Annotated in this window: 84 protein-coding genes, 3 tRNA genes and 1 riboswitch (2 of these 88 only partly in view); of the genes, 53 read left to right on the top strand and 34 right to left on the bottom strand. The window is 65.1% G+C overall.

Annotated features, from left to right (window positions below):
* From ACSLGO_RS07415 to ACSLGO_RS07390, 6 genes are all read left to right on the top strand, one after another.
* Positions 1-2,057, top strand: partial view of an ATP-binding protein gene (locus ACSLGO_RS07415; RefSeq protein ID WP_436400776.1) — the 3' portion only. 445 nt of this gene lie to the left of the window's left edge; 2,057 of the gene's 2,502 nt are visible here — the last part of the coding sequence; its start codon lies beyond the left edge, outside the window; its stop codon occupies positions 2,055-2,057.
* Complete coding sequence (locus ACSLGO_RS07410) at positions 2,054-2,728, top strand: response regulator (RefSeq protein ID WP_091608181.1); 675 nt, start codon at positions 2,054-2,056, stop codon at positions 2,726-2,728. Before ACSLGO_RS07415 ends, ACSLGO_RS07410 begins: the two co-directional genes overlap by 4 nt.
* Before the next feature lie 136 nt (positions 2,729-2,864).
* On the top strand, positions 2,865-3,356 hold the full coding sequence (locus tag ACSLGO_RS07405) for a MarR family winged helix-turn-helix transcriptional regulator (protein WP_176697659.1): 492 nt from the start codon (positions 2,865-2,867) through the stop codon (positions 3,354-3,356).
* 44 nt (positions 3,357-3,400) lie between these two features.
* A riboswitch (TPP riboswitch) is annotated at positions 3,401-3,490 on the top strand.
* Positions 3,482-4,291 carry a hydroxyethylthiazole kinase gene (gene thiM / locus ACSLGO_RS07400; protein ID WP_436400775.1) on the top strand — a complete coding sequence of 270 codons (810 nt, stop codon included), beginning with the start codon at positions 3,482-3,484 and terminating at the stop codon, positions 4,289-4,291. Its footprint overlaps the riboswitch before it by 9 nt.
* Positions 4,288-4,977 (top strand): thiamine phosphate synthase, encoded by a 690-nt coding sequence (gene thiE / locus ACSLGO_RS07395; RefSeq protein ID WP_436400774.1) that lies wholly within the window; start codon positions 4,288-4,290, stop codon positions 4,975-4,977. Before thiM ends, thiE begins: the two co-directional genes overlap by 4 nt.
* Positions 4,965-6,521, top strand: a complete 1,557-nt coding sequence (locus ACSLGO_RS07390; protein ID WP_436400773.1) for a bifunctional hydroxymethylpyrimidine kinase/phosphomethylpyrimidine kinase — start codon at positions 4,965-4,967, stop codon at positions 6,519-6,521. The genes thiE and ACSLGO_RS07390 overlap by 13 nt, the downstream gene beginning before the upstream one ends.
* Positions 6,522-6,545: 24 nt before the next feature.
* Here the strand turns inward: ACSLGO_RS07390 and ACSLGO_RS07385 are convergent, their stop codons facing one another.
* The 6 genes from ACSLGO_RS07385 to ACSLGO_RS07360 form a co-directional block, all read right to left on the bottom strand.
* On the bottom strand, positions 6,546-7,217 hold the full coding sequence (locus ACSLGO_RS07385) for a DUF6766 family protein (protein WP_091608190.1): 672 nt from the start codon (positions 7,215-7,217) through the stop codon (positions 6,546-6,548).
* A gap of 87 nt (positions 7,218-7,304) precedes the next feature.
* Positions 7,305-7,721: a hypothetical protein gene (locus ACSLGO_RS07380; protein WP_263128191.1), complete on the bottom strand. Its 417-nt coding sequence runs from the start codon at positions 7,719-7,721 to the stop codon at positions 7,305-7,307.
* Between the two features lie 61 nt (positions 7,722-7,782).
* Positions 7,783-8,415 (bottom strand): trimeric intracellular cation channel family protein, encoded by a 633-nt coding sequence (locus ACSLGO_RS07375; RefSeq protein WP_091608196.1) that lies wholly within the window; start codon positions 8,413-8,415, stop codon positions 7,783-7,785.
* A 22-nt stretch (positions 8,416-8,437) separates the two neighbouring features.
* Entirely contained in the window at positions 8,438-9,664 is a 1,227-nt protein-coding gene (locus tag ACSLGO_RS07370) for an amidohydrolase (RefSeq protein ID WP_436400771.1), read from the bottom strand.
* Positions 9,665-9,677: 13 nt separating this feature from the next.
* Complete coding sequence (locus ACSLGO_RS07365; protein WP_436400770.1) at positions 9,678-10,418, bottom strand: hypothetical protein; 741 nt, start codon at positions 10,416-10,418, stop codon at positions 9,678-9,680.
* Positions 10,419-10,448: 30 nt separating this feature from the next.
* Positions 10,449-11,201 carry a DUF5058 family protein gene (locus ACSLGO_RS07360; RefSeq protein ID WP_436400769.1) on the bottom strand — a complete coding sequence of 251 codons (753 nt, stop codon included), beginning with the start codon at positions 11,199-11,201 and terminating at the stop codon, positions 10,449-10,451.
* Positions 11,202-11,343: 142 nt separating this feature from the next.
* On the opposite strand from ACSLGO_RS07360, the gene ACSLGO_RS07355 reads away from it, so the two are divergent.
* The 5 genes from ACSLGO_RS07355 (at position 11,344) to ACSLGO_RS07335 (ending at position 17,500) form a co-directional block, all read left to right on the top strand.
* On the top strand, positions 11,344-12,366 hold the full coding sequence (locus tag ACSLGO_RS07355) for an Lrp/AsnC family transcriptional regulator (protein ID WP_436400768.1): 1,023 nt from the start codon (positions 11,344-11,346) through the stop codon (positions 12,364-12,366).
* Positions 12,367-12,419: 53 nt separating this feature from the next.
* Positions 12,420-14,534 (top strand): prolyl oligopeptidase family serine peptidase, encoded by a 2,115-nt coding sequence (locus ACSLGO_RS07350; RefSeq protein ID WP_436400767.1) that lies wholly within the window; start codon positions 12,420-12,422, stop codon positions 14,532-14,534.
* Between the two features lie 72 nt (positions 14,535-14,606).
* Positions 14,607-14,697, top strand: a tRNA-Ser gene (locus tag ACSLGO_RS07345).
* A 317-nt stretch (positions 14,698-15,014) separates the two neighbouring features.
* Positions 15,015-16,373 (top strand): magnesium transporter, encoded by a 1,359-nt coding sequence (gene mgtE, locus ACSLGO_RS07340; protein ID WP_436400766.1) that lies wholly within the window; start codon positions 15,015-15,017, stop codon positions 16,371-16,373.
* Positions 16,374-16,480: 107 nt separating this feature from the next.
* A complete protein-coding gene (locus tag ACSLGO_RS07335) occupies positions 16,481-17,500 on the top strand; it encodes an aldo/keto reductase (protein WP_263128185.1) in 1,020 nt (339 codons plus the stop codon).
* Here ACSLGO_RS07335 and ACSLGO_RS07330 read toward each other — a convergent pair.
* Positions 17,497-18,192, bottom strand: coding sequence for a hypothetical protein (locus tag ACSLGO_RS07330; RefSeq protein WP_436400765.1), 696 nt, complete (start codon positions 18,190-18,192; stop codon positions 17,497-17,499). The genes ACSLGO_RS07335 and ACSLGO_RS07330 overlap by 4 nt on opposite strands.
* A 99-nt stretch (positions 18,193-18,291) precedes the next feature.
* Here ACSLGO_RS07330 and ACSLGO_RS07325 point away from each other — a divergent pair, with 99 nt between their 5' ends.
* On the top strand, positions 18,292-19,116 hold the full coding sequence (locus ACSLGO_RS07325; RefSeq protein ID WP_436400764.1) for a crotonase/enoyl-CoA hydratase family protein: 825 nt from the start codon (positions 18,292-18,294) through the stop codon (positions 19,114-19,116).
* 146 nt (positions 19,117-19,262) lie between these two features.
* Entirely contained in the window at positions 19,263-19,934 is a 672-nt protein-coding gene (locus ACSLGO_RS07320; RefSeq protein WP_325786691.1) for a FadR/GntR family transcriptional regulator, read from the top strand.
* A gap of 70 nt (positions 19,935-20,004) precedes the next feature.
* Here the strand turns inward: ACSLGO_RS07320 and ACSLGO_RS07315 are convergent, their stop codons facing one another.
* From ACSLGO_RS07315 to ACSLGO_RS07305, 3 genes are all read right to left on the bottom strand, one after another.
* On the bottom strand, positions 20,005-20,454 hold the full coding sequence (locus tag ACSLGO_RS07315) for a hypothetical protein (protein ID WP_325786692.1): 450 nt from the start codon (positions 20,452-20,454) through the stop codon (positions 20,005-20,007).
* Positions 20,451-35,684: an SdrD B-like domain-containing protein gene (locus tag ACSLGO_RS07310; protein WP_436400763.1), complete on the bottom strand. Its 15,234-nt coding sequence runs from the start codon at positions 35,682-35,684 to the stop codon at positions 20,451-20,453. The genes ACSLGO_RS07315 and ACSLGO_RS07310 overlap by 4 nt, the downstream gene beginning before the upstream one ends.
* 344 nt (positions 35,685-36,028) lie before the next feature.
* A complete protein-coding gene (locus ACSLGO_RS07305) occupies positions 36,029-38,584 on the bottom strand; it encodes a LuxR C-terminal-related transcriptional regulator (RefSeq protein ID WP_436400838.1) in 2,556 nt (851 codons plus the stop codon).
* 167 nt (positions 38,585-38,751) lie between these two features.
* Between ACSLGO_RS07305 and ACSLGO_RS07300 the strand changes: the two genes are divergently transcribed.
* Positions 38,752-39,225, top strand: coding sequence for a hypothetical protein (locus tag ACSLGO_RS07300; protein ID WP_436400762.1), 474 nt, complete (start codon positions 38,752-38,754; stop codon positions 39,223-39,225).
* Positions 39,226-39,326: 101 nt separating this feature from the next.
* On the opposite strand, the gene ACSLGO_RS07295 is transcribed toward ACSLGO_RS07300, so the two are convergent.
* Together ACSLGO_RS07295 and ACSLGO_RS07290 are read right to left on the bottom strand one after the other, a co-directional pair.
* Positions 39,327-39,716, bottom strand: a complete 390-nt coding sequence (locus ACSLGO_RS07295) for an HU family DNA-binding protein (protein ID WP_325786751.1) — start codon at positions 39,714-39,716, stop codon at positions 39,327-39,329.
* A gap of 123 nt (positions 39,717-39,839) precedes the next feature.
* Positions 39,840-42,005 carry a RecQ family ATP-dependent DNA helicase gene (locus ACSLGO_RS07290; protein WP_387006761.1) on the bottom strand — a complete coding sequence of 722 codons (2,166 nt, stop codon included), beginning with the start codon at positions 42,003-42,005 and terminating at the stop codon, positions 39,840-39,842.
* 120 nt (positions 42,006-42,125) lie between these two features.
* Between ACSLGO_RS07290 and ACSLGO_RS07285 the strand changes: the two genes are divergently transcribed.
* On the top strand, positions 42,126-43,532 hold the full coding sequence (locus ACSLGO_RS07285; protein WP_091608226.1) for a phosphomannomutase/phosphoglucomutase: 1,407 nt from the start codon (positions 42,126-42,128) through the stop codon (positions 43,530-43,532).
* Between the two features lie 4 nt (positions 43,533-43,536).
* Positions 43,537-44,007 (top strand): hypothetical protein, encoded by a 471-nt coding sequence (locus tag ACSLGO_RS07280; RefSeq protein WP_091608231.1) that lies wholly within the window; start codon positions 43,537-43,539, stop codon positions 44,005-44,007.
* 61 nt (positions 44,008-44,068) lie between these two features.
* On the opposite strand, the gene ACSLGO_RS07275 is transcribed toward ACSLGO_RS07280, so the two are convergent.
* A complete protein-coding gene (locus tag ACSLGO_RS07275) occupies positions 44,069-45,964 on the bottom strand; it encodes a phosphoenolpyruvate carboxykinase (GTP) (protein ID WP_152275033.1) in 1,896 nt (631 codons plus the stop codon).
* A 305-nt stretch (positions 45,965-46,269) separates the two neighbouring features.
* Here ACSLGO_RS07275 and ACSLGO_RS07270 point away from each other — a divergent pair.
* Positions 46,270-46,345: transfer RNA gene (locus ACSLGO_RS07270), tRNA-Arg, on the top strand.
* Positions 46,346-46,465: 120 nt separating this feature from the next.
* Positions 46,466-47,890 (top strand): dihydrolipoyl dehydrogenase family protein, encoded by a 1,425-nt coding sequence (locus ACSLGO_RS07265; protein ID WP_325786698.1) that lies wholly within the window; start codon positions 46,466-46,468, stop codon positions 47,888-47,890.
* Here the strand turns inward: ACSLGO_RS07265 and ACSLGO_RS07260 are convergent, their stop codons facing one another.
* The 3 genes from ACSLGO_RS07260 to upp form a co-directional block, all read right to left on the bottom strand.
* Positions 47,891-48,418 carry a SixA phosphatase family protein gene (locus tag ACSLGO_RS07260; RefSeq protein ID WP_091608237.1) on the bottom strand — a complete coding sequence of 176 codons (528 nt, stop codon included), beginning with the start codon at positions 48,416-48,418 and terminating at the stop codon, positions 47,891-47,893.
* A 124-nt stretch (positions 48,419-48,542) separates the two neighbouring features.
* The gene (locus tag ACSLGO_RS07255; RefSeq protein WP_091608239.1) at positions 48,543-49,397 is read right to left on the bottom strand and encodes a winged helix-turn-helix domain-containing protein; all 855 of its coding nucleotides are present in this window, start codon (positions 49,395-49,397) and stop codon (positions 48,543-48,545) included.
* A gap of 511 nt (positions 49,398-49,908) precedes the next feature.
* The gene (upp, locus tag ACSLGO_RS07250) at positions 49,909-50,544 is read right to left on the bottom strand and encodes a uracil phosphoribosyltransferase (RefSeq protein ID WP_091608242.1); all 636 of its coding nucleotides are present in this window, start codon (positions 50,542-50,544) and stop codon (positions 49,909-49,911) included.
* Positions 50,545-50,623: 79 nt separating this feature from the next.
* Between upp and tadA the strand changes: the two genes are divergently transcribed.
* The 3 genes from tadA (at position 50,624) to ACSLGO_RS07235 (ending at position 51,838) form a co-directional block, all read left to right on the top strand.
* Positions 50,624-51,118 (top strand): tRNA adenosine(34) deaminase TadA, encoded by a 495-nt coding sequence (tadA, locus tag ACSLGO_RS07245; protein ID WP_263128178.1) that lies wholly within the window; start codon positions 50,624-50,626, stop codon positions 51,116-51,118.
* Positions 51,119-51,174: 56 nt separating this feature from the next.
* Positions 51,175-51,663, top strand: a complete 489-nt coding sequence (locus tag ACSLGO_RS07240; RefSeq protein WP_091608247.1) for a pyridoxamine 5'-phosphate oxidase family protein — start codon at positions 51,175-51,177, stop codon at positions 51,661-51,663.
* Positions 51,664-51,748: 85 nt separating this feature from the next.
* Positions 51,749-51,838 (top strand) — tRNA-Ser (locus ACSLGO_RS07235).
* 58 nt (positions 51,839-51,896) lie between these two features.
* Here the strand turns inward: ACSLGO_RS07235 and ACSLGO_RS07230 are convergent.
* Positions 51,897-53,309, bottom strand: a complete 1,413-nt coding sequence (locus ACSLGO_RS07230) for a PLP-dependent aminotransferase family protein (protein ID WP_436400761.1) — start codon at positions 53,307-53,309, stop codon at positions 51,897-51,899.
* Here ACSLGO_RS07230 and ACSLGO_RS07225 point away from each other — a divergent pair.
* On the top strand, positions 53,308-54,300 hold the full coding sequence (locus ACSLGO_RS07225; RefSeq protein WP_387006746.1) for a DMT family transporter: 993 nt from the start codon (positions 53,308-53,310) through the stop codon (positions 54,298-54,300). The genes ACSLGO_RS07230 and ACSLGO_RS07225 overlap by 2 nt on opposite strands.
* Here the strand turns inward: ACSLGO_RS07225 and ACSLGO_RS07220 are convergent.
* Both ACSLGO_RS07220 and ACSLGO_RS07215 read right to left on the bottom strand, forming a co-directional pair.
* Positions 54,297-55,316, bottom strand: coding sequence for a DUF808 domain-containing protein (locus ACSLGO_RS07220; protein WP_263128175.1), 1,020 nt, complete (start codon positions 55,314-55,316; stop codon positions 54,297-54,299). The genes ACSLGO_RS07225 and ACSLGO_RS07220 overlap by 4 nt on opposite strands.
* A 160-nt stretch (positions 55,317-55,476) precedes the next feature.
* A complete protein-coding gene (locus tag ACSLGO_RS07215) occupies positions 55,477-56,355 on the bottom strand; it encodes a patatin-like phospholipase family protein (protein WP_255300605.1) in 879 nt (292 codons plus the stop codon).
* Positions 56,356-56,471: 116 nt separating this feature from the next.
* On the opposite strand from ACSLGO_RS07215, the gene ACSLGO_RS07210 reads away from it, so the two are divergent.
* From ACSLGO_RS07210 to putP, 3 genes are all read left to right on the top strand, one after another.
* Positions 56,472-56,927, top strand: a complete 456-nt coding sequence (locus tag ACSLGO_RS07210; RefSeq protein WP_091608259.1) for a 23S rRNA (pseudouridine(1915)-N(3))-methyltransferase RlmH — start codon at positions 56,472-56,474, stop codon at positions 56,925-56,927.
* A gap of 88 nt (positions 56,928-57,015) precedes the next feature.
* Positions 57,016-57,663, top strand: coding sequence for a DUF4232 domain-containing protein (locus ACSLGO_RS07205; protein ID WP_436400760.1), 648 nt, complete (start codon positions 57,016-57,018; stop codon positions 57,661-57,663).
* Between the two features lie 162 nt (positions 57,664-57,825).
* Entirely contained in the window at positions 57,826-59,328 is a 1,503-nt protein-coding gene (gene putP / locus ACSLGO_RS07200) for a sodium/proline symporter PutP (RefSeq protein ID WP_387006734.1), read from the top strand.
* 105 nt (positions 59,329-59,433) lie between these two features.
* Here the strand turns inward: putP and ACSLGO_RS07195 are convergent, their stop codons facing one another.
* The gene (locus tag ACSLGO_RS07195) at positions 59,434-59,931 is read right to left on the bottom strand and encodes a hypothetical protein (RefSeq protein ID WP_436400759.1); all 498 of its coding nucleotides are present in this window, start codon (positions 59,929-59,931) and stop codon (positions 59,434-59,436) included.
* Entirely contained in the window at positions 59,924-60,946 is a 1,023-nt protein-coding gene (locus ACSLGO_RS07190; RefSeq protein ID WP_152275039.1) for a LacI family DNA-binding transcriptional regulator, read from the bottom strand. Before ACSLGO_RS07190 ends, ACSLGO_RS07195 begins: the two co-directional genes overlap by 8 nt.
* Positions 60,947-61,086: 140 nt before the next feature.
* Between ACSLGO_RS07190 and ACSLGO_RS07185 the strand changes: the two genes are divergently transcribed.
* From ACSLGO_RS07185 to ACSLGO_RS07135, 11 genes are all read left to right on the top strand, one after another.
* On the top strand, positions 61,087-62,736 hold the full coding sequence (locus ACSLGO_RS07185; protein ID WP_436400758.1) for an ABC transporter substrate-binding protein: 1,650 nt from the start codon (positions 61,087-61,089) through the stop codon (positions 62,734-62,736).
* Between the two features lie 9 nt (positions 62,737-62,745).
* Positions 62,746-63,693, top strand: coding sequence for an ABC transporter permease (locus ACSLGO_RS07180; RefSeq protein WP_152275040.1), 948 nt, complete (start codon positions 62,746-62,748; stop codon positions 63,691-63,693).
* A complete protein-coding gene (locus ACSLGO_RS07175; RefSeq protein ID WP_263128169.1) occupies positions 63,690-64,553 on the top strand; it encodes an ABC transporter permease in 864 nt (287 codons plus the stop codon). The genes ACSLGO_RS07180 and ACSLGO_RS07175 overlap by 4 nt, the downstream gene beginning before the upstream one ends.
* Entirely contained in the window at positions 64,553-65,371 is an 819-nt protein-coding gene (locus ACSLGO_RS07170; protein WP_436400757.1) for an ABC transporter ATP-binding protein, read from the top strand. Before ACSLGO_RS07175 ends, ACSLGO_RS07170 begins: the two co-directional genes overlap by 1 nt.
* Positions 65,368-66,189 (top strand): ABC transporter ATP-binding protein, encoded by an 822-nt coding sequence (locus ACSLGO_RS07165; protein WP_436400756.1) that lies wholly within the window; start codon positions 65,368-65,370, stop codon positions 66,187-66,189. The genes ACSLGO_RS07170 and ACSLGO_RS07165 overlap by 4 nt, the downstream gene beginning before the upstream one ends.
* Entirely contained in the window at positions 66,186-67,271 is a 1,086-nt protein-coding gene (locus ACSLGO_RS07160) for a C45 family autoproteolytic acyltransferase/hydolase (protein ID WP_091608283.1), read from the top strand. The genes ACSLGO_RS07165 and ACSLGO_RS07160 overlap by 4 nt, the downstream gene beginning before the upstream one ends.
* A gap of 87 nt (positions 67,272-67,358) precedes the next feature.
* Positions 67,359-72,359, top strand: coding sequence for an ATP-dependent helicase (locus ACSLGO_RS07155; protein ID WP_436400755.1), 5,001 nt, complete (start codon positions 67,359-67,361; stop codon positions 72,357-72,359).
* A gap of 344 nt (positions 72,360-72,703) precedes the next feature.
* Positions 72,704-73,510 (top strand): DNA-formamidopyrimidine glycosylase family protein, encoded by an 807-nt coding sequence (locus tag ACSLGO_RS07150; RefSeq protein ID WP_436400754.1) that lies wholly within the window; start codon positions 72,704-72,706, stop codon positions 73,508-73,510.
* A 400-nt stretch (positions 73,511-73,910) separates the two neighbouring features.
* Positions 73,911-75,548, top strand: a complete 1,638-nt coding sequence (locus ACSLGO_RS07145; protein WP_436400753.1) for a DUF222 domain-containing protein — start codon at positions 73,911-73,913, stop codon at positions 75,546-75,548.
* An 856-nt stretch (positions 75,549-76,404) separates the two neighbouring features.
* Positions 76,405-77,322 carry an RluA family pseudouridine synthase gene (locus ACSLGO_RS07140; RefSeq protein WP_436400836.1) on the top strand — a complete coding sequence of 306 codons (918 nt, stop codon included), beginning with the start codon at positions 76,405-76,407 and terminating at the stop codon, positions 77,320-77,322.
* 103 nt (positions 77,323-77,425) lie between these two features.
* Positions 77,426-79,168 carry a hypothetical protein gene (locus ACSLGO_RS07135; protein WP_436400751.1) on the top strand — a complete coding sequence of 581 codons (1,743 nt, stop codon included), beginning with the start codon at positions 77,426-77,428 and terminating at the stop codon, positions 79,166-79,168.
* Here the strand turns inward: ACSLGO_RS07135 and ACSLGO_RS07130 are convergent.
* A complete protein-coding gene (locus tag ACSLGO_RS07130; protein WP_091608302.1) occupies positions 79,110-79,415 on the bottom strand; it encodes a hypothetical protein in 306 nt (101 codons plus the stop codon). The genes ACSLGO_RS07135 and ACSLGO_RS07130 overlap by 59 nt on opposite strands.
* Before the next feature lie 197 nt (positions 79,416-79,612).
* Positions 79,613-80,059: a hypothetical protein gene (locus ACSLGO_RS07125; RefSeq protein WP_091608304.1), complete on the bottom strand. Its 447-nt coding sequence runs from the start codon at positions 80,057-80,059 to the stop codon at positions 79,613-79,615.
* 232 nt (positions 80,060-80,291) lie between these two features.
* Here ACSLGO_RS07125 and ACSLGO_RS07120 point away from each other — a divergent pair, with 232 nt between their 5' ends.
* The 6 genes from ACSLGO_RS07120 (at position 80,292) to ACSLGO_RS07095 (ending at position 90,093) form a co-directional block, all read left to right on the top strand.
* Positions 80,292-81,935 (top strand): pyridoxal phosphate-dependent decarboxylase family protein, encoded by a 1,644-nt coding sequence (locus ACSLGO_RS07120; RefSeq protein ID WP_436400750.1) that lies wholly within the window; start codon positions 80,292-80,294, stop codon positions 81,933-81,935.
* Positions 81,932-83,503 carry a lysine N(6)-hydroxylase/L-ornithine N(5)-oxygenase family protein gene (locus tag ACSLGO_RS07115; protein WP_436400749.1) on the top strand — a complete coding sequence of 524 codons (1,572 nt, stop codon included), beginning with the start codon at positions 81,932-81,934 and terminating at the stop codon, positions 83,501-83,503. The genes ACSLGO_RS07120 and ACSLGO_RS07115 overlap by 4 nt, the downstream gene beginning before the upstream one ends.
* The gene (locus tag ACSLGO_RS07110) at positions 83,500-84,054 is read left to right on the top strand and encodes a GNAT family N-acetyltransferase (RefSeq protein WP_386917857.1); all 555 of its coding nucleotides are present in this window, start codon (positions 83,500-83,502) and stop codon (positions 84,052-84,054) included. The genes ACSLGO_RS07115 and ACSLGO_RS07110 overlap by 4 nt, the downstream gene beginning before the upstream one ends.
* Positions 84,051-85,910 (top strand): IucA/IucC family protein, encoded by a 1,860-nt coding sequence (locus ACSLGO_RS07105; RefSeq protein ID WP_436400747.1) that lies wholly within the window; start codon positions 84,051-84,053, stop codon positions 85,908-85,910. Before ACSLGO_RS07110 ends, ACSLGO_RS07105 begins: the two co-directional genes overlap by 4 nt.
* Positions 85,911-86,173: 263 nt before the next feature.
* The gene (locus tag ACSLGO_RS07100; protein WP_436400745.1) at positions 86,174-86,950 is read left to right on the top strand and encodes a hypothetical protein; all 777 of its coding nucleotides are present in this window, start codon (positions 86,174-86,176) and stop codon (positions 86,948-86,950) included.
* A complete protein-coding gene (locus ACSLGO_RS07095) occupies positions 86,947-90,093 on the top strand; it encodes a hypothetical protein (RefSeq protein ID WP_436400744.1) in 3,147 nt (1,048 codons plus the stop codon). Before ACSLGO_RS07100 ends, ACSLGO_RS07095 begins: the two co-directional genes overlap by 4 nt.
* A gap of 4 nt (positions 90,094-90,097) precedes the next feature.
* Here ACSLGO_RS07095 and ACSLGO_RS07090 read toward each other — a convergent pair whose 3' ends face one another.
* Together ACSLGO_RS07090 and ACSLGO_RS07085 are read right to left on the bottom strand one after the other, a co-directional pair.
* Positions 90,098-91,282: an acyl-CoA dehydrogenase family protein gene (locus ACSLGO_RS07090; RefSeq protein ID WP_436400742.1), complete on the bottom strand. Its 1,185-nt coding sequence runs from the start codon at positions 91,280-91,282 to the stop codon at positions 90,098-90,100.
* A 9-nt stretch (positions 91,283-91,291) separates the two neighbouring features.
* Positions 91,292-92,068 carry an SDR family NAD(P)-dependent oxidoreductase gene (locus ACSLGO_RS07085; protein ID WP_091608322.1) on the bottom strand — a complete coding sequence of 259 codons (777 nt, stop codon included), beginning with the start codon at positions 92,066-92,068 and terminating at the stop codon, positions 91,292-91,294.
* Between the two features lie 155 nt (positions 92,069-92,223).
* On the opposite strand from ACSLGO_RS07085, the gene ACSLGO_RS07080 reads away from it, so the two are divergent.
* Positions 92,224-93,342, top strand: coding sequence for a glycoside hydrolase family 76 protein (locus ACSLGO_RS07080; protein WP_377956145.1), 1,119 nt, complete (start codon positions 92,224-92,226; stop codon positions 93,340-93,342).
* A gap of 10 nt (positions 93,343-93,352) precedes the next feature.
* On the opposite strand, the gene ACSLGO_RS07075 is transcribed toward ACSLGO_RS07080, so the two are convergent.
* Together ACSLGO_RS07075 and ACSLGO_RS07070 are read right to left on the bottom strand one after the other, a co-directional pair.
* The gene (locus ACSLGO_RS07075; RefSeq protein WP_386887812.1) at positions 93,353-94,231 is read right to left on the bottom strand and encodes a class II glutamine amidotransferase; all 879 of its coding nucleotides are present in this window, start codon (positions 94,229-94,231) and stop codon (positions 93,353-93,355) included.
* Positions 94,232-94,240: 9 nt separating this feature from the next.
* Positions 94,241-94,834: a YdeI/OmpD-associated family protein gene (locus ACSLGO_RS07070; RefSeq protein ID WP_325786719.1), complete on the bottom strand. Its 594-nt coding sequence runs from the start codon at positions 94,832-94,834 to the stop codon at positions 94,241-94,243.
* A gap of 116 nt (positions 94,835-94,950) precedes the next feature.
* On the opposite strand from ACSLGO_RS07070, the gene ACSLGO_RS07065 reads away from it, so the two are divergent.
* Positions 94,951-95,490, top strand: coding sequence for an NUDIX hydrolase family protein (locus tag ACSLGO_RS07065; protein WP_055239793.1), 540 nt, complete (start codon positions 94,951-94,953; stop codon positions 95,488-95,490).
* Between the two features lie 54 nt (positions 95,491-95,544).
* The gene (locus ACSLGO_RS07060; RefSeq protein ID WP_325786720.1) at positions 95,545-96,417 is read left to right on the top strand and encodes a DUF6707 family protein; all 873 of its coding nucleotides are present in this window, start codon (positions 95,545-95,547) and stop codon (positions 96,415-96,417) included.
* Here ACSLGO_RS07060 and ACSLGO_RS07055 read toward each other — a convergent pair.
* Positions 96,414-97,442, bottom strand: a complete 1,029-nt coding sequence (locus tag ACSLGO_RS07055) for an FUSC family protein (protein ID WP_325786721.1) — start codon at positions 97,440-97,442, stop codon at positions 96,414-96,416. The two genes, ACSLGO_RS07060 and ACSLGO_RS07055, sit on opposite strands and share 4 nt — an antisense overlap.
* Before the next feature lie 206 nt (positions 97,443-97,648).
* Here ACSLGO_RS07055 and tgt point away from each other — a divergent pair, with 206 nt between their 5' ends.
* Positions 97,649-98,914, top strand: a complete 1,266-nt coding sequence (gene tgt / locus ACSLGO_RS07050) for a tRNA guanosine(34) transglycosylase Tgt (RefSeq protein WP_436400739.1) — start codon at positions 97,649-97,651, stop codon at positions 98,912-98,914.
* 101 nt (positions 98,915-99,015) lie between these two features.
* On the opposite strand, the gene ACSLGO_RS07045 is transcribed toward tgt, so the two are convergent.
* Positions 99,016-99,756, bottom strand: a complete 741-nt coding sequence (locus tag ACSLGO_RS07045; protein ID WP_091608335.1) for a queuosine precursor transporter — start codon at positions 99,754-99,756, stop codon at positions 99,016-99,018.
* 187 nt (positions 99,757-99,943) lie between these two features.
* Between ACSLGO_RS07045 and ACSLGO_RS07040 the strand changes: the two genes are divergently transcribed.
* The 4 genes from ACSLGO_RS07040 (at position 99,944) to ACSLGO_RS07025 (ending at position 106,015) form a co-directional block, all read left to right on the top strand.
* Complete coding sequence (locus ACSLGO_RS07040) at positions 99,944-100,624, top strand: TetR/AcrR family transcriptional regulator (protein ID WP_152275059.1); 681 nt, start codon at positions 99,944-99,946, stop codon at positions 100,622-100,624.
* Positions 100,617-101,099 (top strand): hypothetical protein, encoded by a 483-nt coding sequence (locus ACSLGO_RS07035; protein WP_263128146.1) that lies wholly within the window; start codon positions 100,617-100,619, stop codon positions 101,097-101,099. Before ACSLGO_RS07040 ends, ACSLGO_RS07035 begins: the two co-directional genes overlap by 8 nt.
* A gap of 61 nt (positions 101,100-101,160) precedes the next feature.
* Entirely contained in the window at positions 101,161-101,988 is an 828-nt protein-coding gene (thiD, locus tag ACSLGO_RS07030; RefSeq protein ID WP_436400737.1) for a bifunctional hydroxymethylpyrimidine kinase/phosphomethylpyrimidine kinase, read from the top strand.
* A gap of 433 nt (positions 101,989-102,421) precedes the next feature.
* Positions 102,422-106,015 (top strand): S8 family serine peptidase, encoded by a 3,594-nt coding sequence (locus ACSLGO_RS07025; protein WP_436400735.1) that lies wholly within the window; start codon positions 102,422-102,424, stop codon positions 106,013-106,015.
* Positions 106,016-106,087: 72 nt separating this feature from the next.
* Here the strand turns inward: ACSLGO_RS07025 and ACSLGO_RS07020 are convergent, their stop codons facing one another.
* The 3 genes from ACSLGO_RS07020 to ACSLGO_RS07010 all read right to left on the bottom strand — a co-directional run bounded on the left by ACSLGO_RS07020 (position 106,088) and on the right by ACSLGO_RS07010 (position 109,185).
* Positions 106,088-106,729 carry a cyclase family protein gene (locus ACSLGO_RS07020; protein ID WP_386887801.1) on the bottom strand — a complete coding sequence of 214 codons (642 nt, stop codon included), beginning with the start codon at positions 106,727-106,729 and terminating at the stop codon, positions 106,088-106,090.
* Positions 106,730-106,736: 7 nt separating this feature from the next.
* Complete coding sequence (locus tag ACSLGO_RS07015) at positions 106,737-108,137, bottom strand: purine-cytosine permease family protein (protein ID WP_386887799.1); 1,401 nt, start codon at positions 108,135-108,137, stop codon at positions 106,737-106,739.
* 160 nt (positions 108,138-108,297) lie between these two features.
* Positions 108,298-109,185: an Fpg/Nei family DNA glycosylase gene (locus ACSLGO_RS07010; RefSeq protein WP_436400734.1), complete on the bottom strand. Its 888-nt coding sequence runs from the start codon at positions 109,183-109,185 to the stop codon at positions 108,298-108,300.
* A 70-nt stretch (positions 109,186-109,255) separates the two neighbouring features.
* Between ACSLGO_RS07010 and map the strand changes: the two genes are divergently transcribed.
* A complete protein-coding gene (map, locus tag ACSLGO_RS07005) occupies positions 109,256-110,032 on the top strand; it encodes a type I methionyl aminopeptidase (RefSeq protein WP_325786727.1) in 777 nt (258 codons plus the stop codon).
* Between the two features lie 121 nt (positions 110,033-110,153).
* On the opposite strand, the gene ACSLGO_RS07000 is transcribed toward map, so the two are convergent.
* The gene (locus ACSLGO_RS07000) at positions 110,154-111,227 is read right to left on the bottom strand and encodes an SDR family oxidoreductase (RefSeq protein ID WP_433122747.1); all 1,074 of its coding nucleotides are present in this window, start codon (positions 111,225-111,227) and stop codon (positions 110,154-110,156) included.
* A gap of 107 nt (positions 111,228-111,334) precedes the next feature.
* Entirely contained in the window at positions 111,335-112,858 is a 1,524-nt protein-coding gene (locus ACSLGO_RS06995; RefSeq protein WP_436400733.1) for a helix-turn-helix domain-containing protein, read from the bottom strand.
* Positions 112,859-112,973: 115 nt separating this feature from the next.
* Between ACSLGO_RS06995 and aceA the strand changes: the two genes are divergently transcribed.
* Positions 112,974-114,272, top strand: coding sequence for an isocitrate lyase (aceA, locus tag ACSLGO_RS06990; RefSeq protein WP_091608363.1), 1,299 nt, complete (start codon positions 112,974-112,976; stop codon positions 114,270-114,272).
* A 133-nt stretch (positions 114,273-114,405) separates the two neighbouring features.
* Positions 114,406-115,343 carry the 5' portion of a malate synthase A gene (aceB, locus tag ACSLGO_RS06985; protein ID WP_325786729.1) on the top strand. 697 nt of this gene lie beyond the right edge of the window, so 938 of the gene's 1,635 nt are visible here — the first part of the coding sequence; the start codon lies at positions 114,406-114,408; the stop codon falls past the right edge of the window.

Raw genomic sequence — 115,343 nt, 5'->3', positions numbered from 1 at the left:
ACGGCGTGCTCCGTTCAGCGGACCAGATTGAACTGGTGGACATCGCCCCGGAACTGCTGCGCGGCCGTCTGGCCGAGGGGATCATTTACCCGGCCGCCCGGGTGGATGCGGCGCTGTCCAACTACTTCCGCGTCGGCAACCTGACCGCCCTGCGTGAGCTGGCACTGCTCTGGCTCGCGGATGAGGTGGACAGCGCCCTGAACCGGTACCGGACGCAGAAGGGAATCCGCAGCAAGTGGGAGGCCCGCGAGCGCGTAGTGGTGGCGCTCACCGGAGGCCCTGAGGGGCAGACCCTGCTGCGCCGCGGTGCCCGCATCGCTGCACGTTCAGCGGGCGGCGAACTGCTGGCCGTGCACGTCACCAACCCGGACGGACTGCGTGGAAGCCATCCTGGCGAGCTGGCCGTACAACGGGCCCTGGTGGAGAAACTCGGCGGTACCTTCCACCAGGTGGTGGGAGCGGATGTTCCCGGTTCCCTGGTGGATTTTGCCCGCTCCGCGAACGCCACTCAGCTGGTTATTGGCGTCAGCCGCCGTGCGAGGCTGAAGGCCCTGTTCGGCGGACCCGGCATTGGCGCCACCGTGATCCGGCTGTCCGGGGACATCGACGTGCACATCGTGAACCACGGCGCCGCCGGAGGCAGCCGCGGGCTGCCCCGGCTGGGCGGGGCGCTGAGTGCCCGACGGCGGCTGGCCGGGTTCGCCCTCGCCCTCGCCGGGGGCCCGCTGCTCACCTGGCTCCTGGTGGGGGTGAGCACTCCTGAATCCGTCACCAGCGATGTACTGTCCTACCAGCTGCTGGTGATCCTGGTGGCGCTGGCCGGCGGGATCTGGCCGGCGCTCTTCGCGGCCCTGCTCTCCGGAGTGACGCTGGACTACTTCTTCATCCAGCCGCTGCACACCGTGACGGTCTCCGAACCGCTGCACCTGTTCGCCCTGGTGCTCTACTCCGCCAACGCCATGCTGGTCAGTTTTGTGGTGGACCGCGCGGCCCGGCGCTCGCGTGCCGCCCGCCGGGCCGCGTCGGAATCGGATCTGCTTGCCTCCGTGGCCGGCAACGTGCTGCGCGGCGAAGATGCGGTGGAAGCCCTGGTGGGCCGGGTCCGCGAAGCGTTCAACCTGGACGCTGCCCGGCTGCGGACCGGGGACACGGACCTGGCTGTCTCCGGGTCCCCGCGCGGCAGCGCCGCGCACCGGGTTGAGGTGGACGAAGCGGTCCTCGAGCTCTTCGGCAGCGTTCCCGGGCCGGCGGATCTGCGTCTGCTGGAAGTGATCACCGCACAGCTGGGTGCGGCGCTGGATTACCGGGAACTGTCAGAGCGGGCCGAGGGCATGGGACCGCTCGCCGCCGCGGACCGGGTCCGAACCGCCCTCCTCGCCGCCGTCGGGCATGACTTGCGCCGTCCGCTGACTGCGGCAACCGCAGCCGTGACCAGCCTGCGGGCCGAGGACGTGAACTGGAGCGAGGCGGACCGCCAGGAGCTCCTCGCCACCGCGGAGGAATCCCTGGCCACCCTTTCCGAACTGGTGACCAGCCTCCTGGACGTGAGCCGGCTCCAGGCCGGGGTCCTGGCCGTCTCCCTGGCCCCGCTGGAGACTGCCGACGCGGTTCTTCCCGCACTGGAGGAACTGCGGCTGGGCCCGGGACAGGTGCAGCTGGACCTGCCGCCCGGGCTCCCTCCGGTGCTGGGCGATGCGGTGCTGCTGCAGCGGGTGCTGGTGAACGTGCTGGCGAACGCCGTGCGGTTCTCCCCGCCGCAGGAAAAGGTGCTGCTGGCGGCGAGCGAGTTCGGCGGCAAAGTGGAAGTGCGCGTCATAGACTGCGGGCCAGGGATTTCCCCGGAGCGTGGGGATGAAATGTTCGTTCCCTTCCAGCGGCTTGGGGACACCGATAACCAGACCGGGCTGGGCCTGGGGCTGGCAGTGGCAAAAGGATTCATGGAAGGCATGGGCGGGACCCTGGAAATGGAAACGACCCCCGGCGGCGGACTCACCATGGTGCTGGGCCTGCCCGCGGTCCCCGCGGCCGCGCCGGCAGAAAGCGCGGAGCTGCGGTGAGGATCCTGCTGGCGGACGACGACGTCCAGATACTCCGTGCCCTCAAAATCACCCTGTCCGCGTACGGATACGAGGTGGTCTCGGCGTCCGACGGCGCAGCGGCGGTGCGCCGGGCGGTGGACTGTCATCCGGACCTGATGGTCCTGGACCTCGGGATGCCCGGGCTCAGCGGCATGGAAGTCATCGAAGCCGTGCGCGGCTGGAGCACCATGCCCATCCTGGTGATCTCCGGCCGGTCCGACTCCGCGGAGAAGGTGCGGGCACTGGATCTGGGGGCGGACGACTACGTCACCAAACCCTTCTCTGCCGAGGAACTCCTGGCCCGGATCCGTGCCCTGAAGCGCCGCACCGGCGCTGCCCAGGACAGCCCTGCGGTGACGTTCGGCGACGTCACCGTGGACCTGGCTGCGCGCCGGGTGTCCCGGCTCAGCGACGGCACCGCCATCCGACTCACCCCCACTGAATGGCATCTGCTGGCGGCATTGCTGCGCAGTCCCGGCCATCTGCTCACCCAGGCCCAGCTCCTCAACGATGTTTGGGGACCGGGCACCAGCGATTCGGGCTACCTGCGCCTGTACATGGCCCAGCTGCGCCGGAAGCTAGAACCGGATCCCTCGCATCCGGTCCACTTCCTGACCGAGCACGGCATGGGGTACCGGTTCCAGCCCTAGATGCCGAGGACTCTCCGGCGCGGGGACAAACGGCACCGTGCCGCCTGCGCCCGCCCAAATCCGGGTAAGCCGACACACAGATCATTTGTCCCGTAGAACATCTACTCCTCCGCATTGCAGGGCTAGGATGTTCTGCATGACAATCGGCGGCACCTCCAGCCCGGACGTCCGGCCAGGAAGCCTGGGCTGGGACCTCGGCATGGTCGCGGGCGGCTATCAGTCCAGAATGGAAGCTGCCCTGGGCGGTTTCGCCGGCGGGCTGCGCGGCTTCCTGGTCCTGTCCACGGTCGCCTACTGTGATCCGCCCAATCAACAGGCACTCGGCGCCCACCTGGGCATCGACAGGACGGTCCTGACCTACCTGATCGATGCGCTGGCAGAGGCTGGCGAAGTTGAACGGATTCCGGATCCGGCTGACCGGCGGGCCCGAAAAGTGGTGGCCACCCCGGCAGGGCTCGCCAGACTGGCAGCCTGTGAAGAACGCATTGCCGCAGAGGAAGCGGCGCTGCTCTCCGGGCTCGTAGCCGAAGACGCAGACCTGTTCCGCGCCCTGCTCCACCGTCTCGCGGGGCAGGCCCACCAACCGGCGTCGGGCCTGAATCCCTGCGCGGCCATGGACCACGCCTAACCAGTCCCAACTGGCCATTTGGCCGCAGACTTCGTAGAGTCGGCTGCAGTGACACGGGGTGCCGCAAGGCTGAGATGAGACCCGTCGAACCTGATCTAGTTAGAACTAGCGAAGGGATGTCGCCGATGACTATTGGCCTGACACCATTTTCTGTATCCACCCTCCTTTCCCGCGTGCGCAGCGAACCGCCGCTGGTGCAGTGCCTGACCAATGCCGTGGTCACCAACTTCACCGCCAACGTGCTGCTCGCCCTTGGCGCGGCACCGGCCATGACGGACATTCCAGGTGAAGCGGGGCCGTTCGCGCGGATCGCTTCCGGAGTGCTGGTCAATCTGGGTACCCCGCACGCCGAGCAGCGCACAGCCATGCTGGAGGCCGCCTTGGCAGCGAACGACGCCGGCACTCCCTGGGTCCTGGACCCGGTGGCAGTGGGCAGCCTCCCGGTCCGCACCGCCCTGGCCGCCGAACTGCTGGCGCTGCGGCCCACCGCCGTGCGTGCCAACGCGTCCGAGATCATGGCCCTGGCCGGTCTGGGTGCCGGCGGGCGCGGGGTGGACGCCACGGACAACCCCGAAGATGCCCTCCCCGCCGCCGACCTACTGGCCGCCAAGTACGGCTGCGTGGTGGCGGTCTCCGGTCCCACGGACGTGATTACCGACGGCGAATCCACCCTGCGGATCAGGAACGGAGATGTACTGCTGACCAAGGTGACCGGAGGGGGCTGCGCCCTGGGCGCGGTGACGGCCGCGTTCCTGTCCGCGGCGGAGGACGGCGAAGGACTCACCGCCGCCGCGGCGGCTACGGCCGTGTACACCATTGCCGCCCAGCAGGCCGCGGCGGGCGCGGCCGGGCCCGGTTCCTTTGCGCCGGCCTTCTTGGACGCCCTGGCCGGTCTTTCGGACGAACAGATCACCACGATGCTGGTGAGCGCATGAGCGCCGAGGCGCAGTCCGGGCTGACCCGCCGGCCCCGCGCCCTGGCACGGAACACCGGCATTTACCTGGTCACGGACACCACGCAGTGCGGGGACCGGGGCGTTGCCGCGGTAGCGGCCGCTGCCGTGGCCGGCGGTGTGCGGACGGTCCAGGTGCGGGAGAAACATGCCTCGGCGGCAGACTTCTACGCGCTGGTCCTGGCCGTGGCGGACGCCGTCGGGAACCGCGCCCTGGTGCTGGTGGATGACCGGGTGGATCTATACCTCGCGGCCCGGGCCGCCGGTGCCCGGGTGCACGGCGTCCACGTGGGCCAAAGCGACCTTCCCGTCTCATCCGTTCGCTCCCTGGTGGGCCCGGACGCCGTCGTGGGCCTCACCGCCAATACGCCCACCCACCTGGATGCCGTGCGTGCACTGGCTCCGGGAACCGTGGACTACCTTGGCGCCGGGGTCATCCATCCCACCAGCACTAAACCGGACCATCCCGCACCGCTCGGCGTGGACGGGTTCCGCGCCTTCGCTTCAGCCGCTCCCGTGCCCACCGTGGCGATCGGTGGGATCGGGCTGTCCGACCTCCGTGGCCTGCGCGCCGCCGGCGCCTCCGGTGCCGCCGTCGTATCCGCCATCTGCACTGCCGCCGATCCGCGGCGCAGCGCCGAAGAACTGGTGGCAGCATGGGAGGGGTAAGCGTCCGGGACGTTCCGCGGATCCTGAGCATCGCCGGAACCGATCCAACCGGCGGAGCCGGAATCCAGGCCGACCTGAAGTCCATCGCTGCCAACGGCGGGTACGGGATGGCAGTCGTCACCGCTCTCGTTGCGCAGAACACCCACGGCGTCCGTTCAGTGCACACCCCTCCTGCGGCGTTCCTGCGTGAACAGCTGGACGCGGTGAGCGACGACGTCGTTCTTGACGCCGTGAAAATCGGCATGCTGGGCATCGCCGGGGTCGCCCAAACGGTGGGCGCCTGGCTGGCCGACGTCCGGCCCCCTGCCGTGGTGCTGGATCCGGTGATGGTGGCCAGCAGCGGTGACCGGCTGCTCAGCCGCGACGCCGAAGACGCTTTGCGCGGGCTGCTGCACGGTGTTGACCTGGTAACCCCGAACCTTCCAGAACTAGCTGCGCTGCTCGGGGAAGAACCCGCGCGGGGGTGGGAACAGGCGCTGGACCAGGGACGCCGCCTCGCTGGTGCGTATGACACGGCCGTGCTGGTCAAGGGCGGGCACCTCGCCGGAGCCGCGGCACCGGATGCTCTGGTGATGCCCGACGGCGGCGGCTTCACTGTCTGTGAGTTCAGTTCAGTGCGGGTGGAGACCAAGAACACCCACGGCACCGGCTGTTCGCTCTCCTCCGCAGTAGCCACGCTGTTTGCGCGGACCGGCAGCTGGGTGGCGGCGCTGGGGGCCGCCAAGGCCTGGCTCCAGGAAGCCCTGGAAACCGCGGACCTGCTGGAGGTGGGGACCGGGCACGGACCGGTGAACCACTTCGCCGGGCTCTGGCGGCGCGGCCTTGCCCCGCTGCCCGTCTCCTCCGGCACCGGTGTTCCTCCCGCCGGGGACCGTACTGCGGAGCTTTGGTCCCGGACCGCGGGCGTCCGGAAGGAAATCGCCGCCCTGGACTTCGTCCGCGGCCTCGGCGACGGGACCCTGGATTCGGCAGTTTTTGGCAGATATCTCGCCCAGGACGCGATATATCTGCGGGGATATGCCCGTGCCCTGGCACGGGCCAGCGAACTCGCACCGACGCTCCAGGAACAGCTGTTCTGGGCCGAAAGCGCCCGCGGGGCACTGGAAGCTGAACTTGAACTGCACCGGAACTGGCTGCATGCCAATGCCGGACACGGCGGTGTCCCCGGCCCCCGGGACGTTCCTGCGGATCCCGCCGAGGGCCTTGCCCCCGGACCGGTGACCCGCGGCTACCTGGACCACCTGCTGGGAACCAACCGGCACCGGGATGACCGGCTGGAGTACGCGCGGCTGGTGGGCGCGGTGCTCCCCTGTTTTTGGGTTTATGCCGACGCCGGTGCGGAACTCGCCGCCGGGAACCACGCCTCGCATCCGTACCGCGAGTGGCTGGACACCTATGCCGATCCGGCCTTTGCCGCGGCCACTGTCCGTGCCGTCGGCATCCTGGAGGGTGTGCTCGCCGGGAATGAGAACCAGCGGCGGGCGGCCGAGGAAGCGTTCGCCCAGTCAGTGCAGTGGGAGCACGACTTCTTCGCGGCCGGCTAGGATTCCTGCCGCTTGGTGCCTTCGTCAGCCCTCGACGTCGGTTTCAGTATGCGCGGCACCCACCGGCTTCGATTCCGGAGAACCACGCTGCCGCAGATACACCGCGAGGATGACCATCGAGGCGACAGCGAGGAACTCGGACTGCCAATTCTGCAGGGTCCGGCCCCAGAACTCCGGCGACAGGACGTATTCGCCCCATGTTCCCGGATCCTGCAGGTTGGCAAGCTGCTGCTCCGCAAAGGCGCTGAACCCGGCAATTGATTGGGCCAACCAGGACAGCAGGAAAATCGTGCCCATGACGAGGGCCAGGGAGTTTGAGTACACCAGCGTCCGCCAGCCTCCTGCGCGGGCCCAGGAGGGCGAAGCAGCGGTGGCATGCTGTCCGAGCAGCTGGTCCTTATCAGTTTCCAGTCCTCGCCTCCCGACCTTCTTGGACTCAGGCGAGCCCTTCTGCACGAACCAGACCGATGCGACGATGAGCAGGAGGAACTGGAGGAACTCGGACTGCCAGTTCTCGGCGACGTCCACGGCGAAGCTGGACGTCGCCAGGTACTGCCAGATGCTGACCTTCTCCAGCCCGGCAGCAGTCTGCTGCTCGTTGAAAAGGGCTACGCCTGCGGCTGCCTGTCCTGCCAGGGAAAGCAGGAACAGGGCGAAGAAGACGAGGAAGAGGCCATTGTCCCGGAGCGTCTTCATCGAGCAAGCACCCCCAGCGTGATCATGTAGGCAAGTCCAACACTGATGAAGGACAGGCACAGAACGAATGCCCAGCGTGCGCGCAAGTCAATCTCCTTCCACCCTGCAGCTGTACGGGCGGTCTCCCCGGGCCGTGCATCCAGCGGCCATCACTTTCCAGTTGGAGCTGGACAGCGTGAGGAACACCGTCTCCGAGCCGAACTCCACCTGCGCGTTCCGGCCGAAAGCCTGCGCGGAAAGAGGCTCGCCGGGGTCCTGCAGCGAGACCGCCCGGAGCCCGTCGGCACAAGCTTGGTCTCCCCCGTTTTCAGACTGCTGGACACCCTCGAGTGTCGCCGGGGCCAGCATTCCGCATGCACGGCCGTAGTCGCCGTTTTCCAGGGCGGCGTAGAAGGACTCTGCTGTTTCCTCCGCACCGTCCGGCGCTGGACCACTGCCGCCGCAGGCTGTAACCGCCAACAGCAAACCCGCCATATTCAGCGCCAGCCCCAGGGAACGCAACACGACTCCTCCCGTCTTAGGACACCTGCAGGTCTCCTAAGTTAGTCCAAGTCCCCCAGCAGTATCACGGCTGCGCGTTTCGGCCGGCTTCCGTCCGGCCGGCCAGCGGAATCCGCCACCCGTAGCGCAGGGAGAGGATGCGCAGCGTGAACACCAGCGCCGCGACGGCAATGCCCAGGACAGGGCCGAACACGCCGAGGGCCGTGAACAGCGATACCAGCCCGGCGCCCAGCAGGGCCGGAATGGCGTAGACGCCGCGCGGGTTGAAGACCTGCGGCACTTCATTCGCCACCACGTCACGCAGCAGCCCGCCGCCCACCGCAGTGGTGACCCCCAGCAGCGCGGCAGACACCGGGTTCAGCCCGGCCTGGTGCGCGGTCAGCGTACCGGTGACGCAGAACAGGGCCAGCCCCGCGGCGTCGAACACCAGGAGGGTACGCCGGTACCTCTGCACCCCCAGGGCGTGGGTGAACACCAGGATGGCAGCAAGGAGCGGAGGCAGCAGGTAGACCGGTTTCGAGAATGCCAGCGGCACGCCCTGGTTGATGATCAGGTCCCGTATCACCCCGCCTCCCAGCCCCACGAAGGAACCGAGCATCAGGGAGCCCACAATGTCGAAGTTCCGCCTCGCCGCGAGGAGGGAACCGGAGACGGCGAAGAAGAAGATTCCTGCCAGGTCAAGGATCAGGAGTGTCACGGCTGCCCTCCCCGATAAGCGGCTAGCGCCGTTCCAGCCGGGACAGGATGGCCGCCACTGCGGCTTCTACGGCCGTGGAAAGGGTCGGTTCCAGGACGGGGGCGAAGTAGGGCGAGTGGTTCATGGGAACCTTTTCCCTTTCCAGCGTTTCGGCGCTGTGTCCGCCGAAGAACCAGTAGACCGAGGGAACACCAATTGCCTGGGCGAGGTGGCCAAAGTCCTCCGATCCCATCAGCGGGGCCACCTCGGTCACGCGTTCATCTCCCAGTGCTTCCCGCATGGCCTCCATGACCCCGGCTGTTTCCTGCGGGTCGTTGTAGTTCAGGGGAAAGGTGTAGAGCTCTTCGATCTCCGGTTCCGGTGCCGCGGACGCCGCGGCCTCGGCGGAAATGATGCGGCGCAGGGCATCCAGGACGTGGGTGCGGACGCCGTCGTCGAACGTGCGGATGTTGAGGGTGAACTCCGCTCGGTCCGGAATGATGTTCTCTTTCAAGCCGGCATGGAAGGTCCCCACGGTGACGACGGCGGCACGCCGGGGGTCCAGCTCCCGCGAGACGATCGTCTGGATGCGGGTGATGAGGTGCGCCCCCAGCACAATCGGGTCTACCGAGTCCTGGGGCTGTGAGCCGTGGGACTGGCGTCCGTGGAGCGTGACCTTCCAGGAGTCTGCCTGGGTCATGGCGTTCCCCGAGGCGTACTGGATGGTTCCGGCGAGACCGGGCATCACGTGCTGTCCAAGCACGACCCCCGGCCGAGGGGCTTTGTCCCACAGCCCGTCCTGCACCATGGCTGCCGCGCCGGCTGCGGTTTCCTCCCCGGGCTGGAACAGGAGCACCACGGTGCCTGCCCAGGCATCCCGGCTCCGTGCCAGCAGCTTTGCGGTGGTGAGGAGCGCAGTGACATGGGTGTCGTGGCCGCAGCCGTGCATCACGGGAACCTCGGTTCCGTCCTCCAGCCTCCCCGTAGCAGTGCTGGCATACGGCAGGCCGGTGTCCTCCCGGATGGGCAGGGCATCGGTGTCGGCCCGGAACGCGACCACCGGGCCTTCCCCGTTGGCCAGCACACCGACCACCCCGGTGCCTCCGCAGCGGAAGCTGCGAATGTCCAGGGCTGCGAGGCGCTCTGCGATGAGGGCTGCCGTGCCGTGCTCCTGCATGGACAGCTCCGGAGCGGCATGCAGGGTCCGGTAAAGCTCGTGCATCTCCGAGGTGTCCTCTGGCGTGAGGGCGGGGTGCGTGGGGTTCGGCATGGGTTCCTCTCGTTCAGCTCCGCCCGGGGGCGGCGGGTGCACTGCGGGGTGCGCGTTTGCGGGTAAACCAGGCGATCAGGATAGTCCCGATTACCGAGATGGCGGTGGAGATCATGGCAAGACCGGGAACCAGGGGCAGAAGTATGTACTGCACGGCAAGGACCACGCCCAGCGCCGCAAGGGTGGGGCGGAGTGCCTTCATGGACACGATGGCCTGGACAATGACGGCCCCCATCACCGCGGGCAGGACGTAGACCCGGGCCAGGGCGGTGAGTTCCGCGGGAATGACGCTGACCAGCCAGGTGCCGAGCAGGCCCACAAAAACCAGCAGGGACAACAGGTGCACTGCGGCCGCTCCGCAGATCGCCATCACGGCGGCGAGGTCTCCGCGCTTTGAGCCGGGGAGGGCGCCGACGCTGGTCTGGGCGACCAGGGCCGAGGGCAGCAGCTTGTTGGAGATGTTGCCGATCATAAAGGCCTGGTACATCGCCGCAGGTCCCAGGATGGGGTAGTAGGTCAGCGGCTCCACAAGCCAGATGACGAAGAACGTTGCGGCAACGGCGCCGAACGCTGTCCAGAGCTGGGCGGAAGTTACCCCGAGGTTGCCGAAGAGGACCAGGTACACCGGCCCACCCACCGAGATGAGCAGGCCGGCGATCATGGTGAGCCGGCCCCACCGTGACGTTGTTCGGTCAAACCTGTCCAGTTCGACTGCGGCAGAGCGCCCGGTTTGGGCGGTTCCTGTTTCCAGCATGATGGTTCTCCTTAGGTCCGGGGAGCTCATTTAGGCGGGTCCGAGGCCGGCTGTGTGGGCGGTGTAGGCCGCCAGCAGTCCGGCAACGATGGCAATGCCCAGGCCCCACTCGCGCAGCCATGGCCGGTGCAGGATCCGTGCCAGCAGCAGGCAGGCACCCATGGCGGCGGCTGCCGCCAGCAGGGTCAGGGCGTGCGCGGTGCTCTTGGGCGCTTCGGCCAGCCCCAGGGAGATAAACGCGGCAAGCAGGGCCGACGCCGGCACAATGGTCATGACCAGCGGGTTCACCGTGGCAAGGCGGTGTCCGCCGCGCTTAAGCAGCGGGGTAAAGACCAGCGTGGCGAGCATCCACATTGCCCCGCCCAGGCTCATGGCAAAGAACGCGATGGCGAAGACCTGCTGGGTGTAGGTATCCCCGCCCAGTTCGGCCCCGACAGTGGCTGCGGCGACATTCGCGGCTCCGGTTTCATACGCTGCTGAACCGATCAGGCCAATCCGCACCAGGACTGCCGGCGTTCCGAACAGTGCCAGCAGGGCGATGGCCACCAGGACGACGGCCAGCGAGGGCCCGATCGCTGCCACGGCTCCGGAGCGGAAGGAGATCCGCAGCTCGTCCGGCGTCATTCCCACCGCAGGCGCCACCCGCCGCGCCGCACGCATGTAGATGAGTGACTGGACCACGACGACGCCGAAGACACCCAGCGCGCAGATCCACAGGACAGGCGTGTTGGCTAGGGCCAGGACATCGGTGGAACTTCCGTTCAGGGGAAGAACGCTGTGCATCGGAATTCCTTTCGCTCGGCCCGGCGGGAAACCGCCGGTGCCCGGTACTGCGATAGGAGCAATTGTTGGGTTTACTTCGCCGTATCGATGAAAACTTCTGAAATATTGCACAAAGATCCGATAAACATGAGAAAACGGACACATGAACCGCCAACTGGACGAGGATGACCTGCTGCTCATCAATGCCCTGCAAATCGGTCCGCGCATGCCGTGGACGGCCATTGGTGCAGTCCTCGACCGGCACCCGACGTCCCTGGCCCTGCGGTGGGAAAAACTGGTGGCCACCGGTGCCGCCTGGATCACCTCCCACCCCGTGGGCGACCCGGAACAGATGTCCCTCTCATTCCACGACGTGCAGTGCGATCCGGCCCAAAGACGCTCCGTGGTACAGGCGCTGGCGGCCCTGCCGGACGTGTTCAGCATTGACGAATGCCACCGGAACCGGGACATGATGCTCACAGTCATCACCCCCACCCCTGCGTGGCTGGCGGAGTCGGTGTATCCGCTCTTCGACCGGATCCCCGGGCTGACCCGCTACGAAACGTCCTTCTGCACCCAGCTGCACCACGGTGCCGACTCCTGGCAGCTCGGTGCGCTGAATGCCGTCCAGCGAAAGAAGCTCAGCCAGCTGGCCGAGAACCAGACCGCCTACCGGGGCCCGCTTCCACCCGCATACGGGGAAATCCTTCAGGTCCTGTCCCGGAACGGACGCGCCTCGGCCGCAGACATCGCAGCCGAAACCGGACTGCATCCCGCCACCGCCAGGCGGCAGCTGCAGAAAGTACTCGGCAGCGGATCACTCGCCCTGCGCTGCGAAGTTGCCCACGGACTGGCGGGGTTCCCCATCATTTGCCAGTGGTTCGCCCGTCTTCCTGCGGCAGAACACTCCCGGACGGCGTCCGCACTCGCAGACTCCGGGACGCTGAGGCTGTGCGCCTCAACTACCGGACCCACGAACTTCACCTTCATGATGTGGCTGCGCAGTGCGGCGGACATCATGAACACCGAGCGATCCCTCGGGGAACGGTTCCCGGCCCTTGAGATCACCGAAAGCGTGGTCGTGGCAACCGTGGCCAAACGGGTGGGGTGGATCCTGAACCGGAACGGGACGGCCGCCGGGAACCTCACTGTGCCCGGAGAAGCCTGGAAACACGGAGCCTGCTGAGCGGTGTGGTGCAGCGCACAGGCCAATGTCTCCGGGCACCCTAGGATTGGCTCATGACTTCAGCGAGCGCAGAAATTCCGCAGGACACCGAGGACGAATTCCTATGGCTGGAAGACATCTACGGAGACAGGCAGCTGGACTGGGTCCGGGCGCAGAACGCCGAAACCGAGGCACTGCTCTCCGCCACCGGCTTTGAACAGACCGAAGAGCGGCTGCTCGAAGTCCTGGATTCAACGGACAGGATCCCCATGGTGGTCAAGCGCGGGGACTGGTACTACAACTTCTGGCGGGATGCGGAGCACCCCAAGGGCCTCTGGCGCCGCACCACGTGGCAGGGCTACACGGACTCCGCCACCGAGTGGGAAGTCCTGTTGGATGTTGACGCCCTGGCTGCTGCCGAAGGCACCGAGTGGGTCTGGGGCGGCGCCCGGTTCCTCCGGCCGGCGGACGGCACCTCCTACCGGCGCGCCCTGGTAATCCTCTCCCCCGACGGCGGGGATGCTGCCCGCTACCGGGAGTACGACGTCGAGGACCGCGCCTTTGTGCCCGGAGGTTTCGACCTGCCCGTCGCCAAGACCCAGGTCTCCTGGGCCGGGCCGGACACCCTGTACGTGGCCACGGACTTCGGGCCGGGGAGCATGACTACGTCTTCCTATCCCCGGACCGTCCGGACGCTGCACCGGGGGGAGGATCCGGACTCCGCCGAACTCTACTTCGAAGTCCCCGAGGACCACATGATGGGCTACGTCCACCATGACCAGACTCCGGGCTTCGAACGGGACGTTGCCGTGGACATCATCGACTTCTACGACAGCGTCACCCATCTGCGGCAGGACGCGGGATGGAGGCGGATCGAGGTGCCGCTGGACGTGAACGTGGATTTGCACCGGCAGTGGCTGGTGCTGCGCCCGCGCACCGACTGGCTGGTGGGCGGCACCCTGCACAAAGCCGGTTCGCTGCTGGCGGCAGAGCTGACCGCTTTCCTGGCCGGAGACCGGAACCTGCGCACCCTGTTCACCCCGGAACCGGCTGTTTCCCTGCAGTCCTGGAGCTGGACCCGGGACTATCTGCTGCTGAACCTGCTCCGTGACGTCTCCTCCGAGATCCAGGTGCTGGACCCTGCCGCGGACTGGCGTGCCACGGAGCTTGATGCCTGCCCGCCGCTGCACACCGTGGACGCGTACGCCGTGGACGATGAGGATGAAGCAGCCGGAAACGACTACTGGCTGGTGAGCACCGGTTTCACCACGCCGTCTACGCTTTCCCGCGGCACCCTTGGCAAACCGGGCAAAACTGCTGAACCGGTCAAAACCTCGCCGGCCTTCTTCGATGCCTCGAGCTGCACCGTGGAGCAGCACTTTGCAGTATCCGAGGACGGCACCCGCGTGCCGTATTTCCAGGTGGGGCACAAGGACATGGTGCTCGACGGCGGCAACCCCACGGTCCTGTCCGGTTACGGCGGGTTCGAGCAGGCCCTGACCCCTGCGTACTCCGGCGTGGTGGGGCGCGGCTGGCTGGAACGCAGCTTTACCGACGGCTCAGGGATTCTGCGGCGCGGGGTCTATGTACTGGCCAACATCCGCGGCGGCGGCGAGTATGGCCCGGACTGGCACCGCGCCGCACTCCAGCAGAACCGGCACCGGGCGTACGAGGATTTCGCCGCCGTTGCCCGCGACCTCACCGCTCGGGGTGTTACCTCACGGGAGCATCTGGGCTGCACCGGCCGCAGTAACGGCGGCCTGCTGGTCGGCAATATGCTCACCCTGTACCCGGAGCTCTTCGGCGCCGTGTCCTGCGGTGTCCCCCTGCTGGACATGCGCCGGTACACCAAGCTGTCCGCGGGCGCGTCCTGGATTGCCGAATACGGCGACCCGGATGATCCCAAACAGTGGGAGTTCATCAAGACCTTCTCCCCTTACCACCTGCTGCGCGAAGGCGTCCAGTACCCGCCGGCGCTCATCTGGACGGCCACGAGCGATGACCGCGTGGGGCCGGTGCAGGCACGGAAAATGGCAGCCCGGATGAAGGCGCTGGGAGTGGACCGGGTGTGGTTCCACGAGGCCCTGGAGGGCGGCCATGCCGGTGCCGCCGACAACCGCCAGTCAGCTCGCATGCACGCGATGTCCTATGAGTTCCTGTGGGAGGCGCTGACCGGCCGGTTGTCCTGAACCTGTTTTGCTGAAATCGCCCCGTTGTGGGTAGTCTTGACAGGCTGGCAGCGTGAGTTTGCCAGGGCAATTGGAGACGTGCCAGAGCGGCCGAATGGGCTTCACTGCTAATGAAGTGTGGGCCTAAAGCCCACCGGGGGTTCAAATCCCCCCGTCTCCGCCAGTGGAACACCCCGGTCTTCGGACCGGGGTGTTTTCTGTATCGGACCGCTCCCCCACGAGCTGCAGGAGGTGAACCGCACGCATGGATGACGGAAACAGTCGATCTACCGCGCCGCGCGGGCCTCGCCAGCGCATGAGGGAAGCCCTTCTCCCCAGCCTCTCCTAAGGCTGATTCCGGTCTGCGTCATCACGCAGCACCTGCTTTCCTGTGCCGGCCGCCCGTACGGCTGCGGTCTTCAACCGGCACCACCTCACCACTGATGCACACCCGCTGTTCTCCGCGGCCTTGCCTGTGTGCGCCCCGTAGGAAAGCGGATCATGATCAAGTCACCGAGCCTCTCCTTCGACACCACCGCTGCGTTACTGGCCCAGGCCCTCAGCAGCGGCAATCTGTCCCGCGTAGCCCGCGTCCTCCAGCCGCTGGACGTAGCGGAAACCCTGGAACAGCTTGAACGCCTAAGCACCATCGACCGGGCGGTGGCCTACCGCACCCTGCCCAAGGACCGGGCGCTGGACGTGTTCGAGCGTTTTGACGCACCGGTGCAGGCAGACCTCCTGACTGGACTGCAGGATGCCCAGGTGGCAGAAGTCTTCTCGGCGTTAAGTCCCGAAGACCGGGTGCCGCTGCTGGATGAACTGCCGGCGACCGTGGCCAGCCGCCTGGTTCAGGGACTGGGTGAAGAAGACCGGGCGCTCACCACCGCTGTGCTGGGCTATCCGCGCCGCGCGGTGGGCCGTTACATGAGCCCGCGGGTGGTTACCGCCCGTCCCGAAATGATGGCCTCCGAGGCACTGGACCGGGTACGGCAGCAACTGGACGAGGCGGAGAGCGTCTACGTTCTTGCCGTGACCGACTCCAGCCGCCATCTGCTCGGCGTCGTGCCGCTCCGGGATCTGCTCCGTGCCGGCGGCACGGAGCAGGTCGCGGACCTCATGAAGCCGCCGTCCTTCGTTCCTGCCACACTGAACGCGGAGGAAGCAGCCCGCTACTGCGCCGACGCCAAGGTCCTGGTGCTTCCCGTCGTCGACGCCGAAGGCCGGCTGGTGGGTGTGCTGACCGTGGACGATGCGCTGCGGATCCTCGAAAGCGCGGAAAACGAGGACTCGGCGCGCTCCGGCGGCTCCGAACCCCTGCGCCGGCCGTACCTCGCCACGCCGATACGGTCGATCGTCCGCGCCCGGGTCGTCTGGCTGCTGGTCCTGGCCCTCGGGGCCACCCTCACGGTCCAGGTCATGGATATCTTCGAGACGACCCTGGCCGAGCAGGTAGTGCTGTCCCTGTTCATCCCGCTGCTGATCGGCACGGGCGGGAACACCGGCAACCAGGCTGCAACCACCATCACCCGGGCGCTGGCGCTGGGCGACGTGCGCCCCCGCGACGTCGTCAAGGTGGTTGCCCGCGAGGTGAGGGTGGGCGCCCTGCTGGGCCTGCTGCTCGGCGGCTTGGGATTCGTCATCACGTCCGTGATCTTCACCGTGCCGCTCGGGACGGTGATCGGTTTGACGCTGCTGGGCGTGTGCACCATGGCTGCCGCTGCGGGCGGGCTCATGCCGATTCTCGGGAAGACCCTGAAGGTTGATCCGGCGGTGTTCTCCAACCCGTTTATTTCGACCTTCGTGGACGCTGCCGGCCTGATCATCTATTTCCTGATCGCGTCTGCCGTACTGGGGATCTAGCTCCTGCCATCGCTAATTGTTCCCGGGCCAGGCCCGGCCTGTTCCGCGCCGCCGAAAGCGGCATAGGCTGGAGCGCACCACCACGAACCGGCCGGAAGGAAATACCCATGGAGATGCGCCTGCTGGGCAACAGCGGAACAGCTGTCAGCAACTACGCCCTAGGCACCATGACATTCGGCAACGAGACCGATGAGAAGACCTCGCACCGGATGCTGGAGGATTACCTGGCAGGGGGCGGCAACTTCATCGACACCGCGGACATTTACAACGAGGGCGCCTCGGAGGAAATTGTCGGCAAATGGCTGCATTCGAACCAGGCTGCGCGCAACACCATGGTCCTGGCCACCAAGGCCCGCTTCCCTACCGGTGGCAACGTGAACGACGCCGGCAACTCCCGCCGCCATCTGCGCCGCGCCCTCGAAGCATCGCTGCGGCGGCTCGGAGTTGACCACATTGATCTGTACCAGCTGCACTCCTGGGACCCGCTGACGCCGCTGGAGGAGAGCCTGGGCTTCCTCCAGGACGCCGTGGCCTCCGGGCTGATCAGCTACTACGGTTTTTCCAACTTCACCGGATGGCAGCTCACCAAGGCAGTCTGGACGGCGAAGCTGCACAACTGGCAGCTTCCGGTCACCCTGCAGCCGCAGTACAACCTGCTGGAACGGGAAATCGAATCCGAGATTGTGCCGGCAGCGCTCGACGCCGGACTGGGCCTGCTCCCCTGGTCACCGCTGGCAGGCGGCTGGCTGACCGGCAAGTACCACCGCGAGACCGTGCCGTCAGGAAACACCCGGGTGGGAGAAAACCCCACGCGGCAATTCCAAGGCTGGGAACTGCGCAGCTCCAACCCGCAGACCTGGGACGTGCTGGATGCCGTGCACCAGATCGCTTCGGCCCACGGCGCGGCGCCTGCCCAGGTGTCCCTCGCCTGGCTGGCTGCGCGGCCGGGCGTCACGTCCGTGATCCTGGGTGCCCGGACGCCGGAGCAGCTGGAAGGGAACCTGCAGGCAGCACAGCTGGAACTTACCCCGGAGGAGATCCGGCGGCTGGATGATGCAAGCGCCCCGGCCGTGGGCAACTATCCGTACGGCCATGACGGACAGATTCAGCGCTCCCGGAAGCTCTAGAAGTCTTCCGGGCGCAGGTTCTGTGCCCAGCGGCTGATCTCGGCATCGTCGGGAGCCGCGGCTTGCTTGTCCTTCGCCTTTTCTGCCGGCTTGTCTTCCCCGGCCGTTCCGTTTCCGGAAGCGGCCGGGGAAGCGGCTGCGCTGCGGGCAGCGGCGTCGGAGGCAGCAGTATCGCGGGCAGCAGTGTCGGGCGCACCGGCGTCGGGGGCCGCGGCGTCGGGGGCTGCAGCTTCATGCCCTTCTTTAGCCTGGGCCTCCGCCGCTTCAGGCGCGGCCGGTTCCATCGGGTCGGAGGACGCAGAGGCGGCGGCGTCCGGGGCCGGGGGCTGCTCCGGCCGGGGTCGGGAGTAGGGAACCGGGTGGGAGGCCAGGGAGGCTACTGCTGCGCTGGCTGCGCGGAGGCCGCAGCCGGTGTTCTGGGCATAGATCTGGATGGCGCGGATCGGCTGGCCCTGGGCGATCGCAGCGTAGACCTGCTGGTGGCCCTTCTCATCCAGCTGTGCTGCGGCTTCACGCGCGGCCTCAAGCGACGTTCCGGCCGGGGTCCGGAGGGGCTTGGCCGAACTGCCTGCACCGGATTGCGCCGGTTTTTCGGCTGCCGGACGGCCCGCGCGGTTGCGCTGCGCGCGTCCGACGAGAAAGTTCACGAGCACGATCGCAGCGATGAACAGGACAATGACCACAAACTCCATACCTCGATCCTAGCTTTTTCCCCGCCGGGCTTCCTGTGCCGCCGGTATATTGGCGCGCAGCACACATCCGCTGCGTTATCCCTGCCCTGTTAGGACGCCATGAATTTCGAACCCAACTTGAGGTCCCTGCACGTGACACTGGATCGAGGCGTTGCAGAGGTGCGGCTGCTCGGTCCCTCCAAGGGCAACGCGATGGGCCCGGGCTTCTGGACTGAGTTGCCCCGGGTCTTCGCGGAACTGGACGCGGACGACGACGTCCGTGCCGTCCTCCTCTACGGCTCCGGGGAGAACTTCAGCTACGGGCTGGATCTTCCCGGCATGGAACCGGTGTTTCGTCCCCTGCTGCAGTCCCGCGGAACGGATGCGCGCCTGCGCTCGGAGTTCCGGCTACGGATCAAGGCGCTGCAGGACGCCGTGAGTTCCGTGGCACGATGCAGCAAGCCCGTTGTGGCGGCAGTGCAGGGGTGGTGCATCGGCGGTGGAGTCGACGTGATCACAGCGGCAGACGTGCGGATCGCAGCGCCGGGAGCCAGGTTCAGCATCCGGGAGGTCCGCGTCGGCATTGTCGCGGACCTTGGCTCCCTGCAGCGGCTTCCGGGGATTATCGGTGCCGGCGCCACCCGGCAGCTGGCCCTCACCGGGGAGGACTTCGACGCCGCCCGTGCCCGCGAACTGGGGCTGGTCACGGAACTGGCTGACGACGTCGTCGGGCGCGGCCGTGAGCTGTGCGCCCAGATCGCTGCGAACCCGCCGCTGGTGGTCCAGGGCGTGAAGCAAGTGCTGAACCAGGGCAGCGAACCGGCGGCGCAGGCCGGGCTGGACTACGTGCAGGTGTGGAACACGGCGTTCCTTCCCAGCCGGGACTTCGCCGAGGCCAGTACGGCGTTCGCCGAGCGCCGCCCCGCGGTCTTCACCGGGGACTAGCTCCCCCACGACCCCCAGCCCACCCAGTAACAAACCCATCGAGATGACAGAAACTGCCCGTATCAGGCCTGTAACGAGCAGTTTCTGCTATCTCGGTGGTGGGGAGGGCGGGAAAGACGGTGAGCTGCCAGAACTAGACTTGGGGCATGGCAGTAACGGACGAGGCGATCACCAAAATCAAGGCAATGCTCATCAGTGGTGAGCTGAAGGCCGGTGACCGGGTTCCGCCTGAAAAGGAACTCAGTGAACGCCTCGGACTTTCCCGCAGTTCGCTGCGTGAAGCGGTCAAGGCGCTGGAACTGGCCCGGGTGCTGGACGTGCGCCGCGGCGACGGAACCTACGTCACCAGCCTCGAACCGGCCATCCTGATGGAAACCATGTCCTTTGTGGTGGACCTGCACCAGGAAAGGGCCGCCGCTGAACTTCTGGAAGTCCGGCGCATTCTGGAACCGGGATCAGCCTCCCTGGCGGCGCGGCGCATCACGGAACACCAGCTTGCCGAATTGAACGCACTGATTAACACAGTTCAGGAAGACATATCCGTCAAAGGACTGGTGGCCCATGATTTGGCGTTCCACAGCCTGATCGCCCGGGCTTCCGGAAATTCCTACCTCGAGAGTTTCTTGGACGGACTCTCCAGCAGCACTGTACGCGCCCGCGTATGGAGAGGGCTCACCCACGATAACGCGGTCACCGCTACCCTCGCCGAGCACGCCGCTATTGCCGCCGCTATCGCTGCCGGGGACCCAGACCTGGCCCGCGCGCTAATGACAGTGCACGTCAGCGGAGTGGAGAACTGGCTTCGGCAGTCCCTCTGATCCGCGGCTGGCATCCTCATGACAAGTAAAGAGCCCCGCCGGGTTAACCGGCGGGGCTCTTCTTTTCAAGCTACCGCTCGATGCCGTCGATAATCACGTGGATGGACCTATCCGGGAGTTCCAGGATCTGCTCACCCGGTGTGAAGGTATCGAGGCTTTGCAGCTGGTCCCGCAGCTGCTGCGTGGTCTCGGGATCGGCGGTAACCACCTCTACCTCTTCGATGTCGGTGTTCACCGGCAGATAGATGTAGACCTCTCCGGCTTCCTCCTTGATCTCAACGTTCGAGATGTAGTTCTCGCCCGCGATCTCGTAGGTTTGAGTACCGTCCCCGACACTGAGCCCCGCCCAGACCGCCCCGCCGACGCCCAGGACCAGCACCCCGATGAGGGATCCGCGGAGCCGTACCCGGGCCGAAGCATGAGACCGGCCGGCCGCCCGGCGGCCCCGCCGGGTCCGGGTGGTTTCGCCCGTGGCCCCAGCGGCGGCTACCGCCGTGGGTTCTTCGTGCGCAGTCTTCATACTCGCTCCTCATGCATCTGTTCTTCTGCCTTCTTGCGGCGACGGGCTGCTGCAAGAAGCAGGATGCCAAGGCCACCGGCGCCCAATCCGCCCAGAAGGAGCAGGGCGAAGCCGTTGCCTCCGGTAAACGGCAGTCCACCCTCGACCAGAACCATCACGAACGGGAAATCCAGATCCAGATCGTCGGTGAGCGAGGTGACCACGATGCTGCCGTCCTCGTCGACCTCCGTGATGACTGCTTCCAAGGTTGTCGCCTCGTGGTCGAACTGCAGGGTGGTAACACTGCCAGCGGTGCTGAGGCGGTAGCCGCCAGGCACCACCATCGTGGTGCGGTACTGGCGCGGCTTCATGTAGCGGACGTGATCCTCGTCGTAGTGAGTCGGGCGCACCTCGAACGCATAGGAGCCGAGCCCATCGGTGACCTTGACCGAGTCGCCGTTCAGGTCCTCGGCAATAATCCACTTGCCGTCGACCTTCTCCCAGAGGGTGACCTCGCGGTCAGCCATGCGGTCTTCGTTGCCGTTGTACTTGCCGTCCTCGTTGACATCCACCCACGCGACGCCGCCGATGGTGACCGAGTCCGCGTAAGGGGTGACACCGATATCCATCTGGAGATCGTCTCGCATCGTCGTCGGAAGTGAGACGCCGTTCACATGATCGATGATCGAGAACACGTTCGTCACACCGGTCAGCCGGGAACCGTACTCGGTCGCCGGGGTGATGATGTCGCTATCCACGAGACGGTCATCGCCCGCGTTCAACGGTGACCACTTCTGCCAGCCGTCGCGCTCTGCAGTAACCCGGTACTCGCGGGGCTGCATGAAGTTCGCGGCCTCCTCATCCTCGTAGTGCAGCGGGCTGACAGCAAAGCGGTACTCGCCGTTCCCGCCGGACACCGTGGAGGCCGCCATGCCGGCATTCGCGTCACCGATCTTGGTCCAGGTGCCGCCGATGAACTCCCAGAGAACGACCTTCTCGCCCTGGATCGGCTCTTCTCCCTCGTCCTGGATGCCGTTTGCATTGGCATCCTCCCAGAAGCGGCCGCCGATGACGGTGTTCGGCTCCAGCAGGCCCAAATCGACGTCTTCCCGGTCAACAGCCTCACGGGTGTCGATCGGTTGCAGCTGCCCGTCGACCAGGTTGCCCAGGATGTAGGTGTCAGACACGGTGGTGTAGGTACCTTGGCGGCTGATCTCCACAAAGTCGTTGTCGACCTCGTCGTCATCACCCATGTTGCGCTCGGTGATCGTGAGCCACAGCGGGATCTCGGTCACCACAACGCGGTACTGGAACGGAGTCCAGCCCACCTCATCGAGGATCGCCAGACCTTCGAAACGGTAGCTGTTGACGGCCTCCTGCGACGCGACGTCGGCCCAGTTCCCACCGTCGATGCTGCGCTGCAGGGTAACGGTGTAGCGCTTTGCGCCCAGCGGATCGCCGGTCTTGAGGCCGTCGCGCTCCTTGTCGATAAAGGTCTCACCTGCGATAACGCCGGTGTCGTGAGCCATCAGGCCCAGGTCTACGGTGACGTTGTCGACGGCGCGGAGGAACAGACCGTCCTGCATGGTGAGTGAGATGAGGTGATCCCCCACAGCGCCCTCGTGCATTTTGCCGTTCATGAAGAAGTCCGAGTCATCCTCACGATGGTCCCCAGCAAGCATCGGAGCGAAAGTGAAGCCTTCAATCGGACGTTCGATAACGACTTGATAGCCGTAAGAGGTGCCGTTCTCAGAGGTGCCCTTGAACGCGGGGACATCCGTGAAGTAGTAGAGACCGTCAGTCTGAGAGGTGGTAGTCATGACGAAGCCGTCATTGATCACCCACTCGCCGTCGACGAGCTCGTACTGCTCGAGCTTCAGCTCCTGCCCCTCGATACCGGGTTCGCCGGCTTCCTGGATGCCGTTGCGGTTCTTGTCGTCCCATACGAGGTTTCCGATAACACCGGTGTTCTTGTAGTCATAGAGGCCCGCGTTCACAGCCTGGCGGTCAGCGAACTTGGTCTCGTAGAGGTTCTTCAGATCGAAACTGAAAACGTTCGTGCGAATGACCAGGTCATTCCCGGCCGCACGGACGGACACATCATTGTCATCAACACGGGTGAACGGGTTCTCCGCGTGCGTGATGGGCGTGACGGGCAGTTTCTTGTCGTAGGTGCCATCGGGGTGAACAACCTCGACGTAGAACTGGCCGGGGCGTGCGAGGACGGGGAAGGTGTACTGGCCCTTGTCACCCGAGACAGTAGTCATCTCGTCGCCGTTTTCGTCGAGCACCGTCTCGCCCTTGGCGTTCTTCAGGGTGACCTTGAAGTTCGGCAGGCGATCCTCGCCGGACTGCATCACACCGTCACGGTTCTTGTCGTTCCACACAGTTCCACCGAAGTCGAACAAGTGGCCAACACCGAGGTCGAAGCCCATACGGGTGTCGTCCGCAGTCTCCTGTGTGACCGTACGTACGTCGGTCACTGCAACGAGTGCAGACACATCGTGCGCAACCTGCACGTCTGCAGCCTCACCCGGGAGGAACGTGGTCACGTCCGCACCGGAGATCATCTTCTGCGTGGTCACCGAGTAGCCGTCGTACGCCTTCGGCATTTCGAACATCACGCGGTACTTACCGGGGGTGATGTTGGAGAACACGTAGTAACCGTTCCAGCCGTTGATGTCGGTACGGGTGGTGGTCACCACCGGGCCGTCAGATTCCATCTTCTGGCCGATCTCGTCAACGAAGACCTCACCGGTTGCATCGTCAATGACGAGCCACTGGTTGCCGACCTTCTTGATCGGGTTACCGAGGTAGTCCACGTTGTAGCCGTTCGGACTCAGGAGGGTGACTTTGACCTGGTTAATGCCAGCATCGTCGATGTCGCCGTCGAAGTCGATATCCTTGGCAGGCTTCAGCAGTTCGCGGCCGTTCACATCGGTGATGATCTCGCCCTCGTTCTGCTCGGCGTCGAAGTTGGCGTCGTGCCAGACGTAGTTGCCGATCGAGACCTTGTCCGCCTTCTCGGTCACGAAGGTGCCGGCATTGTTCGATTCCTGGGGCTTGAAGTTCTCCTTGAGCTGCGTCGCAGCGAACGAGTTCCACTGCGCCACGTCATCAGGCTTGGCGTCGGTGTCCCAGGCCTCCAGGAAGGCGGGTGCGTTCAGCGGCGTGCTCATGCCGTACGACAGGGTGAGCTTGCTCTGACCGGGCAGAGTCTCGCCTGCGTTGTTGAACAGCATCAGCAGCGACTGGGCCTTAACCAACAGCGACGGGTCTGCAGCAACAGCAGCCTTGAAGTCAGCCAGCGAGACAAAGTGCTTGTCGCGCTCGGCCGAGGCAGCTCCGCCCACACCCATCGAGTCGTAGAACTCCTGGGTGCTGACCACACTTGCCGGCAGCAGCTCAGCCTCAACGACCTTGCCGCCCTGCTTGGTGAACGGCCCCACGTACATCGTGTAGTCACGTGCACCGTAGGTCTTGTTCAGACCACCTTCTGCGGTCAGCTTGAAGCTGTCCAGGTTCAGGATCGACGAGCCGTGCGAGTTGCGCGCCACACTCTCGTTCATCACAGCGTGGTCGCCGTCGTAGGGCAGCACGTCATAGATGATCGGGAACGGGTACGGGGTCTCGCCCTTCTCCTTCGTGTTATCGATCGTCAGGGTGTAGCTGAAGTCCCCGCCTTCACGAACAGGCGTGATCCGCGGGTGTGCGGTTCCGGCACGGTTCAGGTCAGAGTAGGCGACCTTCCGCTTGCCGAAGTTGTCGTACACCTCGTACTCGAAGAGGTTTCGGTCGGTGAAGACCAGGCGGTCGTTCCGCAGGTTGTTGTCATCGAGGTCGTTGCGGTCAGTCTCGTAACCGAGCGTGTTCGAACCGTTCCAATCCGAGTTGAGCGGCTGCACGAGGCCGGTGTTGTTGGTCGTGTAGACGCGCGACTTGGTGTCCTCGCTCGTCGCGCCCGGGGTGTAGGTATCGATGAGGCCGATGAAGTCGATCACGATCTTGTCACCGGGCAGCAACTGGCCCTCGAACCAGATGGTCACCACGTTGCGGTCCATGCCGTCCCACTCACCGGCATGGATACGCGTGTGAGTAAGGTTCGATTCGGATTGCTTGACGGTGCCGTCTGCGGCGACGATCTTCCAGGTCCACTTGAATGCATCAGACTCACGGTTTGCCGTGGCGTTCTTCTGCAGCGGGCCCTTGGAGCGGTGAGCGTCATTCAGCGGGCTCGTTTCGTCCACCTCGTCGGCGGGCACGTAGACCCAATCGTCTTCACCGCGAACGGTCATCACGCCAGGCAGCTCAAACGTTACCTTGGGGTCGATGAGCATGTCCTCGGAGTAGGTGATCGACTCTTCCTCGTTCCACATGGTGTCGTCCGCGTTCACGACCTCACCGCGGAACTTCAGGTGGGAAGACGACGACGGGTTGATGGCCATGTTGTCCGACCATCCCCAGCGCTGATCTTCAGGCTTGGCTCCGTCGTAGCGGTAGTAGAGAGCGTCGTGGAAGACGTTCACTACCGGGCGAGCGGGCGTGAGGTAGGAGCGGTTCTGGTCATCATCCAGTTTCGCCATTGCGTCTGCGACGTAGTTACCCCACAGCTCAACGGTGTCGTAGATGAACATCGTCTGCTTCTCATCCGAGGATGCACGCATGTTGATCTTGATCGCAGCGTCGGTGACGCCGGCGCCGAAGATGGTGACACCCTTGTTCTCGGGGTCAGTCTCCGTGACGGCCTGGTTGCCGGCCTTGCCCGCGTCGGCATCAACAGCCAGGCGGGTACCCGTGGGCACGAGGTAGTCATCGTCGATCGAGCGAACTACTACACGAACCTGACGGAGGTCGCGAACGAGATCCGGGTCCACTGAGATGATCTGGTTCTCGTAGATGCTCTGCTTGCCGAGCGAGACCCACTCATCGGTTGCGTAGCCGGTTGCAGGGTCAACGTGTGAGACGAAGACCTCGGACTCGAACACCTGGTCAATGGTCTTACCGTTGCCCTGGATGTGGGCAACGACATCAGCGGGGATCTCCCACTTACCGCTGGACACAGACAGCACTGCAGCGTCGATCTTGTACTTCGTTGCAGGGTGGTTCGGATCATTGGATTCCGGCGTCGGCAGGTTGCTGTCGATGGCCATCTCCCGCAGGCCCGAGCCGGTGTTCTTGGCGTGGGTCACCAGGTACTCGATCGTGTCCGACGCGTTGAAGTACGGGTCACCGATGGAGCCGTTGGTGTATTCCATACGCGGACGTGTGGTGTTGACGCGCACCTCACCCTTGGGCTTTGCAATCTCGAAGGACGCATCATTCTGGGCCAGGAAGCTACCCACCTTGCCGCTACCGTCAATGTCGCCGGTGGCTAACGTTTCCGTCAGGAGCTTCGCGTAACGGACGGGCTCAAGCGGCTGCACGACGAAGTCGTCCTTACTTGCGCCCTCGGGCAGAAGGGTCAGATCGTCCGAGATGAGCGAGATGTAGGTGTCGACCTTGAAGTCCTCGGCCGTCCACTTACCGCCTTCGGTCTCGTCCTCACGGAAGCCGTCAACCAGCTTGTACTCCTGCAGCAGAGTGAAGCGCTGATCCGACTCGAGGCGCCCCGCAGCGGTTTCGGCGTCGGGCGCCGGCGGCGTCACGATCCAGCGAACCACCTGGCGCGCAGACCAACCCTTAATGCGCTCGTCCTCGGTCACTGCCTTCACGGTGTAGCCGGCAGCTTCGAACGCCTTGCGGTCCATGATCGTGTTACCGACCTTGATACGCACATCCCCGGTCTTCTCCGCGAACGATGACACATAGGAAGTGAAGATGAAGCGCGAGTTGTGCACGGTGCCGGTGCTCAGCATCCGGCTGTAGTCGCTGCCTGCACTGTCCGGCTTGTTGTACGCCTCGGTCGATACCCAGAACTTCGCCGCGGCACCCAGCAGGGTGACCTCGTTCGATGCTGCGTCGGCGTAGGGGCCGATCTTGGTCTCGTTCACCACGGACGGGAAACGCATCACGATACGCGTTCCACCGTAGGCGCCGTAGTTGGTTGCCGACTCCTGAACCGTCTCGGGGAGCAGGGTCAAGCCTGCTACCTTCCACGAACCACTGACATGCAGGGGCACCTCGGTGTCCCGCTTGTAGGTCTTCGTCTCCGAGATCAGCGATTCGGTGATGTGGTTCACGCCGTTGGTGCCGATGCTATCCAGGCGGCGGGCGTCAGCGCTCGGGGTCTGCACGTACGAACCGGTCTTGTACATCCCCGAGACGATCGGCTCGAAGACGTCGGCCTCCGAGTTGGCGAAGGTCATAATCTCCTGGAACTTCGTCTCGTCGGACAAGGACTCGTCCGTGCCGTAAGGAGGCATGTCGATCACCGTGGCGCGGGGTGACACAGTCAGGGACTGGCCGTACTTGATGCTGTGCAGGATCTGCTGGGCCTCGGGCGTATCCTTCGCAGTGAAGTGCAGCACGAAGCGTTCGCCCTGCTCGCTCTTGACGCGCTCGACACGCAGGTTCAGGTGCTCGGCCACATCGACCACAGGCGTCGTGCTGTTGTAAGCCACGTCGCTGATGTGAGCGGTGAACGCCACATTCTGCTGGTTCTCCACCTTGCCCGTGTAGCGAGCAATGGTGCCGTCCTCGAGGATCGGGACGATACCGAACGGCATCGACACGGTCACGGTCGGCTCAAACCACGAACCACGGGCACCGCCCTTGGTCTGGGGTTGATGAGTCAGCTCGTCGAGGCGGTTGCCCGAAGTGCCGTGGTAGTCCTTTTGAGTCTCAATCTGCTGGTTCTCCACGGTTGCGTGGATGGTCAGCTTCTCGTGGAGCTCAGTCGTGAAGTCCTGCACCGTCGAGTGGTATCCCGTGAGGTAGCTGTCCTTCGAGATGTCGTTCCACACGCGCAGCGCCGGCTTGCGCATGACCATCTGGTCACCCGTCACCAGCGCCGGCTTCTTGTCGGTCACAGTGGCGGTCGCCTGTGCATTCAGGCCGCGGATGTACATGCCGTGAGGCTCGAACGAAGAGTAACTCGTATACCCGCTGGTACCCCAGTGATACCAGCTGAGGTCCGCCAGGTCGATGCCGGGCTTGATGCCGTCGTTCGGCCAGGTGTTCGGGTTGTAGGAGTTCGGGTCCTTGTGCAGGGCACCGTACTCCTTGGTGTAGAGCGCGAGGTACTCTTCGGCCGCGATGGTGCTCACGGTCAGCTGGTCGAACCAGTAGCGCTGCGAGCCGTTGACGACGAGAGCCTGCTCGTCGACACGAACCTTCACATCGACGTACTGGTACTTCGCCTTTTCGGTCGTGGCCGCGGCGTTGAACATGCCGTTCAGCACGCCTGCAACCTTGATGCGGAGCACGTAGGGCACCTCGTTCTCAATGGTGGTGCCATCTGCGTCGAGGTTCTTGAAGGTGCCGGCTTCCTGGTTCTGGCGCGGAGCACGGTAGCCCTTGTCGTCCTCGGGCGTCTGCAGGACATCATAGGTATGGGCAATCGTGTTGCCGAAGCCGTCGAATGCGGTGATCCCGATGAGGTTGCCATCGTCATCGAATGGATTGAACCCGACCGGCAGGATCTCGGTGTACTCGATGCCGCTTTCGACCGCGCGGTCACCCAGGTTCGCTGCGTGCAGACGGGCGGTGACGATCTCGTCCAGCTCAACTGCGTAGCTGTAGTTGTCAGCGGTGTACTCCGTCACGCTCACCGGCGCCCGAAGGTCCCCGTCGTGCTCGATGAAGTTCGCGTCTGAGACACCCGATGCCGTCGTGCGCTGCACCCTGGGAAGCAGTTCGCTGGCGCCGTAGAGCCATGCACGCTTCAGCTGCAGGTTGTCGTGTGACCACAGGATGCGCTCCTCATGCGTGACGGCACCATCATTCACACGGGCCGGCTGCAGGTACGCAGAGATGTCACTCTGCTCGCCGCTGCCAATACCTTCGTACAGCTTGTTCCCAGACTCCTCCCGCAGGTACACCCGGTCAGCGACCTGGCTGTCCGCCGATGCATCGTAGTAGGTGTCATGGGTGTCCGACCGGCCGTCCTGAACACGGCGCTCCCGAGAGTCGCCCGAGACCCAGGAGCTGGACTGTGCCAGGAACTCGGCAGGAGTCTGCTCGAAGCTGCGCGTACCGCTGAAGCCGGCGTCGTGCAGCAGGGCAGCCATGTCCATGTCGTACGTGTGGGCGTTCCGTGAGATGGGGTCTTCGTTGCCGTACCAGCCGAGGAACGGTGCGAACACCGGACGTCCGTCTTCGTAGGTCGCGAACGGCAGCTTCTCCTCGCGGATCTTCGCGTCGTACATGACCTCGATGCGCTCACCGCGGCCGAGATTGCGGGCGAACTCGTAGGTGAACAGCTGGAACTTCACGTCAGCGGCCGGGTTTGCGCCCTGGTTGGTGGGCTCGGTCCCCGAGATCTTGCCAGAGCGGTCCACCTGGACACTACCCGCAAGCGGAATATCCGTGAACTTCTGGTTTCCGCCCACGTCCTTACCCGAGATCGACTTCACAGTGACGCTCGGGAGATCGTAGTCAACGACCTCGTTGCCGTCGATGTCGTAATGCTTGATCACGAGTTTGCCGGCAGCCACAGCTGCAGCCACATCGAGCTCACCATCAGTGACGAACTTGTCGAGCGAGTTGATGATGTACTCAGGCACCTTGTCGTAGATGACCGGGTCAATAACTGGAGCCTTGCCGAGACCGGTGTTGGTCGAGGCGGGGGTGTTCTCGTTACGCGCGGTCAGCTTCAGGAACACATCATCACCGGCGAGGTAGTTGACCTTACCCGCCTTGGCGTTGTCGTACGGTGCGCCGGCCTCCGGCTTCGTGTCGAACGACTGCAGGTTGAACTCAACCTGGGGCAGACCCTTCCAGATGACGGCTGAGTCAGTATCGGCAGCCTTGTACAGTGCCACTGCGGGGTTTCCGTCAGTAGCGCCGTCGTGGTGCGTCAAGCCGATCTCTACACTTGAAGTGATGGTCGAGCTCTTGGTTGACCCCCCGCCGGAGTTCTGCCACCAACCAGTGCCGAGGATCTCGAACGACGGAACGGTGAAGTCCTTACGGTCTTTGTCTTCGCCGACGTAAGCGGGCACGATGCCGTAATCAACGCGGATGCTGTTGATGTCCTTCAGCTCGTGCTTGTCAGCATCGAACTCCACGTATTCGCCGCCGACGAGAACCGTCAGCTTGGGTGCGGGGAAGCCATCCGCGTGGGCCGGCTTCGGCAGTTCAGTGAGCTCGAACCCGCGGGCACGGGTATCGAAGGTCACGTCAACAACCATGTGGGTGTTGTGATGACGGATCTGGTTGCTCATCTTGTCGACGGTGATCGTCATCGGAGTCCCCGAAAGGCTCTCCGCGTCGAAGTTCGTTTCGATCTCGATGGTGGTCGGGTTCGCGTACGTGTACGTCGCAGCCAGACCAACGCTGTGCTCACCAAAACCGTCCTGGTTGTAGTCAGCCTCGCTTCCGGAGGACTCGCTCACACCGTTGCCGGAGACAGCGGAGTGGTTGAAGTTCTCCAGATGGTGCTGCATGCCAGGGGTGGCGTAGGCGCGGATGGTGACCGACTTGTTCTGTGTTGCCGCGAGGTCATCGCTGTAGTCGTTGATCGCCTCGTACTCAACGAACACCCACACCGACTCTTGCTTGGGCAGAGTCAGGTTGAACTGAACTGAACGGGATTTCTTCTGGTCGTTGGTGTCCAGGAAGGTGAAGTTGCTGTCCTTGAGGTCGTAGCTGGTGCGGCCCAGCGCGGCAATCGCGTCATGCAGACCCTGTGCCGAGTCCTTGGTGACAACCTCGATACCGGTGATCTTCATGTCCTGGGGCGCGGTGAAGTGTGCCGAGGGATCGAACATCGCATTGCGGTTCTCAGCATCGGTTGCAGCCGAGTTGCGGATCTCGTAGAGCACCTTGGCGGTGTCCTGTACAACCATGTCCGTAGTTGCGACCTGCTCCCTGGTGTCAGCGTCGTAGGGGAAACCACCCTTTGCCAGAGTGAGGTCCTCGTTCAGCTGTGCGCCGCGGAACTGCATGTCCACCGTGCGGTGGTGGACCGTGGGGGCGTTGCTGATCGAACCCTTGCTGAGGTCAGGGTGGTTACCGGCGTTGCCGCTGGTGGCAGCATTCGCCCACAGGCCCTGCGGGGTAACGAAACCCGTACCGTGAACCGAGAACGAACCGGTGCGGTGCGTCCCGGCGGTGACACGTTCGCCGTCGCCGCGACCTGCGGGCTTGGAGTCCCAATCCTTGCGCTCACCCGTCCAGCCGTCGATCGCCTCGTCAACCCAGTCACCGGTAATGGTGATGTAGTCGCCGTCGATCATGCGTTTGGGCAGAACCTTCTCGGTCTCAAGATCCTGGGCGAGCGAGCCCCACATGCGGACACCGGGCTTGGCGGCGGCGAAGTCAACACTCACCTTGGTGATGCGTCGAACGTCGAGCTTGGACTCCCCGCCGGCGTCCACCTTGAGCGTGGTCGCCTCCAGGATGTCGGCGTCGAACAGTGCGTCCACGTCGAGGACGTAATCGGTGCCGTCGCGCTTGAACTCGACGAGATCGAGAACAACGTCGCCGCCGGGCTGGCTGACAGTGACCTTCTTGGCCTCCCAGTCACCACCCTTGAAGATGGCCGCGGGGATGCGGATTTCCTGTGCACGGTAGGCGCTGTCCAGGTTCACGTCCATGGTGAACGCGGTAATGTCAGCTTCCGAGTTGTTCGTCATACCTGCGTACAGGGTCGAGGTGTTCGGGGTGATGCCGTCGATGCCGTAGTCATACAGCGAGAGCTTGTCGAACTCGAGGTCCATGGCTGCGCCGAGCTTCGGCGTGTAACCGGCGAGTACACCGGTACTGCTGCTCACGAGCTTGCGCTCACTGTCGTTTGGCTCACGGAACAGCTCGGTCTTACCGGTCAGGTCCTTGTTGCCGTTGACGATGCCGCCGACGCGCACGTCGATCTCGTTCAGGTTCGCGCCTAGCGTGTCCTTCTGGACACCCTGCAGTTCAGTGGTGTTGTCACCGAAGCCGTCGATCTCCTCGAAGCTTGCCTCGAAGTCGGTCGGGTACACGCCTTCGCCGAGTGAGACCTCATAGAGGCCGGCGCTGACCTTGTGGAAGCCAACAGGTTTTTCGCTGTTGTATTTCACCACGAACGAACCGTGTGCGATGAATTCAGCACGCTCCGCCTCGTCCAGCACGATGTTCACCTTGGTGCCGCCCGCGGTGTTGATCATTAGTCCGGTGAGGTACTTCAGGGTGCTGGTGTTCTCGAACGTGATGTGCGTCGGATCCAGGTTGAAGTCAGCGTCCTTGTCAGGGGTCGCCGGGTAGGTGAACTTGTACGCCAGCTTGTCGTGGAACGTGGCCAGACCTTGGTTGTAGTAGCTCATCATCCACTCGTCCGATTCAGTGTGGACCGGGACGTTGATGTCTGCGCCGTGCGGCCAGTGCCAGCCGCCGTAGTACTGGTTCGCCACGTTCCATACGCTTGCAAGGTAATTGCCCTCGGTGCCCATCGTGACCACCTTGCGCTGCAGCGAAACTGCATCCTGCGCACCGGTCTCGGCCTGTGCGAATGGGTAGTGCACCAGCGAGTACACCGGGGTTGGGATGTGGCCGCGCTTGATCGGGTACTTCTTGCCGAAGGTGTCTTCCACCATCGCGGTGGTTGCTTTCTTGCCCTCTTCCGAGGTCTCGAAGAAGCGGCCCATGTACTCGATCACGCGGCTGGTGGTACCCGAGAGCGCCGGGACGGAAGCCAGGTCCTTGCGCTCGAGCTTCAGCGACACTGAGACACGGCTGACCGGCTGGTCAGGAACCACATTGTCCGCGAACGGATCCTTGTAGTACGGGTGGTTCGCCTCTTCAGTCGAAGTCTTGGTTTCGAACAGTGCGGCGCCGTCATTCTTCGGGTCGGCAGTGTTGATGCGCCAGTATTTGACTCCCTCAGTGGTGTTCTCCACCCAGTCCGATGCGGGAACGGTCTTCCACAGCTGCTCTTCACCATCCACCATGCGGAAGATCTGCACGTCCTGGATGTAGGGCTTCAGGTCTTCGCGGATCTTGACGTAGTAGGTGTCGAACTGCTCGTGAGGCAGGTTCACGTCCATGACCGTCGTCTGGTCATTGTTGTTGGTGAGACCGCCGGGACGGTACATCGAGGCAGCGAAGCCACCCAGGGTCTTGTAACCCTGGTCCAGCGTGTAGTCGGTCATCGTGCAGTTGTAGTAGCCACACGAGCGTTGGCGGTCGACCCACTGGTCGTAGGTGCTGCCTGCGCCTGCGGACTGGGTGACCTGGTTCACGCCTTCGATCTCAACCGTGGTGCGGGTCTCTGCAACCTCGATACGGTGCGTCGCGGAAGCAGTCTTGCTCTCCACGTACGGGTCCTGCGGGGTGCCCTCGAACTTGGCCAGCAGTCGCTGGCTCGCACCCATGTCCAGCTCGGAGTCATAGTCGATCGTCACAACGGGGATTGCTGCGCCGATGTTCAGGTTCTTACCCGAGATCACGATCTTCGCGATGTTGTCGAGCGTGATGTCCTTGTAGTCGACCTCAGGAGTGGTGAACTTCTGCTCGTTGCCCTCATCGTCCACGAATGTGATGGCGATGTCGGTGCCGGCTGCCAGGAACTCCTCGCTCAGCTTGAGCTTGTTGTCGATCAGGATGCCGCTGGAGTCCGTAGGCTCAGCGGGCATCTTTGAGGGTTCTGCTTCGGTGATCGTGTAGGTGAACTCAGGTGCGTTAACACCGCCGGTGCTGAGGCGGTACTCAGCGCTCACGGGAACCTCGTACGGAATGTACGTGGGGTCGTTCGTGCGGCGGTCACCGTAGATACCGACGATCGAAGTGCTCGGGTTCAGGTCAGCAGGAAGCTGGATGCGGATGTGACCTGTCGAAGTAGATGTGTTGGTCTTGTTGAACGGTTCCGGCTGGTAGGTCTCTGTCTTCACGGAAACGGTGTGCGAGGTCTTCAGGCCTGCAGACACCTTGCCGACCACATCAATAAAGTTCCGTGCACCGTTGGTGTTGAACTCACCCGTCTCAATGACGATCCTGGCGAAACCTTCGGGGAGGGCAACTTCAATCGCAAGCGCGGGATCCTTGCCCTCCAAGTCAACCGGGATCTCCGTGCCGTCCAGGGTAACGATCTTGATTCGCACGTCTTGTGCGCTCGAGAAGAGTTCAGGCTTGATGACGAGTTTGGCGTCCTTGATGGCTTCCAGACTGGTGGTGTTCACCGTAATGGTGGTCTCGGAGGTCTCGGCCTCGTTGTTGTTCGTGCCGAAATTGAAGCCTAGGGTGGCTTCCTTGTCCCACGCCACCGTCTGCGGGTAGGTGCTGCTGGTGTTGCCGTTGCCGTTGATGGTGACGCCAGTGCTCGGGATGACTTCGGTGGGGAGGATGACGCGGAACGAGGCGTCACGCTTGACCATGTGGGGAACCTCCGCATAGGTGGTTTCCTGCGTGTAGTCCTCGTTGTTCGCGTACTTCTCAAGGTAGGTGGTCACCGCGGGGAAGGTCATCGTCTTGACCTCCATTGCTGTGCCGTGCATCTGAATCGCGAAGGGGACTCCCTGGCCGGGGTTGATGCGGCCGGCGAAGTTCTCGAAGTGGAACTTTTTGTCCCAGTTCTTTCCCTGCAGCTCAGAGACGTCAAAGACGGCCTTCATCTTGCCCGGGGTATCAGGGTCAGCGACAGCGTTGACCTTGAGCTCGCGAGTGACGCTGACCAGTTCTTTCCGGTCGTTCTCATAGCTGTACTCGTAGCGGAGCAGAGCGTTCTCGAACCCCTCGGCATCTGCCTCGTCAAAGATGTACACGACCTCGTTAACGTCAAAGTTCTCGGCCGAGGTGTATTCGATCGAGGGGTTCCAAACCGGGGCATTGCTGGTGTTCTTGAAGTCGGCAAGCTCGGTGTAGGTGTCCGTCCCGTAGACGGCTTCAGCCTTCTCCGGCTTGTGGGTGAAGTCGAACCCATAGGAGGGGTTCAGCACCTCACGCGCAGCGGTTTTGGTCTTGGTCCAGTTGCTGCTCTCCCCCAGGACGATGTTCGTGATCGCGTCAACGTAGAAGTTTGTCGGGATGTTGGGGAAACCCTGGCGGCTCATGGGAAGCGACACCATGTAGATGCGCTCGGCGCCCGGCTTGACCTGCTGGCGGTTCTCACCGTTCTGGCGGTCCAGGGTGATCATGCCGGCACCGGTGTAGATGTAGGGCAGCGGTTCACCGAGACCGGTCGCCCCGTCCCAGGTGGGGCCGTAAATGTCGGTGATGTCGTAGATGAGCACACCGCCCTTACCGGGGACACCAATGAACTCGCCTTCGGTGTAGTCCGCGTCATTGTTGAAGGTGGGTTCTCCACCGGGGGTGTACGACCAGCGGTTGATATCGGCAGGGATGATGCCGTTGATGTTGTCGGTCGTATCGATGTCGAAGTTGACCGAGTACGCCTCAATGTTCGAGGCAGGGTTCGTAGAGGTGTTCTGCAGCTTGTAGATGTAATCGAAGTACTGGAAGCGATCCCACATAGGCACAGAGGTCGATCCGCCGTTCGCCGTAAAAGCGGTGAATTGCGGCTCCCACTGAAGGTCAGTAGCGATGACCTGGACGTGGGAATCAACGTCGTCGCGGCCAAGAGCCTCCCAACCCTCGCCTTCACCGTTGTACTGCTCGTAGGTCACGTAACCGTGGACGTCGAACGTGGTTCCCTCAGGGACGCCGCCGAACGGACCGTCAGTACCGTCGTTGTAGGTGCTGAGGAACAGGTCGAATGCAGGGTTCACGCCAGCTTCAAGATCGCCTATGTATTCAAGAACGATTTTGCCGCCCTGGGAGACAGTTCCATTTGGAGTAGCCCAGCCGCCGCCGGCGCTGACGCGACCCTGGAGACCCATAGCCGTGGGCGCTGCATCGCGGTCCACGATTCTCCAACCACCGTTACCGTCGGGCTCCAAGGAAGGCATGAACAGAGTCACGGTAACCTTGTTGGCCGCACCGGTCGAGTAACTGGGCACGAGTCGGTAGTTCAGCCGCGCTTCCTGCGCGGAGGTCATAATTACCGATTTGGAGGTGAGGAGGCCAGGGCTGCCCTCCACCACGGTTCCGTTGAGGGTTATCGACGGCGTCGCCCCAGTGTTTGCAGCCGCCAGGTCACTTGTGGTGACCACGTCTGTCGCTGCAATGGTCATGGCGAGCAAACCCGCCATCATTCCAGTGAGGATCCGTGTGAGCTTCACGAATGGCCTTCCCATAAGCTGCACATGACGAAATGTGCCCAAATAACTGATGGCCCAAATCTATCGCCCTTAGGTAAGAATATGCTGATTTATGAGTAAAAAACGCGAAGTCGTAGCGTAAACTTGCGGTGCAAATTGGACCAAAGACCCGCGCGAGGCGTATATGCGAACTATCAATTCCGGGAGCGTCACAGCTGCAGCCACACTCAGTGTCGCTGTCAGAACCGGTGTACTTTCGGGAAGAGAAAGTCCTTGGGACCGCCAGCGAGCGCGTAGACCACGGTCACCCGCGAGAACGGAGGCCTCGGCGGTGCATCAGACGTTGGTAAGTGTTATGTCCAGCCTTACGCTGTGCCCTGAAGCCTCGCCGGCGAGACCCCGGCACCCTGCTGGGCCTCGTACCAGGCAAGAATGCCTTTCCTGCCCCGCACCTCGAGCTTCTTGGCAATACGCGCCACAGAGCTCTCCACAGTTCGCACAGAAACAGACAGCCGGTCGGCGATCTCCCTGTTACTCGCACCCGTAACAACCTCACGGATGAAATCCCACTCACGGTCGCTCACGCGCACACCCAGAAAACGGCGGTGGGAACGCATCTGGAACGCCGGCGGAACCCGGCGCTTCAAATCTCGGACACGGAGTCCAAGCACCGCAGCCTCAGCATCACCTTCAGGTGCCGGCTGGAAGTCCAGCACGTTCTCGAGCGTCGACATCGTCCATCCAGGGAGCCCCATCGCCTCAAGCTCGTCAGCCAGTTGGACCAGTTTGTTTACGTCCCTGTCGACCATCGCCGTGAAGTGCCCCGTATCTACAGCCAGCAGATGACCATCGATCTGAGCGAATCTTTCACGGTCCTGCCCCAGCAGCTCCGGTTGAAATGACACTTCCTGAGAGAAGAGATAGCAGTGCACCGCGGCCACGCGGGCACCTCTCGCCCAAAGCCGGTCACCAGCGGAACGGAGCAGCTGGGCGCTCTCAATGACCGACCCTTCATGCACCAGGAGCCGAGCGCGAGCAAGATCCCTCTGTTGGTGGAGAAGACCCCCGTCCGCCACCTTCACCTGATCCATCTCGGCGATGTATCGCCGTGCCAATCCGGCATCATCCCGTATGAGCGCGACGAGAACCGCGGTATTCAGGATCCCCAGCTGGAACACCCCGGGCAGCTCAGTACTACCGACCCCAAGGGCGGGGCTCAGTATCTCTTCCAGACCGTCCCAGTCATCGAGATACAGGAGCGCCATGCACGCCAGCCAGCCGTAGGCCCGCATGATCGATATGTTCAGGCCCTCCACCGCCTGCAGGAACTTAGTTCGCGCAAACCCCGCCACCTCACGGAGACGGCCCTCGTAAAGGTCGAGCAGCTTCTCTAAAAACTCCATCTGATGAGGTATCAGGCCCGACGGCGCAGTCGAGATATCCGCCAGGTTTCTTCTGGCTTCAGATGTGCTGCCCCGCACTACGCAAACCATTGCCCGGGCCAGCGCCAGCATGTCGTTGACCACTACCGGAGACCCCTCGGACGAAGCCAATAGCCTCTCATAGCCCTCTGGGATCGTCCCGAGCATCGCCTGCAGCTGCGCAATCTTGGCCAGGGCGATTTGTCCGCCGTCGCTCTTCTGACCCGCCACTTCGCGAAGAAGCTCGATCGCTGCGCCCAGATCACCAACGCGATAGGCCAGCCAGCTGGCCCGCGCGATCAGGTAACTGGCACCACTCAATGAAATTGAGGCCCTATCGGGCTCGGGCGTGCGCCTCAACACCTCGTCATAATCAGGCCCCGCGGTCCTGTCCCAGAGCATGGTACCGATATATCTCGCCGCATTCTGGGGTGAAGGGTCTGCTTCCCAGACACGTTGGGCCTCAACCTTTTGGGACCGAGTGTGACCGTTGGCCACACTCGCGAGGGTTGAGACCTGCACCGAAATAGGAGTGATCTCCAATGTCCCGGAAAGAGCAGGCTCGAACCCGTCTTGTGTAACCGCCCACTCCCCCAGACGCACTCTGCGGGACTCTGGCATTTCATCCCGCAGAAAAGCAGACAGGACAGGTGGATGCACAACAACGGTTGGCTCTGTCCTGCCAAATATCTTGATGAAACCGCGAGCCTCCAGCTCTTCGATCACCTCCCAGTCGGCAACCTCGCGTGCAAGACGAAGAGGGACACGGTCCGCCAGGGAGAACAACCCCAGCGTGCCGCGAGCGATGGGGGTGAGGCCCGCCAGCAAAGCAGCGAATGAACCCCGAAGTGACGGATCATAAAGGTCGCCCGTGCCGCCCCATGAACCCGCCCCCTCCCTGACACGCCGCCCTTTCACGGCGCCGTCGACAAGTGACATGGCGATGCCGATGTGACCGCCGGACTGAACAAAGACTTCATTGACAAGCACTGACGTCACAGGTCCGCCAAGTTTTCGTTCAAGCGCGACCTGCAGCTCATCCAAACGGACTGGGCCCAACTCGACCTCCAAGGAGGGCGAGACCTCTGACTCCACACCGGCATGACGGTCCATACGCCTGGATATCGCCACCGGGACACCCGACCTGTGTCGCACGGCCTGAATCACGCCACGCGTCAGGTCATCAAGGTCATCCCAGTCGTCAACAAGAATCACCGACTTGCCGGCAACAAGCTCCGCGAGCTGCTCGGCGACAACTGCCAGGGTGGCTGATCCGGACCGGGGTACCTTGCCTATCGGGAGCGAAGAGACCTGGAGGGCGGCCAGCGGCTGCGCCCTAAGGGCCGAGATACCCCTAATGCACACGGTGTGAAAACCCGCCGCCGTAAGACCCTCACCGAGCGACTTCAAGAAGGTACTTCGGCCGCTTCCTTTTGTCCCGACCACCTCAACATTGATGCCGGCAGATAACTTCGCCAAAGCAACTTGCAGGCTATCCACCCGAACCAAAGACGCTCTCCTTCGCAGAGGTGCCCAATCAGGACCCCTCGTCAGTCTCGTAACTCAGGATACCCGTCTGACAACAACCGCTCCGGACAAGGATTACTACTGCATTCAGGCTGAATCTGTACTGCAAATAGGGAAATTCGCAACTACCAATCACACCCGTGACCAAGACTTGGAAGCGCGTTCACACTTTCAAAAACGCGATCCGCGCGTCCGTAGGCCACCTCAGAGGGAGAAAAGTGATCGGTAACCGGAGTGACGTGAATGTTGCCCCCGAGCACCACGGGCTCACTCGTGAGCACCCAACGTACTGCGGGGGCGCACGTCGTATCGCCAGGCTTGTACTCGACAAGTACCCCTCGGGATCCGAAATATCCCTCGACGCCTATCTCGACGACGACACTCTGGACTGCGGGCCGGTCAGCGGCGTGGATGGTGCAGTACTTATCGACGATGTCAGTGACATCGAAGATGGTCTTGAAATCGAACGAATTGTGGCCGGATGGAGTTACACAGTGCTCCTCACATCCAAGTGCTGCTCGTGGTTCAGGATCACCCCAGACACCGGAGAATCGACGATCGTGCTGCAACGCGCAGTCGAAGCCGGCAACCCTGTTCAGCACTGCAGCTGCTGAACAACCCGACCAGCCAAAGCCATTCCCCGACGATGGCTGGTCGTTCCCCCCAAGGCAGAAGCCCCGAGTGTACCCCTCGGGGCTTCTGTCTTTCCCGGCTTCTAGGAAGCGTCTTCTTTGTCTTTGTCGTCAACTCCCGGAGCCGGCTCATGGTGAGGCTTCGCCCCGATCTTGCGGTTGACCGCTCGCGTGGCCGAAAATTTCAACACCGCGTAGTCACCAACGGTCTCGGGATTCTCGCTCCCCTCGAGCTTGCCCTCTTCGTTGATTCTCTGAACCCGGTGCCCCTTGTGCTTCTGCGGGTAGAACTTACCGAACCCCGTTAGAGTGAGCCGATCACCATTCTCGACAATCTCGAGAATCTCTTCGATAACTGCCTCGTACACATCCGTTGCAACCCGAACCGGCACACCTGCGCGGCGAGCAACGCGAACTAGGAACTCCCTTTTATTCACGCGGCCGCCACCGTCATCGTCACCATCGTTGACCATCACGTTTTCTCCAAATAGTCGTCTCAGCCAGAACAGTCCAACCTCATACGATAGAACCTCAGCGCAACTCCTAGCCCGCAGGGCACTACTGACCGGGCAATACCGCTTCCAGGCCTGCCCCGCTCAGGCCTTCAGCGCCAGCACGAACGGCAGGACGGATTCAACACCGGCCAGGCGCAGGGTGCGGCCGGCTTCGGTGAGCGTCCAGCGGCTGTCCGCGAAGTCATCCACCAGCAGCACCGGCCCGGGATTCTCCGCGAACCAGGCCGCTCCCTCCGGTGGAACCGCGAACTGTTCCCAGACCGAAGCCAGACGGAAGGCACTGTTGCCGCCGGAGCCGCCGGTCGGTCCGCCGTGCGGCAGCTGCAGGGCCCCCAGATACGGAATCCGACCCAGTTCGGAAAGCCCCTGCGCCAGCGACGCCACCAGCTGCGGCCGGGTCCGGCTCGGGACAGACACGATCGCCACCGGACGCTGGTCCCAGCCCCACTGTGCCAGCACCTGAACACAGCCGTTGAGCAGCCCCTGGTCCACCGGGGCGTCTTCGGCCCCGGGACCGAAGATTTCCCGCAGCCGTCCGCCCCAGCCCAGATCGGTCAGGCGGGCGAGCGCACGTCCGGTGGAGACAGCGGCGTCGGGCTTGATCTTTCCCTTGACCGGCACCCCCAGCCGGTCCATTCCGCTGGGGTACATGCCGCGCGGATCGATGTCCACGCCCACCCGTGACAGGGCCTGCCCGGCGCTGTCTGCGGCTTCGCTGGCTACCTCGTCCGAGTACCAGCGCCCGGCACAGTTGTCGCAGCGCCCGCACGGCGCCGCCGCCGGATCATCAAGCTGCCGGGACAGGAACTCCATCCGGCAGCCGCTGGTGTTCTCGTAATCCAGCATCGCCTGCTGTTCCCGCACCCGAGCGGCAGCGATCCGCTCGTAGCGTTCCCGGTCATAGCTCCACGGCTGCCCGGTCCCCCGCCACCCTCCGGTGACGCGTTCGACGGCGCCGTCCACGGCGAGCACCTTCAGCAGCAGTTCCAGCGGGGAACGCTTTAGGTTCACCAGGGTTTCGAGCGCACCCGTGGAGAGCACCGATCCATCCGCAAGCTCGCGGAGCACCGCATTAGCGGGACCCTCAGACGGCATGGAGGACGTGGCGAAGTACTCCCAGATGTCCCTGTCCTCGGCACCGGGCAGCAGCAGGACGTCCGCGTTGGGAGTGCCGCGGCCGGCTCGGCCAACCTGCTGGTAGTAGGCCACGGGGGACGAAGGAGCACCCAGGTGGACCACAAAGCCCAGGTCCGGCTTGTCGAAGCCCATGCCCAGCGCGCTGGTAGCCACCAGCGCCTTGACCTCGTTGTTCTTCAGGGCCGCCTCTGCCGCTTCCCGGTCTGCCGGATCCGTGCGGCCGGTGTAGGCGAGGACGGGGTGTCCCGCTTTCTGCAGAAGGCGCGCGGTGTCCTCCGCGGCTGAGACGGTGAGCGCGTAGATGATGCCGCTTCCGGGGAGCTCCTCGATGTGTGTCAGCAGCCAGGCGAGCCTGCTGCGCGGGCTGGGCAGCCGCAGCACACCGAGCCGCAGTGAGTCCCGGGCCAGCGCACCGCGGATGGTGAAGACCTCTTCCCCGCCGGCAGCGAGCTGCTCTTCCACATCCTTCACCACCCGGGTATTCGCGGTGGCAGTGGTGGCGAGGACCGGCACGGAATGCGGAAGCTGTTCAATCAGGTGCCGGATGCGGCGGTAGTCCGGCCGAAAGTCGTGCCCCCAGTCGGAGATGCAGTGGGCCTCATCGATCACCAGCAGGCCTGAGCGCCGGACCAGTTCGGGCAGGTGGTTCTCCCGGAAACCCGGGTTGTTCAGCCGTTCCGGGGAGACAAGGAGCACATCCACCGTGTCCGCTTCCAGGCGGGCGGAGATGTCCTGCCATTCAAGCTGGTTGGCCGAGTTGATCGCGGCGGCGCGGACTCCTGCCCGGGCGGCAGCGGCAACCTGGTCCCGCATCAGGGCAAGCAGCGGGGAGACGATCAGCGTGGGCCCGGCACCCCGGGCACGCAGCAGCAGGCTGGCCACGAAGTAGACCGCGGACTTGCCCCAGCCGGTGCGCTGAACGACCAGTGCACGCCTCCCTCCCCTGACCAGGGCCTCAATCGCCTCGTACTGGCCTTCGTGGAACTCGGCGTCGTCCCTGCCCACGAGTGCGCGCAGCAGGGCTGTTGCTTCCGTGCGCAGGGCAGCGGCGTCGTCGGGTTCGGATGAAGCGGGGAGGGCTGTGGCGTGCTGGGCGGATACCGGTTCCATACCTTCCACTATTCCAGCCGCCACGGACAGGATCCGACGCCGCGGGAAGAGATTGTGGAAAACACCTCCCGGCGGCGGGCATGCTCCGGCCCGCAGCGTGCCCCCTATAGACTGCAAGGCGTGACTACTGCATTCGATCTTTCTGCGTCCTTCAAGGCCTATGACGTCCGTGGTGTTGTTGGCGAGACCATCACCCCGGAAATCGTGAAGGCCGTCGGCGCTGCCTTCGTCGACGTCCTCGGCCTGGCCGGGGAGACCGTCCTGGTGGGAGGGGACATGCGCCAGTCCTCCCCCGAGTTCATCAAGGACTTCGCCTCCGGCGCCACCGCCCGCGGAGCCTACGTCCTGCTGCTGGACCTCATCTCCACCGATGAGCTGTACTACGCGTGCGGTTCGCTGAACGCGGCGGGCGTGACCTTCACGGCCAGCCATAACCCGGCCCAGTACAACGGCATCAAGATGGCCAAGGCCGGAGCCATTCCGATCTCCTCGGAAACCGGACTGAAGGAAATTCAGGAAGCCGCCGAGCGCTACCTCAACGACGGCGTCATCAACTCGGTGGAGACACCGGGCCAGATCAGCGTGCGGGACGTCCTCGGCGACTACTCCGCCTACCTGCGCGGCCTGGTGGACCTGCGCGGCATCCGCCCGCTGAAGGTAGTGGTGGACGCGGGCAACGGCATGGCCGGCCTCACTACGCCCGCGGTCCTGGGGAACTCCATCCTCCCCGGACTGCCGCTGGACATCATTCCGCTGTACTTCGAGCTGGACGGCTCCTTCCCCAACCACCCGGCAAACCCGCTGGAACCGGAGAACCTCCGGGACCTGCAGGCCGCCGTCGTCGAACACGGCGCTGACCTGGGCCTGGCGTTCGACGGCGATGCTGACCGCTGCTTTGTCATCGACGAACTCGGTGCCCCGGTGAGCCCCTCGGCCATCACCGCCCTGGTGGCACGCCGCGAGATCGCCCGCGCCAAGGCAGCCGGTGAAGAAGTCCCGGTGATTATCCACAACCTGATTACCTCCCGCGCCGTTCCCGAACTGGTACAGGCCTCCGGCGGGCGTGCAGTCCGCACCCGTGTAGGCCATTCCTTCATCAAGGCGCTGATGGCCTCGGAAGGTGCCGTGTTCGGCGGCGAGCACTCCGCGCATTACTACTTCCGCGACTTCTACAACGCTGATACCGGCATGCTGGCCGCCATGCACGTGCTGGCTGCCCTGGGCGAACAGGAGCTGCCGCTGTCTGACCTGGCCCGCGAGTACGAGCCGTACTTCTCCTCCGGAGAGATCAATTCAAAGCTCGACGACGTCCAGGCCGCCGTGGACCGGGTGCGCAACGAGTACGACCGTCCCGGCGTCACCGTCGACGAGATGGACGGCCTGACCTTCACCTCAGATGACGGACAGTGGTGGTTCAATCTCCGCGCGTCCAACACCGAACCCTTCCTCAGGCTTAACGCCGAGGCAGAGGACCTTTCCACGATGGAAATGGTCCGCGACCGTGTCCTTGAACTAGTTAGGAAATGAGCTCATGGCTGATGTTGAACTGACCGGCGGGGAACCTTCCGCCCAGGTACAGGATGACCTGAACTCGCTGCTGGGCACCGCCCTCGGTGTCACGCAGGAACAGCTCGAAGCGCAGGGTGCCTTCCTGCCCGCCGCCCTGGTGGTGCAGGCCGACGGTGAGCTGCGCATGGTCGCTGTCTCCCCCGAGGAGAGCGACGAGGACCTGGATGCCGAGGCCATGATCGATGACCTCTACACCGTCCTGCGCGACCAGAAGGACCAGAACCGCGCAGTAGCCGTGTTCTCGGACATCACCCTCCCGGACGAGGGCACCGACGCCATCCACGTTGTGGCGGAACACTCCGAAGGCGTGTGCATCTCGGCAATCCAGACCTACTCGCAGGAGGACGGGGCCTGGACTTTCAACGACCCCATCTGGGAATCCGGCGAGCCGATCGTCTGGGCGGCAGACACCGAAGAGCCTTCCGAGTCCTGATCCCGGCTCAAACCAAAAACAGGCCCCGCACTCCACGTGCGGGGCCTGTTTTTGGCTGAGCCTACTTTGCGGCCGCGAACCGTTCCTTGAGTTCAGCCAGCTTGGCCGAGAGCTCCTCAGGCAGTGACGCGCCGAAGCGGGCGTACCACTCGTCGATGCCGGCCAGTTCGGTCTCCCATTCCGCCGGATCCACGCGCACGGCTGCTTCGACGTCGGCCGGGGTCATGTCCAGGCCCTGGAGGTCGATCGAATCGCCGGTGGGCACAAAGCCAATCGGGGTTTCGACGGCGTCTGCCTTGCCTTCGAGGCGCTCGATGACCCACTTAAGCACACGGGAGTTCTCGCCGAAACCGGGCCACGCGAAACCGCCGTCGGCAGTGCGGCGGAACCAGTTGACCAGGAAGATGGCCGGGAGCTTCTCCTGGTTGGCCTTGGCGCTGAGGGTGATCCAGTGCTTGAGGTAGTCACCGGCGTCGTAGCCGATGAAGGGCAGCATGGCCATCGGGTCACGGCGGACCACACCCACGGCGCCGGCGGCAGCGGCCGTGGTTTCCGAAGAAAGTGTTGAACCCATGAAGATGCCGCTGGCCCAGTCCCGCGCCTGGGTCACCAGGGGAACGGTGGTCTTGCGGCGTCCGCCGAAGAGGATCGCGGAAACGGGCACGCCGTTCGGGGAATGGTATTCCTCGGCCAGCATGTCGATCTGGTCGATAGGGGTGCAGAAGCGGGAGTTCGGGTGCGCTGCCGGGGTGCCCGCTTCCGGAGTCCAGTCGTTTCCGCGCCAGTCCGTCAGGTGTGCCGGCGTCTCGTCCGTCATGCCTTCCCACCAGACTCCGCCGTCGTCGGTCAGGGCCACGTTGGTGAAGATGGAGTTGCCCTTGGCAATGGCGCGCATCGCGTTCGGGTTGGTGCTCCAGCCGGTGCCTGGGGCGACGCCGAAGAGGCCTGCCTCAGGGTTGGTGGCACGGAGTTCACCGTCGTGGCCGAAGCGCAGCCAGGTGATGTCATCGCCGAGGGTCTCAACTTTCCAGCCTTCGACCGTGGGGTCCAGCAGTGCCAGGTTGGTCTTGCCGCAGGCCGAGGGGAACGCAGCCGATACGTAGTAGTCCTTCTTTTCCGGGCTGGTGAGCTTCAGGATGAGCATGTGCTCGGCGAGCCAGCCCTCGTCCCGCGCCATGACCGACGCGATGCGCAGGGCATAGCACTTCTTGCCCAGCAGGGCGTTGCCGCCGTAGCCGGAGCCGTAGGAGTAGATGGATCGGTCTTCGGGGAAGTGCACAATCCACTTCTCCTCGTTGCACGGCCAGGAAACGTCTTCCTGTCCCTCTGCCAGAGGTGCACCCACGGAGTGCAGGGCGGGGACGAAGAAGGCATCCAGCTCTTCCATCTTCCGCAGCACGTCGGTGCCGATGCGCGCCATGATCCGCATGGACGCCACTACGTAGGCGCTGTCGGTGATTTCGACGCCGAACTTGGGGTCCTCGGCGTCGAGGTGGCCCATCACGAACGGGATCACGTACATGGTGCGTCCGCGCATTGAACCGGCGAAGAGCCCGTTCAGCTTGGTGCGCATTTCCGCCGGGTCCATCCAGTTGTTGGTGAAGCCTGCGTCTTCGCGCTTCTCGGAGCAGATGAACGTCTGCTCCTCCACACGGGCAACATCCTTGGGATCAGAGAAGGCCGCGAAGGAGTTGGGGAAGGTTTCAGGGTTCAGGCGAACCAGGGTGCCTGCCTCGACCAGCTCATCGGTGAGCGCCTTGTTCTCCGCCTCGGAACCATCGACCCAATAGACATCGGCGGGCTGCGTCAGCTCGGCCACTTCCTTGACCCATGCGAGCAGGGCACTGTGGGTGGTGGGTGCCTCGCTGGAGGCCCCCCTGATCTTGCTGTCCTGCAACTGGCTAGGAGCAGCGTTGCCGCTCTCATCGAGAACTAGCTGACGCGCGTCATCGCCCATGACTCTTCCCTTCGTTGGGTCACTGGTGTTTTTTGATGCTATTTCCAACCTCCGGGGGTCCAACGGCGAAAAGATGTTACCAATGTGGCGTGCGACTCCAAGTTTGCCTAGATTTCAGGGGCAGTTCAGCCTGCGGAACCCTTTTGTGTGACGAAGGTCATATAGACCGGTCTAGTTTTTCATCGTAACGGAACTCGATTTGGCGTTCTCCGCAGAACCCCGCTATAGTTATCTACGGCCAAACAGCCACGGAAGAACTTGAAAGAAGCAGGGGAAACCCGGCAACTTCCAGAATATTCCAAAATGCGTGCGTAGCTCAACGGATAGAGCATCTGACTACGGATCAGAAGGTTGGGGGTTCGAATCCCTTCGCGCGCACCACTGAAAACCCCGTCGAACCTGGATCAATCCCGGTTCGGCGGGGTTTTTTGCCGTCCGGGCACCGGCATTGCGGCCGGGGCCCACTTGCCCGCCGTCCCTGAGGCTGAAAAGCTCGGCGTCATGACTGAATCGCTGGAAACAGATGTAATTGTCCTTGGTGCAGGTGCTGCGGGTGAAAACGCCGCGGGCCGGGTAGTTGGCGCCGGGCTCGAGTCGATCATCGTTGAATCGGCCCTGGTAGGCGGGGAATGCTCCTACTGGGCCTGCATGCCCTCCAAGGCGCTGCTGCGCCCGGGCACTGCCCTAGCGGAAGCCAGCGCGGTGGATGGCTCGCGGGAAGCGGTTTCCGGCAGCCTGGACGTCCCGGCCGTGCTGCGGCGCCGCGATTCGTTTACCTCCAACTGGGACGACGCTTCCCAGGTTCAGTGGGTCAAGGACACGGGCATCGGACTGGTTCGCGGACGGGCCCGCCTCACCGGAGAGCGCACGGTCGAGGTAACGGACGACGCCGGCACTCGGGTGACCATCCGGGCGCGGCACGCCGTGGTGCTCGCCACGGGATCTGTTCCTGTTGAGCCCCCGGTGGACGGCCTGGCGGACGTGGAGTACTGGGGCACCCGGGAGGCAACCTCCTCCAGCGAGGTGCCGGGGAGCCTCCTGGTCCTGGGAGGCGGGGTGGCCGGCACGGAGCTGGCCCAGGCGTACGCGCGGCTCGGTTCGAAAGTTTCCCTCGTGGCCCGGCACGGGGTCCTGGATTCGCTGCCTGCACCCGCCGCGAAACTGGTCATCGACGCGTTGGAGGCTGACGGCGTCGAAATCCACGGCAATACGTCTCCGGAGCGGATTTCCAGGGACGAGTCCGGCGCGATTGTCATGGATCTGCCGGGCGGACAGCGCCTGGCCGGGGACCGGCTGCTCGTGTCCACCGGCCGCCGACCCGCGCTGGACGGACTGGGACTCGAGGAGCTGGGCCTGGACCCGAACTCGCTGCGGACGGACGACTCCGGGCTGGTGGCAGGCGCCGCAAACTGGCTCTACGCCGTCGGCGACGCCGCAGGCAAGGTGCTCCTGACCCATCAGGGCAAGTACGAGGCGCGTGCTACCGGCTCCGCCATCGCAGCGCGGGCGCACGGCGAGATTGGCTTTGGCGAACCTCCGGCTTACAGCCGGTTCACCGCGACCGCGGACCACACGGCGGTCCCGCAGGTGGTCTTCACGGACCCGGAGATAGCCATTGTGGGACTGAGCCCGAAGGATGCGTCCGCCCGGGGCATCCGGGTGAGCGAAACGTCCCTGCCGCTGAGCGTGGCCGGATCCTCCCTGTTCGCTGACGGTTACACCGGATGGGCCCAGATGGTGGTGGACGAGGACCGCGGCATTCCCGTTGGATTCACGTTCGCGGGACCCGGGGTGGCGGAGCTGCTGCACGCTGCCACGATCGCGGTTACCGGGCAGGTGCCGCTGGACCGTCTCTGGCATGCCGTTCCGGCCTACCCCACGATCAGCGAGGTGTGGCTGCGCCTGCTGGAAAAATACGGGCTGTAGCTAGCCCCGGGGAACCACGAAATCAGTAACGCGGGCGTCTCGCCCGTCCAGCTCCGCCCACGGCACCTCCAGCTGCAGGACGGTCAGTCCGGAGGTCGGGTAGTGCGTGGCCATCTCCATGACGGCATCCTCATCCGATGCCACGGACGCCAGCCGCATGGCAACCTCCTGCACGCCCGGCATGTGCGCAATGACCAGCAGGCTCGAGACAGTCTCCGGCACGTGGTTGATAACGCTCAGAATGCGGGAAGCGGGGGCGTCGTACAGCCGGTCTTCGAGTTTGGCCGTGGGCGCCTTCTCCCCCAACTCGTCACAGACCCAGGTGCACGTCTGCCTGGTGCGCAGCGCGGAGGAGCAGAGGATAAAGTCCGGAACGGCGTCGTTCTCCCGCATCCAGATGCCTGCCTGCGGTGCGTCCCGGTGGCCGCGCCCCGAGAGCGGCCTTTCATGGTCCGAGGTGACTTCTCGCGGCCAGTCTGCCTTGGCATGCCGCAGCAGCATCAGTTTTTTCAGGTGGTGGCCGCTCATGGGCCCAGTCTATCGGCGTCCGGATTCCCGCCCGGCGGCCCCCACTCAACCGAAATGACAGAAAGTGCTGGTTTGAGCCCTCAAACCAGCACTTTCTGTCATCTCGATAGGGCCGCAGGGACAGCTAGATGCTGTACTCCGGGGCAGCCCAGACAACAACTTCGGGGTGTTCGTAGAAGCGGTAGCCCTGGCCGCGGACAGTGCGAACGGTGTTGGCGAGGCGGCCTAGCTTTGAGCGCAGGCGGCGGATGTGGACATCGATAGTCCGCTCGTTGGGCACTTCCTCGGCATTGCGCCACAGTCCAGAGAGCAGCTCTTCGCGCCCCACGGTCCGGGAGGCGTTCTCCACGAGGTAGTTCAGCAGTTCGAATTCCTTGAACGTCAGGTTCAGCGTCTCGCCGTCCAGGTGGACCTCGCGGCGGGAGAGATCAATCAGCACGCCGGAGGGGCGCGGTGCACTCTGCTGGACGGGCGACGGCGAGGAGACCTCCTGCCGCGGAGCACGGTTGACCGTGGGGTCGCCCAGGGCCTGGCGGACAACGTCAATGTCCGATCCGGATGCGCCCGACGGCGCCAGCGCAACGGCAGCATGGCTCTGCGCACCCGGGACCAGCGCCTGGACGTGCGCCCGGATTTCCTGTGCGAGTTTGGTCAGCGTGGTCCCGTTGGCGGCAGCAGTGTCCTCATCGAGGCCAACGTAGATCACGAAGCCGCGGGCAACGGTATCGCTGCCGACCGGCTGGGGGCCGGGAGTTCCGGACGGGGCCACGACCGGAGTCGGAGCGGTAATCGGCGTTCCCTCGCTGAGCGGGGAGCGCGGAGGGCGGATCCCGGTGGGAACAACCTGGCCGGGGAACTGCTGTCCCGTAACGGGCGCACCGAACGGGCGGGAAAACCCCGTGGGCCGTGCAGGCATTCCTGCGGCCCGGCTCTGGGCATTGCGGAGGGAGATGTGGACGTACCCGGATGCTACTGACATTTTGGGACCTCAGTGGTGAATTGCCGTCTGCACGGCACTATGCAGGGAGTGTGCCCAAGAGAGTGGCGCGGGGTTGCGCCCATCAGATGGACGGGTGTGTTGCCTGGGATGGGGGGTGTTTTTCCTAGGCCTGCATTCGACGACAGCAGCTCTTCCCGCCGGCATTGCTGCCAAAAAGAAGATCTGCGACACATGCTGTCGTGTGGATGTTCACGTTACGGATTATTGCATGTAACAAAGGCATACGCACAAGTAACAATGGTGCGGTTGTCTCACATGGTGGACCTAAATCGCCTAGTTGTGATCGATCTCACCCTTTACGGAAGTCGCGGCAGCAAACGCTTGGTATTCCCCAATCGGAATAAATCCCGGGCTTATCAGGGAATTTACGTCCTTAGCCCGTTAAAGTCACAGGCGGCTCATAAGCACACTTATGAACCGCCTGAAGTCAAGCGTCACCCGAATTGCCCACATAGTGAGACCAATACGGTGGTTTCCCGCGTTGTGGTGGCTAGTGGACGACGCCGTAGAGGCGATCTCCAGCATCTCCCAAGCCGGGCACGATATAGGCCTTTTCGTCGAGCCGCTCGTCGATGGAGGCCAGGACGATGGTGACGTTTGCGTCGGCCAGTTCCTCTTCCAGCACACTGAGGCCTTCCGGGGCTCCCAGCAGACAGATGCAGACGATTTCCGCGGCGCCCCGGTTGAACAGGAACTTAATGGCTTCGCGCAGCGTGCCGCCGGTGGCGAGCATTGGATCAAGGACGAAGACCTGGCGTCCGGTCAGGTCATCCGGCAGGCGCTCGGCGTAGGTGATGGCCTCGAGGGTCTCCTCATTGCGGGCCATGCCCAGGAAACCAACTTCTGCGGTGGGGACCAGCCGCGTCATGCCTTCGAGCATGCCCAGCCCGGCACGCAGGATCGGAACCACCAGCGGGGTGGGCTTCACGAGCCCGGTCCCGATGGTCGAGGTGACCGGGGTTTCAATATTGACGGGCTCAACCCGGACATTGCGGGTGGCTTCATACGCCAGCAGGGTCACGAGTTCTTCAGTCAGGAGCCGGAAGACGGGGGAAGGGGTGTCCTTATCCCGGAGTACCGTCAATTTGTGGGCTACGAGGGGATGATCCACTACTAGTACGCGCATGCTTCCAAACTACCATCGCGGCTTCTCCGCACCCCTGCGGATTTGGGGGCCCCACACGGAAATAGGGGACCATAGCCATATGGAATCGCCCACAGCTGCCCGGCAGGCCTGGATGGAGCTTGCCCTGGAGCAGGCGCGCGCCGCCCTGGACACCGGGGACGTGCCGATTGGCGCCGTCGTCGTAGGCCCGGACGGAAGCATCCTCGGCACTGGACGCAATGAACGGGAGGCGACGGGAGATCCCACAGCCCATGCCGAGGTGGTAGCGATCCGGGAGGCAGCGGCTGCGCTGGGTGAATGGCGGCTGGAGGGGTGCACCTTGGTGGTGACCCTCGAGCCGTGTGCCATGTGTGCCGGGGCGATTGTGCTCGCCAGGATTCCGCGGGTGGTGTTCGGAGCCTGGGACGAGAAGGCCGGCGCATCCGGCTCGGTGTTCGAGATCCTCCGGGAGCCCCGGCTCAACCACTGGGTTGAGGTATTCCCCGGCGTACGCGAGGACGAGTGCGCCCATCTGCTGCGGGAGTTTTTCGGCTCACGGCGTACGCTGCGCGGTTCCCAGGGCACACAACCCTAAGTATGCTTGCTTTTATTCGTGTACCCGACAACCGACCCCAAGAGCTAGGAGCAGGCATGACCTCGGAGCATCAAGAAGGCGTAGACCGCGTCGTCAAGATTCTTGAACACGCCAAGATCGGCAACCTGACAACCGTTGACCTCCAGGGCAACCTGGTGAGCCGTCCGCTGGCGCTGCAGGAGACCGATTCTGAGGGCAATCTTTGGTTCTTCACCCAGGACCCCTCCCCCAAGGCCGACGAGATCCGCGCCAACCCGCACGTCAATGTGGCTGTGGAGGACAAGAAGGGCTACCTCTCCGTCAGTGGACGTGCCGAAATCAGCCACGACCAGGAGAAGATCGAGCAGCTCTGGAATAGCTCTGCGTCTGCATGGTTCGAGCAGGGCCGGGAAGACCCGTCGATTGCCCTGATCAAGGTCAACAGCGACACGGCTGAGTACTGGGTGTCGGATGAACCCAAGATCGCCACCCTGTTCAAGATCGGCAAGAGCGCCGTAACGGGAGACACCCCGAACGTCGGCAAGAACGACGTCGTCGATCTCTAGTCCGCGCGTGCGCCCCGGCCCCGGAAAGCTGCGGGTCCGGGGCGTTTTGGGGCTGGAGCCAAACACCCGGTAAGGTTGTTCCGTTGGTGACGTGTCCGAGCGGCCGAAGGTGCAACACTCGAAATGTTGTTTGGTGTAAAAGCCAACGTGGGTTCAAATCCCACCGTCACCGCCAGCGAAAAAGGTCCGGATTCCCGCATGGGAAGCCGGACCTTTTTGGTTCCCCCCGCAGCCTAGGCGAGGCTATCCCGAAGCGCCTCGCCGATAATCTGTGCAGCATCGGGAAAGCGTCCGGGCGCAGGCCCCGAATAGTTGAGCCGGATGTAGCGGCCTGCGGGCTCCGCGGGGAACCAGTCGTCTCCGGCGGCAATCATCACTCCCCGGGATTCGCATTCCCGCGCCAGAATGTCCAGGTTCGTCTCCTGCGGCAACTGCACCCACAGATTCAGTCCGCCGCGGGGAAGTACTTCGAGGTGCGCTTCCGGAACGTGTTCACGGATGGCTCCGGCGAGAAGGTCCCGCCGTGCCGTCAGCTGCTGCCGCAGGTTCCTCAGGTGGGTCTTCCAGCCGGGATCCGTGACAACATCAAGGGCGGCTGACTGGAGGACACCGCTGACGTACATCGCCTGGGCCTGGCTGTCCGTGCGAATGCGGTCCAGCGCCGGGCCCCGCGCAATCAGCCCCGCGACACGCACCGCGGGGGAAACACTCTTGGTCAGGGACCGGATGTAGACAACATGCCCGCTGTCCTCCCGGGCTGCCAGCGGCTGCGACTGCGCGGTGATGCCGAAGTCATGCGCCCAGTCGTCCTCAATAAGGAAGGCGCCGCGGCCCCTGACGATCCCGAGGACAGCCTCCCCGAGCTCCCGTGACCACTGCGCGCCGGTCGGGTTGGCGAAGTTCGGCTGGGCGTAGAACGCACGCGCTCCGGTCTGCTCGAAGGCCCGGTCAAGGTCCGCGGGGTCCGGACCGGATGGCCCGCTGGGAACCGGGACGAGCTGGACCCCGACCTGCGCCGCCGCGAGCAGGGCACCCCAGTACGTGGGCGACTCGATGAGCAGCGGATTTCCGGCTCCCACCAGTGCACGGAAAAGGGTGCTCAGGCCGTTTTGGCTGCCCGGGAGAATCACGGTGTCACTGGCATTCGGTGCGCTGAGGCCCGGCGGGGTCACTGAACCCAGTTCTGAGGCAAACCACGACTGCAGGGCCGGCAGGCCCGCTGACGGAGGGCGGCCGACAGCGGCCTCACTCCGTCCGGCCCGGCCGAACGCGGCCCGGACAAGCCGCTCCGGCAGCAGATCCCTGTCCGGATAGCCCGAGTGCAGGGCGATGACGTCATGGGATGCGGTACGCAGCGCAGCTGACGGCAGCGCTGCCAGCTGCCGGGGTGAACCAAGTGCGGCAGTCTGCCAGCCGTAGTCGCTGGGACGCGGAGTACGGACCGTGCGGACGAAAGTACCGACGCCGGGCCTGGACTCGATCAGCCCTTCGCCAATAAGGGTCCGCAGTGCTTTCTGCACGGTGACAGGGCTCGCCTCGAACTGTTCCACGAGCCGGCGCGTAGACGGCAGCTGGGCCCCGGCCGGTGCGGCCGCTATCCAGTTCCGCACTGCCGTGACGATCCGCTCGCTGCTACTGTTGGACATGAAGCTACACGATACCGCTACTCATATTTCCGCGAAACCGATACCGCCAGGCTCCTTCGGACTGTGGTGGGCGCTGCTGGGCGTCACCGTTTTTTCCTTCACGGTCCCCTTTACCCGCATAGCGGTCGAGGACGGGAGCATGTCCCCGCTGTTTGTGGGCGCTGGCCGTGCGGTGGCCGCGGCCCTGCTGGCAGGCGGAGCACTGTTCATCACGCGGCAGAAAGCTCCCCGCGGCCGGCAGTGGATCCAGGTTGGCGTGGTGGCCGGCGGCGCGGTTGCCGGTTTCCCGCTGCTGACGTCTTTTGCCCTGACAGCAGTCCCTGCGAGCCACGGGGCCGTAGTCATCGCGGCGCTGCCTGCTGCCACCGCTGTGGCCGCAGTCCTTCGGACAGGAGAACGCCCGGTCCGTTCATTCTGGTTGGCTGCGGGCGCCGGGACTCTTGCTGCCCTGTGCTTCGCCCTGTTTCAGGGCGGCGGGTTCGGCACCCTCCACGGCTCCGATCTGCTGCTGTTCGCCGCGGTGATCGTCTGCGCAGTTGGCTATGCGGAGGGCGGCATCCTGTCCCGGAGCCTGGGCTCATGGCAGACCATTTCCTGGGCCCTGGTACTGGCCTCGCCCCTGATGGCTGTGCTGACCGGACTCGCGGTGGCCCAACAGCCTCCGGCAGGGACCGCTGCCCAGTGGGGAGCCTTCGCCTACCTGTCCGCAGCCAGCATGTTCCTTGGATTCATCGCCTGGTACCGGGGCCTGTCGATCGGGCCCATGGCACAGGTCAGCCAGGTCCAGCTGGCGCAGCCGGTCATGACTATCTGCTGGGCCGCGGTCATTCTCCAGGAGTCCATTGGCCGGCAGACCGTCCTCGGCGGAGTCACTGTGGTGGGCTGCGCGCTCCTGGCTGTCCGTGCCCGGAACACAAGCGTGCCCCTCCCGGCGCGAGTCGGGGCGGGAAGCGCTCCGCCCGCGGCGGATCGCACACCCTCTCCCGGCTAGCCTGCGTCGGGATTCGCCTTCTTCGGCCGGTGCCCGGCGAGCGCGGCCCGGGTGTCGCCGGGCTCGTGCCCGTCCTTCTTCTTGCCGAACGGCAGGATCTTCTTCAACGGCACCAGGGCGGCCATGACTACCAGGCCCCAGGCCAGGCCGGCGACGGCCGAGCACAGGGTGTTGACGAGCCAGCCGAGGAATCCGCCCACAACCGCTATCCCGGTGAAGGGATGCTCCAGTACATGCACAAGGTCATAGGGCGCGTGCCAGCCCAGGTCCGATGCGCCCACCAGCATGATGTGGCCGCCTACCCAGAGCATGGCGATGGTTCCCACGAAGGTAATGGCAGCCAGCACGGACGGCATGCCCTTGACCAGCAGTCCGCCCACGCGCTTGGAGGCCTGGGAGTCCTTGGTTGCCAGGTGCAGGCCAATGTCGTCCATCTTCACGATCAGCCCAACGGCGCCGTAGACGAGCACCGTGATCGCGATTGCCACAACTACGAGGATGACGGCACGGATCCAGATGGAAGCGTCCCCCACCTCGTTCATGGCGATGACCATGATTTCGCAGGAGAGGATGAAGTCGGTGGTGATGGCGCCCTTGATGACCTTGGACTCGGCGTCGGGCCCCCGTTCGACTGCGGGCTCCTTCTTCGCCTCATGGCGTCCAAAGAACTTGTGCCAGACCTTCTCCGCGCCCTCATAGCAGAGGTAAGTGCCGCCGAGCATGAGAATGAACGGGATGATTCCCGGGATGAATGCGCTGATCAGCAGCAGCGCCGGCAGGATGATGAGCAGCTTGTTGCGCAGCGACCCCCAGAAGATCTTCTTGATCATGGGCAGTTCACGGGACGGATCCGCCCCGGACACGTACTGCGGTGTCACTGCGGCGTCATCAATAACGACGCCGGCGGCCTTGGCTCCCGCTTTCGCGGCGCCTGCCGCGATGTCATCCACCGAGGCTGCCGCGATGCGGGCCAGGGCAGCGACGTCGTCCAGCAGCGCTACGAGTCCGCCGCTCACAGCCTGCCTCCGGCGGTGGGAACTGCGAGGTCTCTCAAGGAAGCGCCCTTCAGGCGCGGATATGCCATACCGGGATTATAGGTCTGAGCCGTTCGCATCGCCGTGGTTTTCCCCTTGGCGCCGCGGGGCGGCCGCTGCCCTCTCCTCAGCCTGCCGGCCCTCAGGCCCAGAAGTCCCGCAGCGCCGCCGCGGCCTCAGCGCCCTGCCGCCGTCCGGCCGCCGACGCCGGGATCCGGGTGGAGCGCAGCAGCGGATTCGCCCCAAACTCACGCAGGGCGGCTTCATCAGCCTCCACGACGAACGTGGAGCTGTGCTGCTGCAGCTTGGCCAGTGCCTGCGGAAGGCTGGGACCAAACGGACTCACCGGTGCCTCCGGACCGCAGGCCAGCACCAGCACCTTTCCGTATCCCTCGGCGACGTCGGCATTGGTGGCTGAGCGCATGCCGCCGTCCATGTAGGGCCGGCCAAGGATAGTCACCGGAGGCCACACCGTGGGCACCGCGCAGCTGGCCGCGACCGCCCGGGCCAGTTCGACGTCGGACGTTGCATCCAGGACCGTGAAGGAACCGTCCTCCGCATCCACCACCGCAATCCCAAAGGGTTTGTCCGGCCATTCAGCCCGGGGAAGCAGCGAGCGGATGCTTGAGACCCATTCCCCTTCGGTCATTACGGCGGGAGTGGTGCGCGCAAGCTGGCCTACCCGCGCCCGGGCCGCCTTCTCGTCGCCGTCGCCGCGTCCCGCCGTCGCCGTGAGTTCGATGAACGCCTCACTGCTGAAACCGCTGGGGTCCTGGTACGGCACATCGGTTCCCTGCGCGGCGAGGGCCTGCTCCGCGTCGTCGAGCTGTGCCGCCAGGACCTGGGGCAGCAGGCCGGAGCGAAGCGCGGCGCCCACCATCGAACCGGCGGAGGTGCCCACCACGAGGTCCGCCGCGTTGAGGTCGATACCGTCCTCCAGCAGCGCGGCCAGCACGCCCATTTCCCATGCGATCCCCGCTACTCCCCCGCCACCGAGGACCACCGCCCGTGTCTGGCTCATGCTGCGCTCTCCATTCTCTGTGCGGGACCACTGCCCGGGAGTCTAGACCCGCAGCCTGTCCAAGGCAGCCGGGCAGCGGGTTTCTGCCCTGTTCGCTGCCGGTATTCAATAGAGCCATGGCATTACGTGTTCTGATGGTCGGCCGCAAGCACGAGGACTGGGTGGTTGACGGGATCCGCCGCTACGAAAAGCGGCTGAAGAAGCCCTTCGACCTGTCCTGGGTGTCGATTCCGCATTCCGCGCGGGAAAACGACGCCGCCCGCAAGGAAGAATCGGAGCGGCTGCTGGGGAAGCTGGGCAGCGACTACGTGATCCTCCTCGATGAGCGCGGCAAGGCTATTACCTCCCCGCAGCTGTCGAAGACTCTGCAGAAACCGCTGGATAATTCGCGCAATGTCACGCTGATTATCGGCGGTGCCTACGGCGTGGACCAGAGCGTGCATGACCGCGCGGACTTCGTCTGGTCCCTCTCTCCCCTCGTCTTCCCGCACCAGCTGGTCCGCCTCATCCTCGCGGAGCAGGTCTACCGTGCCCAGGAGATCGCCGCGGGCCGGCCGTACCACCACGAATAGACTCCGGCGTCCGTAACAATTCGGTGTGCTTCGGGAAGGCACCGCGGTGCGGTTTGACCACGTCAGGCCACAGGTTCAGGGTGAACCCATGAGAACCAAGGTTTCAGTTTCCCCCTCCCTCGTTTTTGCCGGGCTGCTCACCGCCGGCCTGGTCCTGACCGGCTGCTCCGGCGGCAACGACGCGAAGGAGACACCCTCGCCGACGCCTTCCGCGAGCAGCTCGGCGAGTACGACGGCAAGCGGCTCGGCAAGCGGCTCAGCGAGCGCAAGTGCCGCGCCGCAGACTCCGGCTCCCGGCCCCGCAGACGGGGCGCCGCTCTGCACGGCGGACAAACTATCCGCCGATATCGAAGACACCCCCGGCGGCGGTGCTGCCGGCAGCGTCTACCGGGACCTGGTCCTGACGAACACCTCCTCCGCAGCGTGCTCCACTTTCGGCTACCCCGGCGTCTCCTACCTTGGGCAGTCTGGGACCCAGGTAGGCGCTCCGGCTATCCGGTCCGAGGGAACCGAAGCAGTCACGGTCACGCTGGAACCCGGGCAGTCCGCGGTTGCATCGCTGCAGGAAACCCGCCCGGAGAACTACGGAGACGAATGCTCCCGGGTACCGGTGTCCGGGCTTCGGATTTTCCCGCCGGATGACACGGCCTACCTCAATATCTCGCGGGCCGGGTACGGCTGCAGCAGCGAAAATGCGCAGCTCCTCCAGGTCGGGCCGCTGGCCGGCCCGCGCTAGCACAGCGATCTTCAGGCAGCCAAAACCGGCCGCTGGCAAATTGGCCGTCCCCTTCGGCACTTGGCATACTGTTGGGCACTTGTGGCCCGCGCCACCGATTTTGTGTGCGCGCAGGCCGTCTGAACCGACGCAAAGTGATACGGAACCGACCGGAACGGCTACATGACAGACGAAACGTACAAGCTGATTGCCCTGATCATTTACATGGCAGCCATGCTGGGAATCGGATGGTGGGCGTACCGCCGTACCTCTGACCTGGATGACTACATGCTGGCCGGGCGGGGCCTGAAGCCGGGTGTTGCGGCGCTGAGCGCGGGCGCCTCGGACATGTCCGGCTGGCTCCTGATGGGATTGCCCGGCGCCATCTACCTGGCCGGCCTCGCAGAAGCCTGGATCGCCGTCGGACTCACCATTGGTGCGTGGCTGAACTGGAAGTTCGTCGCGCCCAGGCTGCGCTCCTACACGCTGGTTGCCAACAACTCGATCACCGTCCCGAGCTTCCTGGAGAACCGCCTCAAGGACCGCAGCCGGATGCTCCGCGTGGTGTCCGGCGTCATCATCCTCGTCTTCTTCACCTTCTACGTTTCCTCCGGCATGGTGGCCGGCGGGGTGTTCTTCGAGAGCTCGTTCGGCTCCAGCTACACCACCGGCATGCTGATCGTGGGCGGCGTAACCATCGCCTACACCCTCTTCGGCGGATTCCTGGGCGCCAGCTACACCGACGTTGTGCAGGGCATGATGATGCTGCTCGCCCTCATCGCCGTACCGCTGGTGGGCATCTTCCTCGTCGGGGGCCCGTCCGGCATGGCTGAGTCCCTGCGCGAAATCGACCCAACCATGCTCAACCCGGTAGCAGGCACGACGGCGCTGGCCGTGATCTCGGCGCTCGCTTGGGGCCTGGGCTACTTTGGGCAGCCGCACATCATCGTCCGGTTCATGGCCCTGCGCTCCCCTGCGGACGCCGTAGCGGGCCGCCGGATTGGGGTTGGCTGGATGCTGCTCAGCGTTCTTGGTGCCGTGCTCACAGCGTTGGTCGGTGCTGCCTACTTCCAGCAGAATGACCTCACGCTCAGCGATCCCGAGGCCGTCTTCCTGAGCATGGCGGAAGTCCTGTTCCATCCGCTGGTTGCCGGCTTTGTGCTGGCCGCCGTCCTCGCCGCCATCATGAGCACCATTTCCTCCCAGCTGATCGTCACGTCCTCCGCACTGGTGGAGGACCTGTTCAAGATCGTGGTCAAGAAGGACGCATCCCAGCGGATGCTGGTCACCCTGGGCCGCGCTGCCGTGCTGGTGGTCTCCGTGGTGTCCATCCTCCTGGCACTGGACCGCAGCAACTCGATCCTCGACCTGGTCGGTTTCGCCTGGGCAGGTTTCGGTGCTGCCTTCGGGCCGACCATCCTGCTCTGCCTGTTCTGGCGCCGGCTCACGACCGCGGGCGCGCTGACCGGCATGGCTGCCGGGGCCGTCACCGCCTTCGCGTGGGGCAGCTCGGAGCTCACCTCCACGCTGTACGAGATCATCCCAGGCTTCGCCGTGAACCTGCTGCTCGCCGTCGTTGTCAGCCTGCTCACCCGGGCTCCGGAGGGGCTGGACAGCGACTTCGATGAGGCGAGGGACCTTGCCCGGCGCGGCGCGGAGGAACCGGACGCTGTTCCAGCCCATTAGCTGACCCGCCGCGGCGTTTGGGTGAGGAGCGGACGGCGGCGGCTGCGCGGGTTGGCTGGACCGGGACGCCCCGGCCGCACCGGTCCGACAAAGGCAGCCGGCGCTTCAGCCGTCCTGATCCCCGTCGTCGTCCTCCTCATGCTCAGCGGCCGGAATTTCGGTGAGGAGCATGGTTCCGCCCCGGTACTCCACCCGCCATTCGAAGCGCTGCTTCCAGCTCCCGCGGGAGACGATCCGCTCCCGTCCGATGCCTCCGTACGGTGCGTACCACTCCACCTGCCATCCGGCGCGGAGACGGGCCAGCGCGGCCTCGACGTCGCTGAACGCCGCATGCTGCGCTGCCTCCTTGCGCCGGCGGAAGTACGCCTCGGGAATCCAGAGGAGGAACCCGAGCAGGAAGCTGCCCACCAGAAGGTATGCCACGGCGTCGCCGGCCCGGGGCGGAAGCCAGGTACCGAACGGCAGCACGAGCAGCAGCGGAAGGAGCAGGCCCCAGCTGCCCAGCATCATCGCCTGAACAACCGCGGCCCTGCGCCGTGCCCGGGCCAGCCGGGCTGCCGCGGGGCCAGTCACCTCGACCGCGCGCAGCACTGGCTCAGCCATGGTCCGGACCGGCCGTAGTTGAACGCAGGATCAGGCGGGTGGACAGCGCCACCGGCTCAGCCGGTTTCCCGATCATCACGCGTGAGGTCAGCTGCTCCACGGCGTGCGCTGCGACGAGTTCCGGGTCCAGGTCAATGGCGCTGATAGCCGGAGAGGAGGAACGGGTCTGTTCCGAGTCGGCGCCTGCCACCAGCTGGACCTGACCCGGCAGACTGATCCCGTGTTCCGTGAATTCGTCCAGGATGCCGCGGGCATGCCGGCCGGTCAGGCAGTAGACCGCGTCCGGCAGGTCACCGTCGCGGAGCAGCTCCCGTGCTGCGGAGCGCCCTCCGTCCATTCCGTCCGCTTCGGGCCGGGCAACCACCCGCGCCTGCAGGCCGCGCTCCCCGGCCCATTGGTGGTAGGCGGCGGTGGACTCCAGGTTCCAGGAGTTCCGGTCGCACCCGGTCACCAGCGCGATCCGTTCCGCGCCGCGCTCCCGGAGCAGGTCAAGGATCCGGACGGTGTCCTCACCGTCCCCTGAGCCCACCCAGTTCGTAAAGGCGGGCCGGTCCGGAACACGGCCAATCGTGATGAAGGGCAGGGAGGCATCCTGCAGCAGGTCCAGGACCGGGTCCGCTTCGAGCGGATCGGCAATGATGTAGCCGTCCAGCGCCAGGGCCAGCGGCGGGCGCGGAAGTTTGGAGAGATCCCGCACCAGCATCACGCTCAGGTTCCGTTCCAGGCATTCAACTGCCACGGCGCCGGTCAGCCGGGTGAAATAGTCGACGCCGGAGGGCCGGTAGGTGCCCAGGGTATCCAGCGGGCGAAGCATCAGTCCGATGACGCCCAGCGGACCGCTGCGCATGCCGCGGGCCAACGGATCGGGCTGATAGCCGAGCCGGTCCGCTGCTTCGATGATCCGCTGCCGGGTCGCCGCAGCCAGCGTTCCTTTTCCATTCAGGGCATGGGACACCGCGGTGATGGATACATCCGCGGCACGGGCGACGTCGCGGATCGTGGTTTTTGACTGCAATATTTCTCCGTTCGTTCAGCTCCCGGTAACGGTTACGTAACGGTAGGCGAAGATCGACATATAAAACGTTTTATACACCTATATCTGGAAAGGAGCGGGCAGGAATCGCCCGGCTAGGTCCTCTTTTTGGAAGGGTGCATATGAAAAAGGCTGTACTTCCCACAGCGCTGGCACTGTCAGCCCTGCTGGCCATCACGTCCTGCAGCAGCGGCTCCGGCAGCGGCGGGGCAGCAGCGGACGGCGGGGACCGTCTGGCGGAACTCGCCGTGACAACCGACGCGGCAACCGGCAACCTTGACTCGGCGAGCTGGAACCTGCCGTTTGGCGAACCGGCGTCCCTGGATCCCATCCTGGCGTTCAACTACCCGGAAAACACGGTCGTCGCGAACATCTGCGAAGGCCTCATGATGATCCAGCCGGACTTCACCGTGACGCCCAACCTGGCCGAGTCCTTCGAGACCGAGGACGGCCAGACCTACGTCTACCAGCTGCGCGAGGGCGTCACCTTCTGGGACGGCAGCCCCATGACCGCGCAGGACGTGGCGTACAGCCTCAACCGGCACCTGGATCCGGCCGAGGGCAGCTACTGGGCGTCCGACGCCGTCAGCGGCAACGTGGCCTCCATTGAAGCGACCTCTGAATCCGAGGTCACCATCACCCTGAAGAACCCGGACTGGACCTACAACTCCTACATGGCCACCCCCATGGGCGTGGTGGTCTCCGAAGAGCACCGCAAGGCCGCCGGGGAGTCCTACGGAACCCCGCAGGGCGGAGTCATGTGCACCGGTCCGTACTCCGTCGAGGAATGGCAGAGCGGCCAGAGCATCACCCTGGCCAAGAACGAGAACTACTGGAATACCGAGCGCACCCCCAAGGTGGACAGCCTGGAAATCCAGTTCATCGTTGATCCAGCCGCCATTACCAACGCCCTGGTTTCCGGCGCCATCGACGGCTCCTACGACGTTCCGCTGAGCGCCGTGTCCCAGCTTGAAGCAGCCGGCAACGGTGAACTGATCCTGGGCAAGTCCCTGCAGATGCTCGCCATCATCGCTACCGGCGACGGCCCGCTGGCGGACCCTGCCGTGCGCAAGGCGCTCTGGACCGCCACGGACCAGGATGCTCTGGCCGCCACCGTGTACGAGGGCACCGCACGCCCGTCCGTCTCCCTGATTCCCGACGGCGGCTGGTCCTTCGCGGACGACGTCTTCTCCTCCTCCCGCTCCGAACTTCCCGGTGCCGGTGCCGACGTCGAGAAAGCCAAGGAAATCCTCGAAGACGCCACGGCAGACCTGTCCGAGCCGATCACCATCGTCTACCCGACGGAACGGTCCTTCTACGCGGACATGATCTCCGAGCTCAGCCGCGCCGGCAAGGAGATCGGCCTGGACGTCCAGCCCGAAGGGGTTCCGAGCGCCCAGTTCGGGGCCTTCTTCTCCGACCCGGAGGCCCGTGCCGGCCACGGTGCCTTCGTGACTACCAACTACATGGACGTTCCGGACCCGCTGGTCTTTCTGCGCACCATCGTGCAGGACGGCGGTTCGCAGAACTTCTCCGGCTACTCCAACCCGGAAATCGAAGAGCTGATCACCAAGGCAGAGGCCACCGCTTCGGAGACCGAGCGCGCCGAACTGACCGCCGAGATCGAGGCCCTGGCCATGGAGGACATGCCGTGGCTGCCGATCCTGGACCCCTCCGTACGGCTGTTCATGAGCGACCGCGTCACCGGCGTTCCGGCGTCCTTCGCCTACCTGTACTACCCCTGGGCCGCCGACCTCGGCGCAGCAGGGTAAGCAGGCACCATGAAATACATCGCCAAACGGCTTCTTGCCTTGGCTGGCATCCTGCTGGCTTCGAGCTTCGCAGTCTTTGGCGGCCTGTACCTGGCACCAGGAAGCCCCGAACAGTTCCTGGTGCAGGGACGGACCGTCAGCGCCGAAGTGCTCGCGTCCATCCGTGAGCAGTACAACCTCGACGATCCGTTCCTCACACGGTACGTATCCTGGGTGGGCAATGCCCTCCAGGGGAACTTTGGGCAGTCGCTGGCCAACCGGCAGGAAGTTGCCGACCTGCTGGCCAACCGCCTCCCCACCACCCTGTGGCTCACCGGCCTGGCCGCAGTCCTGATCATCGTCCTGGGCGTAGGCCTGGGCACGGTGGCCGGGCTGCGGCCGGGCGCCCTGGACAACATCATCCTGTTCGCCTCCAACCTCGGCTTCGCGGTTCCCACCTTCTTCGCCGGCCTGCTCCTGATGAGCCTGTTCAGCGTGCAGCTGGGCTGGTTCCCGGTCTTCGGGTCCGGCAGCGGAGAAGGCATAGCGTCCCGGCTGACGCACCTCACGCTTCCCGCGCTGGCGCTGGCACTGCCGTCCATCGCCGTCGTCGCCCGGATCACCCGCACCGCGGTGCGCGAGGAACGCCAGTCCGAGCATGCCCAGACTGCCCGCTCCCGCGGCGTGCCCGAACGTGTGCTCATTCCCCGCCATGTCATCCGCAATGCCCTGCTGCCGGTCACCACCGTGTCCGGCGTGCACATCGCGGGCCTGCTGGCGGGCGCGTTCGTTGTCGAGTCAGTGTTCACGCTGGACGGCATCGGGGCACTGCTGGTGACCTCCATCCAGCAGAAGGACTTCGCGGTGGTGCAGGCCGTGGCCCTGATCATGGTGGTGGCGTTCGGCGTCATCAACCTCCTGGTGGATCTGCTGTATGCCGTCATTGATCCCCGCGTCCGGGTGGGAGGAGCATCATGAGCGCCCCGGCACTGAACCTCCGCAAAGCACGACGGCGGCACTCCGGCGGCGTCTTCAGCGGTCCGCTGGCAAGGATTTGCCTGGGCTGGCTGGCATTCGTGCTGCTGCTCGCCGTCCTCGGCCCGCTCATCAGCCCGTTTGATGCCACCGAGGGAAATATCGTTGACCGATACCTCTCCCCCGGCGCAGAACATTGGCTCGGCACCGACCAGGCCGGACGGGACCTTTTCACCCGCCTCGCGGTGGGCGCCCGGTCCACCATCCTGGCGGCGCTGGCCGTGGCCGCATTGACCGTCCTCATCGGCGGCACGCTGGCCCTGGTGGCCGTCTGGTTCGGCGGCCGCGTGGACGGTGCCATCACCCGGTTCCTGGACTTCCTCTTCGCCTTCCCCAACCTGCTGCTCGCCGTGCTGGCCGTGGCCGTCTTCGGGGCGGGGGTTGAAACCGCCGTCGTTGCCCTGGCCATCGGTTTCTCCCCCTATACCGCCCGCGTGATCCGCTCCGTTGCGCTGCGCGAGCGAAACCTGCCCTACGTGAAGTCCGCCGAGCTGCAGGGTATTTCCGGGCTGGTCATCACTTTCCGGCACCTGCTGCCAAACGTGAAGCAGCAGATCCTCACCGGTGCCAGCATCAACTTCGGCTACGCCATGATCGACCTCGCGGCCCTGTCCTACCTGGGTTTCGGCGTCCAGCCGCCGGATGCCGACTGGGGCCTGATGATCTCCTCCGGCCAGGCTTCGCTGCTGGCCGGTTATCCGCAGGAAAGCATCTATGCCGGCGCCTGCATTGTCCTGACCGTCGCCGCCCTGGGCTACCTGGGCGAGCAGCTCGGCGGCCGCCGCGCCGCAGGGAGGGCATGATGCTCACACTCGAAAAAGTTGGCCTCGCCATCGGATCCGGCCCGGACACCATGACCCTGCTGGAGGACATCAGCCTGCAGGTCGGTCCCGGGGAATCCCTGGGGCTGGTGGGCGAATCCGGGTCCGGCAAGTCCATGACCCTGCGCAGCATCCTGCGCACACTCCCTGACGGCAGCGTCTCCAGCGGCACCGTCCGCTATCGGGACAAGGACATCACCACGCTTTCCCGCGAGGAACTGCGCCGCTTCCGGGCGGCCGAAGTATCGATGATTTCGCAGAACCCCCTGGCCGCACTGAACCCGGTGCTGCGGGTGGAGCGTTTCCTGATCGAAGGAATCCAGGCCGCGAAACCGCGGACTTCCGCTGCCGAAGCGCGGAAAACCGCGCTCGCGCTGCTCGCCGACGTCGGCATCCATGACCCCGAGCGCTGCCTGCGTTCCTATCCGCACCAGCTCTCCGGCGGCATGCTCCAGCGTGTGGTCATTGCCGGATCCGTGGCGCGGGGCAGCTCGCTGCTGCTCGCGGATGAACCGACGACGGCGCTGGATGTCACCACCCAGTCCGACGTCGTCGCGATCCTCAACGAGGCGCGGACCGACGCCGGAATGGCGATGATCTTCGTGACCCATGACCTCGACCTCGCTGCAGCTGCCTGCCAGCGGATCGCCGTGATGCAGAAAGGACGCATCGTGGAAGCCGGCCCGGCCCAGTCCGTGCTGGGATCCCCGCAGCATGAGTACACACAGATGCTGGTCGCTTCCAAGCCCAGCCTCACCCGGCGCGCCTCCGCGCCCGTTCCTTCGGAGGACGGCAAATGAGCACCATGGTTACGGCCGACAACCTGAACCGGACTTTCACCTCGGGTTCCGGACGCTCGAAGCGTTCCGTCCACGCCGTGAAGGACGTCAGTTTCCGGATTGAGCGGGGCACCTGCCTGGCCGTGGTGGGAGAATCCGGGTCCGGGAAGACCACCGTGGCCCGCATGCTCGTGGGCCTGGAGTCCGCAGACTCAGGCACCATCACGGTGGACGGCCGGCAGGTCACCGCAGGCTCGTCCCGGCGGATCCGGCGGCAGCGGTCCAAGGACATCCAGATGGTATTCCAGGACCCGCAGGGCAGCCTCAACCGGCGGCTGCCCGTCTCCACGGCCGTCACCGAAATCCTGCAGGCGCACGGCACACTCGACGCCGCCGCCCGCCGGGAGCGCTGCCTGGCGCTGTTCGCCGAAGTGGGGCTGGAAGCCGGGCACGCGTCGTCGTACCCTGACCAGCTCTCCGGCGGGCAGAAGCAGCGTGTCGCAATTGCGCGCGCGTTGGCAGCAGAACCGTCCGTCATCGTCCTGGACGAGGCAGTCTCCGCCCTGGACGTCACCGTCCAGGCGCAGATCCTCGCCCTGCTCGAACGGCTGCGCCTTGAGAGGCAACTGACCTACCTCTTTATTACCCATGACCTGGCCGTGGCCCGGCAGGTGGCAGACACGGTGATGGTGATGCAGCTGGGTTCCGTCGTTGAATACGGAACGGCAGGCGAGGTGCTCGACGCGCCGACGCACCCCTACACCCGCCAGCTGATGGACAGCGCGCCCCGTCCCGGGTGGGTGCCGCGCCGCCGCGACACAACCGGAGCTGTTTCATGAGCGGATTTCCGCACCCGTCCCCTGCCCTGATCACCATTGCCGCAGACAGCGCCCGTGAACGCGGCGTCCAGCGGGGGCAGGCCGCGCGGGACGCGCTGTCCTCCGCATGGCAGGTGTATGCGGATCTCTTTGCTGCCGGCGGCATCGGTGCCGAGCGCGTTGAGCACGAAGCTCTCGCGTCACTGGCTGCGGTCCGACAGTGGATTCCTGACCTGGCCGCCGAGATTGACGGGACTGCCGCCGGTGCCGGGCTTCCGGTCTGGCAGACGGCGGCCCTGAACGCCCGCACCGAAATCCTCTCGCTCGCCAAGGGGCGCCTGCCCGGGGAATGCTCTACCGTCATCAGCACCATCCCCGGGCGTGTCTTCTCCGCCCAGACCTGGGACTGGCATGAGGAACTTGCAGCAGCCTGGCACCTGCAGTCGGTGGCCCATCCGGGCGGCAGGTTCGTCGGGATGACCGAATACGGGATCCTGGGAAAGATCGGCGTCAACAGTTTCGGGGTGGGAGTTCACCTCAACGTCCTGGGACACCGCGAGGACACTCCGGGAGCGGTTCCCGTCCACGTCGCCGCAGCCGCCGTGCTGTATTCCGCCCGGACCCTGGACGAAGCCGTTGATCTGCTCACCTCGGCTCCGGTTACAACTTCCAGCTGCATTTCGGTGGTGACGCAGCAGGGGGCGCGGATGGTGGAACTCAGCCCTGCCGGCGCGCAGGTGGTCGGCGGTTCCGGGAACTACCTGCTGCACACCAACCACTTCCTGTCCTCGGTGCCAGCTGCCGGTGAGAGGACAGAGCTTTACCAGCCGGACTCGGACCAGCGGATGGACCTGCTCCGGCGGCGGAGCGGCGGGCATTTCGATCCTGTGACCACGGCCGATCTGGTGCCGTATCTCTGCTCGAACCCGGGAGACGGCGCGGACCTGTGCTGTGTTCCGGCAGCCGGTGCCCGGTTCGGGGACCGCTGGCGCACGCTGGCCACAGCGCTGATTGAGCCTGAAGCGGCGCAGCTGCGGGTTTCTCCGGGGGCACCCACGGAGGCGGGGCCGGGCACCTGGCGGGTCCTTTCGGCGTTTGCCTGACCCTGCCGCCGCGCCGCGGATTTAGCCGGGAGCCGAACGCTGCGGCGGGGACCACGGAATGTCAGTGGGGTGGTGAACAATGGGTGCATGACGTCGGCAGGCACGGTGCTCCAGAAGTTCACCCCCGCCACCCGGGACTGGTTCACGGGTGCCTTCACCGAGCCGACTGCCGCGCAGACCGGCGCCTGGGACGCCATCTCGGAGGGGTCGAATGCGCTGGTCATCGCGCCCACCGGATCCGGCAAGACGCTGGCGGCGTTCCTGTGGTCCCTGGACAGGTTTATCGCCGACGCCGCTGCGCCGGGTTCAGCGGGCGGCTCGTCCCAGGCTGCGCTCGCTGTATCCGACGGCGCTGCTGCCAGCGAGGCCGGGGCCGGTTCCGGTGCGGTGGCCGGCGGCGCGGTGGCCGGTTCCGGTGCGGCAGCCGGTTCCGGAGCGGCAGCCAAGCGCGGGCGGGCGTCCGCATCGTCGTCCGCCAAGGTACCCAAGCGGAAGACCAAGGTCCTCTACATCTCCCCGCTGAAGGCACTGGGCGTGGATGTCGAGCGGAACCTCCGGGCTCCGCTGATCGGCATTACGCAAACGGCGAAGCGGCTTGGCCTTCCGGCGCCGGCCATCACCGTGGGCGTCCGCTCGGGAGACACACCGCAGAACGAACGCCGCGCCCTCCTGACCCGGCCACCGGACATCCTGATCACCACGCCGGAGTCCCTGTTCCTGATGCTCACCTCCCAGGCGCGGGAGACACTGTCAGAGGTGGACACCGTCATTGTGGACGAGGTCCACGCCGTGGCGGGCACCAAGCGCGGCGCCCACTTGGCCGTTTCACTCGCCCGGCTGGATGCCATGCTGGACAAGCCGGTGCAGCGCATCGGACTCTCCGCCACCGTTGAGCCGCAGGAAACCGTAGCCCGGTTCCTGGGCGGCAACGCTCCGGTGCGGATTGTCTCGCCCAAGTCCCGGAAGAACTGGAACCTGACCGTCACCGTTCCGGTGGAGGACATGACGGACCTCGGCCAGGCACCCGCCGAGGACACTGTGGAGGGCGGGTTCGCTCCGCAGGCCAGTATCTGGCCCCATGTGGAGGAGAAGATTGCGGACCTCATCGAGTCCAACCGTTCCACCATCGTCTTCGCCAACTCCCGCCGTCTGGCCGAACGGCTCACCGCTCGCCTGAACGAAATCCATGCCTACCGGCTCGAAGCGGCGCAGGCAGCCGAGACCGCCACCGGCACCGATGGTCTGCCCGCAGTTCCCCCGACAGTGCCCGCGGGCCGTGCCCCGGCGCAGCTCATGGCCCAGGCCGGGGTCTCCATCCGCGCCCGCCAGGAGGACACCGCCGTCGACGACGACGCGCCCGTTCTGGCCCGCGCCCACCACGGTTCAGTGTCCAAGGACCAGCGGGCCATGATCGAGGATGACCTGAAGTCCGGCCGGCTTCGCTGCGTGGTCGCCACGAGCTCGCTGGAACTGGGCATTGACATGGGTGCCGTGGACCTCGTGGTCCAGGTTGAGTCGCCCCCGTCGGTGGCCAGCGGCCTGCAGCGCGTGGGCCGTGCGGGCCATCAGGTCGGAGAAATCTCCCAGGGCGTTATGTTCCCCAAGCACCGCGGGGACCTGCTGAACTCCGCCGTCACGGTGGAACGGATGCTTGCCGGTCAAATCGAACCGCTGTTCATTCCCGCGAACCCGCTGGACATCCTGGCCCAGCAGACCGTCGCCGCCTGCGCTTTGGGAAGCATCGATGTGGAGGAATGGTTCGACGTCGTGCGCAGTTCCGCGCCCTTCGCCGGGCTGCCGCGTTCAGCTTTCGATGCCACCCTGGACCTGCTTTCCGGCCGCTACCCGTCCGACGAGTTTGCCGAACTGCGGCCGCGCATCATCTGGGACCGCAACGAGAACACGATCACCGGACGCCCGGGGGCCCAGCGCCTGGCGGTGACGTCCGGCGGCACCATCCCGGACCGCGGGCTGTTCGGGGTGTATCTCGTCGGCGACTCTGAGGGCAAGAACAGCCGCCGCGTCGGCGAGCTCGACGAAGAAATGGTCTACGAATCCCGGGTTGGGGACATCTTCGCCCTGGGCGCCACCAGCTGGCGGATCGAGGACATCACCCACGACCGTGTGCTGGTCTCCCCCGCGTTCGGGCAACCGGGCAAGCTGCCGTTTTGGCGCGGCGATTCCCAGGGCCGGCCGGTTGAACTGGGCCGCGCACTGGGCAAGTTCGTCCGTGAAATGGCCGGCACGGGAGACGCGGAAGCGCGGGAGCGGCTCGACGGCGTCGGGCTGGATGAGTGGGCGTCCGGAAACCTGATGGCGTACCTGCGCGAGCAGCAGCAGGCCACCGAGGTAGTGCCGAGCGACAAGACCCTGGTGATCGAGCGTTTCCATGACGAGCTGGGCGACTGGCGTGTAGTCCTCCACAGCCCGTTCGGCATGCCGGTCCACGCTCCCTGGGCCTTGGCGGTCGGCGCCCGGCTGCAGCAGCGGTACGGTTTGGACGGTTCCGCGATGGCCTCCGACGACGGCATAGTGCTGCGGGTGCCGCTGATGGAGGACGAGCCGCCGGGAGCCGAGCTGTTCCTGTTCGAACCTGATGAGCTGGAAGCGATCGTCACCGGCGAGGTGGGCGGTTCGGCGCTGTTCGCGTCGCGTTTCCGTGAGTGTGCCGCCCGGGCGCTGCTGCTGCCGCGGCAGAATCCGGCCAAGCGGACTCCATTGTGGCAGCAGCGGCAGCGCTCTGCCCAGCTCCTGGACGTGGCCCGTAAGTTCCCCACGTTCCCTATCGTGCTGGAAACCGTGCGCGAGTGCCTGCAGGATGTCTATGACCTTCCGGCGCTGAAGGACATCGCCGGCGCCGTCGAACGCCGTGAAATCCGGTTGGTGGAAACTACTACCCAGCAGCCGTCGCCGTTCGCCCGGTCCCTGCTTTTCGGCTACGTCGGTGCGTTCCTGTACGAGGGCGATTCCCCGCTGGCCGAACGCCGTGCGGCCGCACTGTCCCTGGATCCCACGCTCCTGAACGAGCTGCTGGGCCGGGCCGAGCTGCGCGAACTCCTGGACGCGCGGATTATCGCGCAGACCGAGGCTGAGCTGCAGCGCCTCGCGCCGGACCGGCGTGCCCGCGGACTGGAGGGCGTCGCTGACCTGCTGCGCCTGCTCGGACCGCTGACGGCAGCGGAGGTTGCCGCCCGGCTGGAGCCGGCCACACCCGGTTCTTCGGATTCCCCTGTTCCGGAAAACGCTCCAGACGCCCATGCCACCGAAGCGGAGGCGGAGCAGCTGCTGCGCGAACTGGTCCGCTCCAACCGTGCCCTTCAAGCAGGAATCGCCGGCGCTCAGCGCTATGCCGCGATCGAGGACGCTGCCCGGCTGCGGGATGCCTTGGGCGTTCCGCTGCCAATGGGTGTTCCGCTGGCCTTTATTGAACCGGTTCCGGATCCGCTGGGTGACCTGGTGGGGCGGTATGCCCGCACCCACGGTCCCTTCACGGCAGCTGAGGCTGCCGCCAGGCTGGGACTCGGCGTCGCCGTCGTCACCACTACGCTGCAGCGTCTGGCAGGCGAGGGCCGGGTTGCCGAAGGCGAGTTCCGGCCCACGGAGGCGCAGGTACTGGACGCGGTCTCGGGCGTGGACCAGACCCCGCCGGCCGTCATCACGATGCCCGGCGTTCCGGCCGGTTCGGAGTGGTGTGACGCTGAGGTGCTGCGCCGCCTGCGGCGCCGGTCCCTGGCGGCGCTGCGCTCCGACGTCGAACCCGTGGACCCTCCCACCTACGGCCGGTTCCTGCCTGCGTGGCAGAACGTGGGGTCCTCGCTGCGGGGGCTCGACGGCGTCGCAACCGTGATCGACCAGCTCTCCGGAGTGCCAATTCCGGCGTCTGCGTGGGAGCCCCTCATCCTCGGATCCCGGGTGCGCGATTATGCTCCGGCGATGCTCGATGAGCTGACCGCCACCGGCGAGGTGATCTGGTCCGGCACAGGATCGCTGCCCGGCAATGACGGCTGGATCTCACTGCATCTGGCGGAGAACGCCGCGCTGACCCTGAATCCTGACCCCGACTTTGCGCCCTCCGAGCTGCAGTCCCGGCTGCTGGACCTGCTCTCCGGTTCCGGAGCGTACTTCTTCCGGCAGCTTTCCGAGGCGGTGAACAGTGCACCGCTGCAGGACGGCGGCTCGCTGCTGCCGGATTCGGAGATCGTCACTGCCCTGTGGGAGCTGGTCTGGGCCGGGAGGATCTCCAACGACACGTTCACGCCCGTCCGGTCCCTGCTCTCCGGCGGGAAGACCGCGCACAAACAGCGCGCTTCGACTCCGCGGGCGCGCACGGCACGGCTTGGACGGATGGGCCGGGGTTCCCTGAGCAGTTCCTCGCTGCGGCTGGCCGGTGCTGCCGGGGATGCTCCGGCGCGTGGTCCGCAGCCGCTGGTTGCCGGCCGTTGGAGCCTGCTACCGGCAGTGGAAACGGATACCACCGTCCATGCCCATGCAACGGCCGAGCTCCTGATGGACCGGTACGGAGTCGTGACCCGCGGCTCGGTGGCCAGCGAGGGTGTTCCCGGCGGGTTCGGGCTGCTGTACAAGGTGCTGGCCCGGCTCGAGGAAATGGGACGCTGCCGGCGCGGCTACTTCATTGAGCAGCTGGGTGCGGCCCAGTTTGCTGTCCCTGCGACTGTTGACCGGCTGCGGTCCTTCTCCCGGGAGAACCAGCTGGCGGTTCCCGCTCCCGAGGCCGTGGCGCTGGCCGCCACGGATCCCGCGAATCCGTACGGTGCGGCCCTGCCCTGGCCGGCCTCCGACGGCGGCCATCGCCCGGGACGGAAGGCGGGGGCTCTGGTGGTGATGGTCGACGGCGAGCTGGTGCTGTACGTCGAGCGCGGAGGAAAGACCCTGCTGACCTACACCGACGATCCGGAGATTCTGCTGCTTGCCGGTGCGGCCTTGGTGGGGATTATCCGCCGCGGTGCGGCCGAGAAGATGGCGGTGGAGAAGGCCAACGGCGTGGATGTGCTGGACACTCCGGTGGCCACGGCCCTGCTGGCTGCTGGGTTCTATTCGACACCGAAGGGACTTCGCTACCGTGTCTGAGTCTGTTGTGAGGGCGGAGCTTGGGGCGTGCGTCTGCGCGCCAGGTCTTGGGCGGGTGGCGGGCCGGAGCCTGGCGGGCCGTGGGCGTGACGCGGGTCGCCAGCCCGCGGGGGGCCGCGGCACCCCTCGAACCCCTCGTGCGACGACCCCACTTCCAACCGTTCTGTCCGCCCGTATTCTTGCGCACATGTTTTCTCATCCCGCTCACGCCCTCCCCACCGCACACCAGCCTGCGGCGTCGAGCTCTCTTCCCGCTCACGCCCTGCCCACCGCACACCAGCCCTCGGCGTCGATCTCCCCTCCCGCTCACGCCCTGGTGGTCCGGCCGAACCTGGAGGTATGCAGTGCCTGAGGGCGATACCGTCTGGCGTGCTGCCCGCGGACTCCATACCGCGCTGGCCGGCGCCGAGCTGACCCGGACTGATTTCCGGGTTCCACGCTTTGCCACAACAGATCTCAGCGGACGCGCGGTTGAAGAGGTGGTCTCCCGCGGGAAGCACCTCCTCATCCGGATTGCTCCGGGCCCGGGGGAGGCTGAGGGCTGGAGCATCCACTCGCATCTAAAAATGGAGGGACTGTGGCACGTCTATGGCCGCGGCGAGCGTTGGCGCCGTCCGGCTTTCAAGGCGCGGGCTGTCCTGGAGACGGCGGACAAACAGGCCGTGGGGTTCGAGCTCGGAATCCTGCGAGTATTTCCTCGCAGCGGCGAAGAGGAAGCCGTTGGCTACCTCGGTCCGGACTTGCTGGGTCCGGACTGGGATGCTGCGGAGGCGCTGCGACGACTGGCGTCGGTACCTGAACGTCCGCTGGGGCTGGCACTGCTGGACCAGCGGAATCTGGCCGGTATCGGTAACGTCTACCGGTGTGAGCTGTGCTTCCTGGCTGGCGTCCATCCACTCACTCCCATCCAGGACGTTCCCGATCTGGAACGGATCGTAGACCTGTCAAAGCGGCTTCTGGAAGCGAACAAAGCCCGGTCCCGGCGCATCACGACGGGCCTCGCCGGGCGTGATCCGCTCTGGGTCTACAACCGGGAGAAGCGGGGCTGCCTGCGATGTGGGACGAAGGTCGTTCATGAGCTGCTCGGGGATACCGAACTGGAGCTGCGGGACCTGTACTACTGCCCGCATTGCCAGCCTGCCTTGGGCTGATCGGGCCCCTACGCCACGGGTTCGAGCCAGCTGCGTGCCGTCTGGGGCTGAGCCGGGAGTAGTCCCGCCGCCGCTTCCGGTCTTTCCCCCCCCTACGTAGGACGGGCCGGCGCCGGGGACTTGACCGCTGTTCCTCTCGACGTCAGTCGCGTCCCCCGATAGCTGTGGCTGCTCCCTTTTCTCCGCCCCCTGACTGCCCCTCCGCCTCTCCCCCTCACTGCCCCACCGCCCCTCTCCTTCACTGCCCCACCGCCCCTCCCGCCACCTGCCCCACCGCCTCTCTCCCCCCCCCCCTGACTGCCCCTCCCCAAGACTCGATAGGTCCATCCCGCAGGAACGTTTCTCCACAATGTGCGGGCCTACGCTTAGAGTCCCTCGTGCGGGCCGCAATGCTAAACCAATGAGACCGGATAGCAGCACCGAAAGCGACAGTGGACCCGACTGCCCGCTTGTCTCTGGCTTTGCGACTTTTCTGGACACCTTCACCGTTACCGATACAACCAACACTGCACCAGATCCGGCCGAGGAGACGCCACCCGCGCAGGCCCCCACAGACACGACGCCAGGGCCTGGCTTGCGGGGAAGTCTGGAGTTCGTCCAGGCAGATTCAGTCTCCGCAGCAGATGCAGTACCCATCTTGAGGCAACTGGCTGCCCTTGTGTCCTGGGCACAGGCACAGCAGGCCCTGGTCATCCATCGGATGGAAACAGATCTGCGGCGCGAGATTGAGGAGAACCTCGGCACCGTCGACGGCTCGGTGGCACTTTCCGCCGCTGCCGCCGAAGTCGGTTCGGCCCTGAACTTGCCGCATATGAGCGCCATGGCACTCGTCAGCGAGTCGGACACGCTCTGTACTGTGAACCGTTCCACCCACGCCCAGCTATCCCGTGGGGCCATCAGTTACCGTCATGCGCAACGCATCATGGATGAAGTTCGCGCGGTGCCATCACCTGAAGCGCCCATATTCGAGGACGAACTCCTCCAGCTGGCCGAAGGCCGGACCTGCGCGCAGTTCACAGCGAAAGCACGACGGCTTCGTGAATCCCGCTGGCCTGAAACCATAAACATCCGGCACCGCCAGGCACTCGAACTAAGACGTGTGAGTCTCGACCCCAAACCTGACGGCATGGTGGAACTCTGCGCTCTGGTCACAGCCGAAAAGGGTCAGGCGATCTTCAATTCGCTGACTGCCTCCGCACGGACTGCCCGTTCTGCCGGAGACCAGCGGACACTCGACCAGCTTCGAACCGATACGCTCACGGCCCTGCTCCTGGAGGTTCCTCCGTTTGCGGGCTCATCTCACGCAAGCAGTTTCATTTCGTGTTCCAGTGAACCGGCTGCTGCAGCGGTTCCCTCTCCGCCACAGGCTGAAGACCCCCGCGGAATCCGTACAGAGGTCATGGTTCTCATCGATGCAGAGACCCTGCTAGGTGCGGAGGACAAACCAGCAGAACTCAATGGTTACGGACCTATTGCCGCAGACGCTGGCCGCAGGCTGGCACGCCAGGCGCTGCATTGGACTGGGATCCTGCGGGACAACTCATCCGGTGAGGTCCTCGCCGTCGGCCGCCGAAGAAAGGTCCCGGCAGGTTTGAAACGGTGGTTGCAGGCCCGGGACGGAACATGCAGATTCCCAGGGTGCCGCGTCAGCACATTCCGAACCGAAATCGATCACACAGTCCCCTGGGGGCTGGGCGGAGAAACGGAACATGGCAACCTCAGCAACCTCTGTCCCAAACACCACCGGCTCAAGACTCTCGGCCTGTGGGAAGCCCGCCAACGCCAACCCGGGAAACTCGAGTGGGTCTCACCCCTGGGACAGACGTACGGTTCCGCCGCCCAGCTGGACTTCAGACAGGCACGGGAGACTGCGGCCCCCGCGTCGGAATCCGCCTTCCCCGGGCATCGGGAGAGGTTTTCTGGGCCTCCTTCTCCGGACGAGGGCGACGGTGAGGACATGAGCGACGGTGAGGACAAGGGCGACAGCGAGGGCAAGGGCGACAGCGAGGACAATGGCGCGGATCCGCCGCCCTTCTAAAAGACAATCCATAGCAGCGGCCGCCCTTCTGAACCGTGACGGGCTAGTGCGCCAACCGCTACGAGCCCACGGAGATGCTCGTATTGGCCTCGTGCGGTCCCCCGCAACGTACCGAACCGCCAACACGCTTCCAGCTGAGGTCAACTTCATGCTCTGCGAGAAGATGACCACTCACCGAAAACGCCCTGAGCTGGATGGTGTCGGGTGTCTGCATCGGGGTCGTAAGTGTCCAGCCGGTCCCGGTTTTGGTAACGGCGACGGTTTCCAGCGTTGAGCCGGATTCCCCCGGCTCTGCGGACCCACCGAACCCACCCGGATCACCCGGTTCACCCGACTCACCGGACCGACCCGGTTCACCCGACTCACCGGACCGACCCGGTTCACCCGACTCCCCGGACTCAACCGACCCACCGGACTCAGCGAATCGACCCGACTCATCTGATGCCCCGAATGTGCCGGACCGAGTATATCCACCGGCCTTACCGGAATAACATGAACCGGCAAAGCAGACTTCCAGACGGTCCACTGCCCCGGCGCTGCTGCCGGTGATTTCAATCTTCAGCTCATCAAACCAACCGACCGCAGGGCAGGCGCTGGTGCACCCTACGGTCAGTAACAGCATCTGGATCAACGCAACGACCAAGAGCCACCTGGACACCACACGACAGGCCACCCCTTGGCGCGCTGCGCGGTGATGCCCCGTCCACACCCGACCCGTTCGCACCCGACCCGTCCACACCCATAAAGCCGTCCTGCCACGAGTCTTGTCCCCGTCATGCATGGACCCAAGGTAACCCACCGCGCCAGGCTCCCCGCGAAAAACTGTCATCCTGACCGCCGCTACCCTTGAAGGGTGATGCAATCCCCCCTGCCGGTCCGCAACGGCGTGAACGCTACCCGGCTGCGGCTGCCCGCCGAGGGCCCCTGGACCACTGCCTTCGACTACGTCCTCGAACGATTCGGACACGTGAACCCGCAAGGCATTGCCGACCGGTTCGACCGCGGTGAGGTGGTCAGCATCGGAGGCGTCCCGCTGGACCGGACCACTCCGCTTACTGAACACACATTCATTTGGTACTACCGGGAACTTCCCCCGGAAGAGCGGCTGCCAGTGGAGATCAATATTCTCCACCAGGACGAAAACCTGCTCGTCGTCGACAAGCCGCACTTCCTGCCCACGACGCCGGGCGGGATGTATGTTGCCGAATCAGCCCTGGTGCGGCTTCGGGTCGCCCTCGGCATCCCGGATCTCATTCCCATGCATCGGCTGGACCGCATGACAGCCGGCGTGCTCCTCTTCTCCACCAATCCGGACACCCGCGGCAAGTACCAGGTCCTCTTCGAGAAACGCCGTATAGAGAAAGAGTATGAGGCCGTGGCTCCGGTCCGTTCAGACCTCGAGCTCCCGGCCATCGTGCGCAGCCGGATGATAAAGTCTCGGACCTATCTGCTTGCACAGGAGGTCCCGGGCGAGCCCAACGCGGAAACGCGGGTGGAGCTCATGGAACAGTCCTGCGGTTTTGGCCGCTACCGGTTGCTGCCCCATACCGGCAAGACGCACCAGCTTCGCGTCCATATGGCGTCGCTGGGAATCGGCATCCTGAACGACCCCTTCTATCCAGTACTGCTGGAGCAGGCCCCGGATGACTTCAGCAAACCGCTGCAGCTGCTGGCGCGATCAATCCAGTTCACCGATCCGCTGACTCGGCAGCCAGTCCAGTACCGCAGCGAACTGACCCTTGATGGATTTCCGGCCCCGGCCACAGCCAGCTGACCTGCAAAGTTCCCTCTTCCACAGCCGCAATCCTGCCGTTACGCTTTGGTGGATCCACACCCGGGTTAGGTACACGAAGGATCACTGAGGCAAAGGAACAGGCATGCTCCCCCACTCTGCACGCCCTGCTGAATCGGAAGAAGGCGTGCACACGGCTGGAGCCAACGACGGCGCCGGCAGCGGTCAGGCTAACTCCAACCGTATGCCGGACAGGGACGGCCTCAGCCCGGCCGGAACCACCTCGTCGGCTGCCTTCGTTCCTCCGCTGGCCCCGTCTCCGCCGCCTGGAACCCCTCCCACCGTGCACACCCGGATGGACGAAAACCGAAGCAGCCGATGGCAGAACGATCCCGAGCCCGTAAGCATGATTGCCGCCGATGTTCAGGAGGATTCCTTCAACCGGGTCCTTCGCGGCGAAACCACGAGCAATCCTTCGGGTCGGGCTTACCATCTCCGGGGTTCCTTCAATCCGCTGCAAGCCATCCAACGACTGGTCACCGGGCGGCCAATGTTGGAGAGTTCCCGGAGCGAAGCGGGGCAATTCGAAGCGGCGCACCAGCAGTATGAGGCGGAGCAGGTCATACCGGCGCGGGAGCAGCACGAGCTCCACCAGGGCGAAGCTGCTCAGCACGAGCCCGACCGGGGCAAAGCTCAGCACGAGCCCGACCGGGGCGAAGCTCAGCACGAGCCCGACCGGGGCGACGCTCAACACGAGCCCGACCACGGCAAAGCTGCACAAGGCGAAGCTGCTCAGCACGAGCTCGACCGGGGCGGCGCTCAGCACGATCCCGACCACGGCAAAGCTGCACAAGGCGAAGCTGCTCAGCACGATCCCGACTACGGCAAAGCTGCCGGGGGCGAAGCGGCGGGGCAGATCGCCGTCCAGGGTGAACCGGAGTACCACCAGCCCCTGCCAGTCACAGAAGAACCGCCGCAGGTCCGAAACACCAACGCCGCGAACCTCCCCTCCCCCGATCACGACTCCCAGCAGGCAGACACAATCCGCCGGATCGCAGTCACCGTCAGCACAGCCGCCGCCCTGGGATTTTCCTATGCCCTGACGCGCACCGCCACGGGCTGGCCGGGAATCAACCACGCGCCCGGAAGTGTCCTGGATCCTGCGGCATCGCTGCTCGGGGTTTACCCCTGGATCTGGCTGGCGTGGATTCCGGTACTTACTGGCGCCGCAGCGTACGCCGCGCTGCAATGGATTCCGAGCCAGCGGTCCAATCCGCGGCGGGTGTGGAACGGTCCGATCAGTGCCGGTTCTGCGGTTGTAGCGGCAATCTGGCTCTGGGCTGTCCAGTCCGGCAATCCGGCAGGAGCCTTCTGGTCCGCGGCGCTCGGAACGGGAATCGGCCTGGCCGCCATCCACATCTCCAATACCTGGCCCGTCGAATCCCGAACGGAGAAGGCCACGGTGGACCTGCCTGCAAAAGTCCTGCTGGGAGCTTCCACCATTGCATTGCTCACCAGCTTGGGAAGCTGGCTGACCGCGCTGGAGACGGACATCGCCGGCTGGGGTCCTGTGGCCTGGGCACTGATCGCGCTCGTGGCAACCGTCATCGGAATCACCACCGTGTCCATGACGGACCGGGGGCACCTCGCCGCGGCGCTGACCATCGTCGTCGGGCTTTCCGGGATTGGCTTCACCCGGCTGCTCTCAGAACAGAACTCCATACCGGTCGCGGCAGGGGCCTTCGTCGGAGCCTTCCTCATCCTGGTGTCGGCAGGGTCCCGGCGCCACCAGGTGGATCACGCCCAGCGCAGGAGGCAGCGGGAGTGGCTCAGAGCGGAAGCCAGCGTCCGCGCTGGCGGCGAAGCACCCGAAGCTGTTCACACCTAGCAACCTGCTCCACCGCATGCCGCATGTTCATCGCTGCGCGCCTCGCCTGTGAATTCTCGACCCCGTACTCATTGGCCGGAACCATGAAACGCAGGGTGATGCGGGGAACGCCGGACACGATGTCCAGCTGGTTCGCCTCAACGTGGTGGCTGGCCTCCAGCGCTTCGACGGCTGCATCCATCACCGCTTCGGGCGGGTTCCCGGGACGCAGGCCAAGAATGCTGAGCTGGACGCGAAAGGAAGGCATCCTTCCACCGTAGTGCCAGCGGAAGGATGCCTTCTCTCGATCGAGTGCCCGGTCGAAAAGATGCCCGGTCGAGCAGGTGCCTGAGTCGAACACTGCCTGGTCGAGCAGGTGCCCGAGTCGCAAAGGTGCCTGGTTCGATCGGGCGCCCGAGTTGAACAAGTGCCTGGGTCGAACAGGTGCCTGGGTCGAACGGGTGCCTAGAGCGGCTCGTCGTCCGGGTTGAACGCTGAGAGCGGGTCGCCCCCTGCGTGCGCAGGGTCGTCGCTTCCGTCCTCGAGGGGGTCCACTGACGAGTCACCGAAGTCGACGTCGCGGGCGGCTTCGCCGATGGTCGGTTCTTCGGGCGGAATCTGCGAGTCGCCCTCTTCGTAGCGCTCTTCTGCCGTTTCGTCGCGAAGCGTCTGGTCAGACTCTGCACCAGGCTCACCGGCAAGTGGTTCTTCGTTGATCAGCGGATCGTCCTGCCAATTCTCCGGGTTGTCCTCTGCGGCTCCCGGGTAGGACAGGTCCTCCGCGTCCGTGAGCTCATCCTCATCCAGGAGCTCGTCGCCGGAGACGACGCTGAGCTCATCGGGAGTAACTACCTCGGACAGGTCATCGGCCAATGCAGGGTTGTCGCTGTGGTCCGGGTTCTGTTCAGTCATCTGCAGCTCACTTTCCGATCTCAACGGTCCTTTCCATCGATACTAAGCCTACTGATAGCCGATTGCACAAGCGGACACCAGTCCTGCGTGCGCGCTCGTCGCGCGCCATTTTGCACCTCCGGAGAGACTTTACCCCGATCAGGGCGAATTAAGACATAAAAGTTTGACGTAATGACCCAAGTAAGGACAGGCTTACCTCCGTTACCGTCTTGAGACCTTCCAGGAGAACGCAGTGAGCACTTTGCAGAAGCCGGAGCATGACTCGGCAGACCACCGGCAGGCAGGCGAACATCCGGCTGACGCACTGCTGACCGGCACATCCACCGGACAGTACCTGTCAGAGAACCTGCTGGGCATGTCGGCCGTAAGCCGTTCCATCGCCTCAGCCAACCGGCCGTTCACGGGCATGCACCCCCGCAACCTGGCCCCCGCCATCGACGCCGTAGACCTGGACCAGCCGCTGGGCACTACCGGGGCAGCCCTGGAGGAACTCCAGCCGATCTACCTGCGGGACGCCGTCTACTTCCACCATCCCGCCTATGCCGCGCACCTGAACTGCCCGGTGGCGATTCCCGCGCTGGTAGGCGAAACCATCCTCAGCGCCGTGAACTCCTCCATGGACACCTGGGACCAGAGTGCCGGGGCCACGCTCATCGAGCGGCGCCTGCTGCGCTGGACAGCAGACCGCCTGGGACTGGGCTCTGCAGCCAGCGGCGTCTTCACCAGTGGAGGCACCACCTCAAACCTCCAGGCGCTGCTCATCGCCCGCAACCGCGCAGTGGCTGCGCTCCGGCGGGATGCGCTCCTGCGGCACGGCGCCAGACAGGACAATGCCGGACAGGGCAGTGCCGGGGCCAGCACCACCCAAGGCCGCAGCGAACGGCTTCCGGAACTGCTGGGCCGGCTGCGCATTTTCGCCTCCGAAGTCAGCCATTTCAGCATCCGGAAATCCGCGGCACTGCTGGGCCTGGGAGAGGACGCCGTCCATCTGGTTGAGTGCGACGCCGACCGCCGGCTTAAGCCCGACGCGCTGCGGAACGCCCTGGCAGAATCCCGCGGCCGCGGCGAGGTCCCCATGGCAATCGTGGCCACCGCGGGCACCACGGATTTCGGCAGCATTGACCCGTTGCTCGAATGCGCGACGCTGAGCTCGGAGTTCGGCTCCTGGCTCCACGTCGACGCAGCATACGGCGGCGGACTGCTGACGTCCCTGAAGTACCGCAGCCGCCTGTCCGGCATCGGTGCCGCGGATTCCGTCACGGTGGATTACCACAAGACGTTCTTCCAGCCGGTGTCCTCGAGCGCCGTCCTGGTCCGCGACGCCGCCGAGCTGCGCCACATCCTGCACTACTCGGACTACCTCAACCCAGAGGACGCTGCGGACCCGCAGATCCCAAACCAGGTGGACCACAGCATCCAGACCACCCGCCGCTTTGACGCACTGAAGCTCTGGCTCACCCTGCGCGTCACGGGTGCCGACGGCATTGGCGCGATGCTCGATTCAGCGATTGACCTGGCCCGGGAGACCGGACGCCTGCTCGAGGCAGATCCGGACTTCGAGGTGGCCGCCCGCGTCCAGCTAAGCACCGTGGTGTTCCGCTTCCGTCCGCGGCACCTGGACGAGGACACCAGCGACACGCTGAACCGGTGGATCCGCTCAGCACTCGCCGCCTCCGGGAATGCCGTCATTGCCGCCACCACTGTGGACGGGAGGGCCTACCTGAAGTTCACCCTCCTCAACCCCACGGCAACCCTGGCGGACATTGAACGGATCCTCGAATTGATCCGCTCCTACGCCGCCCAATGGCTATCCGGTCAGGCAGGACCGAATGCAGCCGGAGCGAGAACCGAGACCCCGGCAGGAGCAGCAGCATGAACCGCCGTCCCGAGCACCGGCCCACGCCCGGAACCGGCGCAGAGCCCGGCGCAGAACCCGGCACAGTCCCCGGCCAGCCAGAGACCGGCCTAACCGTCCACGACGTCATCGGCATCGGCGTCGGGCCCTTCAACCTCGGTCTGGCGGCACTCACGGAACCCATTGCAGAACTGGACGCTGTGTTCTTTGACTCGCGCCCCGGGTTCGACTGGCACCCCGGAATGATGCTGGACACCGCACACCTGCAGGTCCCGTTCATGGCGGACCTGGTATCGCTGGCGGACCCCACCTCCCGTTACTCGTTCCTGAATTTCCTCAAGGCCACGGGCAGGCTCTACCGCTTTTACATCCGTGAGGACTTCTATCCGCTGCGGGCGGAATTCAACGCCTACTGCCAGTGGGTGGCGGAGCAGCTGCCCAGCGTCCGGTTCGGTCACGAGGTCACGGACATCCGCCATGAACAGACCACGCACGACGGCGGCAGGTACCTGGTGCGCACAAGGCACGACGGCGGCACGCAGGTTCATGCGGCCCGCCGGCTGGTCCTGGGCACCGGCACCCGGCCCGAGATTCCGACGTCGTGCGCCGGAATCCTTTCCGGCGGAGGGACCGCCGTCCACAACAGCGACTATCTGCAGTCCAAGGCCGCAATTCAGGAGCACCGAAGCATCACCGTGGTCGGAAGCGGGCAGAGCGCCGCGGAAGTCTTCCTGGACCTGCTCCAGGACTGCGGACCGGACAGCTACGAGCTGAACTGGGTAACGCGTTCGGGCCGGTTCTTCCCGCTCGAATACACGAAGCTCACCCTTGAAATGACGTCCCCTGACTACGTGGATTATTTCCATGCGCTGCCCGGCGCTACCCGGGACAGGCTCATCGGGTCGCAGAAGAACCTGTACAAGGGCATCGACGCCGCGCTGATTAATGAGATTTACGACGCCCTCTACGCCCGCAGCCTGTCAGGACCACTGCCGGTCCGGCTGCTCACGGGCGTCGAAGTCACCGGCAGCAGCTACGACCACGCCGCCGGAGAGCACCGCCTGGAACTGGCCCACCCGGAACAGGGAACCAGCGGTGAGCTGAAGACCGGCGCCGTAGTGCTGGCCACCGGGTACTCCTACCACGAACCCGCATTCCTGCAGGGAATCGGCAGCCGCATCCGCCGCGACAACCGGGGACGGTTCGATGTGGACCGGAACTACGGGATCGGCGTGGAACCCGGGGAAATCTTTGTGCAGAACGCCGAGCTGCACACCCACGGATTCACTTCCCCGGACCTGGGCATGGCCGCCTACCGGAACTCGACAATCCTGCGCGAAATCCTCGGCTGGGAGTACTACCCGGTGGAAACCAGCATCACGTTCCAGGAATTCGGGCTCGCAGGCTTGGAATGTCCCGCGGGCGGAACGGTGCACGGGCCGGCGCGCGATGGAGCGGGGGCCACTGGAGCGGCGGCCACCGGAGCCGGAATTGCCGGCAGCAGGACCGCCGGGAGCACGGTGCTGGCGCGCGCCGGAACGGGAACTGCGCACGGCGCGCCGGCAACCGCGAAAGGAGCGGTGGCATGAAATTCGAGTTCCGTCCGGTTGACCCGGCAGCCGACGCACCCCTCCTGCACAGCTGGATGAGCCGTGATTATGCACGCTTCTGGGGCATGGGCACCGCAACGGTGGATGAAGTCCGCAGCGAGTACTCAGGAATCGATGCGAACCCGCACCACGAGGCGTGGCTGGGCCTACTGGGCCCCACCCCGGCGTTCCTCATGGAAAGTTACGCTCCGGATCACTCCCCGCTGGCTGGCCTGTACCCGGTCCAACCCGGCGACCGCGGCATGCACTTGCTGATGGGCCCGCCGGACTTCCCCCAGCACGGCTTCACCGCGGCCGCTTTCCGGGCGGTGATGCTGTTCCTCTTCGCCAGCCCGCAGACGCAGCGGGTAGTGGTGGAACCGGACGTCCGCAATACCAAGATCCACGTCCTCAACGAACGCATGGGGTTCCAGCCCCACGGCCGCATAGAGCTGCCGGACAAAACCGCCCTGCTTTCTTTCTGCACCCGGCAGCAGTTCAAGGCCGCAGCCGCGAGCGCCCCCACGACTTTCCAAGGAGCAACCCCATGAGCACCGCCGTCGAACCCGGAACGTCGAACCGGGACCTGACCCCGAACCGGAACACCGGCCCTTACCGGAGCACCGGGCACCTCACGCCCGAACGCTGGGCGGCGGCCAACCGGCACGTCGTCTGCAAGGCACTCGCCGAGTTCTCACACGAACAGATTCTCCAGCCCCAGGCCGCGGGTCCGGACAGTTTCCGCCTCATATCCGACGACGGCGCAGCGACCTACACCTTCGAGGCGCAACTCCTGGAGCTGGACCATTGGAGCATTCGACCGGCGAGCATCCTCCGTTCCGTTAACGGGAGCGGCACACCCCTGGATGCGCTCGTTTTCATCACCGAGTTCGCGGGCACGCTGGGGATTAGCGAAGCAATGCTGCCGGTCTACCTGGAGGAAATCTCCAGCACCTTGGCATCCCACGCCTACAAGCACAGCGGCTCCTTCCACAGCTCGGAAATCCTGGCGGCGGGCGTAACCGGCGGCGCGGATCCGGCCGCGGACTTCCAGGCCATCGAAGCGTCCATGACCGAAGGACACCCGTGTTTCGTGGCGAACAACGGGCGGCTGGGATTCGGGCTCCAGGACTACCTGTCCTACGCACCCGAAACCGGTTCGGGTGTCCGGCTGCACTGGATTGCCGTTCGAAAGGACCGGGCCCGGTTCACCGCGGTTTCCGGCCTGGATTACTCAGCGTTCCTGGCGACTGAACTCGATCCGGGCGTGCAGTCGGGATTCAATGCCGCGCTCCAGGTCCGGGACCTGGACCCCGGCGACTACCTGCTCATGCCGGTCCACCCCTGGCAATGGGAGAACAAGCTGAGCGTCACCTTCGCCGCGGAGGTTGCCCAGCAGCACATTGTGCATCTGGGCCCCTCGGAGGATGTGTACCAGGCGCAGCAGTCCATCCGGACGTTCTTCAACCGCAGCACGCCTGGGCGTTGCTACGTCAAAACGGCGCTGTCAGTGGTGAACATGGGCTTTATGCGCGGCCTTTCTGCCGAGTACATGGTGGCCACACCGGCCATCAACGAGTGGCTGGACGGGCTGGTCCGGGCAGACCCGGAACTGGCCGGCACCGGTTTCGAAATCCTGCGGGAAACGGCCGCCATGGGTTATACCAACCGGTATTACGACGCCGCTGCCCCCAAGGGTTCCCCGTACCGGAAAATGCTGGCAGCGCTGTGGCGGGAAAGCCCGATGGACCGGCTGGGGTCAGGTGAGCAGCTGGCCACCATGGCGTCGCTGCTGCACAGAGACCCGGCCGGCAGTCCGTTCGTTTCGGCGCTCATCCAGCGCTCCGGGCTGCCGGCGCGGGCCTGGCTCCAGCAGTACCTGCGGGCCTACCTGGTTCCGGTACTGCATTGCTTCTATGCCTACCGGCTGGCTTTTATGCCGCATGGAGAGAACCTCATCCTCGTCCTGAAGGACGGCGTGCCGGTCCGGGCCCTGATGAAGGACATTGGTGAGGAGATCATTGTGATGGCGGACAAGGTGGACCTGCCGGAGGAGGTTTCACGCGTCCGAGTGGATGTCCCGGTCGAGGAACAGGTGCTGTCGATCTTCACCGACGTCGTCGACTGCTTCTTCCGGTTCCTGGCCGCCGTTCTCCACGAGGACGGGCAGCTGCCGCAGGGGGAGTTCTGGGACTCCGTGGCCGGCGTGATCCGCGACTACCAGGCGGAGCATCCCGAATTCGCCGAAGATTTCGCCAAACATGACCTCTTCGCCGCGGATTTTGCGCGTTCCTGCCTGAACCGCCTTCAGCTGCGCAACAACCAGCAGATGCTGGACATCTCCGATCCGTCCGGCGGTCTGCAGTTCTCCGGCAGGCTGGTCAATCCGCTGGCCAGCGGGCGGTAGAACAGCCCTACGTTGGATAAAAACCCGTAGGAAACCTGCCCTGCAAAAGGCGGTCTGCGCGGCGGGAAGGAGGACCCCCGCGCAGACCGTTAGGTCCTATCCCTATCGATGGCACTGACCTCTCCCCTGACCAATGGGCTGAAACGAGCACGGTCATCTCCCGAATTGCTACTACTGAAAACCGGATCCCCGGGTTGGAACACCGAAAAGTAACTTAAGTCCAAAGTTGAACTGAATCCAATTTTGGGTGCTAGCGTGCCTGTGTGAATGCAGATCGCCGCGGCAGCTGGGGCCGCATCTTCCGGACATTCCTGAGCCTCAACCTGCTTCTGGCGGCAGCGTGGCTTGGAGCCGCTCCGGCATCGGCCGACCGGGCCGGACTCGACACCCCTGAAACCCTCTACGCCCCCGAGGGCGCCGTACAGTTGTGGGTTGATGTGGAGTCCCAAGCTGCACGTAGCGGCGTCGTCTCCATTTCCTGGCGTGCCGACAGCAGCTGGGTGCCCCTGGCGTTCTCCTCCACAGTCTTCGGCGTCACGGGATCCACTGCGGTGCCCCCCGGCGGGCTTGAGCTGCGGTTTTCTCCAGCTGGGCGATTCTCGGCCGACGTCGCAATTACATTTGCCGATGCCAACGGCATCATCCTCGAAGAACACCGGCTCCGTAATGTGCCCTTCGATCCGGCCCGGACGTTCGACGGATGGATCACCTGGAACGACATGGCCGCCGGAAACATCCCGCCGGGCCCCTCCCCATCTCCGACGCCGTCACCCGGCGGTGGTCCTGACAGGCAACCCAGCAATCTTCCCGGCGCACATACCAACATCCAGGAAAACCACTCTTCGACGAGCGTGACCTCTCCAAAATCGCTGGGAACAACCGGCGCGGCAGGACCGCTGCTGGTCGGGATCCTCGCCGGGGGCGTCCTGTCCGCCGTCGCGGGCACCGTACTGGTTCTCAGGCAGCGGCGGCTGCGGGCGGCTCAGGCACCCCGCAGCCTTGCCGCAGGCAGGGCTGAACAGCAGGGGGAAACCCGATGAACAGCCGCCCCTTCGCAGCGGCAGTACGGGGTCTTCTCGGCGGGCGCTTCGCCGGCGCGGTCCGGATGAGCGTCGCTTCAGTGCTCGCCGTCACCCTGGCCATGGCCGCGGTTCCGCCGCCCGCCGCAGCGGTGTCCGGTGACGCGATCGAGAACCTTAGCGCTGTCCGGGCTGCTCCGGAACCGGGTTTCACCCCTGTTCCCGCCAGCCTGCCTGCGGTGGACAGCGGCGTCGGGATTGGTTCCCGTCTGTCCGCTGATGCCTCCGGGGAGGTCTTCCTCGGGTCCGCCGCTGAAGGGCAGGGCGCTGCCCTGATCCGCCTGACAGTGTTCGAGCCCGGCACCAGCCAAACGGTTTACACCACAGCCGATACGGCTGTACTCCACGCGCAGCAGGGAATCACCACGTCCACTACCGTTCTCCTGCCGATGGCGGCCGGTTCAGTGGAGCTGTGGACCGACGCCGAAGCAGACATCCGCGTCGAGCCGCTCGCCTACTTCCACGGTGACCAGGTCTCCGGCGGTGCCACCATTGCCTTGCCGGAACCGGTGGTCCAGGCTGACACCGCAACCGGACTTGCCGGCAGCGCCCTGACGTCCGTACCCCTATGGATCGGCCTCACCGGAGAGGGCGGGGTCTCCGCAACCCTGGCGCGGAGCGTCCATGTCGTGCTGGACGTGACGCTCGCGGAAGCGGACGACGTCGTCCTCGGAGACGGCCAACGGATGGCCCTTCCGACAGGGAGATCCATTGTCGCCACCATCGTGGACGCCGAGGATCAGGGAGGAGTGACCGTCGGCCTGGGCCGGAGCGGAAACACCGGAACACTGCGGGCTACCGTAACCGGCTGGGTCGCCGAAGCTGCGGAAGACACGTCGGGGGCGAACCACCTCGGCAGCTACGTAGTCAACACGGAGCACCGGCCTGCAACCAGACTGGACGTTTCCGCCGGGACCGCCCCACAGGAGGTCCGGCTGTCGGATGACCATGACAGTGCCTATGCGCTGGCACTCGTCCAGGCATCAAACGTGTCCGGAGGGGATACCACCACGCTCGCCTGGGGTCCGGAAGTCCGCGGCCGGTCTACCGGCGTCGCCGTAGACCGGGCCGCAGGAGCACAGCCGCAGCTGGCCCTGGTGCCGGTGGACACGGGTGGGACGCAGCTTTCAATCCGGCGCGGCAGCGCCACTGTATCCCTCCAGCCGCTGGGCAGCTTCCTCGGCGATCCGGTCCCCCACAATGCATCTGACCCAGCCGCCATCACCATTACCTCCCCCGCGGACCGGCAGAGCCTGGACCTCACCGAAACGGGATACTTCACGCTTGAAGGCACAGTATCCACCGGCGGCAACTCCGTGGACCGGATAGCCATCAGTTCCCCGGACGTGGGTTTCATCGGCCTGGCAGAGCTCAATCCCGCCGGGGATGAACTCACCTGGAGCTTCCGGGCCCTGGCCCCCGAAGACGGCGATTTCGACTACGTGGCGACTGTATTTGACCGTTCCGATCCCGGAACCGCCCGCGCCTCTGACCGCGTCCGGCTGACCCTCGATGTCGCCGAAGAGGGGGACACCGTGGTTTCTCCCGAAGCGCAGGTGTTCCATCTGGAGACAACCGAGCTCGAATTCGAAGTGCTGGACGAGTTCAGCCTGCGGTTCACGGAACGCCCGGAGCTTGAGCCGGGAGACATCATTGTCAGCGCCCCGTTGCCCTCGGCTCCATCCGGCTTCCTGGGCCGGATGTCCTCCATGGACCTCGTGAGCGGGTCCTGGGAGGTCTCCACCGTAGAGGTTCCCCTTGAGGAGCTTTTCCTCCAGGTAGACATCGATGAGACGGAAGACTATGGCGAAGGGGATGACGTTGCGGTCCAGGACCTGATCGCCCAGACGACGGATCCTTTGGAGGTAATCAGCGGCAGTTACACCCCCGTGGGCGAGGATGGAACGCCCGGCCCGGAGATGCCGGTGTCCGATGTGCAGGTGCTGGACGAGAACGGCAACACCCATTCGCCGGTACCGGGGACGTACGCTCAAATCGCGGCCGGCGAGGATGTTGACCTTGAACTGAGCAGCGATGAATTCAATGTGCCGGATCCCGCAGACTTCAAGACCGCGTGCCGGTTGCCGGGGACCGATGGCCAGGAGCCACTGGGTGAGGACATTGGCGACGACGGCGAATGGCGGGCTCCCGTCGCCCACGCGCCGGGGGATGGCAGCTGCGGAGGGCAGCTAAAAGGACCGGGTGCCTCGCTCTCCGCCGACTGGACGACGAAGGTAGACGCCAGTGTGGCCGCCGTCGTTGAAAACGGTGTCCCAAAGATCAGGACTGCGGGCAAAAAACTTGAACCCTGGGAGTTCGAGGCCTGGTCCGAGAAGCAGCGCGGCGATGAGGGCGGCGTAGCTGTACGCGGCGGCGGAGAACTGAACCTTGGTTTTGCTTTTGTGCTGAAGACGAAGCTGAGTTTCAAATGGAAAGTCATTCCACGGGGGGTGAGCATCGAGGAGTTCCGCATCGAGTTCAACTCGAAGCTGAAAGCCTCTGCCTCCGTCCAAGCCTGGTTGCAGGTCGAAAGCCGCTGGAACGTTAATCTCAAAGTCGCCGAGGTTGCCCTCCCCACCACCACGTTTATGGCCGGACCAATTCCAGTTGCGATCACCAACCGGCTGAACTTCGCCATGGTCATTAACGGCACGCTCAGGGCGGAGGCAGATATACCGGCGCTCGGGATCGAACGGGCAGACACTTTCGGTTTCGTTTACAGCAGTGCGAAGGGCATGAAGCGCATCAAGGAGGACACGCCCACAACCTATGTCCTGCCCAAACCCCGTCAGGTGGCCGGCGCCACTGCCTTCTCCTTCGAGGGGGAGGTGGCGGCCGGGCCCCAGGTTTCCTACCAGAGCCGTATCTACAGCTTCGCCGGGCCGGACATCACTCTCTCGGCCAGATCGGGGTACGCAGCAAAACTCGGTGTGACAGGCATTCCGCCAACAGAGGCCGAAATCGAAGCCAGCATCTTCCTGGCACTCGGGCTCACCGGCTCAGCCAAACTCACGCTCCTGCGCTGGGATCTGCTGGACTTGACAATCTTCCAGGTGGGCGTTCGGCTGAACCTGCTTGAGTACAGGGACAAGTGGACGCTCTAGCCGCTCAGCGCAGCGCCGAAACCCCGGTGATCTCCCGCCCGGCAATGAGCGAATTGATCTCATACGTTCCCTCGTACGTGTAGATCGCTTCGGCATCGGCGAAGATCTTCGCCATCCGGTAGTCGGTGACAATGCCGTTGCCGCCCAGCAAGCTCCGCCCCAGGGAAACGGTTTCCCTCATCAGCGCGCTGGCGTAGGACTTCGCCAGCGCCGCCCGGGCCATGTCTCCGCGGGCCGCGCCGTCGTCCGATACCGCGCCGTATCCGCCCTGTTCCAGATCACTGACGCGCGCAAGCATCCCCGTGGATGCCACAACGTTGCCCTGCATCCGGACCAGCTGCTGCTGCACCAGCTGGAAGGAAGCCAGCGGGCGCCCGAACTGGCGGCGTTCGACGGCGTAGGCGCGGGCGACGTCGAACGCGGCCAGCTGCTGGCCCACGGCCTGCCAGCCGACCATGATCCGGGAACCGCGCAGCAGGTGCTTGGTATCGTCGAAGCTTTCGATCCCGGCGAGCCGGTCCGCTTCCGGAACGCGAACATCCGTCAGTTCAATGTCCGCGTTCTGCACGGTCCGCAGCGCAGTCTTGTTCTCGATCCGGGTGCGTTTGATCCCGGGCAGCGAGGCATCCAGCAGGAAACCCCTGACCTTACCCGTTTCCGGTTCGCGGGCCCAGAACAGCATCCAGTCGCAGAAGGTGCCGTTGCCGATCCAGCGCTTGGTTCCGTTCAGGACCCACGTGTCGCCGTCGCGCACGGCCGTAGTGGCCATTCCGCCCGCGACGTCGGATCCGTGGTCCGGCTCGGTGAGGGCGAACGCGCCGGTGATCTTCAACGACTGCGCATCAGCCAGGAGCCTTTCTTTCTGCTCTTCGGATCCGAAGGCATGCAGTCCCTCCACGAACAGGTCATGGTGCACCATGAAGAACGTAGCAATGGACGTATCCGCCCGGGTCATCTCGGCAATGACCAAGCCGGCGAACAGCGGGCTGTAGCCGCGCTGCACCGGCGTGGACAGGCCGAGCGACGCCAGCCCGGGGAGCAGTTCCACCGGGAACCGCGCGTCGTCCCACCAGCCGCCGGCGTACGGAAGCACTTCGGCAGCCAGGAAGGATCGCAGTTCAGCGAGTTTGGCTTGTTCCTCGGGATTGAGCAGTTGTTCGAAGTTGAAAAAGTCGGCGTCGGGGAGCATCGGCACGCCTTATTTCGGTCCCATCCGAATCGCTCCGTCAAGCCGGATGGTTTCTCCGTTCAGCATCGGATTTCCAATAATGTGACCCACCAGCGAGGCGTACTCGTCCGGCCGGCCGAGCCGGGAGGGGTGTGGGATCTGCGCGGCGAGCGAATCCTGGGCGTCCTGCGGCAGTCCGGCCACCATCGGCGTCTCGAAGATTCCGGGAGCGATCGTCACCACGCGGATCAGGTGACGGGCCAGTTCCCGCGCCAGTGGAAGGGTCATCGCTGCCACTCCGCCCTTCGAAGCAGAGTAGGCAGGCTGCCCGATCTGCCCGTCAAAGGCCGCTACCGAGGCCGTGTTGACGATGACACCGCGCTCGGAAGTTCCGCCGTCGTCAGTCACCGGCTCGGTTTCCGCCATCGCCGCCGCGGCGAGCCTGGTCACGTTGAAGGTGCCCACCAGGTTGACCTGGATGACCCGGTTGAAGTCCTCCAGCGGCAGGACCCCGCTGCGACCCAGGACCTTGCCCGGGGTGCCGATCCCGGCGCAGTTCACGGCTACCCGCAGCGGGGCCGCGGCCATGGCCGCTTCCACCGCGCCCTGCATCTGCTCCGGATCGGTCACGTCTCCCGGCACGAAATGGGCGTTGTCCCCGAGTTCACCGGCGTAGGCGAGGCCGCCGGAGGACGGCAGGTCAACCAGGACCACTTCCGCTCCGGCGTCGATGAGCCGGCGGGCCGTGGCCCGCCCGAGCCCGGAAGCTGCTCCCGTGACAATGGCCGAAGCACCGGATAGCTGCATGTGGTTCCTCCTGGGTCAGGACTGTTTGGGGTGCGCCGGGGCGCGTGCGGTCCCACGAGCCTACTGTGACTGAGGGCACACCGCATCCCTTCGGAGCCCGGTTCCGCCGCGCGGGAACGGTGACGCTGCGGTTGCCCCGGACTATGGTGGGTCGCATGCCCGAAGCACAGACAGTCCGCCATGCCGAACTGCGTTCGGACACCGCAGCCCATTCGGTAACGGCCGCTTTCGGCGGCACGTTCCTGGGTTTGCCGGGTACTCACCTGGGCGCTGTCCGCGCACCCCAGCCGCTGCCCCGCGGCATTGGGCCGTGGCACTACTGGTGGCAGGCACACTACGTGGACGTACTCGTGGACACGGGCCTGCGTAGCCGGGCACCGGTAGCCGGGCAGGATCCGATCGTGCTGGCCGAACAGGTGATCCGAACCATCCGGATCCGCAACGGAGGAAAGTTCACGAATTCGTACTTCGACGACATGGCATGGCTCGCCCTGGCCGCCCTGCGCCTGGACACCCTGCCCGGCCCGCCGCGCGGCAACAAGGCCCGGCACCAGGGCCTGCGTGACTCACTGGGACGGGCCCTGCGTGCGGGCCATACCGCGGACCTCGGCGGCGGACTCTGGTGGAACCGGGCACGGAACTTCAAGAACACCCCCGCTACTGCCCCCGCAGCCCTGTACTTCGCGCGCACCGGAGAACGGGACCGGGCCCAGGACCTCGTGGACTGGCTCAATGCTCAGCTGCTAGACCCCGAAACCGGGCTCTACTTCGACGGCGTGCGCAGGAAAGGCGACGGCACGGTGCTCGAGCGGGCGCACTTCACGTACAACCAGGGGCCGGTGCTGGGAGCGCTGCTCGAACTGGGCGGCGAGCCGAACCTGCGGCGGGCCGCAGAGCTAATCCGCGCAACTTCCCTGCACCTGGTGAACGACGGCGGCACCGGGCCGCTGCTGCGCACGCACGGCAGCGGCGACGGCGGGCTGTTCACCGGGATCCTGTGCCGCTACCTGGCCGAGGCAGCTGCGGCCCCCACCCTGGACTCCGGGTCCCGCCGGACGGCGGGAGCACTGGTCACCGAACTGGCGGACCGGCTATGGAAAGGCCGTGCGGTCCGGAACAACCTGGCGGTGTTCCCGTCCGACCCCCGCAGCACCGCAGATGAGGGGTATCCCCCGGGCAGCGGCGTCGAGCTTTCAACCCAGCTCCAGGCGTGGATGGTGCTGGAGGCGGCCCTGCGCGTAGTGCGGCTGGAGGCCGGTCCGCAGGAAGGCTGAGCCGCGCGTCCTAGGTACCAGCGGCCTTGAGCGGATGCTGCGACGCCGCCGTATGCGGATCCAGGTCCGCGAGGGTCAGCAGGTGCTGGGGATGCTGTGGAAGCGGAAAGGACCGTTCCGTGTTCAGGTTCCGGTCCACCCGGAGGATCTCGCCCGAGTCCATCATGCGCCAGTTCGGGTTCTCGTCCATCCGCTCGGTCGCGACCAGCACCGCGGGGATCTTGTTCTGCTCCATCTCGTCACTCTTCACACTGATCCGGGCCGAGTTCTTGCCGCGGTGCGGATCCTCCGAGCCCTCCTGCAGGACGTACAGCGGGTGCGTGTCCGGGTACCGCACCGCCCACAGCTCGGATTCAGTAGTGATGACGAGGTTCACGGCGTAGAGCCTCAGGTTCTCGGCGATCCAGGTGACAGCCTGGGTGAGGGCATCGCCCAGGTCCCCGCCGTTTTCCCGGGCAATGCCCGTGATGAGGGCAAAGACCCGCTCACTGTCCGTCTCGCCCCGGACCAGGTCCAGGACTTCCAGGGAACGCAGCCGGTCATCGAGCACGTCCAGATCCTTCACCACCCCGTTGTGGGCCAGCATCCGGTCATCCTGCAGGAACGGATGGGTGTTCACCAGGGTGTTCCCGCCGGTACTGGCGTACCGCACGTGCGCCACGAACGTGGTGCCCTCCAAGGTCCGGGCCGCAGAGGCGTAGGCGCGGTCCTCGTAGGCCGCCACGGGCGCCTTGTCCAGCACGGGTTTGCCCCCGGGATCGAACACGCCGATCCCGAAACCGTCCGCCATCCGGCGGCTTTGCTCGGCGAGGCTCTCAGGAGCGGTGAGCAGCCAGAACGTGGCATGGACTGGGCCGGGACCTGCGTGCATTCCGAAAAGCCGGCACATGGTGGACTCCTATTCTGGGAACCGCTTCTGCGGATAGAAGGTCTCACGGCGGCTGAGCATGTCCACGAAGCGGGCGATGTTCCGCTCCCGGGCTGCCGCCGTCTTGACCTGCCCCAGCCGGTAGGCCAGGGCGAAGCGGTTCTGCGAACTGAGCACATTGAACATCGCCTGGGCACTCCCGTTGGCGGCAATCGCGTCCAGCAGGTCCTGCGGCACCTCAGCCGTCGCCGGGCCGGCGTATGCCGCATCCCAGCGGCCGTCGGCCTTGGCTGACTCCACGGCGTCCCGCCCGGAGGGGTGCAGCCGCCCGGCGGCTTCGAGCCGGGCGATGTGCCCCACGTTGCGCAGCGACCAGGCACTCCGCGGGCCGCGCCGGGTGTAGCGCTGCAGGTAGGTTTCCTCATCCCGCCGTGCCGCCTGGCCGTCAATCCAGCCGAAGCAGAGGGCCTCATCCAGGGCAGACTGCCGGGTCAGCGCCGTCGTGCTTCCGCCCTGCTTTCCGATCACCAGCCAGACCCCGGCGGAGCGCAGATGGTGCTCGTCCAGCCAGGCCCGCCAGGCGTCCGCGTCCGGGAGCAGCAGCTCCGAAAGCTCGGTCTCCATGCGCCCAATCGTAGGCTTCCGCCGGGCGCCCTGATAGAGCCGGATGCAGTTCAGCCCTTGGCCGAAGCGGAGCGCGCCGTATGACTAGGCGTCCGGCTTTGGGGTAGAACACTGCTATGAACGTTCGCACTCCTGACCCGTATCCCGGCTGGCTTTCGGAAGAGGACCTGCATGAAGCACGGCAGCGTCTTCCCATGGTCTACGTGGAAGCCGTTCCGGTGCGGTGTGACCCGCTGGGGTACGTCACCGAGGTGGGCCTGCTGCTGCAGGCAACTCCCGAGGGCAAGATGGTGCGGACCTTCGTTTCCGGCAGGGTGATGTACCGCGAGACCATCCGTGCCGCCCTGCTGCGCCACCTCGAGAAGGACCTCGGGCCCATGGCGCTGCCGCAGCTGCCGCCCAGCCTCGCGCCGTTCGCCGTCGCGGAGTACTTCCCGTCGCCGTCGCAGACCGGCCTCACTGACGAGCGCCAGCACGCCGTCGCGCTGGCCTACCTGATTCCGGTGACGGGCGAGTGTGATCCGCGGCAGGACGCACTGGAACTGTCCTGGCTCACGCCCGAAGAAGCCCTCAGCCCTGCCATCTATTCCGAATTCTCCGGCGGCCGCGGCGATCTGCTCCGCCAGGCGCTGGCATCAGCGGGCTGGGGCCGGTAGGCGCTAACCTACGTTTGTAAACTGGGGCCGAGGTTCGAGCGCTAAGGAAAAGCCATGTCTATGAGTGTGCCGGATAAGTATGCCTTCCGGGTCAATGCCGAGCTGCTTGTGCCGGGCCAGAAAGTGGTCCTGGACGAGAAGACCCTGGCACCCCTGGCTGCCGTGCACATCGAGGAGGACGACCTGGGGAATCCCGCCCTGGTCATCGCCGACCTGGAGGACGGCGAAACCCTGCGGATTGCCTACGGTGCCGCCGTGCGGGTGGCCGCTCCGGCACCGGAGACAAACGCTGCCGAGGCAGTGCGCAGCATCCCCACGGAGGAAGAGACGTACGCTGCCGTCCTGGCTGCGGCCGAAGCCGCCCACCCGGAGGACCGCGCGGTCAAGGAGCTCGTGACCCGGCTCAGCCGGGGCCTGAATGTCAAGGCAGGAAGCAACCTCCAGGATGTTCGCGACCTCGCCCACACGCTCTACGTGGATCTGGGGGACTCGGAGAACGCCCTGGCTGTCTGTTCCCTGATCACCGGGTTGGGCTTCGACGGCAATTACGGCCGCTGGAACTGGATCCAGGGAGCGCTGGCGCTGGCCGCGCAGATCACCCATGAGTCCGGAGACATCGAGGCTTCGGCGGCGTTTGCCCAGGCAGTCCGGGCGGGCGACGACGCCGAGTCGGATCCGCTCAAGGCCAAGCTTTCCGCCGAGCTGCTGCAGCGCCAGCTGAACGAACCGAACCTCTATGACCGTGAGGTCCAGCGCGCCGCCGAGGCGGGAGACGAGCTCAGCGAACGGGACTGGCGGATCCTGCGCCTGAACACGCTGCTGTACCTGCGCGCCCACGGCGGGTCCCTCACCTATTCCGACGCCGAACTCCAGCGCCGCATCCGCACCGAACTCAGCGCCGTCCGCGGGCTGAACATGGACCTCTAGGCCGCGTTCCGGCCCTTCCTGTCCGTGGCCCGGAGCTGCAGGAGCAGCACGAGTGCCATGCCCACCACGGCTCCGATGACCGTCTCGACTGCCCGGTCCTGGATCAGTGTGGCGGGATTGCTCGCGTGGGCGAGCTCCGTGCTGAGCAGGGCCAGCGGCGTGATGACAACCTGGGCCAGCGCATAGTTCCGGGCAATGAAGAGTTCAGCACCGCACTGCAGCAGTGCGATGACCAGGACAAGCTGCCAGGCCTGCAGGCCCGCAAAGAGGATCACCGCTGTGACTGCGAGTCCGCCAAACGTTCCCAGGATCCGGTAAACACCGCGCTGGATGCGGTGGCGGAAAGTTGCTCCCACCAGCGGAACGGTGGCGGCAACCATGGCCCAGTAGTTGTGCCCGATTCCGAGCGTGGTGGCCACGGTTCCGGCAGCGGCAGCCGCAACAGCGTACAGGCCTCCGTCAGCCCAGATCGCTTTCTGCTTGTCCACGCTGAAGCGCGGCCGCAGGGTCTTGTCCCAAGGTGTCCGGTACCTGGCGGTCAGCATTCCGGAAAGCCCGAGGAGGATGGCGAACACAATGGTGGTTCCCGCTGCCAGCATGCCCTGCCACAGGGGAGGATGAGCAGGAACGGAGGCGATGGCCGCGTAGGCGAAGATGTGGAAAAGGGACCCGGCTGGACGAAGCCGCCAGTATCCGGTGGCCACGGTTCCCAGCCCGGCTACTAGCGTGGTTCCGAGGACGATTCCCCAGGCATCCAGTCCAAGGCGTGAGGAAAGTGCACCGGCCAGGATCACCATGAACATCAGGGCTCCCGCACGCGCCTGGTGCCCAAGCCGCTGGCGGTGCGGTTCGTTGCGTCCGTAGATGCTGGTGAAGGCACCGAAGGCCACGAAGATCGCCAGGTCGATCCTGCCGATAGCCAGCAGTACGGCGAGCGGAACACCGATGCCGACGCCGCAGCGGATCGCCACGCGGTGGTCATTTTGGGCAGGAGCAAGGGCGAGCATTTCGCGCAGGTGGTTCAAGGGGAGCTCAGTGGCCTTTCATGCGTTCACGGTCGGCGGGAGCGCTTCACGTGCCGGAGAGTCCGCCTTTCTCACCATACGCCCGGCGCCTCCGGCTGCCGGAGTTATGTGTGCCGGCTCTCTCGGTTCCCTCCCGCGGGGCGCCGGGACGGGGCACTGCTGCCGGCGCCGGAAGGAGCCCGCTGGATGTAGGGCAAAATGGAGGGGTGTCCAGCTCCGGTTTTTCCTTTGCCCTTGGTAAGCGCCTGCGCGAAACCACTCCCGACTCTGCTTCCCGCGTCAAGGAGAACGGCGGTGAGTTCCAAGGCCGTACCGGTGTCATCAGCACCCCGCACGGCGAGATCCAGACTCCCGCGTTCATCGCCGTCGGTACCAAGGCCACGGTCAAGGCCGTGCTGCCTGAGTCGGTAGCCCAGCTCGGGGCCCAGGCCGTACTGGCCAACGCGTACCACCTGTACCTGCAGCCCGGAGCGGACATCCTTGACGAGGCCGGCGGGTTGGGCAAATTCATGAACTGGCCCGGCCCCACTTTCACCGATTCTGGCGGATTCCAGGTCATGAGCCTGGGCGCGGGGTTCAAGAAGGTCATCAACATGAACGCGGACGGCACCTCGCACGCCACCGGGGCGGACGACGACGTCGCACCCGGCAAGGAGCGCCTGGCCCACATTGACGACGACGGAGTCTGGTTCAAGTCGCACCTCAACGGGGACAAGCACCGCTTCACGCCGGAAATCTCCATGCAGGTGCAGCACCAGCTGGGGGCGGACATCATGTTCGCCTTCGATGAGCTCACCACCCTGCTGAACTCCCGTGCTTACCAGGAGCGTTCGCTTGAACGGACCCGGCTCTGGGCGGAGCGGTGCCTCGTGGAGCACCGCAGGCTCACCGAGGAACGTTCGCACCGGCCCTACCAGGCGCTCTTCGGGGTGCTGCAGGGCGCCCAGTATGAAGACCTGCGCCGCAAGGCATCCCGCGACCTGGGAGCCATGGGCTTCGACGGGTTTGGCATCGGCGGCGCCCTGGAGAAGGAAAACCTGGGCACGATCGTCCGCTGGTGCACCGAGGAACTCCCCGAGGACAGGCCGCGGCACCTGCTGGGCATCTCCGAACCGGACGACATTTTCACCGCCATCGAGAACGGCGCGGACACCTTCGACTGCGTCTCCCCCACCCGTGTGGCCCGCAACTCCGCGTTCTACACCCCGTACGGGCGCAAGAACCTCTCCAACGCCAAGTTCAAGCGGGACTTCGGCCCGCTGGTGGAGGGCTGCGACTGCTACGCCTGCGCCAACTATTCTCGTGCCTACATCCAGCACCTGTTCAAGGCCAATGAGATGGTCAGCCACACGCTGATCTCAATCCACAATGAGCGCTTCACGGTGAAACTGGTCGACGACGCCCGCCTGGCGCTTGAAGACGGCACCTTCTTCGACTTCAAGGACGAGGTCCTGGGCAAGTACTACAGCTAAGTGCCCGCAGGCCGGAGGGTGCCGGCCCGCCGGAGATACCGCCGGCACGGAGAGTGCCGGCGTGCCGGAGAAGCGGCCCGCCGGGGAAGCGGCCCGGCGCCTTATGCCGCTTCGGTTTCCCGCGGCCCGTAGGAAGGCTCGCGCTTCTTGATCGCCTTGATCACCGCTGAGGTGACCGGAACGAACAGGAACTCGACGGCCGTCTTGTAGAGGAATCCGAAGATCACGTAGTTCACGAACTGCCCGCCATCGGTAATGCCGATGACCGGCGCGGCGATGGCACAGAAGATCAGGGTGTCCGCGAATTCGCCCACGCCGGTTGAGGCCATCAGCCGGCCCACCAGCGCGCGCTCCTTGAACCGCGCCTTCATCCGGGTGAGCACCATGGCGTTGAGCAGCTGCCCGGCCAGGAAACCCAGCAGCGATGCCGCGACGATCTGCCATACCGGTCCCAGCGCCGCTTCCAGTGCGGCCTGCTTCTCCACTCCGTAGGCGTCATCGAAGCCGGGAAGCGCGATGATCACGGCGAAGGACAGCACCGCGAAGGCTGCCATGGAAAAGCCCATGTAGATGGCACGGCGGGCGGCCTTGAAACCGTAGACCTCACTGATGACATCTCCCAGGATGTACGCCAGCGGGAAGAGGAAGAAGCCGCCGTCGGTAATGATGCTGAAGTCTCCGAAGACCGGGCCCAGCACCACGCCCTTGGATGCCCCGATGTTGGAAATGATGATCACCACGCACATGAGGGTGAGGATCAGGTCGAAATGCGAGCTGCCCCGGGAGGCGTAGCTGGGGGCCTGGCGTGCCTGGGTGGCAGCGGCCGGGGTTGGTGAAGACATGGCTTTCCCGTTTCGGTGTAGTGGTTCGCCTGGGCTCCCGCCCGGCTGTATTAGCACTTGCCCGCTGTCCCGGGCGGCCCGTGGAGGACCAGCGTCAATTCTGCCACGTTTTCCGCGGCGTCACATTTTTGAACGCGTTCAAAAATGTGCTCTAATAGCGCGGTAGACAACTTGGAACAGGGGACCAATGGCCGCGGGGTCGAAGAGTGAAGCCACCCGGCGGAGGCTGGTTGAAGCCGCCACGAGCCAGTTCCGCACCCTCGGCTTTGAACGGACCACCATGCGCGGCATTGCGGCGGAGGCCGGTGTCTCCGTGGGCAATGCGTACTACTACTTCTCCTCCAAGGACGCGATCGTTGCTGAGCTGTACCGGTCGCTGCAGAACGAGCACCGCTCTGCTGCCCTGCCGCAGCTGCGCGAAGGCCACAACCTCGGCGAGCACCTCCGGGTCATCCTGCAGGCGAACCTTGATGTCTTGGCTCCGTACCACTCCCTGGGCCACCAGTTCCTGAAGACGGCTGCCCTGCCCGTGCCCCCGGGCACACGGACATCCTCCCTCCCGGCGGATGCGGAGCAGGTAGGCCGCGGCAAATCGATCGCGGTCTACCGCCAGGCGGTGCAGGCCGCCAGGCCGCAGCCGCCGCTGGCGGTTCGCGATGACCTGCCTGAACTGCTGTGGCTGGTCCAGATGGGCGTGACCCTGTTCTGGGTCTACGACTCCTCGCCGGGCCAGGCCCGCTCCCGCCGCCTCGTCACGAATACGGCTCCGCTCGTGGCCAAGCTGGTCATCCTCTCGCGCCTACCCGTGGTGCGCAATATCGTGGAAGATGTGGTGAAGCTGCTGCGAGGAGCGCGATCACATGACTGAAAAAGCGGATGACGACGCCGTCTTCCCGGCCGGTGCCGCCACCTCGCCTTCGGGCGCGGGCGCCCCGCTAATGCTCGCCCCGCGCGTAACGTTCGGCCCCACCGCCTTCGTGACCGGTTACGCGATCGCCTGCCTGCTGGTTGCCGCCATCGCCACCGTCGCCATCGGCTGGGGAACCTCGCGGGATTTCTGGGGCTACCTCTGGATCATCGTCATCGCCGCCTTCTACGCCGCCGGCATCGGCCTGGTGACGGCTGCCCCGGTGGGCCTGGCCCTGGGCCTGCTGCTGCGCGGCGTACCCAACCAGTGGCTGCACGTACTCGCCTTCTTCCTGGTCCCCACGGTGCTGGCCTGGGTGGTCATTGGATTTCTTGCCGGTTCGGTTGGCGTCCCCCTGCTGATGGCCCTGGCAATCGGTGTCTCCTCCGCCGTCGGGCGGCTTGCCGTGTGGCGCCTGATGGACGTGCGCTACTAGCCCGGCAGCTGGCAGCGAAACCGGGTGGCGGGCCACGCCGGATTGGGTGGAAGATGGAGCCATGTCTTCAACAACACATCCTCCCGTCACGCTCACGATCGCCGGCTCCGAAGCCACCGGCGGGGCGGGCGCCCAGGCCGACCTCAAGACCTTCCAGGAACTGGGAACCTACGGCATCACGGCCCTGACCTGCATCGTGTCCTTCGATCCGAAGGACAACTGGAACCACCGCTTTGTTCCGGTTGACCCGCAGGTCATTGCGGACCAGCTGGAAGCCATCCAGACGGCCTATGACCTGGGCACCGTGAAGATCGGCATGCTCGGCACCCCGGCCACCATCGACACCGTGGCCAAGGCACTGCAGAGCCAGGACTGGACGAACATCGTGCTGGACCCGGTGCTGATCTGCAAGGGCCAGGAACCCGGCGCCGCCCTGGACACCGACCAGGCGCTGAAGGCACAGATCCTTCCGCTGGCCACCTTTGTCACCCCGAACCACTTCGAATCCATGTCCCTTGCCGGCATGGATGCGATCGAGTCCGTGGAAGACCTGAAGGAAGCAGCCAGGCGCATCTACGAAGCCTCCGGGGCGGTAGTGCTCGCCAAGGGCGGCGTGCGGCTGGAAGGCGAGGACGCCGTCGACGTTTTCTACGACGGTGAAACCATGGAAGTCCTCCGCGCCCCGAAGGTGGGCGACGTAGCCGTCAGCGGTGCCGGCTGCACCCTGGCCGCTGCCATCACCGCCGAACTGGCCAAGGGCGCGAGCCCGCTCGAAGCTGCCCGCACGGCCAAGGCCTTCGTCACCGAAGGCATCCGTAACCGGGTTTCCTCCAACACCCCGTTCGACGCCCTGTGGCAGGGCGGCGCGGCCAGCGGCCCGGCCCTCTAGGGCGCAGTTCGGCGTTCCCCGGAACACGCGAAAGAGCGACCTTTCCTCCGGTCATACGGGGAAAGGCCGCTCTTTTGCTGCCTCAGGAAACACACGTTTTAGGGATTAACTCCCGCCACTTTCCAAACAGCACCGGGTGAGCGTGTCAATACCCCGGGACCGTAATTCAGCGTGTTTCCGCAAACCTTTGAACTGGGCTTTTCCTCCCATAGGGTGTGCCTACGGCTGCAGGCATTTGGGGGCCGAAGGTGCATGCTGACACCCCGAACGGGGGTTGGGGGCACAAAAGGAAAGCTGTCACGTGTGTCAGCAGCCGGTAGGTTTTGGTCAAGGTTTCCTAGTCTCTAGGTCTTCGACTGCATTCTTCCGGTAACGCGCGGCGGAATGTTCAAGGAGCAAAATGAGACGGTCCATTCATCACAGGCCGGGCGCTGTGGCTACTGCCGCAATTGCCGGGCTCGCACTCACGGCAGGCCTTGGCCTACCGGCCCAGGCCACCGAACCCGCCGGCACCGACAACGCTGCCCAGGGATTCGGGGTCCAGAAATTCGCGGAGCAGAAGGTATCCCCGAGCCTGCGCGGCGTTGACGGTGAGGTCTCTGTCTACGTTCAGTTCACCGGTGAGGGCGCCTTCGGCCAGACACAGCCGGACGCCGTCAAGGAAGGCAAACGGGAACCGGTAGTAGACGCGCCCCGCGTGCAGCAGATCCGCTCGGCCATCGAATCGCAGGCCGAGTCCGTGGCCGCGGAAGCGGATGCCGCCACCCTCTACACCACCACCAACAGCCTCCCCGGCGTGGGTATCGTAGGCGATGCCGAGGCCATCAAGGCCCTCGCCGAGCGCGACGACGTCGCGAAGATCACCCGGATCGTCCCCAAGACGATCGACAACAAGGGCGCGGACATTGATACCCGGGCACTCAACACCTGGGTTGAACGCCAGCAGACCGGCGACGGAATCACCATCGCCGTCCTGGATACCGGCATCGACTATACGCACAGTGACTTCGGCGGCCCCGGAACCATCGAGGCATACGAAGCCGCCCAGGCATCCCCGGTCATCCCCGCAGCCGACAGCGGCCTGATCGACGCCACCAAGTTCATTGGCGGCTACGACCTGGTGGGCGACGACTACAACGCGGATCCGTCCGCCCCGAACTACCAGCCGATCCCCAAGCCGGACCTCAACCCGATGGACTGCCAGGGTCACGGAACCCACGTGGCCGGCACCGCCGCCGGTTACGGAACCAACGCGGACGGCAGCACCTTCAAGGGTGATTACTCCTCGCTGACTGCCGAAACCGTCAATGACATGCGGATCGGCCCGGGTTCCGCTCCGGAAGCACAGCTGGTCAGCATCCGCGTCTTCGGCTGCACCGGATCCTCCGAAGTTGTGGGCCAGGCACTGGACTATGTCCTTGACCCGAACGGTGACGGTGACTTCTCCGACCGCGCGCAGGTTGTGAACATGTCCCTGGGTTCGGACTACGCGCCCGTTGATGATCCCGAAAATGACATCGTGGACAAGCTGACCGAACAGGGCATCCTCTCGGTGGTCGCTTCCGGCAACGCCGGCGACGTCTACAACGTTGGCGGCTCCCCCGGCAACGCCAAGTCGTCACTGACCGTGGCGAGTTCCATCGGTTCGCAGATCTCCCTGGACCGCGCAGAGGTCCTGGCCCCGGAGGAGCTGCAAGGCTCGGCCGCCGGTCAGTACTCCGTGAACTTCAACTACTCCGACCCCGCTGTCACTTCCGAGCGGCTCACCGGAGACGTGGTGGCGGCGCCCGCCACCAACGCGTTTGGCTGCAACGCCTTCCCGGCCGGATCCCTGACGGACAAATGGGTCTGGATCCAGTGGGAAGACGAAACGGGAGCGTTCCCCTGTGGTTCCGGCGTCCGGTTCAACAACGCCCAGGCGGCCGGTGCCACCGGCGTCGTCCTGGACTCCCCGCGTGACGTCTTCGACGCCGGCATCGGGGGCAACGCCACCCTGCCCGGCATCCAGCTCAACCGCGAGGCCTCGGACCGCCTGCGTCCCGCAGCCGTGGCCGGTACCCTGACCCTTCAGCTGGACCCGGCCTACATGGGTGCAGCCGCAGGGCCGTCGAACGCCTTGGACACGGTTAGCTCCTTCTCCTCCCGTGGCCTGCACGGCTCCAACGGTGTGGTGAAGCCCGACGTCGCTGCCCCCGGTTCCTCGATCGGTTCGGCAAACGTTGGTTCCGGCAACGGCGCCTCGGTGAGCAGCGGTACCTCCATGGCTACGCCGCACGTTGCCGGCCTTGCCGCCCTGCTCTACGCCGCGACGGACTACACCCCGTATGAGGTCAAGAACACCATCATGAACACGGCAACCCATGACGTGCTGGCCGCCAACGGTGCCGTGCACGGTCCCAACCGGGTTGGTTCCGGACGCGTGGATGTCCTGGATGCCGTGAACTCCAAGGTCATGGCCTACGACTCCGAGGACCAGACGCTCACCAGCGTTAACTTCGGCGTCCTGGAGCTCGGGGCGGATGCCCTGAGCGTCACCCGCAAGGTCACGGTCCAGAACAAATCCGACCGTCCGCGCACCTTTGATGTCAGCTACCTGCCGGCATCGACCATGCCTGGTGTGGAAATCACCACGGCACCGGCCGTGAGCGTTGGCGCCAATGCCAAAGCGACCGTAGATGTGACCCTGGCGATCGCCGATCCCACGGCCCTGGCCAAGACGATCGATCCGGCCGCGGAGGTAGAGCAGCTGGGCCTTCAGCGCCAGTACCTGGCCGATGTCTCCGGACGCGTCCAGCTGGCCAGCGCCGGCATCCCCACCCTGCGCGTGCCCGTCTACTCGGCCCCCAAGCCGACGTCGGACATGACCGCCGGCTCGGAGATCAGCTTTGCTGATGCCGAGGCGCTGGCGGCGGACGTGACCCTCACGGGCCGCGACCTGCTGCAGGGCGGCGACGGCTCAACCTACCAGTCCCTGGTTTCACCGCTGGTGCTGGGTGCCCAGAGTGACAAGCGCGATGATCTGGCCCTTGAATCCATGAACTCGATGGACCTCGCAGCAGTCGGTGCATCCACCACTGTTCCGGCGGTGAAGGCTGACGGCGGCGACGCCCTGGACGGAGTCCTCAACTTCGGTCTCAGCACGTGGGACAACTGGCCCATCCTGGGCGGACATAATGAGGTCAACGTCGAGATCGACACCAACATGGACGGCACGGCGGACTACCTAGTTGCCACCGGACGCGCGGATGACCTGGACCTGGTCCTGGTAAACACCTTCCGCCTGAACCCGGACGGAACGCGCACGCTGGTGGACCAGACCGGTGCCAACGGCCTGCTCGGCAACACGGACACGAACACCTTTGACAGCAACGCCGTGACCCTGCCGGTCAGCGTTGCCGCCCTTGGCCTGGATCCGAACGCCGCTTCGCTGCCGCTGCAGTACAAGGTAGTTACCTGGAGCCTGTACAACGTCAATGACGCGGGGCAGACCGTGCCCGTGGATTCGACGGAGTACATTCCGTTTGACGCCGCCGACCCGGCCCTGTGGTTCTCCGGCGCCTCGCCGGATGCCCTGTTCGCCGACGTCGACGGAGGAAAGCTCACCGTCAACCGCAGCCAGGACACCACCGAAGCCTCGGCACTGTTCCTGCACCTGCACAACGCCACCGGTGACCTCTCCGGCACTGCGGGCCTTGGCGAACGTGCCGAAGTCCTGCCGGTAGTTGTTCCGGAAAAGGTTGTGAACCCGGTCAGCGCTGCCAGCAAATGCAACGCCTTCAAGGCAGAGATCACCGTGACCCTCACCAATAACGGCGACCGCCGCGCGGACATCGACCTGAAGTCCCCGCTCGGTAATGCGAAGGTCATGAAGCTGGAGCCGGGACAAACGACGACGGCGGTCATCAAGTCCCGCCAGCTGTCCGTTGCCGCCGGGGAAGTGAGCGCCCACTACAAGTTCCTCGGTAAGGGCAAGGCTGAAAAGGTCGACTACACCGCGTCCTACGGCGCAGTGAAGTGCAGCCGCTAGTACATTAGCCAGCAAGCACGGAGCGGGCCCGGGAGATTCTCCCGGGCCCGCTCCTGTTACGTGGCCAGTGCGCTAGACCCAGGCAACGGCGCGTACCGGCGCTCCGTCCGCTGCGGCGAGATGTAGGGGAAAGAATCCCACCCGGCAGCGGGAAGGCAGCGCAGCCGCACCACGGACGTTCTCGACGATCAGCCCGTCGGAGCCAAGGACAAGCTCATGGACCGGCAGGCTGAACTCCTGCCCGGGCTGCAGTGTCCGGTCCGGGTTCAGGGTGTCAACCGCCAGCACCCGCATGCCCCGGCTCCACAGCTCTTCCGCCGCAGCCGGGGATAGAACGGGGTGCGACAGGTACTCCCCTGTGCCAAAGAGGCGGTCCCATCCGGTGGCCAGCAGGACTATCCGCGGCACTGTTCCAGGAACCTGGCCGGCCAGGTGGTGCCAGGCGATCTCCGCATCCGCTTCCAGGTGCGGAAGGTGCAGCACCAGGGCTTCGCCCGTCAGTTCCTCCAGCCCAACCTCGCAGGTGGTGCGGCCGCCTTCAATGCTGTGGCAGGGCGCATCGACATGGGTTCCGCTGTGGCTGCCAAGATGCAGGCGCGCCACCTGGGCTCCGTCCGCGCTGATGCTCAATGCACCAGTGATCTCCACCTCCGGGTCACCGGGGAAGACCTGCATTCCGGAGGAAACCATGTGGGTCAGGTCGACGATGGCCAATTCGGGCCTATTCCGCGGCTGCCGGGGCACGGTACGGCAGTCCGTCCCCCTCGGCGGGCTGCAGCCCCGGACCGGCTGCGGTGCGCGCACGTTTTCTGGCTGACACAGCGAAGTAGAGCACAAAGGTCAGCACGAAGGCCGGGATGGTGGCACCCACCGGGCTGGGCCAGATGTAGGTCAGCACGTAGGAAGCGCCGGCCCCCACCAGCCACACCGCGATAGCCGCCCAGTTCACGCCGGCGGTGTACCAGTACGCGCCACCGCTGGGACGAAGAATGTCCCTGCTGTAGCTGCCGCGCCTGATGATGTAGTAGTCCACGATCATGATCGCGAAGACAGGAACAAAGAACGCCCCGATCATGACCAGGAATCCGGTGAACTGGTCCAGGAGCGCCATCCAGGTTGATCCGGCAATGGCGATGGCTCCGACGGCAAGCGAAGTTGGCAGGAAACGGGCCTTCCACCGTACCTGTGCATTCACCACGGAGGTGACCATGCCGTAGACCACCATGGTGTTGGTGGCCATGACGGACATGAAGATCACGATCGCCAGCGGAGTGCCGAAAGCGCTCACAATCACGGTGGGGTCGAAGGACGCAGCCGCATCCCCGGAGAGAATCACGTAGCCGATCGCCGTCGCGCCCAGGACCATGGCCAGCGTCGTCGAGATGGTGTAGCCAACGCCGGATCCAATGATTCCGGCACGGCTGGACCTGGCGAGCCGGTTGAAGTCCGCCGAGAGCACTGTCCAGGAAATGGCCGTGGCAATGACGATGTCCAGCACCATGAAGTTCGTGTACCCAAGCGACTCATCCACCTCGATCCCGCCGAACTCGGCGGGGCTGAAGGTGGTAAAGGCGCTGACGAAGACGTAAACCATGATGGCCAGAATGACTACGGCCAGCCACGGCTCCACTTTGGCAATACCGCCGTGGCCCAGAATGGCAAGGAAAACAACCAGGGTTTGGCAGAGCACTGCGAAGAGCACCGGGCTGGAGAAGCCGGTGAACTGCTCCACTACATAGTTGACCGTCACGCCGGCCAGCATTGCCTGGACCCAGCTCCAGCCCATCAGGATCACTACGTTCGCTGCCACCGGCACCAGGCTTCCCCTGGCACCGAATGCTCCGCGGGTGATGGCCATGGTTGGAAGCCCGGTGCGCGTCCCAATGTTGCCGATCAAGGTCAGGACGACGGCGCCCAGGAGAGTGCCGAGGATAATCATCCACACCGCGGAACCAAAGCTGACACCGGGAACAATCAGGGTGCCCGTGAGCAGGGTTGTCACCACGAAGTTGGCTGCCAGCCAGATCATGCCAATGCGCGGCGCGGACAGGGTGCCGCGCACGGGGCCGGAGCCTTCGTTGCTCTGCTGCAGGTGCCGGTCAAGGCGGCGGTAGAGGTTCATGGGTGTCCTAGGGGGTGCGGGGCCGGGCGGGATTCCACCAATAAAGTTCTTGGTTTCTTATAAGCAACATGTGTTGTCTATAAGTTACATGAGCCCCTGGTGGTGGCCGTCACAATTCCGCCACACTTCCGCGCCTGGTCCTGCAGACCCGCACGGCAGACTATTTGAGCAGCCGGGACATCCTGCGGTCAGCGAGCAGCTTTCCCCCGGTCTGGCAGGTGGGACAGTACTGCAGGGACGAATCAGCGAAGGACACTTCCCGTACGGTGTCGCCACAGACGGGGCACGGTTCCCCGGCGCGGGCGTGGACCCGCAGAGCCCGGCGCTTTGAGTCCTTCAGCTCCGCTGCCGGACGCCCGGCGGCGTTGTCGATGGCGGACTCCAGCACCGCGCGCATTGCCTCGTACAGCCGTTTGGTTTCCTCCGGCTGGAGTTTTGACGCGTTCGCGAACGGGGACAGATGCGCCGCGTGAAGGATTTCATCGCTGTAGGCGTTGCCGATCCCCGCTATGACTGACTGGTCCCGCAGCAGGCCCTTGATCTGGCCCCGGTGGCCGGCGACCAGCTCCGCGAACGTGGGCTCATCGACGTCGAACGCTTCCGGACCCAGCCGGGCAATGCCCGGCACCTCGGCCGGATCCCGGACCAGGTAGACAGCCAGGGACTTTTTGGTTCCAGCCTCGGTGAGGTCAAAACCGGGTTCGTCCCCACCGGGCTCCGCTGCTGCGAAGCGGACGCGCAGCGCCATGCGCCCCTTGCCCGGACGCAGTTTGCCGGGCTTCAGCGCATCGGACCAGCGCAGCCAGCCGGCCTTGGCCAGATGCATCACCAGGTGCACTCCCCCGGCCGTAATGATCAGGTATTTTCCGCGGCGCTGCACTGCCGTCACGGGGCCTTCCTGCAACGCCTCCAGCGGCACCCCAGCCGTTTTCAGCACAGCGAAGGAAAGCACTTCGACGTCGGCAACCTGCGCGGGCGAGCCGCCGTCCGGCAGCAGTTTGGTCCGCAGGAAATCGGCGAGTCCCTGCACTTCAGGCATCTCGGGCATGCCTACACCCTAGACGGTCTGCCAGAATGCAGAACAGACGCCAATTCTCCTGCCCCATGAAAGGCACCACATGATCGAGATCCTGAACGCAGCTGAAGTGGCGAAGGCCCGGGTTACCGGCCGGCTCGTCGCAGACATTCTCCAGGCCATGGAATCGCGCGCAACCGTCGGCACCAACCTGCTGGAAATAGACCAGTGGACGGGGCAGATGATCAAGGACGCCGGTGCCGAATCCTGCTACATCGACTACGCGCCCTCATTTGGCCGCGGCCCCTTTGGACACTACATCTGCACAGGTGTGAACGACGCAGTGCTGCACGGCCTTCCGCATGACTACAAGCTGCAGGACGGAGATCTGCTGACCCTGGACCTCGCGGTCTCCAAGGACGGGATTGCCGCTGACTCGGCCATCAGCTTCATCGTCGGTACCAGCCGGCCGGCTGAAAGCGTAAAGCTGATCGATGCCACCGAACGGGCGCTGGCCGCCGGCATCGCCGCGGCACGTCCGGGGGCGAAGATCGGTGACCTTTCCTACGCGATCGGCACGGTGCTGTCCGGCGCCGGGTACCCGGTGAACACTGAATTCGGCGGACACGGAATCGGCTCTACCATGCACCAGGACCCGCACGTTCCCAACACGGGGCGTCCGGGCCGCGGCTACGTGCTGCAACCGGGGCTAATGCTCGCGCTCGAGCCGTGGGTCATGGAGGACACGGACCAGCTCACGTTCGACGCCGACGGCTGGACACTGCGCAGCGCGACGGGGGCGCTCACCGCGCACAGCGAACACACCATCATCATCACGGACGACGGCGCCGAGATCCTCACCCTGCCCTCGGCTGGATAGCCCGGCGCCCGCCGGGTTCCCGCCTCCCGCTTCCCGTCTCCCGCATCGAGATGACAGAAACTGCCCGAATCCGGGCTCTAACGGGCAGTTTCTGTCATCTCGATTCAGGGGCGGGGACTGATCAGGGAATGATCCGGTCCGCGCGGTACTGGTCGAACAGCTGCAGGAAGCTGTCTTCCGTGCGGCGGTAGCCGGTGAAGCCGGCGAGACGGCTCTTACTCATATCCGCGAGGACCTCCATGGTGCGCCCCAGGTCTGCATCCGTGTGCCACCAGGACGCGATGCGGGCAAGGTTTGCCTCGCTGAGCCCCTCCTCGGCGGCGATGTCCGACCACACCTGTTCCATGCCCAGCATCTGCTGTTCGAGGGGGCGTGGGGAATCCTTGAACCCTTCGGCTTCCACACCGAAATAGGCCGCCAGTTTTGGCCACATCCAGCGCCAGCGAAAAACATCACCGTTGACCACGTTGTAGGCCTGGTTGCCGGCTTCTTCGGTGGTCGCTGCCCACATCATGTGCTCGGCAAGAAGGTTTCCGTCGGTGACATCCGTGAGACCATTCCACTGGGTTTCCGAGCCCGGGAAGATGAAGGGCCTGCCCAGTTTCCTGCAGATAGTGGCCTGTGCGGCCAGGGTCAGCCCCATGTTCATGGCATTGCCGACGGCGTGGCCAACCACGGTGTGCGACCGGTGTACCGACCAGCGGAAGCCCTGCTTTTCAGCGGCCGCCCAGAGTTCGTCTTCCTGCGCGTAGTAGAAGTTGTCGACGGGCAGCCGGGGCTCTTCTTCCCGGAATGGAGTGTCCGGAACCGGCCCCGCTCCGTACGCTTCGAACGGGCCCAGATAGTGCTTGAGGCCGGTCATGAGTGCCACGTGTTCAACCGGGGCGTGTTCGAGGGCCCGGAGCACATTCCTCAGCATCGCTCGGTTGACGCGGATGTTTTCTTCCTCGGTGTCCTGCCGTGCCCAGGCCGTGAAAAACACGTGGGTAGGCTTTTCCCCGCGGAGGGCATCCGCGAGACTGTCTGCTGCCAGCAGGTCGGCAGGGATATGCCGGGAATCCGAGCCGCTCACGGGGTTCCGGGACAGTGAAAGTACCGTCCAGCCGCCCTCCTGGTTCAGCCGTCGAATGATGGACGATCCGGCGATGCCGCTTCCTCCGATGACCAGCGCTGTCTTGTTGGATTCCATAACCATCAATTCACCCTATCCCCCGGGGCTCCTCCCGGTGATGCGGGGACCGGCGGCCGGTGTCAGCCCCCACGCCTCGTGATCCGGGGACTGAGCGTCCTTTCGAAGGGCACTCAGTCCCCGGAGTGCGCCTGCAGGAAGCTGTACACCTCGGTCTCGTCCACGCCGGGGAAGGCACCCGGAGGCAGCGCGGCGAGCAGGTGCGAATGCGCCCGGGCGCTGGGCCAGGCCATGCCGGACCATTCAGTGGCCAGCTCCGCAGGCGGCGTGCGGCAGCAGTCAGGATCCGGGCAGCGGGATTTGGAGCGCTCGGTGGTGTCCCGGCCGCGGAACCACTTCACGTGCGCGTACGGAACGCCGATGCTCAGCGAGAACAGCCCCCCGGAGCTGCGCTCGGTACGTGCAGTGCACCAGAACGTTCCGGCCGGTGTATCCGTGTACTGGTTGTACGCACTGAATTTGTCCGGAACCGAGAACACCTCGCGGCTGGTCCAGTACCGGCAGATCGGCTGGCCCTCGATGGCGCCGGTGTGGTCGGAAGGGAACGTTACGCCGTCGTTCTCATAGGCCTTGTAGACAATGCCGCTCTCATGCACTTTCTGGAAGTGCGTGCGGATACCCAGATGTTCCGTGGCCAGGTTGGTGAAGCGGTGCGCCGCGGTTTCGTAGGAGACGGCAAAAGCGTCACGAATGTCCTCGACGGCGATTTCCTTGGCGGTCTTGGCCCGCTGCAGGAACTCGACCGTGGCTTTCTCCGGCAGCAGCAGTGCCGCGGCGAAATAGTTGGTCGCCACGCGCTGGCTGAGGAACTCGCCGTAGCTGCGCGGCGTCTGGTGATCCAGCACGTAGTGGCCCAGTGCCTGCAGCAGGACCGAGCGCGGATCATGTTCGGAGCGCTGGGACTGCGTCAGGTAGATGCGCTTGTTCTTCAGGTCCGTCACGGAGCGCGTGGAATGCGGCAGGTCAGAGACGTGGTGCAGGCTGAATCCAAGGTGGGCGGCGATATCCGCAATGACGTGCTGGGACAGCGGACCGTTGGTATGGCCCACTGAATCCAGCACTTTCTGGGCGGCCTGTTCGTACTCGGGGAAGTAGTTGTTGCGCTCCCGCATCATCGCCCGCAGCTCCCCGTTGGCTCGTCGCGCTTCCTCCGGAGTGGCCACCTGTTCGTTCAGCCGGCGTTCCAGTTCGGCCTGCAGGCCGACGAGGGATTCCAGCACATCAAGGGGCAGACGCGAAGAAGTGCGAACCTTCGGCAGGCCCAGGGACTGGTACAGCGGGCCGCGCTGCGCGCGCTCAAGCTCGATTTCGAGTGCGGCCCGGCGGCTGGGCGGCTCCGAGCCGAGCAACTGGTCGATGCTCACGTCCAGCGCCTTGGCCAGGGCCTGCAGCAGCCCCAGTTTCGGCTCACGCTTGCCGTTTTCGATCAATGAGAGCTGGGAGGCCACGGTCCCGACGGCGGCGCCAAGGTCATCGAGTGTCATGCCCTTGGCCTTGCGCAGGTGCCGCACCCGGCGGCCCAGGGAGATGACGTCCAGCGAGGAGTCGGCCGCGCCGCCGTCGTTCGATGTACCGGTTGAAATGGGCCGGTTCCATGTTGCGCTCGTCACAAATTCACAATAAGCGAAGAAGTGCATTTCTTTCCATAGAAAACACCTAGAAAGGGGCTTGTTATTGCCCGAGTGTTGATTGCACAGCAAGGAAATGCCGGCTTCACAGCCGGTTCGCACCGCAACCAAGGAGACGTTAGGCATGACGCAGGAAGCCAGCACCGCACGCACCGCAGAGCAGCTCGCCCAGGAATGGGCCAGCGATCCCCGCTGGGACGGCATTGAGCGCGACTACACTGCCGAGGACGTCGTCAAGCTCCGTGGCCGCGTCCAGGAAGAGCACACGCTGGCCCGCCGCGGCGCCGAGAAGCTGTGGGACCAGCTCCGCAATGCCGGGGACGAGGGCTACACCAACGCTCTTGGTGCCCTGACCGGCAACCAGGCCGTGCAGCAGGTCAAGGCCGGCCTGAAGGCCATCTACCTCTCCGGCTGGCAGGTGGCAGCCGACGCCAATAACTCCGGCCACACGTACCCGGACCAGTCGCTCTACCCGGCCAACTCGGTCCCCACCGTTGTCCGCCGCATCAACAACGCCCTGCTCCGCGCAGACCAGATCGAGTTCGCCGAAGGCATCCAGTCCGTGGATGACTACCTGGTGCCGATCGTGGCCGACGCCGAAGCCGGCTTCGGCGGCCCGCTGAACGCCTACGAGCTGATGAAGTCCATGATCCAGGCCGGCGCCTCGGGCGTTCACTGGGAGGACCAGCTCGCCTCGGAGAAGAAGTGCGGCCACCTCGGCGGCAAGGTCCTCATCCCCACCAGCCAGCACATCCGCACCCTGAACGCTGCCCGCCTGGCAGCCGACGTCGCCGGCACGCCCACCGTGGTGATCGCCCGGACCGACGCCGAGGCCGCCACCCTGATCACCTCCGACGTCGACGAGCGGGACCAGGAGTTCATCACCGGCGAGCGCACGGCGGAAGGCTTCTACAAGGTCCGCAACGGCATTGAACCCTGCATCGCCCGGGCCAAGGCCTACGCACCGTACTCCGACCTCATCTGGATGGAGACCGGCACCCCGGACCTGGAAATGGCCCGCAAGTTCTCCGAAGCCGTCCGCTCCGAGTTCCCGGACCAGATGCTGGCCTACAACTGCTCGCCGTCCTTCAACTGGAAGAAGCACCTGGATGACGACACCATCGCCAAGTTCCAGCGCGAGCTCGGCGCCATGGGCTTCAAGTTCCAGTTCATCACCCTGGCCGGCTTCCACGCCCTGAACTACTCCATGTTCGACCTCGCCCACGGCTACGCCCGTTCCGGCATGAGCGCCTACGTGGAACTGCAGGAGCGCGAGTTCGGCGCCGAAGACCGCGGCTACACCGCCACCCGTCACCAGCGCGAAGTCGGCACCGGCTACTTCGACGCTATTGCCACCGCCCTGAACCCCGAGGGCAGCACCCTGGCACTGGCCGGCTCCACCGAAACCGCCCAGTTCCACTAATCAGCAGCACCCCCGTCCCCTCCCCATCGAAATAGCAGAAACTGCACGTTAGAGCCTCGAAAAGAGCACTTTCTGTCATCTCGATAAAGGGGGCGGGGACCCAAACTTTTAGAAACACGCCAAGGAGCACGCCATGAACGATCCCATCACCCTGAACGGCATTTCCCTCACCGCGTCGCCGGTCCGCCGGCAGGAGGAAATCCTCACCCCGCAGGCCCTGGACTTCGTCAAGGCGCTGCACCAGGCGACCCACACCCGCCGGCAGGAACTGCTGCAGCAGCGCCAGGCCCGTCGGCAGAAGATCTCCAACGGCGCAGACCCGTCCTTCCTGGCCGAGACCCGCCACATCCGCGATGACGACACCTGGCGCGTGGCTCCCACCGCTCCCGGCCTGGAAGACCGCCGCGTGGAGATCACCGGCCCGGTGGACCGCAAGATGACCATCAACGCCCTGAACTCGGGAGCCAAGGTGTGGCTGGCGGACATGGAGGACTCCTCCACGCCGTCGTGGGCCAACGTGATCAACGGCCAGCTGAACCTGCGCGACGCCCTGGACAACCGGCTGGGGTTCACCTCCCCCGAGGGCAAGGAATACAAGGTCAGCGGATCCCGGCTGACCGAGCTGCCCACCATTGTGGTGCGCCCGCGCGGCTGGCACCTGCCGGAAAAGCACATGCTGGTGAATAACACGCCCATCGCCGGCGGAATCGTGGACTTTGGCCTCTACTTCTTCCACAACGCGCACCGGCTGATCGCCGAAGGCCGCGGCCCGTACTTCTACCTGCCGAAGATCGAGAACCACCTCGAAGCCCGCCTGTGGAATGACATCTTCATCCTGGCCCAGGACCTGCTCGGCATTCCGCAGGGCACCATCCGCGCCACGGTGCTGATCGAAACCATCACCGCCGCCTTCGAGATGGAAGAGATCCTCTACGAGCTGCGGGACCACGCTGCCGGACTGAACGCCGGCCGCTGGGACTACATCTTCTCGGTGATCAAGAACTTCCGCACCCGCGGCCCCCGGTTCATCCTGCCGGACCGCAACATGGTCACCATGACCGCCCCGTTCAT

Source organism: Arthrobacter sp. IK3 (assembly GCF_051337705.1).
In the GTDB taxonomy this organism is placed as follows: Bacteria; Actinomycetota; Actinomycetes; order Actinomycetales; family Micrococcaceae; genus Arthrobacter_B; species Arthrobacter_B koreensis.
The sequence above is the reverse complement of the archived record's forward strand: the minus strand, read 5'-3'. Positions and strand labels throughout refer to the sequence as shown.

Coding starts and splice junctions, on each gene's coding strand:
- ACSLGO_RS07405 (WP_176697659.1), top strand. CDS start 2,865: ATGACAATCGGCGGCACCTCCAGCCCGGACGTCCGGCCAGGAAGCCTG.
- thiM (WP_436400775.1), top strand. CDS start 3,482: ATGACTATTGGCCTGACACCATTTTCTGTATCCACCCTCCTTTCCCGC.
- thiE (WP_436400774.1), top strand. CDS start 4,288: ATGAGCGCCGAGGCGCAGTCCGGGCTGACCCGCCGGCCCCGCGCCCTG.
- ACSLGO_RS07390 (WP_436400773.1), top strand. CDS start 4,965: ATGGGAGGGGTAAGCGTCCGGGACGTTCCGCGGATCCTGAGCATCGCC.
- ACSLGO_RS07385 (WP_091608190.1), bottom strand. CDS start 7,217: ATGAAGACGCTCCGGGACAATGGCCTCTTCCTCGTCTTCTTCGCCCTG.
- ACSLGO_RS07370 (WP_436400771.1), bottom strand. CDS start 9,664: ATGCCGAACCCCACGCACCCCGCCCTCACGCCAGAGGACACCTCGGAG.
- ACSLGO_RS07365 (WP_436400770.1), bottom strand. CDS start 10,418: ATGCTGGAAACAGGAACCGCCCAAACCGGGCGCTCTGCCGCAGTCGAA.
- ACSLGO_RS07360 (WP_436400769.1), bottom strand. CDS start 11,201: ATGCACAGCGTTCTTCCCCTGAACGGAAGTTCCACCGATGTCCTGGCC.
- ACSLGO_RS07355 (WP_436400768.1), top strand. CDS start 11,344: ATGAACCGCCAACTGGACGAGGATGACCTGCTGCTCATCAATGCCCTG.
- ACSLGO_RS07350 (WP_436400767.1), top strand. CDS start 12,420: ATGACTTCAGCGAGCGCAGAAATTCCGCAGGACACCGAGGACGAATTC.
- mgtE (WP_436400766.1), top strand. CDS start 15,015: ATGATCAAGTCACCGAGCCTCTCCTTCGACACCACCGCTGCGTTACTG.
- ACSLGO_RS07335 (WP_263128185.1), top strand. CDS start 16,481: ATGGAGATGCGCCTGCTGGGCAACAGCGGAACAGCTGTCAGCAACTAC.
- ACSLGO_RS07330 (WP_436400765.1), bottom strand. CDS start 18,192: ATGGAGTTTGTGGTCATTGTCCTGTTCATCGCTGCGATCGTGCTCGTG.
- ACSLGO_RS07325 (WP_436400764.1), top strand. CDS start 18,292: ATGAATTTCGAACCCAACTTGAGGTCCCTGCACGTGACACTGGATCGA.
- ACSLGO_RS07320 (WP_325786691.1), top strand. CDS start 19,263: ATGGCAGTAACGGACGAGGCGATCACCAAAATCAAGGCAATGCTCATC.
- ACSLGO_RS07315 (WP_325786692.1), bottom strand. CDS start 20,454: ATGAAGACTGCGCACGAAGAACCCACGGCGGTAGCCGCCGCTGGGGCC.
- ACSLGO_RS07295 (WP_325786751.1), bottom strand. CDS start 39,716: ATGGTCAACGATGGTGACGATGACGGTGGCGGCCGCGTGAATAAAAGG.
- ACSLGO_RS07290 (WP_387006761.1), bottom strand. CDS start 42,005: ATGGAACCGGTATCCGCCCAGCACGCCACAGCCCTCCCCGCTTCATCC.
- ACSLGO_RS07280 (WP_091608231.1), top strand. CDS start 43,537: ATGGCTGATGTTGAACTGACCGGCGGGGAACCTTCCGCCCAGGTACAG.
- ACSLGO_RS07275 (WP_152275033.1), bottom strand. CDS start 45,964: ATGGGCGATGACGCGCGTCAGCTAGTTCTCGATGAGAGCGGCAACGCT.
- ACSLGO_RS07265 (WP_325786698.1), top strand. CDS start 46,466: ATGACTGAATCGCTGGAAACAGATGTAATTGTCCTTGGTGCAGGTGCT.
- ACSLGO_RS07260 (WP_091608237.1), bottom strand. CDS start 48,418: ATGAGCGGCCACCACCTGAAAAAACTGATGCTGCTGCGGCATGCCAAG.
- ACSLGO_RS07255 (WP_091608239.1), bottom strand. CDS start 49,397: ATGTCAGTAGCATCCGGGTACGTCCACATCTCCCTCCGCAATGCCCAG.
- upp (WP_091608242.1), bottom strand. CDS start 50,544: ATGCGCGTACTAGTAGTGGATCATCCCCTCGTAGCCCACAAATTGACG.
- tadA (WP_263128178.1), top strand. CDS start 50,624: ATGGAATCGCCCACAGCTGCCCGGCAGGCCTGGATGGAGCTTGCCCTG.
- ACSLGO_RS07240 (WP_091608247.1), top strand. CDS start 51,175: ATGACCTCGGAGCATCAAGAAGGCGTAGACCGCGTCGTCAAGATTCTT.
- ACSLGO_RS07225 (WP_387006746.1), top strand. CDS start 53,308: ATGAAGCTACACGATACCGCTACTCATATTTCCGCGAAACCGATACCG.
- ACSLGO_RS07230 (WP_436400761.1), bottom strand. CDS start 53,309: ATGTCCAACAGTAGCAGCGAGCGGATCGTCACGGCAGTGCGGAACTGG.
- ACSLGO_RS07215 (WP_255300605.1), bottom strand. CDS start 56,355: ATGAGCCAGACACGGGCGGTGGTCCTCGGTGGCGGGGGAGTAGCGGGG.
- ACSLGO_RS07210 (WP_091608259.1), top strand. CDS start 56,472: ATGGCATTACGTGTTCTGATGGTCGGCCGCAAGCACGAGGACTGGGTG.
- ACSLGO_RS07205 (WP_436400760.1), top strand. CDS start 57,016: ATGAGAACCAAGGTTTCAGTTTCCCCCTCCCTCGTTTTTGCCGGGCTG.
- putP (WP_387006734.1), top strand. CDS start 57,826: ATGACAGACGAAACGTACAAGCTGATTGCCCTGATCATTTACATGGCA.
- ACSLGO_RS07195 (WP_436400759.1), bottom strand. CDS start 59,931: ATGGCTGAGCCAGTGCTGCGCGCGGTCGAGGTGACTGGCCCCGCGGCA.
- ACSLGO_RS07185 (WP_436400758.1), top strand. CDS start 61,087: ATGAAAAAGGCTGTACTTCCCACAGCGCTGGCACTGTCAGCCCTGCTG.
- ACSLGO_RS07180 (WP_152275040.1), top strand. CDS start 62,746: ATGAAATACATCGCCAAACGGCTTCTTGCCTTGGCTGGCATCCTGCTG.
- ACSLGO_RS07175 (WP_263128169.1), top strand. CDS start 63,690: ATGAGCGCCCCGGCACTGAACCTCCGCAAAGCACGACGGCGGCACTCC.
- ACSLGO_RS07170 (WP_436400757.1), top strand. CDS start 64,553: ATGCTCACACTCGAAAAAGTTGGCCTCGCCATCGGATCCGGCCCGGAC.
- ACSLGO_RS07165 (WP_436400756.1), top strand. CDS start 65,368: ATGAGCACCATGGTTACGGCCGACAACCTGAACCGGACTTTCACCTCG.
- ACSLGO_RS07160 (WP_091608283.1), top strand. CDS start 66,186: ATGAGCGGATTTCCGCACCCGTCCCCTGCCCTGATCACCATTGCCGCA.
- ACSLGO_RS07155 (WP_436400755.1), top strand. CDS start 67,359: ATGACGTCGGCAGGCACGGTGCTCCAGAAGTTCACCCCCGCCACCCGG.
- ACSLGO_RS07145 (WP_436400753.1), top strand. CDS start 73,911: ATGAGACCGGATAGCAGCACCGAAAGCGACAGTGGACCCGACTGCCCG.
- ACSLGO_RS07140 (WP_436400836.1), top strand. CDS start 76,405: ATGCAATCCCCCCTGCCGGTCCGCAACGGCGTGAACGCTACCCGGCTG.
- ACSLGO_RS07135 (WP_436400751.1), top strand. CDS start 77,426: ATGCTCCCCCACTCTGCACGCCCTGCTGAATCGGAAGAAGGCGTGCAC.
- ACSLGO_RS07130 (WP_091608302.1), bottom strand. CDS start 79,415: ATGCCTTCCTTTCGCGTCCAGCTCAGCATTCTTGGCCTGCGTCCCGGG.
- ACSLGO_RS07125 (WP_091608304.1), bottom strand. CDS start 80,059: ATGACTGAACAGAACCCGGACCACAGCGACAACCCTGCATTGGCCGAT.
- ACSLGO_RS07115 (WP_436400749.1), top strand. CDS start 81,932: ATGAACCGCCGTCCCGAGCACCGGCCCACGCCCGGAACCGGCGCAGAG.
- ACSLGO_RS07110 (WP_386917857.1), top strand. CDS start 83,500: ATGAAATTCGAGTTCCGTCCGGTTGACCCGGCAGCCGACGCACCCCTC.
- ACSLGO_RS07105 (WP_436400747.1), top strand. CDS start 84,051: ATGAGCACCGCCGTCGAACCCGGAACGTCGAACCGGGACCTGACCCCG.
- ACSLGO_RS07095 (WP_436400744.1), top strand. CDS start 86,947: ATGAACAGCCGCCCCTTCGCAGCGGCAGTACGGGGTCTTCTCGGCGGG.
- ACSLGO_RS07090 (WP_436400742.1), bottom strand. CDS start 91,282: ATGCTCCCCGACGCCGACTTTTTCAACTTCGAACAACTGCTCAATCCC.
- ACSLGO_RS07085 (WP_091608322.1), bottom strand. CDS start 92,068: ATGCAGCTATCCGGTGCTTCGGCCATTGTCACGGGAGCAGCTTCCGGG.
- ACSLGO_RS07080 (WP_377956145.1), top strand. CDS start 92,224: ATGCCCGAAGCACAGACAGTCCGCCATGCCGAACTGCGTTCGGACACC.
- ACSLGO_RS07075 (WP_386887812.1), bottom strand. CDS start 94,231: ATGTGCCGGCTTTTCGGAATGCACGCAGGTCCCGGCCCAGTCCATGCC.
- ACSLGO_RS07070 (WP_325786719.1), bottom strand. CDS start 94,834: ATGGAGACCGAGCTTTCGGAGCTGCTGCTCCCGGACGCGGACGCCTGG.
- ACSLGO_RS07065 (WP_055239793.1), top strand. CDS start 94,951: ATGAACGTTCGCACTCCTGACCCGTATCCCGGCTGGCTTTCGGAAGAG.
- ACSLGO_RS07060 (WP_325786720.1), top strand. CDS start 95,545: ATGTCTATGAGTGTGCCGGATAAGTATGCCTTCCGGGTCAATGCCGAG.
- ACSLGO_RS07045 (WP_091608335.1), bottom strand. CDS start 99,756: ATGTCTTCACCAACCCCGGCCGCTGCCACCCAGGCACGCCAGGCCCCC.
- ACSLGO_RS07040 (WP_152275059.1), top strand. CDS start 99,944: ATGGCCGCGGGGTCGAAGAGTGAAGCCACCCGGCGGAGGCTGGTTGAA.
- ACSLGO_RS07035 (WP_263128146.1), top strand. CDS start 100,617: ATGACTGAAAAAGCGGATGACGACGCCGTCTTCCCGGCCGGTGCCGCC.
- thiD (WP_436400737.1), top strand. CDS start 101,161: ATGTCTTCAACAACACATCCTCCCGTCACGCTCACGATCGCCGGCTCC.
- ACSLGO_RS07015 (WP_386887799.1), bottom strand. CDS start 108,137: ATGAACCTCTACCGCCGCCTTGACCGGCACCTGCAGCAGAGCAACGAA.
- ACSLGO_RS07010 (WP_436400734.1), bottom strand. CDS start 109,185: ATGCCCGAGATGCCTGAAGTGCAGGGACTCGCCGATTTCCTGCGGACC.
- map (WP_325786727.1), top strand. CDS start 109,256: ATGATCGAGATCCTGAACGCAGCTGAAGTGGCGAAGGCCCGGGTTACC.
- ACSLGO_RS07000 (WP_433122747.1), bottom strand. CDS start 111,227: ATGGTTATGGAATCCAACAAGACAGCGCTGGTCATCGGAGGAAGCGGC.
- ACSLGO_RS06995 (WP_436400733.1), bottom strand. CDS start 112,858: ATGCACTTCTTCGCTTATTGTGAATTTGTGACGAGCGCAACATGGAAC.
- aceA (WP_091608363.1), top strand. CDS start 112,974: ATGACGCAGGAAGCCAGCACCGCACGCACCGCAGAGCAGCTCGCCCAG.